The following is a 111,699-nucleotide window of genomic DNA, read 5'->3' on the forward strand; positions in this document are numbered from 1 at the left end:
TCGTCGAGCTTTCGCGCCGGCTATTCCTACAGCAATTTCGGACTGACCGAGGGTGCCGTCGCGGCCGCGAAGCCGACGGGCAAGCCTTGGGAGGAGATCGCCGAGGAGAAGCTCTACCGTCCGCTTGGAATGGCGTCGACCAGCTCCCGTTATGCGGATTTCCTCAAGCACGCCAATGGCGCCGCGCTCCACGTCAAGGTCGATGGCGTCTGGGCGGCGAAGATAAAGCGCGATCCGGATGCGCAGGCGCCCGCGGGCGGAGTCAGTTCCACGGCACGCGATCTCTCGCAATGGGTGCGCCTCGTACTCGGAAATGGGGTCTATGCGGGCGAGACACTCATTAAAGCCGACGCGCTGGACCAGACGCATGTTCCGCTGATGGCGCGCGGCAAGAACCCCGTCTCAGGCGGCGAGTCCTTCTACGGCCTCGGCTGGAATGTCGAATTCGGCCGGCATGGTCTGAGCTGGGGTCATGCCGGCGCCTTCAGCGTCGGCGCACGCACCCTGGTGACGCTCTTCCCGGAGGAGAAGCTTGGCATCGTGATCGTCGCCAACGCCTTTTCGACGGGGGTGCCGGAAGGGCTGTCCGACAGCTTCGCCGATATGGCCTTCGACGGAAAAGTCGACAAGGACTGGGTCAAGGCATGGGACGACACCTATGAGGGCCTATTCGGCCCGGCTGTCGCCGCCGCCAAGGCCACCTATGCCAGGCCGCCGTCTCCGGCAAGTCCGGCCGGACCAGCCGGCGTCTATAAGGGCCGTTATTTCAATGACTTCATCGGCGATGCGGTTGTGTCGAGTGAGGGAGACGGCCTTGTGCTCAAGGTCGGGCCGGGCGGCGCCCGGTCGTATTCGCTGGAGCATTTCGACCGCGACATGTTCCTGACGTATCCGGACGCCGAGACGCCGGACGCGCCGTCCGCCGTCAGCTTTGTCCTCGGCCCCGACGGCAAGGCGTCGGCCGTGACGATAGAGTTTCTCGACGGCAATCATCTCGGCACGCTGGCGCGCGTGGGTGACTAGGGTCGTGAGACGGTTGTCGGCTTCGCCGAGACGGAGCGGGGGCAGCGCCGGCGTCCGCAATGCGGCACTCAAACGGCATGGCAAAACCTTGACGGTTCCAGCCGCCGCAGTCTGTAATCGCCACTGACCCAGGCCGCACAGAAAGGCGCTATCCATGGAAAAGATCATCCTGGACTGCGATCCGGGGCACGACGATGCCATCGCCATCCTGCTTGCGGCCGGCAACCCGAACATCGACCTTCTCGGCCTCACCACGGTTTCGGGCAACCACAATGTCGAGAACACCACGCGCAATGCGCTGGCCGTATGCACGGCCTATGGCATCAAGGTGCCGGTCGCGAAGGGCTCTCCCGGCCCGCTCATCATCGATCAGGTGCTGGCCGTCGAGATCCATGGCGAAACCGGGCTCGACGGCCCGGTGCTGCCGCCGGCCTCGTTCGACCTCGACAAGCGGCATGCCGTCGACTTCATCATCGACACGGTCATGGCGCACGAGCCGAAAACCGTCACGCTGGTACCCGTCGGTCCCTACACCAACATCGCGCTTGCCGCGCGCAAGGAACCGCGCATCATCGAGCGGGTGAAGCGGGTCGTCGCGATGGGCGGAGCCTACACGCGCGGCAACATCACGCCAGCGGCGGAGTTCAACGTCTATGCCGACCCGGAGGCCGCCGACGTCGTGTTCCGTGCCGATTGGGACGTCACCATGGTGGGACTAGACCTCACGCACCAGGCGCAGGCCACCCCGGAACTGCAGAACAGGGTGCGCACCGTGGGCGGCCCGATAGCCAGGTTCGTCCTCGATATCTGGGAGTTCATCGCGACCACGCATGGCGGCCTGCTGCAGATCGCGTATCCCGCCGTCCACGACGCATGCTGCGTAGCGGCCATGATCGACCCGACCGTCTTCACCACCGAGAAGGCCGATATCCGCGTCGAAATTACCGGCCGCTGGACCAAGGGGATGACGGTCTGCAATTTCGAGAAGATGGGTGGCATGCACCATTTCGGCGGCACGGCGAGCGAGCAGACCGACTTCCGCCACACCGTGGCGATGAAACTTGACCATCCGAAATTCTGTGACCTGATCGTCGATGCGCTTGAGCGCCTCGCCAGCCAAAAGATTTGAGCCGCCTCGCAATTCCAGGAAAAGTGTGAAACGGTTTTCCGTCCGGAATTGCGTTAGATCAAAGCGAGCCGGGCGCTGCATCATCGAAGGGGAGCATCGAGGTGAACGAGAAAGCTAGTCCAAAGCCGCTCGATCCAAGGCCGATCGCGGAGATCGCCAGCTATCACGCCCATATCTACTACGCGGGGCAGTCTGAGCGGCAGCATGCCGAATGGTTGCGCCAGCGCATCGGCGAACGTTTCCGCGTGCGTCTAGGCAACTGGCGCGACGAGCCGGTCGGTCCGCATCAGCAGGCCATGTACCAGGTCTCGTTCGCCAACGAGATTTTCGCTTCGCTGGTTCCATGGCTGATGCTGAACCATGGCGGCCTCATCTGGTCGACCCGATCTGGATAGGGCGGCCGCTGGGGGTGAACAGCGAGGTGCTTGGCGACGAGGATGACGCGGAAGAGGCGCTGGAGGTGAATACGGAGCCGACGTTGGGGGCTAGCGCGAGGCCGCGTTCGGCAATGTGAGGCTCGGCCTCTTGAATCGCCTTCGCCTGCGGTTGGTCAAACGGGAATGGCCGGCTGCTTTGCGCCTAAAAGTCGGTCGTCAAGATTAGCTTCGTGGTTTCCTAAAAGCTGACATAACCTGCTCGCTCTCGGCTGCCGCCAAGTCCCGCACAGAAATCGGGTACGCGCGATCCATTGCTAACCTGCGCTCCTCGCGCCAATTCATCTGTAGCGGCGAGGCCGCCATAATGATCTTGGTCATGGGGAAATAGCTCTTCAGGACGTAAGCCGTCGAGATGGCCACGGCTTGCGCGTAGTCTCGTAAGGATGATTTCGCATGAGATGGGATGACGATTATAGAAACGGACGGTCTGCGAGTTGCATCGCTGATGAAACTTGCTCCATGGCTCGGGACCACGCCAATCTTCGCAATCAGATTAGGCCATCAAAACAGCAAATGGCGACGAGCAAATAGGGGGCGGCGCTCAATTTCGCTGCCAAATTCTGAACGGCGCATGTCTCACATGGGTCATGAGCGAGCGAGACGGTCAAGGACCACGGTCCTAGCATGTCTGCTTCGCGGCGAACCAGCCATCCGCCATCTGGCAACCAAATGTCCGCTTCGGGTCATTCCAAGACCTTATATTAGCTCCACCAGACTGAATGTCCGCTAACCTCATGGCAACGACAGAAGCTGCCAGTATCGTTCTGGTAACATTTAGGTCCGACGTGCGCCCCGTTGCAGACACCAGCCAGTCGGGTCATGAAGGGCTCGGATGAGCTCGGACGCCGCCTATTGCGCAATCGGGAGGGAAATCCTGCGCATGGGCGCGATCACGCCCGGTCTATGTAACTGCGACCCACCCGTGCGCGCCTATACCACGAAGAAGTCGTCCACTGTGAGGAATGTGCCCGGGTCCACGGCGGCAAACTTGACAGCCGCGGCTCCTCCTGCCCCGTCCACATCGAACAGCAGATCGCCGCTCTCCCTGTCGTAAATGATGTGGTCGCTGTCATCGATGGCGTGCTTGCCGACGACGAAAACCGCAGCGAAAAGCGAGCCGGCCGACAGCCCGGCGAATGCGGAGCTGTCCAGCCAGAACACATCGTCGAGCGCATTGAAGTCTTCTATCCTGTCGTAGTTCGCCGGCCCAAGCGCGTCGAACAAGAAGACATCCCTGCCCGCGTCGCCGGCCAGCCGATCGCTGCCGGCCCCGCCATTGAGAATGTCGTCGCCAGCACCACCCCGCATGTCGTCGGAGCCTGCGCCGCCGTCGAGGACGTCGTCACCAGTGTCACCGCGGATGCCGTCTGTGCCCTGACCACCGCTGATCTCGTCATCGCCAGCTCCGCCCTTCAGCCAATCGCTGCCCGCGCCTCCAATGATGTCGTCGGCGCCCGCGCCGCCGAACAGCTGGTCGTGGCCGGCACCGCCGTCGAGCGTATCGTTGAACGGGGTGCCGCTGATGCGGTCGCCGCCGCCCAGCGCGGCGACGAGCACGGCATGATCATAGCTTGCGTAGCTCATGATGTTTTTGGCGTCGGTCAAGGTGATGGATTCGGCCGGCGGAGTGACTGTGATCGTAATCGTCGCCACATTGCTGTTGCCCTGGCCGTCCGTCGCGTAAACCGTAAAACTGTCGGTGCCGATGAAGCCGGCCTCTGGCGTGTAGTCGAACAGATTTCCGCCCAGAAAATCCGCATGATAGTTCAGGGTAGTGCCATAGTGACCCTGGTGAAACGGGTAGTAGTTATCGTCGAAACTCGTCTCCTGCTCTAGCGTGCCGCTGTCCGGCCCGTCCACGACGATGAAGTTCAAGAGGTCGTAGTCGGCATCTGCCGCGCTGAAACTGACGTCGTCGAGAAATTGTTCCTGCGAAACCGACAAGTCCAGGTCGGCAACGGTCGGCGCGTGATTGACGAAGGTGTCGGGTTGAAGCACGCCTCCTTCCAAGATGATCTGATGCTGACCGTATTGGGTGTTTTCGCCGCCGAAATATTCGTTCGCCCCGATCCATGTCACCGTGATGTCGTCGGGGCCGTCGGCGCTGATCGAGACGATCTGGGCCGACAGGAAGGCCGCCTGGTCGGACACGGTGCGGAGAAAATTGCCTTCGTTGTCGAAGACCTGCGTTTCCAACGTCGTCCAGGTCTCGGTCCTGCCCTCGTGGGTGAGGCTGGTGATGGTGAAGAAGCCGTCGAAGACATCGACCGAAGCTAGTTCGATCCCACCGAAAGGGAAATCCGGCTTTGCCCCTTTCGGTCCGATTACGTCGCCGTCGGTTTCCGTAATGCTGAAAAGGACCGCGTCAGGGCTTGGATTGGGATTCTCGGGTTCGTTCCATACGATGAGTTCACTGCCATTGCTTAAGGTGGGCATCCTGTCTCTTCCTTGCCTTTGCGCCTGGACGTGCTGTGGATGCCCCCAATTTCCAAAGATAACATGTTACGCGAGACGGATCGGTGACAAACCCAACCGCCCTTCGCCTTCTTCGAATGTGGTTAATTCTGTCTCTCGGTAGTCCGATGGAGCTCCATGTCCGCCGCGGGGCAAGTTTGCCTGGTCGGCTGTGCGCCGCATGTCGGCCGTTCAGGCCAGCTTTGCCGCTTCCCGTAGGCAGACGTTGCCGATAGCGGAGCTGTAGGTCGAGGTTGCGCCGATATCGTTGAAAAAGTTGGCGTTGCTGCGGGTGTGAAGTCCTTTTTCGGTCCTCTTGAGCAGAAGAGGATTCGGCGATGATGTCCGCGGCGGCGAAAGGATTCGCTGGGGTGACTTCCTTCAACTCGGGCAAGCACTGGGACGGCTGCCTCATCCGGACATTGCGCATCAGGGCTACTATGTAACTGGGCAAGGCAGTCAGAGCGCTCGGTGCATTATCAGTGCGTCCACGAACCCCAGAATGGGGTGCTCGAAACCTTCCGGAATCGTTCCAATGATTTCGAACCCAAGATGACGCCAGAGCTTGACGGCGCGTTCGTTGGAACTGACCACGCAGTTGAACTGCATGGCCCGGAAGCCTCGTTCTGTCGCGTACCTCAGAGAGTGCTGACACATCGCCGTTGCAACGCCTCGACCGATCGAGTTCTGCGCGGTGACATAGCCACAGTTGGCGACATGAGCACCGCCGCCTAGTTGATTGGCTTTTAGAAAATAAGTTCCCGTCACCAGTTCGTTCATCTCTGCGACGAACACCTCGAGATTCGGAGAAAACCAGTAGGACAGCGCCTTCGATCGGCTCCAGTCAGGCGGTAGTGCGTAGGGTTCGCCTGCCCGCAAGACGGGCTCGAGTATGCTCCAAATGGCGTCTGCGTCGGCAGGTGCGGCACCGCGAATGGTCAGCAAAGTCTTGTACCCAAAGTTTGCGCGAACGGGTTGCGGCCCAGGTTCAGTCCTACCGTGGTAAGCCGGCCGCCTCGTACCCGTCGATGAAGTGCTGTCGATCCGCCTCGTACCGGAACGGTTGCGTGCTTGCCCAATGCTGGATCGAGAAATCCGGTTCAAGGCGAGGAATTCCCTTGCTTCCTCCTTGGCCTCTTCCATTTGCCCCAGCCGCGCCAGACCTGCAGCCAAGATGCGTTGCGACCCGAGCCGATGCGTCGCCTCATGCCGGAGTGTTTCGACGGCATTGGCGTAGTGGCCCGCCGCGTATTGGGCGAGCCCCGAGAAGCCAGTAGTACCACCCTGGCGGATGTGGATTGAGGCGAGTGGCGTGGCGCAGATGTTCGATACCCTCGATAGCCTATCCCTCGAATGCCCTTCAGTTGCCCCAGGAACGCCCAGGCATCGGCATGATTGGGGTCGATCCGAAGGGCCGTGGTCAGTTCCGCCGCGCCTTCATCTGGCTTGCCGTCATAAATCAGCACGTCGCCGAGAATTGCATGGGCTATGGCATTTTCAGGGTCAAGCGATACAGCGTGTTGCGCTGCCGCCAGAGCCAGCGAACGATGGCGCCCCGGCGCGCCCAGCCAATACGCCCACCCGAAATGGTGGCTCATCGCGAGCCAAGCGTGAGCATCGGCGAAGTGAGGGTCAAGTTCGATGGCTCTTTCCAAAAGCGCGGGAGCGGCCCTGTTGCTTTCGGGTGATTGGTTCACCAGCACGCGGCCGCGGACGAACAGATCATACGCTTCGAGACTTGCAGCCCTACGTGTGCTTGAGGTCGCAGCAGCCGGCAACACACCGGACAGGGCGTTTACAATCGTGCCGACAACCTCGTCCTGCAACGGAACACGTCCGCCAAATCGCGGTCGAAGCGGTCGGCCCAAAGGTGACTGGCGTCCGTGGCATCAATGAGCTGGGCGTTGATCCGGACCCTGTCCTTCTCTCTGCGCACACTTCCTTCAAGCACATAACGCACCCTCAGGTCCTTGGCGACTGAGCGAACATCGACTGACCTCCCCTTGTAAGCGAATGTGGAATTGCGTGCGACCACCAACAGGCCAGGCACTTTCAACAAGTCAGTGATCAGGTCTTCTGCCAGACCGTCAGCGAAGTACTCCTGCTGAGGATCGCTGCTCATGTTCATGAATGGCAGAACGGCAATGGAAGGTTTGTTGGTTATAACCTCGGCATTGGAAGTCACTACAGGCGTGCCCGAAACGCGGTAGATGCGAACTGGCAGGGCAATGTTCTTCACGGCCTGCGCTCCGAGATCTTCGAAACTCACGTTTATCTTATTTCGTACGTGGTCGTAGATCGTTCCGGAGATGAGGATGCCGCCTGCCTCGGCGGTGGTTTCCAGGCGCGCAGCGATGTTGACGCCATCGCCATAAAGATCACTCCCCTCGACCATCACATCACCTAGATTGACCCCAATGCGCAGCACAATATGGAGCTTCTCAGGCAGCGCGGCATTGGCGGAAGCCATCGCATGCTGCACGTCTATCGCGCATTGCAAAGCGTTGACGGCGCTAGCGAACTCCACCATCACGCCATCGCCAGTCACCTTGAAAACCCGGCCATGGTGCCTAGCGACCAACGGCTGCAGCACTTGCTTGCGTCGGACTTGAGTGTGGCCAGCGTCCCGGCCTCATCCGTTTCCATGAGGCGGCTGTAGCCAACGACATCTGCCGCGATTACGGCGGCGAGTCGACGCTGGATGCGTTCCTCGGTCATGTGCGCGATTGCTCTCGTCTGAAAGCAGTCCGGCAGTGTACCGACGCTTCGTGAACGAGTCTGTCAGGCCGGCCCCGCCTACCTCGGGGAAAGTCAGGAAGAGTGAAGAGCACTGGTCGTGGCTAATATCCGGTTTCTGGCAAAAGACCCCGGCTCACGAGGTCAGCAAGGGGTCAATTGGCGACCTCGGTCCCACTTGAATGTCTGGTATCGCTGTTCGAGCACCTAAAGCCGCCTGTCCGCCACCGGCCCCATCCACGACGTTCCAGACGTTATTGCTAGACGATGGCGATGCGGCCCCCACTCACCCCCCAGCCAATCGCGGCAGCAAAAAAATCTCCGACCCCGGCGGCAATTCCTTCGACCACGTATCCCGATAGATAACCCCGTCGATGGCGACCGCAATGCCCCGGTCGATATAGGGCTCCAGGCCGGGATACTGTTCAGCCAGCTTCCTGAACAGCTCCCTTATGTCCTTGGCCTCGATCTCGACCTTGCTCTGGCCGCCGGCGAGCTGGCCGAGCGATCCCCAGAGGGTGACTTCGACCATGGGCGCCGGATCCCCCTCTAGCCTTCCCGTTCCGCCTCGATCGCCGCGAGAATCCGCGGCGGCGACATCGGGATGTGCGTCATGCGCACGCCGGCGGCGTTCGACACCGCATTGGCGATCGCCGCCAGCGGCGGCACGATCGAGGTCTCGCCGACGCCGCGCACCCCGTAAGGATGGTTGGGGTTGGGGATCTCGAGGATCTGCGTGTCGATCATCGGCAGGTCCGAGCAGACCGGGATCCGGTAGTCGAGGAAGCCGGGGTTCTGCAGCCGCCCGTCCTTGCCGTAGATGTACTCCTCGTTGAGCGCCCAGCCGATGCCTTGCGCGGCACCGCCCTGGTACTGGCCCTCGACATAGGTCGGGTGCACCGCCTTGCCGGCATCTTGCACGACTGTATAGCGCAGGACCCTCGTGGCGCCGGTCTCCGGATCGACCTCGATATCGCAGATATGGGTGGCGAAGGAGACGCCGGCGCCGTCGGCGACGAGCTCGCTGTGGCCGGCGATCGGCCCGCCCGTTTTTCCTGACGCGGCCGCGATCTCCTTGAGGGACAGCGCAGCAAGGTTGCCGTACTTCTCGCCTTTGGCGATGGCGTGGCCCTTTTCCCAGACCACGTCGTCGACGGGAATGTCCCACATCTGCGCGGCGCGTTCGCGCAGGATCTTGATGGTGTTGCGGGCGGCCGAGATCGTCGCCATCGAGGAGGAGAAGGTGCCGCGGCTGCCGTCCGTCATGTCGTTGTAGCCGAGGCTGGACGTGTCGGCGACCACCGCCTTGACCTGCTCATAGGCGATGCCGAGCTCCTCCGCCGCCACCAGAGACAGCGACGCGCGGGAACCACCCACATCGACCGTGCCGACGGCAAGCGAGACCGAGCCGTCCATGCCGATGTTGAGGTCGGTGCAGGTCTGGCCGCCGAAGTTGAACCAGAAGCCGCAAGCCATGCCACGGCCCTGGTGCTTCGCTAACGGAGCCTTCATGTGCGGATGGTTCTTCGCCGCCTCAAGCGTTGGGCCGATGCCGATCGGGCCGTAGACCGGGCCGTAGGAGGATCTGGTGCCTTCCTGTGCGGCGTTCCTGATCCGGAACTCGACCGGATCCATGCCGATCTCCTTGGCCAGCTCGTCGATCGCACTTTCCACCGCAAACGCCGCCATCGGCGCCGACGGCGCCCGATAGGCGGCGGTCTTCGGCCGGTTGACCAGCACTTCGTAGCCGACCGTCCTGACGTTCTCGAGATTGTAGCAGGCGAACGCCGTCATGGCGCCGATCTCGGCCCACATGCCGGCATAGGGGCCGCAGGAATAGCGCAGCGTCGCCTCGGCCGCGGTGATCGTGCCGTCCTTGCGGGCGCCGATCCTGACGTCGATCGAGGTGGCGCTGGTCGGCCCCGAGGCGCGGAACACCTCGTCACGCGTCATCACCAGCTTGACCGGCCGGCCGGCCTTGCGCGACAGCGCCAGCGCCACCGGCTCGGCCCAGACATGGGTCTTGCCGCCGAAACCGCCGCCGATCTCCGACGAGGTGACGCGCAGCTTGGAGGCTTCCATGCCAAGCAGTTGGGCGCAGTGCTGGCGGTAGACGAAATGGCCTTGCGTGCAGACCCAGAGGTCGGCGGTGCCGTCGGAGCTGACGCTCGCCACGCAGGCATGCGGCTCGATATAGCCCTGGTGCGTCTGTTCGGTCTTGAAGGAGCGCTCGACGACGAAATCGGCCTGCCCAAAACCTTCATGGATGTCGCCATGGCCAAACTGCGTGCGCTTGGTGACGTTGGAAGGCTTGACGGGCTTTTCCTCGAGGCCCTCGGTGAAGATGGCGTCGTTAAGCAGGGGTGCCGTGTGCTTCATCGCCTCGTCGACATCGGTCACATGCGGCAGCACTTCATAGTCGATCTCGATCAGCTTCAGCGCCTGCCTGGCGGTGCGGGCGTCGACCGCGGCGACCGCGGCCACCGCATGGCCGTCATAGAGTGCCTTCTTGCGCGCCATGCAGTTGTCGAGGATGTCGTACATGGCGGCATCGCCGTCGGTGAGGTCGGGCAGGTCGGCCGCGGTGATCACCGCCTTCACGCCGGCGAGCTTCTCCGCTTTCGAGGTGTCGATCTTCCTGATCGTGGCGTGGGGGTGAGGGCTTCTCAGAACACGCCCGACCAATTGGCCTGCCATGTTGAAGTCCGCGCCGTAGCGGGCGCGGCCCGTCACCTTGTCGACGCCGTCGGGACGAATGGGACGCGTGCCGACGGAGGTGAAACTGCGATTGGAGTAACGCGGATCGAAATTCATCGTCACGCTCCCTTCATCACGCTGGCGGCGTCCTGGACGGCGCGCACGATCTTGTCATAGCCGGTACAACGGCAGAGGTTCCCGGCGAGGCCGAAGCGGATTTCCTCCTCGGTCGGGTCGGGATTCTTGGCCAAAAGGTCCTTCGCCGCGATCAGGAAGCCCGGCGTGCAGATGCCGCATTGCAGCGCTGCGTGCTCGAGGAACTTCTGCTGCAGCGGATGCAGCCTGTCGCCATGCGCCATGCCCTCGATGGTCTCGACGCGCCGGCCCTCGGCTTCCGCGCCGAGCACCAGGCACGAGCACACCAGCCGGTCGTCGAGGATGATGCTGCAGGCGCCGCAGTCGCCGGTGCCGCAGCCTTCCTTGGCGCCTGTCAGCCCGAGGCGGTCGCGCAGCACGTCGAGCAGCGTCTCGTCAGGTTGGCAAAGGTACTCGACATTGTCGCCGTTGATTGTGGTTGAGACTGCTACACCAGCCATCATTTGCCTCCTGCACGTGTATAGGCGGTCATGGCGGCCCGCCTGGCCAGCACGCCCGCAACTTTTCTTCTGAACTCGACGGTGCCCCGCTTGTCGTCGATGGGGCGACAGGCCCCGGAGCAGACCTTGGCAAGCCGCTCGAGTGCTGCTTCGTCCAGCTTCCTGCCGATGAGGGCCTCGGCGGCCTCTTCCACCAGCAGCACCGTCGGCGCTACGGCGCCCAGTGCCACGCGGGCCGATTTAACGACACCTTGTTCATCCAGCGTCAGGTTCACCCCGGCGCTGACCACGGCGATGTCCATCTCCGTGCGTGGAATGAAACGCAGATAGGCATCGCCGGAGCGCGGCGCGCGCCTGTCGAGCAGGATCGCCTCGATGATCTCGCCCTTGGCGAGCGACGTCTTGCCCGGCCCGGTCGGCACTGCCTCTACCGCGACGGTGCGCCTGCCTGCTGGCCCGGCTATCAATGCCATGGCGCCGGCGGCCACCAGCGCCGGCACGCTGTCGGCTGCCGGCGAGGCGTTGCAAAGATTGCCCGTTATGGTGCAGCGACCCTGCACCTGTTTCGAGCCGATCAGCTTGGCCGCTTCGACGACGCCCGGCCATTCCCTCTTCAAGGCCGCGCTCTCCCCCATCAGTGCGCAGGAGACCGCCGCACCGATGCTGAAGCCCTCCGACGTTTCCCTGATTTCGCTGAGCCCATCGATCGCCTTGATGTCGACGATAAGGTCGGGCTCGATAAAGCCGCCTTTCATCCTCACCAGGAGGTCGCTGCCTCCGGCGAGAATGGCGGCCGTGCCAGACGAGCCGGCCAACTGGCCAACGGCATCTTCCATTGAAAGCGGACGTATGTAGCGCATCGTCTCCCCTTGATCATCGCAATTCTATCGGCCTGTTATAGAGCCTTGGATCGGAATGGTCATCCAGTTCTGCATCAGCAGCGATTAGGCCAGGCGCCGCAAAACCCGAGTCCCAAATCTACCCGAACTGGCGTGCGCCCGTGTCGGGACACTCTTGCAGTTCCGTCGGATCAACCACCTTCTGGTTCCCGATCGACGAGACGAATGGCAACATTGCACCCATATCGACCATCGGCGGTAGCCAGCTGATGGAGTCTGAGTCCTAGAGCCGCAGGGCGGCGGGCCTTTGCCGGCGCGTTCTCGACTCAGGGCGCCGGGCTGAACTGGAGCAATTTGAAACAATCGCCGCTTCCAGACTTCAACTGCGTCAGGAAGCGTTTCGACCGATCGATCCATTCCTGGTGCGACCTGGCATCGGCCTCGATCTCGTTGACCGGTCCAAGGTTAACGAAGCTGCGCCCCTTGCTGAAAAGCCAGCACGCACGGCCGAGAAGTCTCCTGCTGCGCTGGCGCAAGAGGTCGGCATCATAAAAGATGTCGAGCACCTCCTGCTTGATCTTTGCCTCCTTTTCAGGATTTGCGATCGCAACCGCGATCGAGTCTCCGCCGATCGCATCCTGCAGGTCCTTGTAGTCGAGGACGAGCTGAGTGGTGGCATAATTGATCTCGCTCTCATCCCGGACGATGTTGAACCACAGCGCGGGATCGAGTTCGTTGACGACGAACGATGCTTCGAAATCGCGCGATAGGTTCAGGATCTCGAACGCTTGAACCTCAACGTCGCGCTCTACCAAAAGGATCTCGGCGACCTGCTTGCCGAGTTCCGCCCCGTGGGCGCTGATCGCGGCATTCGTTCCACCGAGTTCGGGGCTGATATAAGGCCCGCCATCATCCAGCAGCGCATCGAATTCGCCAAGGTATTCGACGACGGCGGCGCCGCGAGCAATGCGCGCGGCCAGTTTGGCGAGAACCAGCTGGAGCTCCGTTTCGCGTTTGCGCTGGTCCTGATAATTCTGCTGGAAAAAGAAGATGAACAGAGAAACGCCAATACCGATCAGGATCACGCCGAGCTGGGAAAAGATGTTGCGATAATATTCCAGCAGCTTTTCACGATGGCGTATGTCGTGGCGGACATTGTGTGCCACACGAGCATTGACGATCAGCGAAAGGATCAGAAGCCCGGCACCGACCAGGATGAGGCCGCCGATGAGGAAATAGCCTCGCCCTGAGAAGGTGCTGAAATCCATTCGTTTGCCAGCTCGTTGAAGCCCGAGACCGCGCAGATTAATACCATTCGGCTTCAACACCTACATGTTCGTTGCGGGCGTCAACATCCGGAAATGACCCTTTGGGCCGTTTCGGAAACCGGGCCTTCATTGGTCGCGGTGATTTCTGGCAACCTTACCACCTCCCGTAAGCCATCTTGGATTAAACCAGCGGTCTGCCGGCCCGTCATACGGCAGCCGGGTGACATCCCAATGGCTGACGAAGCGCGCGTAGGCGTCCCACACCGGTGGACCGCCGCCGATGAAGACGACACGGCCGGCAAAGCGCCGGAGCGTGTCCTCCGGATCCATGCTGGAGCGAACGACGACAAGTTCCCGATCCGGGCGAGCAAAATCCGGAATGCTTGCGATCGTCTTGGGACCGGCGAGCAAGACGTGCCCTCTGGTGAGGTCGAAAAATCGTGCAACGTCAGCGACAAACTCCGGCGACCGGTTGCCTTCCCACGGAAGGCCACCATTGAGGCCGAGCTGCCCCGCTTGGCCGATGGCACAGACAACCCTAACGACAGTCTTCTTCACGAGTACTCCACCGATAGCCGGTCTGACCCCATTAGCGACGTTTGCACGTCATACGGCGCAACGTGTTTCAGTAAGGGGGTTGCGTCCGGCAACCGCCTCAACGCTAATATTTGCCTTCATCTCTCAATCGATCGCGCTGCCGTTCGCTATCACCCGCGCATCTTCATGTGATTTGATGGGGCCAAGGGCGCGCCTATCGCGACCCTCGACGTTCACTTTAATATAACAGCGACCGTCCATTTCCTCGACATCGATCGTTGTCTGCGCACGCTTCGGCAATGAGATGGCACCATTTCCGTCTGCCCGACGTGAGAAAAGCATTTCGCGGCACTTCGGGCAAATGCGGCATAGCAAGGTTGCAGCGGTGTTCGGGCGCCGAACGACCTCCGAAGCGCTCGCCTAATACTTTAGTTGTAATCTCTCCCGTGTTTGATATCGTGCCGGCGGGAGGAATTCAGATGGCGGTGGAGTGCACATTCGCGCCCCATATGGGCGTCTTTTCAACCATTGAACTGGATCTCTTGAGGGGTGTGGTTCGGGAAATTTTGCGGTCCGGCGAAGCGGAGCTTGACAACGAGGACGCCCAAATGATCGCGCGCGCGGTCATCGCAACCTACAAGGACGGCGCCTCGTGTCGCGAGGAATTGCTTGAAGCCGCCCGGATTGCCGCCAGGCGCTGCGCTCTCGACCATTTTTACGATCGAGCAGTCGGCTTATTCGCATAGAGCAATTCCAGGAAAAGTGTGAACGGTTTTCCGTCCGGAATTGCGCAAAAACAAAGAGATAGAGCGGTTCGGCGTTTCTGTGAAACGATGAACCGCTCTAGGATTTCGCATCTGACGCAATTCAGGGCGGAGTTACTCGTTCTTGCTCCGCTGGCATTCCGCGCACCGGTGCGGAGTCAGGTGCCAGACTTCTGATCAGAGGGCCCGAAGCTCATCGGCCGATCGATCGTCATTGTCTGCTTTCCGGCGCGTAGTGGAGAATGACAACACCTGACTTGAGCGTCCTCGTCTCCAGATGCTTCAGGGGTATCCGGTTCGGGCCGCCCTTGAAGAGCGGCGTGCCTCTCCCGAGAATGACGGGGTTGATCCCGAGGTGATACTCGTCGATCAGGCCGTGCTCCATCAGGGTTGCCGTGAGGTCGGCGCTGCCGAACACGAAGATGTCTCCGCCGTCCCTGGTCTTCAGCTTGGAGACTTCTTCCGCGACATTGCCGTTGAAGAGCTTCGTGTTGTTCCAGTCGGCGCTTTTCAGCGTGCGCGAGAAGACCACCTTCTCGATCTTGTTCATGAAGTCCGCGATCCAGCCTTGCTCGGACGGCCAATAGGCTGCCATGAACTCGTAGGTCACGCGGCCGAAGATCAGCGTGTCGGCCTTTTCCTGGGTCTCACGAATGTAGTTCTCGAGTTCTTCGTCGAAGACGAACCAGCTGATGTCCCTGTCCGGACCTTCGAAGAAGCCGTCGACGGTCACCATGTCCCATATGATCAGTTTTCTCATAGAACCCGCCTCTTCGTGTATCCCGTTTGTGAATTCTGGGCCCTATCCCGTGAAGCGGAAGCACATGTTGGTGATCCGCCCCGGTTCCGGGACCTCGGTTCTTCAGCCTGGCCGGCTCCATGCCGTTCTGACTGAAGAGGCGGATGCTGTCGCCGATGAGAACGGGCGCGACATGGATGAGGACCTCGTCCACAACCCCTAATTCGAGCCGACGGGAAGTCGCAGCATTTCAGTGGGATGCGACGAAGCGTTCCAGTTTGCCCAGAGTTTGCAATCCCAGTTCCACGGCACCGAAGCCCTTCGCCTCCTGGAACTCGGCAGCCGTGCTGAATACCATGCCCAGCGTTACCTTCGTTGCCCCGTCCTTATCCTCGAACGAGACCCAGGCGTCGGCATGTTTCGGCCCGTTCTCGCCCCAATGCAGCGTATAGCCGATCCTCTCCTCGGGCCGGGCCTCGTTATAGAGATGGTGGTTCGGGAAGACCGTGCCGTCAGGCGCGATCATGTCGAAAACCCATTCGCCGCCCGTGCGCAGATCGATCCTTTTCGTGCGACAGGAGAAGCCTTCCGGCCCCCACCATTGCGGCAGCGTTTCAGGGTTCATCCAGGCGCCCCACACGATGGATCGCGGCGCCTGGATTACCCGCTGCAGCACCATGGTTCGTTCGGCCGCGCCCGCGAGGTTGTCCAGGCCGGCACCAAAGCCTGCCCGGTAGCCTGCTTCCATGTCCTGCGCCAGCGATGAAAGTTGCACCGTCACGACCAGCCGGCTGCGCTCGTGCGTGCCTGAAAGATTTGCCGTCACCAGCGCTGCTGATTGCGTCACGCCTTCGCACGAGATTACCTCATAGTTCACACTGCACACCGCTGGTTGCAACACCAGCCAGCCATTCTCGCAGCGGATGTCCGGCTGGCCCTCTGCCTTGCAGAGCGAGATCTCGCGTCCACCCACCCTGGTGTCGGCCTCCAAGAACTGCACGGTGACCGAGGGTGATGGCGCAGCCCAGATCGCCCGCGCGGCCGGGGCCGTCCATGCCTCCCACAACGCGGCCAATGGCGCGGCCACGTCCCGTTCGAAGGTGAGTGTCGCAAAGCGGCCCTTCCTATCATCAGGCACCGCACGGGTCGCACTGTTTGTAGCGACGTTCTGCGTCATTCTTCGCTTTCCTTCATCACATTCATCACAAATGCGTCCAACCGGTCGAGCCGAGCCTCCCAGATGGCGCGCTGTTCATCGAGCCATGTCCGCACCGGGTCCAGAGCCTCGGGCACGATGGCGCAGGTGCGTATCCGCCCGTCCTTGGAGGTGGAGATCAACCCTGCCTCCTCCAGCACGGAAAGGTGCCGCATCACCGTGGGCAGACGCAGTCCCGTGGGACCAGCCAGATCCGTCACCTGCGCAGGTGTTTCGGCAAGCCGGGTCAGGATCGACCGGCGGGTCGGATCAGCGAGCGCGTGGAAGAGCAGCGATAGATCAGGATCATGCTTAGCCATGATGCTAACTATCGCGCGATCTATCGGCGGCGCAAGAGAAAACTTCGTCAAGTCGCTAAGTTTTTTCCGCCCAACGCGCCGAGTTCTTGGAGCAGGCGGCTTCGGTTGCCGAATCCGCTGAGAAGTTGCTCGCAACGATGCGAGCGCACCCCAATGCCTGCAATCGAAGACAAATTCCCGAAGCCGCCGTTCCGGTCGCCAATCCAAATCGTTGATCGAGATCCGGCGGAACCAGGATCGCTTTCGCATCCTCTACGCCAGTTGAGAGAGCATGGAGGTTCGACTGCAGCCCAGCCTTCACCCGCCACCCTTCGCGGACTTCGTCGCCCCAAACCGCAACCCGTCCATCAGCAGCGATACCAGCCGGCGCGAGCGGTCGCGCCAGTCCTTGGTGTCGGGCGCCGAATAGATGCCGCCCAGCGCGTGCAGAACGTCCGATGCGTCGACGTCGCTGCGGATCGAGCCGTCGGCCACCGCCGCCTCGATCAGCCGTCGCAAGGCAAGTGTCACCCTGCCCGAAACGTCGGAGAACAAGGTGGAATTGGTGTTGAGCAGGATACGCAGGCTTGTCGCCAGCCCGCGCTTGGTGGCGATGTAGTCGACGAAGCGCTGCATCCATTGTTCGAGCGCGACGTCGGGCGGATGGTGACGGGCGAGCTCGTCGGCGGCCGCGCACAGGCTTTCCACTTCGCGCCGGTAGACCACCTCGACCAGATGCTCGCGCGTCGGAAAATGCCGGTAGAGCGTGCCGATGCCGACGCCGGCCTGGCGCGCGATCTCCTCCAGCGAGGCGTCGACGCCATGCGCGGCAAAGGCCACTGCTGCGGCCTCGACCAGCGCGTCGCGGTTGCGCTGCGCATCGGCGCGCAGCGGTTTTGCCGCTGTCGCGTCGGCCTTGTCTCCAAGCGTGGCGGGCGGCTGGGAGGCCAATTTCTTCTCCAATGTCGATCGGGGCTTGAACCGGGTAGGGCAAGGTCCGGCGAGCCTGTTAATATAGTCACGGGATCGAGTATGTCATGTCCTTCGAGCCCGCAAGTCTGCCCTCGGCTGCGGCCGACTCCCATGCAGGTTGGCAAAGTCCCGTGGCATATGGTCGGGCACCGGCTAGAGCGGGATGCGTTCAAATGGACCTGGGCGTCCCGCGCCATCTATTTGTGTTAACCGCATTTCTGCAACGCCAAGTGAGGCCACTTGGGTGCAAAATGCTCCCATTGCAACTGTAGTACTAGGCAGAAAGGCCCAGCCTGAACTTGTCCGTATCTTTCATCCTGCCTTGCCTTGCGGCCAGGTGGTCTGTCAGCAGATTTTCTTCGATGGGCTGAGACATGAAAAACCCTTGAGCGCTATGACAACGCTCGGCGATCAGGAAATCAAGCTGCGCTTCGTTTTCCACGCCCTCTGCCAGAACGGTCAAACCGAGCGAATTGGCCAGGGCTATAATGCCTCGAACAATGTTCTGTTTTTTCTTCGACGCTTCCAGACCGCTCAAGAACGATCGGTCGATCTTCAACCGATCCAGGTTGAAATCGGCAAGGTAGCCGAAACTTGAATAGCCGGATCCAAAATCGTCGAGTGCCAGACCGACGCCGATATTTCGAATTTCCGTCAGCATGTTCAAGGCGTTTCGGCTGTTCTGGATAAATACCCCTTCCGTTATTTCCAGTTGCAGGCGCGAGGGCGGCAGGCCCGTTTGTCGCAGCACCAGAAGAAGGTGGGCGAAGTACGCATCGTTCTGAAGGCTTTTGCCCGAAAGATTGACCGAGCAAACGAAATCATCGGCAGAAACAGGCATCCATCGAGCTGCCTGCAGGCAAGCCTTGCTGAGCACAACCTTGTCGACTTCCAGTATCAGGTCGCCTCGTTCGGCAATTGGAATGAATGACATCGGCAGACGAATCGCGCCCGAAGCGGGGTCGCGCCAACGCACAAGCGCCTCGGCGCCAATCATGCGGCCGGTTGCCAGCTCGAATTGCGGTTGCCAAACCAGGAAAAACTCGTCGCAGTTAAGCGCCCGCTTGATACCAGCTTCTTCGCCGAGCTGCTTGTCGAACTGATTGAGGATTGCAGGCGAAAACGTCACGAAGCCGGAGCGCCCCTCCGCTTTGGCCACATAAAGAGCGCTGTCTGCGTTGCGCAACAGGGTGGAAATATCCGAGCCATGCTCAGGAAAACACGCCATGCCGATACTGGCTCCCATGCGCACGTGGTGGCCTTCGAGTTCGGCAAACCGGTTCAATTGCTCCCGAAGCCGATCTCCGAGAGCATCCGCTGCCGCGTGCCGGTCCCCAATCGCCATGATGGCAAACTCGTCGCCGCCCAAACGGATGGCGACCACTTCGTCGGGCCGTTCGACCGATTGCAGGATTTCTGCGACGGCTTTCAGCAGCAGATCACCGATGTGATGACCGAACGTATCGTTCACGCTCTTGAATTGATCCAGGTCTATCAGGAAAAGGCGGAGTTGTTTGCCGCCCAGCCTTGCCCGGTCCAGCATCATGTCCCTGTTGGCTGACATCCAGGCACGGTTCTTCAATCCCGTCGTCGCGTCGCGCCAGGCCAGGAATTCCAGTTTCTTTATTGTTTCCCAACGGCCGATTAGCAATACGGCAGTTCCGATCGCCAGCAGCGACAACACCGCCAGGGCGAACGCAATCTGGTAGTTGAATCTCTTCAGACTTTTTTCTGTCGAATAGAGATCTACGTTGATCTCATCTCCATATTTGTAATATTCGTCATTCATCCTCTCTACGAGCTGCTCGAGTTCCAGCCCCATTTCCTTCAGGCTGTTTTCGTCGAGAGGCAGCCCGGCCGCAATCATGGCATCAAGCCGTGTCACCGCGTCAACGACACGGGGCACGATACTTGCGTAGGCGGGAATTTCGCTCGCTGTCCCAGTGCCGTCGATCCGCTTGAAACGAATGTAGACCAGGTCGTTCGCCGCCGATAAGTGCTCAAGGCTGTCTGCCGACCCAGGGGCGGCCTGGGCGAGCGAAGTCATGTCCCTGAGGTGGGTTACATCGCGTATTGCAATGTGGAACTCGCGGATGGCGAAAAAGCCGAACCGAGGCAGCGAATATTCGATCTTGCTGAGGCTGAGAAACAGTATGGTGATCAAGACGGCTGAGCTGGCCGCTGCAGCCGCAATGGCGGTGCCGTAGGTGAGGGGAACGCGCCAGCCTCTCGATCCAAACCGTACCATTCGAGCCACGCCGGAGCTCGACTAGCCGCCGGACTCGAGCGTCTTGATCAGCCAGACCCATCGTGGCTTGCGGATTGGCGTATCAAAGGCAGGATAGTCCTTGAGCGGGTAGATCAGCCGGGTCGGACCCTGCGTGCGTCGGGTCAGCAACTTTCCATCCTGGCGGGTGGCAAGCAGGAGAGGACCTTCCGTCCAATCTTCGCGCGGAACTATCTGCACGTATTCGTCCACCGCCCGCAGAGCAACGGAATCCTCGCCTTCCAATCCAACGAGCTTGAGCACATCGCGGAACAGGACGCCTTCAAACGTAAGCTGCCCCTTTTCATATGGACTTGGGGTGGTGACCCTGTAGAGACCGAGCTTTTCCAGCTGTCGCAGCGTAACTGGAACTGACTTGCCGTTCTTCTGAACATTGAAGGCCACTGTGTCTGGCGGTTCCGGGAAATCAACAGGCTCCAGCGCCGGCGCCGGCAGAATGCCAATCGCCAAAACTGCCAGCATGACCAGACCGCGCTTAAACGGTAGAAGTGCTGTGTTGAGCAAGGATGACATGCAGCAATCCTTTTCTTCTCGATAGGCAAGCACCAGCCACTGCCTGACCTTCATTCGGCAGACTGGCACTGTGCCCACGAATGTTTAATTTTTCCGTTAGCTTTTGTTCAGGCCGCGGGAACAGCGGTGGGATAGTACTCCGACGCTGGTCCTTGAGGCCGCGATGGTCCGACCGTTTCAAACCGGCAGCGGACGAGCCAGCGCAGTGGAGCAGCGGTCTTATCGCCGCGGCTTCGGTCTTGTCTTCAAGCGCCGGCGGCGGCCACGAGGCCAATTCTCTGCAATGTCGATGGGTTTTGACCCTAAGGGCTTGAACCGTGCCGGCTCAGCCCCCACGTAATAAACGGAGGCGCCTCCGTTTTAGTGGGGCACCTTTATCATATAGTCAGGGGAGCCGGGATGTCACGTACTCAGAGCTTGCAAGCCGATGGCAGCGCAATCCCCCTCGAGGGGGAGATGTCGCCGAAGGCGAGGGGGGTCGGTTCGACTGGGCGCGGCCTCCTCCCTTGCGACAGTGCAGGTTGGCGCTTTACGCGAGGCGACCCCCTCTGGCCTGCCGGTCATCTCCCCCTCAAGGGGGAGATTAGCCCCCTCACCATCGCTTCGCCATCCCTTGGTGCTCTTGCCGCACCGCGTCAGCAACTGGAGCCAGACGCCCCATGACAAGCAAAACCCGAATTCCCATCCACCTTCAAATCAACGGACATCGCCATGAACTGGAGGTCGAGCCGCGCGTCACGCTGCTCGACGCCTTGCGCGATCGTCTCGGCCTGACCGGCACCAAGAAAGGCTGCGACCAGGGCCAATGCGGCGCCTGCACCGTGCATGTCGACGGCCAGCGCGTGCTCGCCTGCCTGACGCTCGCTGCCCAGGCCGAGGGCAGGGCGGTCAGCACCATCGAAGGGCTTGCCGAGGGCGACGGCACGCTGCACGCGGTGCAGGCCGCCTTTCTCGAACAGGACGCCTTCCAGTGCGGTTACTGCACGCCGGGCCAGATCATGTCGGCGGTTGCCTGCATCAGCGAAGGCCATGCCGGTTCGGATGACGAGATCCGCGAATATATGGCCGGCAATCTCTGCCGCTGCGGCGCCTATCCGCACATCGTCGCCGCCGTGCGCCAGGCGGCACTGGAGCTTGCGTCATCCATGGAGACCGCGTCATGAGGGATTTTTCGTATCTGCGCGCCAATTCCGTCGATGCGGCACGCCAGGCGGCGGCGCTGCCCGGCGCCATGCTGCTGGCCGGCGGCACCACGCTCGTCGATCTCGCCAAATGCGGCGTCGCCGAACCCGACACCGTGGTCGACATCACTCATCTCAAGGGACTGGATAGGATCACGGTCGACGACCGGGGCGCCATGATCGGCGCGCTGGCAAAGATGAGCAGCGTCGCCGACCATGCCGCCATCAAGAGCCGGTTCCCCGCCGTCTCGGAAGCGCTGTGGCAGGCGGCCTCGGCGCAGCTCCGCAACATGGCGACCATCGGCGGCAATCTGATGCAGCGCACGCGCTGTCCGTATTTCCGCGATCCGGCGAATTTTCCCGCCTGTAACAAGCGCACGCCCGGCAGCGGCTGCTCGGCGATCGGCGGCGTCACCCGTGGCCATGCCGTGCTCGGCACCAGCGAGGCCTGCATCGCCACCTATCCGGGCGATCTGGTGACGGCGCTGGTCGCCTTCGACGCAACAGTCCACCTCGGCGACCGCCAGGTCGCGGTCGACGACTTTTTTCTGCTGCCGGGCGCCACGCCCGACAGGGAGCATGCGATCGCGCCAGGTGAGGTGATCACCGCGATCAGCATTCCTGCTTCCGCGGCCGCCCAGCGCTCGACCTATCTGAAAGTCCGCGACCGGCAATCCTACGAATTCGCTGCCGCAAGCGCCGCTGTCGGCATCGAGTTCGAGGCCGACGGAAGGAGGATCAAGGATTTGCGCGTGGCGCTCGGCGGCGTTGCCACCAAGCCATGGCGCGCACGCGCCGTCGAAGAGGCGCTGAAAGGCAAGGTTCTGGAGTCTGATACGGTCCGGCGCGCCAGCCTGCTCGCCATCGAAGGCGCCGTCGACCATGGCGCCAACCATTACAAGATCGAACTGGCGCCGCGCGTCGTCGCCCGCGCCATCCTCAAGATGGGAGAAACGGCATGACCGTTCACGAGATCAGAACCAGACACGGCGATTCGAAGAGGGGCGATTCGAAGAGGGGCGACTCTTTCGACGGCGCCATCTTCGCGGAGGCAGTGGGCGGGCGGCTGTCGCGCGTCGATGGATCGGCCAAGATCACCGGCGCCGCAAAATACGCGGTCGAGCAGCAGCTCGAAGGGCTGAGCCATGCCGTTCTCGTCGAGAGCACGATTGCTGCCGGCAAGGTGCGTTCGATCGACACGGCAGCGGCTGAAAGCGCGCCGGGCGTGCTTTTGGTGCTTACGCCGGACAATGCGTTGCGCCTCAACACCGCAACCGACTGGCTGGGCACGCCGCCGCCGGATATTCCGTATTGCCCGCTGGCGCGCGACATCACTTTCAGCGGTCAGCATGTCGCGGCGGTGGTGGCAGAGAGTTTCGAGCAGGCCGTCGCGGCCGCGGCACTGGTCAGGGTCGCCTATGACGAGACGCCGGCGATCGTCGACCTTAGCGATGCGAAGGCCGGCGACGGCATTCCGATCGACGCGATGACGAAGGAGTGGGGCGATGCGCAGGTGGTTTTCGCCGCCGCCCCGGTGCGGATCTGCGCCGCCTACAACACGCCACGCGAATACCAGGCGCCGATGGAGCCGCATGGGCTGATCGCGCACTGGCAGGACGACCGGCTGACGGTGTGGGAGCCCAGCCAATGGCTCGACGGCATGGCGCGGACCTATGCCGAATGGTTCGGCGTGCCGTTCGAGAATGTGCGCCTGGTCTCGCCCTATATCGGCGGCGGCTTCGGCTCCAAGGCGTTCGCTTACGGCTATGGCGCGGTGGCGGCGATGGCCGCGAAAATGCTGGGACGGCCGGTGAAGCTGGCGGTCACCAGGCCGCAGACCTTCACCGCCTATGGCGGACGGGCGGCGACTCGCCAGACGGTGGCTCTCGGCGCCGACGCCGAGGGAAAGATCCAGTCGATCGTCCATCGCGGCGTCAACGAAACCTCGGTCGACGGTATGTGGGTCGAGCCGCTCGGTTCGGTGACCTCGATCATGTATGCGACGCCGAATTTCTCGTCGCGGCAGAATGTCGTGCGGGTAAACACGGTGGTGCCGGGGGCTTTGCGCGCGCCGGGCGAGAACCCGAGCGCCTTCGGCATCGAAAGCGCGATCGACGAACTGGCTTACGAGGTCGGCATCGATCCGCTGGAAATCCGGCTCAGGAACTACGCCGAGCAGGATCAAGAGGCGAAAAAGCAATGGTCGACACGACAACTGCGCGAGGCTTTTGCCGCGGGAGCTGAGGCCTTCGGCTGGTCGAAGCGCAGCCCAGAGCCGCGCTCGATGCGCGACGGCAACCAGCTGATCGGCTGGGGCGTTGCCGCCGGCACCTATCCGGTGCGGCGCGCCTATGGCGAGGCGATGGTGCGCATCCTCGCCGACGGCTCCGTCGAGGTCGAAAGCTCGAGCATCGACATGGGGCAGGGCACTTATACGATCCTGGCGCAGACCGCCGCCGAAGTGGTGGGCGTGCCGGCTGAGAACGTCGTGGTGAAGCTGGGCGACTCCCGCTATGCCCGCACCGGCGTCACCGGCGGTTCGCGGCTGGCCGGCGTGATGACCGGCGCCGTGCACAAGGCGGCGGCTGCCGCGCTCGATGAGCTGGTCGGGCTGGCGATCAGCGATCCAAATTCGCCGTTCCATGCGCTGCAGGCCAACACGCTGGTTGTGGCGAACGGCCGCATAAAGTCGCCGCGTGGCGACGGCCCTGAGGTCTTTATTGCCGAGCTGCTCGGCAGCGTCGGACGCAGCCAGATCGAGGCGATGGGCGACACCACGCCCGCCAATTGGACGGCGGAGGATCGCTATAAGAACAATACAACCATCGCGATGGCGCTGTCGCACACCGAGGGCGACTATTCCCGCCACAGCTGGTGTGCGCATTTCATCGAGGTGCGCGTCGACGAGGACTTTGGCACGGTTCGCGTGTCGCGCGTGGTGTCGGCGCTCGATTCGGGCCGGCTCTACAATCCCAAGCTCGCCGAAAGCCAGTGGAAGGGCGGCATCATCATGGGTATAGGCCAGGCGCTGCTCGAGGAAGGCATCGTCGACCGCCGCCACGGCCGCATCGTCAACAACAACCTGGCCGACTATCTCATAGCGACCAATGCCGACATTCCCGACATCGAGGTGATCTCGGTCGGCATCCCCGACCCGCATTCTTCGGTGCTCGGCGGCAAGGGCGTTGGCGAGCTGGGCATCGTCGGCGTGGCGCCGGCGATCGCCAATGCGGTGTTCCACGCCACCGGCAAAAGAGTGCGGGATTTGCCGATCACGCTGGAGAAGCTGATTTAGGGGTGAGACGGCGAAACTGCGGATCTCTCCCTTGTGGGACTCTTGCGGGGAATGTCTGGCGGGAGGCCTGTCCCTCTCAAGACCTGGGTTCCTCGCCCCACGAAAGTGGGAGAGGTGGCCGAGAAGCGGCCGGAGAGGGGGCTTTCGGCATGCGGGTCAGCGAAATTGCCATGACAAGCGGATTCAGCGACGTATCGTACTTCAATCGCTGCTTTCGTCGTCGCTTCGGCTATACACCAAAGAGCGCCAGATAGAAGCTGGACACCGATCCGTCGGCGAACTCACTTCTCCCCGCCCTGCTTGATGAAATGGCCGAGCAGATCCATCGGCACCGGAAACACCACCGTCGACGAGCGCTCACCGGCGATGTCATGAAGAGCCTCGAAATAGCGCAGCTGCATGGCTTGCGGTGTCTCGGACAGCATCTTGCCGGCCTCGACGAGTTTTGCCGCCGCCTGCTGTTCGCCGTCGGCATTGATCACTTTGGCGCGCCGCAGCCGTTCGGCCTCGGCCTGCTTGGCGATGGCACGGACCATGTTCTCGTTGAGGTCGACATGCTTGATCTCGACATCGGAGACCTTGATGCCCCAGGCATCGGTCCGCTGGTCGAGAATCTCCTGGATATCGCTGTTGAGCTTGTCACGTTCGGCCAGCATTTCATCGAGCTCATGCTTGCCGAGCACCGAGCGCAACGTGGTCTGTGCCAGCTGGTTGGTGGCGGTCATGAAGTCCTCGACCTGGATCACCGCCCGCTCGGCGTCGACGATACGAAAATACAGCACCGCGTTGACCTTCACCGAAACGTTGTCGCGCGAGATCACGTCCTGCGGCGGCACGTCCTGGACCACCACTCGCAGATCGACCTTCACCATCTGCTGAACGAACGGGATGAGGATGATCAGGCCGGGCCCCTTGACCCCGGTGAAGCGGCCGAGCGTGAAGACCACGCCGCGCTGATATTCCCTCAGGATGCGAATCGCCGCGGACAGGAACATGAGCACGACGAGCGCTGCTACCAGATAGGCCACGTAGCCGATGATCATTGCTTTGCTCCATCGCTTCTCAGATTGCGGCGCCGTATCGTCAGCACGAGACCCCTGACATCAGCCACCTCGACGCTGTCGCCCACTGCGAAGGGTTCGTCGGCCGTCGCCCGCCAGCGCTCGCCCCGGGCAAGCACGTGGCCCTCGCCGCCCTCCCAGTCGAGGACCTTGGCCGGCAGCCCTTGCATGGCCTGTGCGCCAACACGCGAAACTTTCTTGCGGGTCGCCCACAGATAGCTGCCGGTCAGCAGCGCCAGGCCGAGCGTCAGGACGGCGGCGGTGCCGATAACGGCCCAGGACATCTCGAAGCCGGGTCCCTCGATCCTGAGCAGCATGGCAGCGCCCAGCAGAAACGCAGCCACGCCTCCCAGCCCAAGGACCACTGTGGGATTAAAGACTTCGACGACGAGGAAGATGATGCCGAGCAGCATCAAGGCAAGGCCGGCATAGCTGATCGGCAGGAGGTTGAGCGCATAGAGCCCAAGCAGCAGGCAGATCGTGCCGACCACGCCGGGCGCAACCGCACCTGGGCTGGTGAACTCGAAGACGAGACCATAAACGCCGATCAGCATCAGGATCACGGCGATGTTCGGGTCGGTGATGACGGCGAGAAGCCGGATGAGCCAGCCGGGCTCCAGCGTTTCAACCGGCAACCCTTTGGTCGCCAACACCTCTTTCCTGCCGGCTATTTCCACCGTCCGGCCGTCAGCCAGCTGAAGCAGTTCGGTCGTGTCGCGGGCGACGAAGTCGACGACACGCTCCTGCAGCGCCGCGTTGGCCGACAGGCTGGCCGCCTCGCGCACCGCCTTTTCACCCCAATCGGCATTGCGCCCACGCAGTTCAGCCAGGCTGCGGATCAGGGCAACCGCGTCGTTCGTCGCCTTGGCGATCATCGCATCGCCCGCCGGTGGGCTCTTCGGGTCCTTGCCGGCTTCTGGGGCATTGTTCTTGTCGTCGCCGCCGGGAAAGGATGGCAGCGGCCCGCCCATCTCGATTGGCGTTGCCGCGCCCAGATTGGTGCCGGGCGCCATCGCCGCCACATGGGTTGCGTAGAGGATGTAGGTTCCGGCGCTCGCCGCATGCCCGCCGGCGGGCGCGACATAGCCGATGACGGGAACCGGCGAGGCGAGGATGTCGGCGATGATCTCACGCATGCTGGTGACCAACCCGCCGGGCGTGTCCATCTGCAGGATAAAAACCTCGGCGTTCCGCTCTGCGGCCACCGCCAGCGCTTCCTCGAACTGCATGGCGCTCGCCGGACCGATGGCGCCGTCTATCTCGATGCGCAGCGCAGTCCTCTCCCGGCCGTTCGCCTCTCCGGTTGCGGAAGAGGAACAAACAGCCACAACGGCTACAAAAGCCGCGGCAATCAGGGCTACACGCGCGAGTTTCACGCTCAAAGCTCCCTATCAGGGATATGGGCCCGATTTTGCCGAAATCCATGACATGGCGGCGGGTGAAAGCAGCTGTGCGTAACCCGTTGGCAGGAAACGGGTGGTTTGCACGCGCTGTTTCACCCATCTCTGATGGCAGAAGAGCCCAAAGGAGGAAAAGCCATGACCCTTCATTCGATAGGTTCGAAGGCAGCGGTCCCATCGGCGGAAGCGCGGGTCGCCGGATATGATTGGCAGGCATTGGCCGAGGAAATGAGCGGCTATGGCTGCGCGGTGATGGAAAAGCTCCTGACGCCGCAGGAGTGCCGAGAGATCGCCGGGCTCTATCCCGACGAAAGCCATTTCCGCAGCCATGTCCACATGGCGCGGCACGGCTTCGGCAAGGGCGAGTATCGCTATTTCCGCTATCCCTTGCCCGACCTGATCGGCGGCTTGCGCACCGCACTCTACCCGCACCTGGCCGCGGTCGCCAACGACTGGAACGCGCGCATGGGCATCGCCCAGCGCTACCCGGGCGAACACGCCGCGTTCCTCAAGCAATGCCACGAGCAGGGCCAGACGCGGCCGACGCCCCTCCTGCTGCAATATGGTCCTGGCGACTTCAATTGCCTGCATCAGGATCTCTACGGCGATCTTGCCTTCCCGCTGCAGGTGGCGATCCTGCTGTCCGAGCCGGATAAGGATTTCACCGGTGGCGAGTTCGTGCTGACCGAACAGCGTCCGCGCATGCAGAGCCGCGCCGAGGTGGTGCCGCTGCGCCAGGGCGATGCAGTCGCTTTTGCGGTCCACAATCGCCCGGTCCAGGGCAGCAAAGGCAGCTACCGCGTCAATCTCAGGCACGGGGTCAGCCGGATTCGCTCCGGCATACGCCACACCGTGGGCATCATCTTCCACGACGCGAAGTAAGGGTTGTAGACTTCCTTCTCCCTTCTCCCCTTGTGGGAGAAGGTGGATTGGCGCGCAGCGCCAAGACGGTTGAGGGGTGTTGGACGGAGCGCCGTCGTTGCCAAGCTGGAACACCCCTCATCCGTCGCCTTCGGCGACACCTTCTCCCACAAGGGGAGAAGGGTGAGCCGCGCGAGGCGCAACGTTGGAAATCAGTGCATCGGACCTCCAATTTTTCGAGTCCTAAGGACAGGCGGACAAGGCGATCGCGGAAATTCGAAATAAAAAATTTCGCCCACAAAGATCTTTGTCATCCAATCGTTAACCAAGGTTCATACGATGAGCTATGTTGTTTCTCGGCCGGCGTTCGCTCGCCGGGCGGATGACTGTTGATATCTGCCAAAAACTGAAAACTAGCTATTTTTTTGCGCAGTATAGTCGGGGGATCGCGATTATGTTTCCAGCAAGCTTTGCGCTGCTACGGCGCAAATGGGCGAAAATAGCGGAATCAAGTGGCGCCCTCACGCTCGCTGTTGCCTTGATGATCGGGGCCGCTGCACAAGCCGAGCCTATTCGCGGCGCCGGATCGACGCTAGCCGCCCCGATCATCGGCAAATGGGCGACGGCCTACGAGAGCGCCCGCGCCGATGGCGGCGACTATATCTCGCCCGATTGGAAGGTTGATTATGAAATCGTCGGCTCGCTCGCCGGCGTCCTGCGTCTCGACCAGCCGGACATGGACTTTGCCGCGACGGATGCGCCGATCAATGCCGCCGACCTCAGGAAAGCCGGCCGCCAGCAGTTTCCGATCGTGATGGGCGCCATCGCCGTCGTCGTCAATCTCGACGGCATCGGCCCGGGAAGCCTTCGCCTGACGGGGCCGCTTCTGGCCGACATCTATCTGGGCAAGATCCAGTCGTGGTCCGATCCTGCGATCAAGGCGGCGAATCCGGATCTGACGCTCCCCGATCTCAGGATCAGCGTCCTACACCGCAAGGATGGCTCCGGCTCGACCTTTGTCTTCACGGAGTATCTGTCGGCGGTCAGCGACGAGTGGAAGGCCAAATACGGCGCCGATACGCTGATCTCGTGGCCGCTCGGCGCCGATGCGGAAGGCACACAGAACCTCATTCGAGCCGTGCACGACACAAAAGGCGCGATCGCCTATGCCGAATCCGGCCAGGCCCACCGTGCAAGCCTTTCCTACGCGCTAATCGAGAACAGATCCGGCAAGTTCGTCAAGCCGGAGCCGGAGGGCGTGCAGGCCGCCGCGACATCCATCGACTGGGCGCAAACGACCGATTTCTTCGCTTCGCTGACCGATCGAGACGGCGACGCCGCCTATCCGATCAGCACGGCAGTGTTCGCGATCGTTCAGGTCTCGGGCCGTTCGGAACATCGCTATCGCCGCGTGCACGACCTTTTCCGGCTCGCCTTCGCACAAGGTGCGGGCGATGCCGCCGCACTCGGCTATGTGCCGCTGCCGAAGACGCTCGTCGATCAGGTCGAACAATACTGGGCAAGGCAAGAGCCCGTCGGAAACTGAGCGGAAGAGCCAGGCTGCTGCTTCGCGCAGCACCTGAACTGAACGTCATATCGCGCCGTGGTGACGGCTTGTTGGGGACTGCGTGACATGGACATAGATATCTTCAAGGACATCCTCGTGCCGGTGATCGGCGGGTTGGGCATTTTCATGCTCGGCCTCGACTTCATGGCAAACGGCATCCAGGCGCTGTCGGTCAACCGGATGCGCGCCTTTCTCGCCAAGGCTGCCGGAACGCCGATCAAGGGCGTGCTGGCAGGAACATTGATCACCGGCGTCATCCAGTCGTCGACGGCGATGAGCGTCATGGTCGTCGGCCTGGTCAATGCCGGCGTCATCGCGCTTCGACCGGCGATCAGCGTGATCATGGGCGCCAATATCGGCACCACGCTCGGCAACGGGCTCATCGCCCTGCCGCTCGGTCCGCTCGGATTGATCCTGGCCGGCGTGTTCTCGCTGGTCTACTGCTTCGCCAAAAGCGAAAAGGTCAAGAACATAGCGCTCGCCTGCATCGGCTTCGCGCTGATTTTCTATGGCCTCAACCTGATGACCGGCGGCCTGCGTCCGCTTCGCAACCTGCCCGAAATCATGGCCCTGCTGCAAACCCTCACGGCCGACTCCTATCTCAACCTTCTCAAATGCGTGTTCATCGCCGCCGGCGTGACCGCCATGATCCATTCGTCCTCGGCGACGATCGGCATTGTGATGGGCCTTGGCGCCGCCGGCATTCTCGACTGGACCACCGCCGTCGCCTTCTCGCTCGGCGCCGATCTCGGCACCACGTTCACCTCGTGGATGGCTTCGCTCAATCTTTCGAAGAACGCCAAGCGCACAGCTTACGCGCACATCTCGTTCAACATCATCGGCGTGTCCATCACCATCCCGCTGTTCTTCGTCTCCATCGAGATCCTGGGATGGGTCATGCAGTTCTTCGGCGGCGATCCCGCCGTTCCGGTGATCGTCGACGGCAAGGAGACCTTCCCCCTGGTGCCGGTCGCGGTCGGCATCTACTCGACCTTCTTCAACGTCTTCAACACATTGTTGCTGTTCCCGTTCATCGGCATGTTCGAGCGGGTTCTGTCGCGTGTCGGCCACACGGATGCCGAGGACGCCGAGGATTTCTCGACGCCGAAATTCCTCGACCGCAAGCTGGCCGGCGATTTTGCCAAGGCCGTTCCCGCCGTTCAGCAGGAGACGGCTCGTCACCTGCAAGCCGGCGCCATGTTCCTCGACATCGCACGCTCGTCCAAGAGGGCGCCGTCGGATCCGGGCGAGCACTATCTCGCAACCGACATCCTCAGCCGCGATATCCGTGCCTACACCGCCGAACTGATGAAGGAGGATCTGCCTTACGACCAGCTCGACCTGATCGCCAGCCTGATCGAGGAAGCCGACTTCACCGCTGCCCTGACGGAATCGATGCATCAAGTGGCGCGCCGCGTGCGGCGCGAGAAGTTCAGCAGCCCGGCGCAGGCCATCGTCAACGTCGCGTTGAGCAAGCTCGATGCTTCGCTGCGGGAGATCTTGCCGACTTACGGCATCTCCGACCCGAATCTGCCGGCCGGGCATGTCAATCTTCCGGAGGTCGAGGAACTGCGCGCCCGCACGCTGGCGCTCGGACCGAATGCGGGCGCCGCCGAACGCGGCACGATCCTGGCCCTGCTCGGTTCAATCGAGCGAGCCGAAATCCTGATCCAGCGCATCGATGCCGAGCGCAAATCGGTCAACCGGCAGAGCGTGCTCGCCCGTGCCTCGGCACGCAAGGAAACCAGGCCGCACTCGATGGGCGACCCCGGCCTTAGCCCGGTTCCGGCCGAGTAATGGTCAAGGCCGGGCAGCAGGGCCGCCCCTTTCCCTTCTCCCCTTGTGGGAGAAGGTGGATTGGCGCGTAGCGCCAAGACGGTTGAGGGGTGTTGGACGGAGCGCTGTTGGCGCCAAGCTGGAACACCCCTCATCCGACCGAGCTTCGCCCGGCCACCTTCTCCCACAAGGGGAGAAGGGAGAGCGATGGGTTTTCGCTCACGCCTGAAACAGCGCCAGCTCTTCGGCGGTGAGGTGGCGTGCCTTGCCCTTGGCGAGCTTGCCGAGCTGCAACGGACCGATCGCCACCCGCACCAGGCGAAGCACCTCGACATCCTGCGCACCGAGCAGCCGGCGAATGTGGCGGTTGCGGCCCGCGCCGAGGGTGATTTCGAGCCAGGCGGTGCTGGTGCCGCTGCGCAGGATTTCGATCGACCGCGCCCTCAAATCCTCGCCGTCGACCGTCGCGCCGGCGCGCAACCGCGCCAGCATGGCCTCGTCGGGCAGGGCGCCGATCTGCACGTGATAGATCTTGGCGACGTGAAAGGCGGGGTCGAGCAGACGCTGGGCGAAGCGCGTATCGTTGGTCATCAGGAGCAGGCCTTCGCTGGCCTTGTCGAGGCGGCCGACCGGCGACACGAAGGGCAGGGCGACCCCGGCCAGGCAGTCATAGACGGTGCCGCGGTCCTGCGGATCGTCGCGGGTGGTGACCAGGCCGCGCGGCTTGTTGATCATCAGATAGACCTTGCGCTCGGCGACGACCCGGCTGCCGTCGACCTCTATGCGGTCGCGGCCGGGATCGACGCGCATCGAGCCGTTGCGCACGACTTTGCCGGCGACCCGAACGCGCCCTTCGGCGACCAGAACCTCCGCCTGCTTGCGCGAGCACAGGCCGAGTTTCGACAGCGCCCGGCAAAGGCTGACTCCTGGCGGATTGGCTCCGGCGCTAGGCGGGAGGCGTGGCCGGCCGGTGTTCGGCCGTGGCGTCATTTGCTTGCGTGAGCGTTCCGGCAAGGTCAGGACTTTCCCGCCAGCCCATCTCCAGCCTGGGCGAGCGTTTCGATGCCGTCGCCGAGGTGTTTTTTCAAGACGCGAACGGCGGCCTCGGCGTCGCGATGGCGGCAGGTCGTCAACAGGTCGCGGTGCTCCGACTGCGAGCGGCTGCGATAGTTGAGGTTGGACAGGAGAACGCGAACGTAGCGGTCGGCCGCATTGTGGTGGGCTTCGATGAGGCCGAGCAGCCGGGCGTTGCCGCAGGCGCTGTAAAGCGCCAGGTGAAAGGCGCGGTTCAGCGTCCCCCAGCGGCCGACATTCGGCTCGGCATCGATCTGGTTGAGCACATAGCCGGCCTCGTCGAGCTTCTCGTTGCCGAGCTTCGGCACCGAGAGCCGCAGCGCTTCGCCTTCGAGCAGGGCGCGGACCGCAAAAATCTCCCTGATCTCGGCAGCCTCCATCCTGGCGACATGAGCGCCCTTGGTCGGATGGATCGAAACGATGCCTTCGGCTTCGAGCTGGCGAAGCGCATCGCGGACCGGCATGCGGCTGAAGCCGAAGCGCTCGGCCAGGTCGTCCTGGCGCAGTGGCGTGCCCGCCGCCAGGCTGCCTTCGGCAATCGATTCGCGCAGCACATTGGCCACCTGCTCCGCCACCGTCAGCGGTTTCTGCATCAAGCCGTCGACAAGTCCGCGCAAACCATTCTCCCCGTCATCCTGCGGACCTTGCCTAACAGAAAGCAGCTAGGGTGGATATGTGGATTCTCGTATACGAGTATCCCAGCGTGGCCGGTGATGCCGCGTCACGCCGCTGATGACGCGGATCATGGGCCGGCCCGCGAGCCCTGCTGCGCGGCTTCGGTTCCGCTATCATCGCGTGTTTGAAAATTTCCTGACGCTCTACCGGACGGACACCGTCTCGGTGGCAAAGCGCCAGGAGATTTGCGGTCAGGAAAGCGGTCGCCAGCCTCGGACGCGCCGCTTGCCTGGCTCCAACGTGGTGCCTGGCTGATCGTCGAGGCACCACGATCGTCAATTCGACCTGGGGTCGTCCAGCGTCTCGATGACGAAAGACGCGGCAATCAGGTCGTCGGCATCGAGCCGCAGGGAGCCTTCACCTCCTCCCATGACGGCGGCGACCTTCTGAAAGGTTTTCATCTCATGCTCGGTAATCCGGGCGCTTTGCATCCTGGCTTTGAGATCACCGACACGCAGCCCCAATGTGTGGGACGTTCCAATTTCACGGTTCGACATGACAATATGCTCCTCCCAACCATGCTTTTGCCTCCCCACCGGTATTCGCCGTCGCCTTGCTTAAATATAAGGCATCGCGAATACAGCGCCCCGAACGCGTGGTGCGAGGGAAGGTTCCAGCGCAACACGGTCACGAAATAATACGGGCGGCCGGCGGACTACCTGCAAGAAGGTGGCAAGTCGCTGGGCACGCTGACGGTTTTTCTTCAACCGATAGGATACACAGTGGAAAGGTGGGCTCAGAACGATTGACTCTATCCTCCCGGGGAGGATACGAAAGCAGGCATGTCCGAAGGCGTCCACCGTTCGCATCCCGCTATCGTGAAGCGTCTGAAGCGTGCGCAAGGCCACCTTGCGGCGGTGCTTTCCATGTTCGAGGCGCATCGTCCTTGCGTTGACCTGGCGCAGCAGCTCCATGCCGTGGAAAGCGCCATCAGCGGCGCAAAGCGCGAACTGATCCACGATCATATCGAGCACTGCCTGACCGACACCGCCGAAGCGGGCGGCAACTCGCTGGTGGAACTCAAGCAACTGGCGAAATACCTGTGAACAGTCAAATACCTGTGAGCAGTCTCGGCGCACGCATTCTCGACTGGCTCGGTTTCGGCTCACACGATCACGGGGCGCATGGTCAGGAGCACGGCTCGCATAGGCATAGCCACGGGGTCATCGATGCGACCATAGCGACGACCGACCGGGGCATTTGGGCGATAAAATGGTCGTTCGTCATCCTGGCAATCACCGCGGCGACGCAGATGGTCGTGGTGGTCCTGTCGGGCAGCGTGGCGCTGCTGGCCGACACGATCCACAACATCGGTGACGCCACCACCGCCATTCCGCTGTGGATCGCCTTCATGCTAGCCCGGCGTAAGCCGTCGCCGACCTTCACCTACGGCCTGGGCCGGGTTGAGGACCTGGCCGGGATCATCATCGTCGGGATCATCCTGTTCAGCGCTATCGTCGCCGGCTATCAGGCCATAGACCGTTTGATAAATCCACGAATGGTGACGCACCTTGGTTGGCTGATGGCGGCAGGCGTTGTCGGCTTTCTCGGCAACGAGGCCGTCGCGGTGTTCCGCATCCGCGTCGGCCGAGAAATCAACAGCGCCGCACTCATTGCCGACGGCTACCATGCCCGCACCGACGGCCTGACCAGCCTTGCCGTAATCATCGGGGCGCTCGGGGTCTGGCTCGGTTTTCCGCTGGCCGACCCGATTGTCGGCCTGCTCATCACGCTTGCCATTTTCGGCATCGTCTGGCAGTCGGCCCGCTCGGTTCTGACCCGCATGCTCGACGGTATAGAGCCTGACGTCATCGGCGAAATCCACCATGCCGCCGCGCATGTGCCTGGAGCCTGCATTGTTGAGGCCAAGGCGCGGTGGATCGGTCACAAGCTGCACGCCGACATTGCCATCGCCGTCGAAGAAAACCTGCCGGTCTCCGAAGCGAAAAAGCTCATGGCAGCTCTGGAAGACGAGCTGTTCCAGCACATGCCGGCGCTTGCGGCTGCCAATATCAGATTGGCGAGTGCGGATGCGGATCATGCTCACGGCGAACACGACAGGCACTAACGATCACTTCGACCGGCTCGTTTCCGTTAGCGTCAGCATCATCCACTTCCTCAAGGAGCACTGACCGCAGGCTGCAGACGAACGCCGCCCTCGGCGATGGATGCGCCGGGCGCGCTCAGCGCTGTTGCAGCGGCAGCGATGCTATGCCGCAACCAGACGTGCCGAGGTTCGTCCTGGTGGCGCGCGTGCCAGAGAAGGCTCATGGTGAAGCTGCCGAGATCAAGCGGCGGGGGCAGCGAGACAAAACGTCCGCCCACCATCTGCGCCAGGCTCGACGGCAGCGTCATGATCAGGTCGGAGCGGGCAGCGATTTCCACTGCTGCAAGGAAGCTCGGTACGCGCACGCTCACCCGTCGTCGGCGGCCCACACCAGCGAGCGCCACGTCGACGAACGCTGGTCCAACGCCGGTGACGCTCACCACGATATGACCCAATTCAAGAAATCGGTCGAGCGTAAGCTCATGGTTCGCTGCGGGATGCCCGGCGCGCATCAGCGTGACAAAGCGGTCTTGATAGAGGCCGCGCCGGCGGATGCCCGCGGGCGCATCGTCGATCACGCCGACGAGTGCGTCCACGGCGTCCTCCTCCAGTGCTTCGATCGCCGTTGCGCTGGGCGGCAGAATGTCCAGGTCGAGCGCCGGCGCCTCGACGGTGAGACGAGCAAGCAGATGAGGCGCCAACGCGGCAGTCTCAAGATCCATCATCAGCAGCCGCACATGACCGGTTGCCGTTGCCGGGTCGAACGGATTCGCCCCCAGCATCGTAGCGATGTCCGCCAGGGTCCTGCGCAGCGCCGGCCGAATCTCTTCGGCGCGGGCAGTGAGCATGTAACCTGTCCGCCCTTCCACCAGAACGGCGTCCGCGAACAGCTTTCTTAGCCGCGACAGCGCACGGCTCACCGCCGGCTGGCTCATACCGAGACGGAGGGCGGCCCGCGTGACGCTTCTTTCGTCAAGCAGCGCCTCTAGCACCACCAGCAGGTTCAGGTCGACGCGACGCAAATTCACTTCGTGCATGCTGAGTATATAATACATGCATTTGTCGCATGCATAGCCATTCCGTAACCTTGGGGTCTCATCAATCGCGAACACCCGAGGAGAACAGATCATGCATGTGGTTTTTGGAGCAAATGGACGGGCCGGCGGGGAAACGGCGCGTGCGCTGATGGCGGACGGTGAGCCCGTGCGCGTGGTCGTGCGCCGTCCGGAACAGGGCAAAGCGTGGGCGGCGCTCGGTGCTGAAGTCGCCGTCGCCAGCCTTGATAACGCAGAGCAGGTTTCCGCCGCTTTGAAGGGCGCAACGGCGGCGTTTCTCCTCAACCCCCCGCCGGTCGCCGGCGATCCGTTTGGACAGACAGCGGACATCGGCGCAGCACTTGCCCAGGCGGTCCGCCGCGCCGATCTGGCCAGGAGCGTTATCCTATCGTCGATTGGCGCGCAGCATGAGACTGGCACCGGGGTCATTGCCACCTTGCATCAGGTCGAGGCGATGCTAGCCGGCACCGCGCCCGCCACGGCCTTTCTGCGCTCGGGCTATTTTGTCGAAACCTGGTCGGAAGTCGCTGAGGCTTGCGTTTCGGACGGCGTGCTCCCGTCGTTTCTGGAACCCGACCGGAAAATTCCCATGGTCAGCACGACCGATGTCGGGCGCGCCGCCGCCCGGCTGATGTCCCAGAACTGGGCTGGAACGCGCATCGTGGAACTGGCCGGGCCCGAAGACTGGAGCGCCAACGATGTGGCGGCTGCCTTTGCGAAGGTTCTCGGCCGTCCGGTCGAGCCGGTGCTCGTGCCGCCGGAGCAGCGCGAAGCGGTCCTGGCCGAGGCCGGGCTCTCCGCGGAGGTTACCGCCGCCCTGCTCGGCATGTACGAAGGCATTGCAAACGGCCGCTTCACGCGCCAGGCCGGAACCGAAGATTGGCGTGGCACGACATCGCTGACAGCCGCGGTCGAGCGTATCGTGACGAAGCTGCGCCCTGCCGCTTAACCATTCATGCGAACCTTGGTGATGGCAGGAGGACTTCCGGCCCCGGCCGACTCACACTGTCACAGCTGCAGGAAACCCGACCGTCGCATCGTGATCGGCACCCGCGGTGAGGGCGAGGCAGTCGGCGTGATGGCAGGTCTGATCCCGTGCCCGCTGGCGCTGTTCGTGACGACCTTCGCGATGTCCAGAGGCGTTCCCGGCGCCGGCGTGCTCTTCGCTGTCACCATGATGGCCGGCGTGGCGCTGACGCTGTCCCGCGGCGCGGTGTTGTCGATCCTGTTTCGGCAACGTCTGGTGGGTTTCATCGCCGGCAAGCCACTCAAAACCATTTCCCGAACTATCGAAGGCGCTGCCGGGCTGGCGCTTGCGGGCGTTGCCGTCTGGCAGATCATGGTCGGCGTGCTCGGTGGCAATGTCAACGGGGCAAATCTTAACGGCAATGACCTGTTCAAATTGTTTGAGCCGCAGACCATCTGGAGCGCGCTCGGGCTTACGTCGGGTAAATTGGCGGCTTTCTTCGCGATCATGGTTGTCGTCGGGCGACGTGTCATTCCGCCGATACTTCACTACGTTGCTCACAGCGGTTCGCGAGAGCTTTTCCGTTTGGCCGTGCTGGCGATTGCCCTTGGTGTCGCTTTCGGGGCAGCCGAGCTCTTCGGCGTCTCGTTCGCTCTTGGCGCGTTTTTCGAAGCTGCGCGCCCGCGCGTTGATGTCATTGCGGGAAATGACGCCCAGCCGGGCCTGCTTGAGGCGGCCAACGTTGCCTCAGCCCGGTGGTTGATCAGCGCCATTCCCAATCCGTTCGAGAGCGGCAATCTCATCGAGCAAGCCCATGCCATCAATCCAAAGCTCGAGATCATCGCCCGTGCGCATTCCGATGCCGAAGTGGATTACCTGAAAAAGTTCGGCGCCGACCTGATCATCATGGGCGAGCGGGAGATCGCGCGCGGCATCTCGGATCACATCCTGAGCCGGATCGATGCCCCAGCCGCCCCGGTCGCCGACCAGATCCAAAACGCGCGCCAGGTCGACTCAAAACCGATGGCCGGGTGATGGCGGCAGGTGCGCGAACGGCATCTCCAGCTTCTTCCGCTGATAGCGTGAGGTCTGGCAGGCGTCGGTCTTTGAAGCAACGCCGGGTTCCGGCACCTGCAATCACGGCCGGCCGACCTATATCCAACTGAAGCTTGCCGATATCGAGCGGCGGTGTCGACGGGCGGTAGCGCCGAAACGTCGTTTGCAACGGCAATAGTTTGTTCGCATCACTTTCAGGGAGATAAGGAGCCATGATTTCCGGCGCACACGTGATCATCTACAGCACGGATGCCGAGGCAGACCGCGCATTTTTTCGCAATGTCCTACGTTTTCCAGCAGTCGATGCTGGCGAAGGCTGGTTGATCTTCGCATTGCCGCCGGCCGAGATTGCCGTTCACCCGGCCGCCGAAGTCGACAGCCACGAAGTCTATCTCATGTGCGAAGACATCAATGCCACAATCCAAGAGCTGAAATCGCACGATGTTGAATGCACTTCTGTCACCGATGAAGGCTGGGGCCTGCTCACGCATGTCTCGCTTCCCAGTGGCGGCTCGCTTGGCCTCTACCAGCCGAGGCACGCTTTGGCGCACGAGCCCGGGGCTGCTTAAGTGCCCGTTTTCCGCCCGGACGCGCGACCAAGTAAAGACTTTGGAGCGGGATGGAGATTCGAAGGCAAAATCATCCTGCTCTGCCTGACCTTTTTCAACACTGTCCGCCTTCTCCAGCCGTTCATGGGCTGGTCAAAATTCAGATGCCCGCTCTCCGGCTGCACCGGCTCATTGGCTGCCGATCACCATGCGGTTGCCCTCGCTATCGCGAAATTCCGCCACCGTGCGGCCTGGCTGCCAGGGCGCCTCCTGCGGTTCGGTGATGATCTCGACGCCACCCGCCTTCAACGCCGCGATCGTGGCCTCGACATCGTCGTCGACCAGCACCAGCGCCGGCTCCGCGCCTGGCGTGTCGTCGGCGCGCCTCACGAAATGCAGGTTCGTCACGGCGCCGGGAAATTTCAGCTCGATCCAGCGCCAGCCGCTATCGCCCATCTTCTCGTCGGCCGCGACCTTGCAGGCGAAATGCCTGGTGTAGAACGCCTTGGCGCGGTCCTGGTCGAATACCGGCAGTTCGGCAAACTGGATGTGCATGGTCGTCTCTCCTGCTCCTCGATGGCTGCTGCGTAGCCGTCCACAGGTGAAAGACGATCCGGGCGGCCGAAGAAATTTATAGCGTGCGAGAATCCTTTCGGGAACGCGAAACGTCTTCTGCTCAGACCAACCATTCAGGAGACGAACCATGGGCTACAAACTCATTCGCTACAGCGTGAAAGATACCGGGCTGGAAGAGAACCGCGCACTGGTGGCCAAAGTGTTCGAGGCGCTGGACGAGACGGCGCCAAAGAGCGTGCGCTATCTCGTGCTCGAACTCGACGACGGCGAGTTCGTCCACGTCGTCGGCGAAGGAAATGACACATCCGCGCTGACCGGGCTTGCGGCCTTCGAGGCGTTCACGCAAAACCATGCGGAGCGACGTTCGACCCCGGTCAAGCGATCGCCTGCCAAAATCATCGGCAACTACCATGTCCTTGAGGACGGCAAAGCCGGATAGAGCGACCGCGCCAGGGGCCGAAAGAACGCCATGATCTCACGGAAATTCGATCGGCCGGCGCTGGAGGCGATGCTCGCCGAGCTACACCCCAAACTGCACCGCTACAGCGCCCGAATGGCCGGCTCGGTGATCGACGGCGAGGACATCGTGCAGGAGACGCTGCTGAAGGCGCTGCAGGCGGTCGACGGCAGCATGGCGGTCGAGCGGCCCGAGCAATGGCTGTTTCGCATCGCCCATAATGCCGCGCAGGACCATCTGCGCCGGCGCCATCGGGAAAGGTCGCGCATGACCGAGACCGACATGACCACCATCGAGGATCCTTCCGGCAGCGCCGACAGCAGGATCGCCGCGGCGACCGGCCTGCGCAGCTTCATGCAGCTTTCGGTGGCGCAGCGCAGCGCCGTGATCCTGGTCGACGTGCTCGGACTTTCCCTGCACGAGACCTGCGAGGTGACCGGCGCCACGCTCGCCGCCACCAAGGCGGCGCTGCATCGCGGGCGGGCACAGCTGCGCGTGCTGGCAGCCGAGCCCGAACACGTCGCCGCGCCTAAGCTCGGCGCCGATGACGAGCGGCGGCTGCGCCGCTATGTCGATCTGTTCAACGCGCGCGACTTCGACGCGGTCAGGGCGCTGATCGCCGAGGATATCCAGCTCGAACTCGTCAGCCGCCTCCGCCTGCGCGGCAAGGCCGAAGTGTCGACCTATTTCGGCAATTACGACCGCATCAGCGACTGGACGCTGTCGCTGGGCTTCGTCGACGGCCGGCCGGCGATCCTCATCCGCAACCCGCAGGAGCCGGATGGCGCCGTGCGCGGCTTCATGCTGGTCGAATGGCGGGACGAGCGGGTCGTCCAGATCCGCGACTTCCGCTACGCGCCCTGGTGCCTGGTCGATGCGGAGATCAGCATCGTGGACGGGTGAGGGATCTACGACCCACACCTGTCTGCTCGATATGAAGTTGGTGCCAGCTTTCGGATCAAGCAGCCCTCACTCCCGGGTGACCCGAACGTAATTGCCACATGGCTGCAAGTGTCTTGGAGCGGTTTCGGTTCTCTTGGAACCGGTAACTCGCTCTAACTATGTGTTTTGCCGCATTTATGCCGACGCCAAATGATCCCATTTGGCTGCAAAATGCTCTAGTCGACACGCACGCGGCGCGTCACCTGGCCATTGCTTTCCCAGTACGTGTGTTTCTTGGCAATCAAGGGATCGTCCATTGCCGGTTGAACTTGTCCCGCGGTGCTGACCGCGCGCGAGGTCACCGCGTGTTCTCCAGGGGCGGGATTTGCCCAATCCAGGGACCAGATCTTCCAGGCGTGTTCGGCCTCCTCACTGCGGTCGATGATCGCTGGTGCCCAAGGCCCTTGATCGATTTGTACCTCGACCCGGTCGATCGGCGCTCCCCAGGCTGCTCCAATGATGGAATAATCTGAGTCTTTCCGGGTAACCTTCGCAGGCGCGGACTTTATCCGTGCCCGGCCGACTGAGTTCTCGGTCCACACGGTCTCGCCGTTGTGCTCTTCCTCCCGGATGGTGACATAGTCGCGGGCCATCAGAAGGCTCATGAAGCGGGTGTCGCGAACTTCGATGCGCTCCAGCCACTTGACGTTGGCAATACCGTACCAGCCTGGAGCAATCAGCCGCAGCGGAAAACCATTGGCCGCCGGCAAGGCGGCTCCGTTCATTTCATAGCAGAGCAGATTGTCGCGGTTCATCGCGTCGGCGAGCGACATGCTGCGAGCGAAGTTCTGCTGCATCTTGACGTCGCGTATCGGGACCTCGCCCTTGTCGGTGCCGAAAAATACAACCTCGATGCCATTTTCCAGAACGCCGGCCTCCTCGAGGATCGGGGCGAGCGGCGTCCCAGCCCAGCGCGCATTGCCGATGCCGCCAGTGAAAAAGGGAAACCCGTGGTTGCCCGAGCATTCCACTGTGAAAACGACCTCCTGCCGCGGTCGCGCCCTGATGTCGGCGAGCGTTAATTTTAAAGGCTTCTTCACCAGGCCTCCGATTTCCATCGACCATGTCTTCTCGTCGATCGTTGGTCGATTGAAATGCGAAATGCTGAAGAACTTGTCGTTTGGAGTTATCCAGCTATCCAAATCCTCCCAGACAAGCTGCTTCTGGATACCGACCGGATCGGGATTTTCGGTCGGCTGATCCAGCCACGCAATAACTTCCTCGCTCGGCCGTGTTGGAAAAGCGTAAGCCCGACGCGAGGTATAAAGAGCAGCAATTGCGGCAAGAGCCGCGCTTCCTTGGACAAGAAGTTCTCTGCGCTGAAAATCAGGCATGTTGATTACCTCCCAATTGATCCGGAACGGGCTGCGACGTGCCTTAGGCCGTAGCCTGATCACGGATAGGCGACACAATGTGAGGTCTGCCCAGCCGGAAGTATCCGGACAGGTCAGACAATCACCGACGCAAGTCAAGCATGTGAAGCATTGGACGAAACACTAGCTCGCGTTTCGCACGCTAAGAGTGCGCCTTTGAGAAGGAAGTGTCCACAACCTGGACGGGACATGATGATGATTGCAGCATTCGAGACCGATTTTTCCAGTCCTGCCAAAATCGTTTGCTGCTCGGATTGCTATCGGAAACGGCCGCTTTCGGGGTCGTTTCCAGGCCTTCGCGGGTGCGGTCGGAAAGGGCCGGTCCGACCGCATTTCTGCCGTTCCGATGTCGGCCTCACGATCTCCAAGGCGCACGTTCACCCATTATTCAGCGAGAAGGCGCGATGGGCTGCCGTCTTCCATGGCGCGACAGGATGGCGGTGCGGCCGGCGCAGGTGTATGTTGATGGTCTAATATTTCGATATCAGGGAGGACAGCATGACGTCTTGGGAAATCAAGGGACGCGAACTCGTCAATTGCACCTGCGAATATGGCTGCAACTGTCAATTCAATGCGCTGCCCGACAAAGGCCATTGCCATGCGGTGGCGGGCATCCAGATCGACGAAGGTCATCATGGCGAGACCGCTCTCGATGGCCTTCGGATCGCCGCGATCTTCAAATGGCCTGGCGCGATCCACGAAGGCAATGGCGAAGCCATCGCCTTCGTCGACGAGAATGCAACCGAGCGGCAGCGTAACGCGCTGCTGCGCATCATGACCGGCCAGGACACCGACCCGTTCGCGACGATGTTCGCCGTCTACGCCTCAACCGTGACAAAAATGAATGAGCCGGTTTTCACCAAGATCGATCTCGACCTCGATATCGACGGCCGCAGGGGCCGCATCTTCGTCAAGGACTACATCGAAACCGTCGGCGAACCGATCCGCAACAAGGTGACGGGCGCGGACTCGCGCGCTCAGATCGTGTTGCCGAACGGCTTCGAATATGCGGTCGCCGAGATCGGCAGCGCTTCGAGTACAACCAGCGGGCCGGTTCAGGTGAACATGAAGGACAGTTACGGCCAGTTCGCCCGGCTGCATCTCAACAATCACGGGGTGGTGCGGGCCTGACGCGCCACATGGACGGCGGGTCGCCACTGGAACGGCTGCTCAGACGCGACCGCGTCATCACGATTGCGGGCGTGGTGGCGTTGTGCCTGCTGGCCTGGCTTTATATCGTCGCCGGTGCAGGGCTCGGCATGAATGCGTGGGAGATGACGAGGCTCGCGCTGTTCCCCCACCAGCAAACCGCTGACATGACCTCCGATATGTCTGGCATGGATATGTCTGGCATGGACATGCCCGGCATGGACATGAGCGCGATGGCCATGGCGGCGGAACCGCGGGCCTGGGGGGCGGCGATCTGGGCGCTGATGATTGCCATGTGGTGGGTCATGATGATCGCCATGATGGCTCCAAGCGCGGCGCCGACTGTCCTGCTCTATGCGCGCGTGCATCGCCATGCGCTCGCACAGGGTCAGCTCCAGGACAAGCTCGCGCCCACCGGCGTATTTATGGCAGGCTACCTCCTGGTTTGGCTGGGGTTTGCCGTCGCGGCCACCGCGTTGCATTGGCTGCTCGAACGCGAGGCCTTCGTTTCCGCGACGATGATGAGTTCGCAGAGCCGCTGGCTTTCCGGCATCGTCCTGATCGCCGCGGGCCTGTATCAGCTCTCGCCGCTCAAGAACGCCTGCCTGTCGCATTGCCGGGCACCGACGGCGTTCCTTGCCCGCCACTGGCGTCCCCACGCAGTTGGCGCGCTGCGTTTGGGCGCATTGCACGGGGCGTTTTGTGTCGGATGCTGCTGGATGCTGATGGCGTTGTTGTTCGTGGGCGGCATCATGAATCTGGTGTGGGTTGCCGGGCTCGCTATTCTGGTGCTGGCTGAAAAGCTGTTTCCTGCCGGCCAGTGGGTTGGCCGGGCAGCCGGCATCGCCCTGATCGCCTGGGGCAGCGCAACGCTTTTGGTCTGACGACCAGGGCCGCCTATGTCGGCATTCAAAGGCGTGAGGAACTTTGAATCCTCGCATTCGTTTACCCGAATGTTGGGGATGGGAGGTTCCGCCAATGAATGTCAGCGACGAAAGGACTGTATCTCTCTGGGCGGCGACCGAAGTAGCGCCCGACGCGGTGCCGCTCGGGCGGAGCGAACAGGTCGATGTCGTCGTCGTCGGCTCTGGAATTGCCGGACTGTCGGTCGCCTACGAACTGGCCGTCGCCGGGCAAAAGGTGGCCGTCGTCGATCGCGGCCGGATTGGAAGCGGCATGACGGCTCGCACCACTGCGCACCTGTCATCCGTCTGCGATGACTATTTTTCGGAACTGATCAAATTGCGCGGTGAGGACCTGGCGCGGATTTTTTATCAAAGCCAATCGGCTGCTATCGACCATATCCAATCAATCCAGGAGACGGAGAGTATCGCGTGCGATTTCCGACGCCTCTACGGGTTTCTGTTTCCGGCTTCCGGCATGCAGGAATCCGACATCAGGCGCGAGCTGGACGCCGCTCTGAAAATCGGGGTCGACGTCGAGAAGATCAGGGGTGTGCCGTTTGCAGGCTTTTCGGATGCGCAGGCCCTTCGATACGCCAATCAGGCGACCTTCCACCCGCTCAAATATCTCCGCGGGCTGGTCGCAGGCATCCGCGCGCGCGGCGGCGCGCTTTATGCCAACACCATCGTCGAAAAGGTCGAGGAGATTGACGGCGGCGTGCGCGTAACCACGGTTTCGGGCTTAACCGTGTCTGCCAAATCGGCCGTTGTCGCCACCAATTCGCCGATCAACGACCGGGTCGCGCTCCATACCAAGCAAGCGCCCTATCGGACCTACGCGATGTCGTTCGAGATCGCCCGCGATATCATACCGGATGCGCTGTATTGGGATACTGAGGACCCTTATCACTACGTTCGGCTTCAGCCTGGCGAAGATCGGACCGACTTCCTGATCGTCGGAGGTGAAGACCACAAAACAGGGCAGGCCGATGATGCCGGTGATCGCTTCGCGGCCCTGGCGGCCTGGACCAAAAGGCTGGTGCCTTCCGTCGGCGTGGAAACCAACCGATGGTCCGGGCAGGTGATGGAGACTGTCGATTATGCTGGGTTCATCGGCCGCAATCCTGGCAACCAGCGTGTCTTTGTGGCGACCGGGGATTCCGGCCAGGGCATTACCCATGGCGTCGTGGCCGGCCTGTTGATTTCCGACCTGATCCTAAAGGGGGAAAGCCCCTGGCGCGAACTCTATGAGCCGTCTCGCAAGACGGCAGGCGCGATCGGCGATTACCTGGCGGAGAATGCGACGGCGATCAAGAGTTTTGCCGAGTATATCGCGCCTGGCGAAATCGATTCCACCGACAAGCTGCGCCCGGGTGAAGGTGCCATCGTCCGCGAAGGACTCGCCAAAATCGCCGCATTTCGCGATGAGGACGGCACGCTCTACAAGCGCTCGGCCGCATGCACGCATATTGGCTGCCATGTCCACTGGAACTCCCTCGAGCGCTGCTGGGACTGCCCCTGCCACGGCTCGCATTTTGCTATCGACGGCACGGCTTTGAACGGACCGGCCGTGTCGCCCCTGGCTTCGGAGTAAGGGAGTTGGGCAGTAGGGCAGTAGGGGAATAGGGAGCCGGCTCACAATTCCTTTTCGGCCAGCTCGCGAAAGGCATCGGGAACCGATCGCGACAGTCCGAGCGTGACCGAGGCATAGCCGACCGCCTGCCAGCCGAAACGGTCGCGGATCGTGTCGATGGCGCGGTCGGCGGTCCAGCGCGCCGCGCCCTTTCTTGTGCCGGGGCGGCACCTGTCGTCGTCGAGGCCGAGCGGCAGTTCCAGCTGCAGGGTCGGTTGCTTCTCCAGATGCGAAACGGCGATCGCCAGCAGCGAAATGGTCTTTTCGTGCGGATGATCGACAAGCACCTTGCGCACCAGCGCCTCGGCGATCTCGGCCAGCATCGCGGTTGCCGAAATCGGCTGGTCGAGCGTGATCGAGCGCGTCACCGAGCGCAGGTCGGCGAAGCGGACACGGACCGTCACCGTGCGGCCGGGCCGGGATTTCGCCCGCAGCCTGGTGGCGACCCTGTCGGCCAGATGCAGCAGGGTCGGCACGAAGACTTCCTCCTCGGCCGGTTTCCTGCCGAGCGCCGACTGCGCGCCGGCCGATCGCGCCCGGCGCTGCGTCTCGAGTTTGCGCGGATCGCGGTTCCAGGCCAGCGCGTTGAGCTTTTCGCCCGCCGCCGGGCCGAGCAGGCGCTCCAGCGACCAGCCCGGCGTCTTCGCCAGCTCGCCGATGGTGTTGACGCCGATGCCGGCCAGCCGCTGCCTGGTCACCGGGCCGACGCCCCACATCAGCTCGACCGGAAGATCGTGCAGGAACTCCAGTTCGTGACGCGGATCGACCACCACCAGCCCGTCGGGCTTGGCCACTTGCGAGGCGATCTTGGCCAGATGCTTGGTGCGCGCCACGCCGACCGAGATCGGCAGGCCAAGTTCGGCGCGCACGCGGCGGCGGATCGTGCCGGCGATCTCGGCTGGTGAGCCGAACAGATGGGTGCAGCCGGCGACGTCGGCAAAGGCCTCGTCGATGGAAATTCGCTCGACCACCGGCGTAAAATCGCCGAGCACTTTGATGGCCGCATCGCCCAGCCGCTGGTAGTCCTTGAAATGGCCGCCGACGAAGATCAGCCCGGGGCAAAGTTCCCGCGCGCGCCGCCCCGGCATGCCGCCACGCACGCCCAAAGCCTTGGCCTCGTAGGACGCGGCCAACACAACGCCGCCGCCGACGGCGATCGGCTTGCCGCGCAGGGCGGGGTCGAGCAACTGTTCGACCGAGGCATAGAAGGCGTCGAGATCCGCGTGGAGGATGTTGGCTTCCATCCGGCCCGTTCGCCCGCGGCGGTTCGAACGCCGCATTGTCTTGAGGTGTTTCGTATGGAACATAAAGAGAACATCGTGAGTGGATTGTCAAGGAGCGCTGATTGTCAAGGAGCGCTAATGACAGGTGCCGCGACCTACAATCCCATCTTGTAGCCGAGATGGCTGGCGGTGAAGCCGAGGCGGTCGTAGAATGCGTGCGCCTCCCGTCGGCTCTTGTCGGTGGTGAGCTGAACGAAGCTGCAGTTGCGCGAGCGGCACTCTTCAACCGCCCATTCGATCATGCGCTTGCCGACGCCGCCGGACCGCCGGTGCCGGGCGACGCGAACGCCTTCGATCTGGCCGCGCCAGACGCCTTTCCTGGAAATGCCTGGAATGAAGCTGAGCTGCAGGGTTCCAACCACTTGCCCGGCTTCGACGGCCACCGCCAGCAACTGGTTAGGATCGGCATCGATTGCCCTGAAGGCATCGAGATAGGAGGGGGCGAGCGGCGTCGACGCGTCTTCCCGACCAGCGCCAAGCGCATCGTCGGCTAGCAACGCGACAATCGCCGGCAGATCGGGCGCTTGCGCGCGACGGAAATCAATTTCGCTCATCGAGGGATGACATACGGCGCGGGCTTGGCGACGGCAAGTGCGGTCCAGCCATTCGCGGCCGATGGCGTCGACGACCTCCGGCTTACGCGGCCTGCTGCGCCCAGAGGCGGTGGCCGTAGCGGCGGAAGAAGCGCGCCAGGAGCCGCTGCTGCCTGGCGCGGGCGAGGTCGGCGCCGCGCCTTTCCTGGCGCCAGCGCGGCATGTTGCGGAACAGCGCAATGAAGCGGGCGGCGTCCTCGAGCGCCTCCTCGGCCGACTGCGCCGGGCGGATCGCCGCCAGGAACAAGGCCTCGCCGTGCTTCAGCCCGTCGACCACCGCCTTGCGCTGCTCATGGCCCAGGCGGGCCTTGCCTATGCCGTCGAGGCGGATGGCGGCGAAGGCTGCCAGCATAGCCGGGCTGTCGCCGGTATAGCCGCAATCACGGGCGAATTGAGCGGAGAGGGCGTCCATCCTGGTTTCCTTGGCTGAGCGGCCGCGACGGATGCCCGGTCTTGCCGCCCATGCGTACGTCTGCGGTGCTAACTATCGGTAATATCGTATACAAGCATAACTCAAAAATATGCGCAAGTTAGACTTTACACGGGCTTGGGCAGATCCGACTCGACTCTTCGGAAAAAACCCATAATGTGCGAACAAAAGAGGAACATGAGGCATCAGGAACAATGGCATTGCCGGGCAAGGAAGCGACGATCGCCGAGGTTGTCTCGATCGCGGTCGAGTGTATCGATTGCGGCCGCAACAGATGGTGGAAGCCGGCTGAGCTCAGGCGCTTCGGGGTAACTGCGCAGACGCCGCTGGCGTCCCTTTCGGGGCGCCTCATTTGCTCGGCCTGCCGCGCCGATGGCCTGCCGGGCGCAGCGGTCGTGATCCAGGCGGCATTCGTCGACGAGCAGCAGCGGCGCCGCGCCGAGGCGCGGATGCTCAGCGAGCGCGAGGTTCCGCTGGAGAGATCCAGGCGGGCTTGAGTGGTGTGGCGTTCCCTTCTCACTTTGTGGGAGAAGGTGGCCTCGCGAAGCGAGGTCGGATGAGGGGTGTTGGACGGATCGCCAACGCCTGCTTTTGCTCCGGGGAAGTGATGAGGGCGGGCGGATTGCCAATGCCTCATTTCGTCCAGCACCCCTCATCCGGCTCGGCGCTGCACGCCAATCCACCTTCTCCCACAAGGGGAGAAGGGAAGGGGCGCTTCAGTAGCCCAGCAGTTCCTTGAGCGGGATGACGCGGAAGACGGCCTTGATCGCGTAGCGGTTGAAGGTCAGCGTCTTCGGCGGATTGTACTGCTCGACGACCAGCTCGGCAGCGGTGCGCTTGACAAGCTTCTTGATGAAGGCCTTGCCGTTGCGTTCGTTTTCTTCGGGGAACATCTCGATCACCACATGGTCGCCTGGCACGGCGTCGCGGCCGCCGCAATAAAGCATCTCGCCGGGCTCGTAGCGCGGCACCATCGAGTCGGAGAGCACATGCAGCGCAAACACCTTGCGCAGATGGGCGATGCCGGGCGGGCGCTGGACGTAGCCGGCGACCTCGCCGTTGAAGGTGAAGTCGCCGTCGTCGCCGCCAACCGCAGCACCCAGAAGCTCGATGTCCATCGGGCCGGCGGGCAGAGGGGCAGCGTCGGTGACGATCTCTGCGTCGGCGACATTGTCGGCGTCGTCGAGGAAGACGACCTCGCCCTTGCCGAGCGCCACCGGGTCGACGCGCAGGAAGGCGGCGGTCTTCAAAAGGTTCTCGGTTTTTGGCAGGTTGCGGCCGGTTTCCCAATTGCCGACGGCGGCGACATCGGTGTCGTTGTGCTCGGCAATGTGGCGCATCACCAGGCCACGCTGCTTCCGCGCCTTGCGGATCGCCGCCCCGACCTTGATCGACAATGAGGTTTTCGCCATGGCGCCATCTGAAACATAAGAATCGGTTTCGTCCATGAAAGAATGGCTTGCATAGTTTTTTGAGTTATGCTTATATTCAGCCATGCACAAGCCCCGTTGCCCCATCTCGTTTTCCCATCCGTCCCGGCTGTCCTCCTCCCCGGCCTGGACGACGCCCGAGGCTAACGCCTCGGCTCCGGTCGCCCTGCCGTCATCGCAGGCGACCGGAACGGCCGGAGCCGTTCCCGTCACGGCTCCGGCCACGAATTTCGGCGCGTGCAATGCGGGCCTTTCGTGCATCCGCACCGAGGATGGCACGGTCATCATCATCGACCGGCGCACGGGCAGGGCGGTTTCCGGCGCCACCCGCGAGGCGGCCGAGGCGAAGCTTGGCCGCCGGTGGTGATCTCCCCTCTCCCTCGTTCACGGGAGAGGGGCAGCTTCGACACCTACGCAACCCTTTTAAGTTCGATGGAAGAACACCATGCCCGACCACACCGATTCGGAATTGCAAAGCATCGCCCGCACTCCGGCCAGGCTGGCGCCGCCGGTCTGGCTGCCGCAGCGCCAGTTCGTGCGCGAGATCCACGGGCCCGACGGCGAGGCCTTCAAGCTGCCGGCGCCGCGCCCCGTTGCCGCCGGGCGCCCGCCGCACGTCGCGGCCATGCGCTTCATCGACTGCCTGTTCAACCGCTGCCGCGCACCGCTCGATCTGACGCTGGAGGAAGATCCCGAGAACGACGCGCCCGGCAGCCGGCCGGCACTGGACATGCTGTGCTGCGGCCTGCGGACACGGCCGCTGAAAAGCTACTGCGCCTATCACGCGGCGCGCTTCTGCGATCATCGCCCTACGGCTGTGGCGGATGCGGCGTGAACTGGGTCTTGCGTTCCTCGCCCCGCTACGTGGGGCGAGGAACCCAGGTTCTGCGAAGGCAGCCATTTAAACGAGGAGACTGTCCATGAGCAAGAAGACCGCCAAGGTCAAGGCGCCGAAGGCGCCCAAACTGGCAAAGGGCGAGGCCGAGCAGGTGCGCATCCGCAAGGAGGTCGGTCATGATTTCGCGCTTAAGGACGACGCCTTCGGCCGCAAACGGCTGGCGACCGGCACGCTGGAGGCGAGGCGCATCTATGAGGTTTCCAATGACGGCCACACCTCGACCGGCGGCATCGTGCGGGTGCGCAACGTCGACCCGCTGACCGGCATCACCTCGCTGTCGCGCCAGCAGCGCGATGCGGGTATGCGCTACCGCGAGGATTTTCGCGTCTCGGCACAGGACGGCGTCAAGCCGATGGCGCTGACCGAGCGCGTCGACGGCGGCCGCATCGGCGGCGGCGTTGCCGACCGCATCCTGTCGGCCGGCCGCGCCTATGCCGATGCCACCAGGGCGCTTTCGCATTGGGAGGTGTCGGGCGTGGTGCAAAAAGTCTGCTGCCATGGCGAAACGGTGAAGAGCCTGGCCGAACAGACGGGCGAGCCGCGGGACGTTATGTCCAAACTGCTCAAGGTCGGGCTGGATTTGTTGGCGGTGCATTACGGGATGATGCTGATGCGGCGGCCGCGGGGGTAGGGCGCGAACGGATGGCGGGACGCCGAACCGATGGGTGATCAGGCTAGAGGCGAACCTCGATCCGCCAGCGTCCTCCAATTGAAGGGCGCGGGCTTCTCGACGGCCTGTTAGGGTGCGCCATTGCTGGTAGATCGCAATGCCAAAGCCACCGCTAGACCCTCATTTCGCAGACGTGGCGCCGACGTCTTCGGTGCTGACCGCCTATGACGAGCACTGCATGCTGACTTACATCCGGCTGCTCGATGCTTCGGCGGACGGGGCCGATTGGCGTGAGGTCGCCCACACCGTTCTGCACATTGACCCGGAGCAGGAGCCGGAACGGGCATTCCGGGCTTGGGCGACGCATCTGGCGCGTGCCCGGTGGATGACCGGAAATGAGGGTTGGTGTCGATCGGCGCGATGAGCGGCATGGAATGACGCCGGAGATTTTTCGTGGAACTGCCATCCCGGTCTGCCCGTTTAGATAGGAAACCAACTCGGAAGCGCCCGATGAACTCTTGGCAAATCAACACTTTGGAGGCGTGCTGCCTTCTTGCCGTTCCGCTGTCGATGATCCTTACGGTTCTGGTAGCGGGTCTCATCCTTGGCTGAATCCCCGCTGCATTGTCCAGTGAAGAAGGTTCGTCCCGGCCCGCATACCTTGATTTTGCGCCGACGAGGCGCCGTAGCGAGTAGATGGTCTCGCTCATCGTACTTATGGGGACTGTAAAGAGAGAGAATTTAGAGGTATTAGCGAGTAGGGTTAACAAAGGGTTTTTCCGGTGACGCTGCTTCAAATCTCCTCGATCGTGGCCGAACTCGCCGTCTCCTACGTCACGATTGCACTCACATATCTGGCAGCTGTGTACGCGATTTGCTCCCGCTACTAGAGCGGTTCATCGTTTCACGGAAACGCCGAACCGCTCTATCTCTTTGTTTTTGCGCAATTCCGGACGGAAAACCGTTCACACTTTTCCTGGAATTGCTCTAGTCGCCGCGCGCCCAGTCGGCTTCCAGCACGCGACGCCTGTCGCCCGCCTGGCGCCAAATTGCATCACGGGCGCCTATCGCGACAGCGTCATCTTGGACGAGCATTGCCCAACCTCTCAATCCTTCGCGCGTTCCACATACGCGCCGTCCGCCGTCATCACCACCACGCGGGTGCCGGCGCTGATGTGCGGCGGTACCAGCGTGCGCACGCCGTTGGACAGCGTCGCCGGCTTGTAGGACGAGGATGCCGTCTGGCCCTTGGTCACCGGCTCGGTCTCGACCACCTCGAAGGTGGCGCGCTGCGGCAACACCAGCGAGATGGCGATGCCATTGTGCTGCGAGATCTGCACCGGCATGCCTTCCGTGAGATAGGGCGCCATTTCGCCGACCACGCTTTCCGACACCGCAACCTGGTCGTAGCTTTCCGGGTTCATGAAATGGAAGCCCTCGCCATCGCGATAGAGGAAAGTGTGCTCGCGCTCCTCGACATAGGCACGCTCGACCTGCTCGGTGGTGCGGTAGCGCTCCGAAACCTTCACCCCATCGGAGATGCGGCGCATGTCGAGCTGGGTCACCGGCGTGCCCTTGCCCGGATGGATGTTTTCGGCAAAGAGGATCACATAGAGCTTGCCGTCCTTTTCGACGACATTGCCTTTGCGTAGGGAACTGGCGATGACCTTCACGGGCTTTATTCCTAAGAGCGTTGACTGGCCTGGGAGCGCCGACTGGCGCAAATCGGCTGCGGGAGCCGTCCGGTGCGGCCTAGCGCATCTTGGCGGCAATCGCCAGTCCTCCATGCAAATCCGTCTGTCATGACCGCCGCCTCGCCCTGGTGGACGCCTGATGTTCACGCCGACCGGCGGCCGCGGCTGATCCTGCGCAATGCCATTACTGCGGCGCTGCGCGACTGGTTTGCCCGCCGCGACTTCGTCGAGGTGGAGACGGCGGCGCTGCAAATCTCGCCCGGCAACGAGGCGCATCTGTCGGCCTTCGCCACCGAGGCGATCGGGCCGGACGGGCAGCACTTGCCGCTCTATTTGCACACCTCGCCGGAATTCGCCTGCAAGAAGCTGCTCGCCGCCGGAGAGAAGCGCATCTTCAGCCTGAATGCCGTCTATCGCAACCGCGAGCGCGGCCCGTTGCACCATCCATCCTTCACCATGCTCGAATGGTACCGGGCTGATGAGACCTATGAGAGCCTGATGGAGGATTGCGCCGGGCTTGTCGCGCTGGCCGCCGAGCGCGCCGGCACAAAACGTTTCGTCTTTCGCGGCCGCGCGGCCGATCCGTTCGCCGAGCCCGAACGGTTGAGCGTCGCCGAGGCCTTCACGCGCCACGCCGGCATCGACCTGCTGGTCACGGTTTCCGCCGACGGCAGCACCGATCGCGAAGCGCTCCACGCGGCTCTGGTGCGGGCCGGCTTACGCACCGCGCCCGACGACAATTGGGCCGATCTGTTCAGCCGGGTGATGGTGGAAAAGATCGACCCGGCGCTGGGGCAGGGGCGCGCCACCATTCTTTACGGCTATCCGATTTCGGAGGCAGCGCTCGCCCGGCCGAGCGCGGATGACCCGCGGGTCGCCGAACGCTTCGAGCTCTATTGCTGCGGCGTCGAGCTGGCCAACGCCTTCGGCGAGCTGACCGACACCGTCGAGCAGCGCCGGCGCTTCATCCTCGAGATGGACGAGAAGGAGCGCATCTATGGCGAACGCTATCCGATCGACGAGGATTTCCTCGCCGCACTCGCCATCATGCCGCAGGCAAGCGGCGCCGCACTCGGCTTCGACCGGCTGGTGATGCTGGCGACGGGGGCAATGCGGGTCGAGGATGTGATGTGGACGCCGATGGCGGAGTTGTGAGACGAGCCGAATTGGCTGAGGGGGGACTCTGCCGCTACGCCAAAGGCAAAGATTAGCGCCCGTCCAGCCCGGCCTCAATGACGATATGCTGGCAGACATTGTCGAGGTCACGAATGACCTCGTCGTTCCAGAAACGCAGGAGCGGCGGCGGGGCAGGGCTGCGTGAGGAACGACAGCCGTCCGAGCGCCGAGACGATCGTGCAAATCCCTGATGAAGTTGAACTCTTTGCGCCAAGGCCGTTCGGACTGGTTCTGCGCATGTGGCAAGAACTATTACGGATATGTTACCGGTTTAGTTGCGGAGGGCAGCGCGGCGATGATTGCCGCAGCGCTCATCAGGAAGCGATGGGGGATGTCTTAGGGGCAGGCCGCACTCGTCCTTACCTTTTTATCTGCTTAGGGCCAGCAGAGGAAAAATCGTGAAGCGCGGATTTCTAATATTATTTCAAATAATTTTGGCCATATTTGGAATATTTTTGTTCAGCTTTTTTGATATGCTATTCGGAATTTGGTTAGGTATACTGTTTGCCGGTGTCTACCTATTGTTGGTTGTCGCTGTCTACTTCCGCGTACGATAAGAAGGGCGCTGTCCCGCCAACCTTGTCATGATGTCCGGCTCCACCTTCACTGCTTCACCTGTCTGGTGGAACCACACATCCCCTACCGCCCCATCAGCAAAGCGACGATGAGCTGCTGTAGATTGCCGCGCGGGGCGAATTCTACCCGGTCGAAATCGCGGCTTGCCTGCCGCTGCGCCTGGGAGAGTTCGGCAAGCCGCCTGGTCATTTCGGTCCTGATCTTGCTGCAGCCGGGATCGTCGGGGACGGACAGGCCGATGATCGCCGTCTCGATCTTGCGGACCATGTCGACGATGAGGTCGCCATGCACCTTTTCGTGGGCGGCGAGGCCAGCGGCGAAAACGTCCCAACTCTTCTGCACGGCGGCAGGCACCGGCCCGGACGTTTTGGGCAAGGTGTAGGTTATGATGAGCTTGGGCCGCGCCGACGCCAGCACGCAGGCATTGCCTTGTCGCTGATAGTCCCTGACCCAGGTCAGCTTGAAATCGGTGTAGGCCATGGCGCGAACTTTGCCTTTGCCGATCATCGGCCCGCGCTCGCCCATCGAGGCATGAAGCTGGGGACCGGTCTGCCCTGAAACGGCGTAGGTCTCGACCTTCTCGATGGGCTTCCATCCCGCCTGCGCCGGCGATGCCAGCAAACAGGCGAGGAGCAGATACGTCAGAGCGGCTGTTTTCATGCGAATCCCCGGGCCGATGCTTTGGTGCGCTGAGATCATCAACGCATGGCCGAAATGCGGTCAAGGCGCCCAGCCAAACTCGCCGTTCGCATTTCGCGTCGAAAGAACCAATCGACGGCGATGTGCCGCAAACTTAATCCGCTTGGCGGGCTCGTTTTGAAAACTTCTTTCTCACTAATCTCTATAAACTTACTAGAGTTAATCCACACAGGCGCTTTGCGAGGAGCCCAGAATGTCGAAAAAGCTGGTGGTGGGGCTGTCAGGCAACCTGACCCGTCCGTCGAAGACCAAGGCGTTCATCAGCCACATCGTCGCGGAGGTGGCGAGCAGCACCGGTGCAGCCTCGACCGTTTTCGACCTAGAGGATCTCGGTCAGTCGTTCCCGCTGGCAAGGCGCGTTGGCGATCTGGATCCGTTGGCCAGAAACATCGTCGAGCGATTGCTGGGCGCCGATGTCCTGGTGGTTGGCTCGCCGACTTTCAAAGGCAGCTACACCGGGCTTTTCAAGCATTTCTTCGACCTGCTCGACCCGTCATCCCTGAAGGGAAAGCCGGTCATCCTCGCTGCGACCGGCGGCGGCGATCGTCATTCTCTGGTGGTCGAACATCAGCTGCGGCCGCTGTTCGGCTTCTTCGAGGCGCTGACCCTGCCGACCGCGATTTACGCCTCCGACAAGGACTTCGCCAACGGCGTGCTGGTGTCCGAAGCCATCCATGCTCGCGCCAGGCAAGCGGTCGCCGAAGCGTGCCGGGCGATGCCACGCAGCGTCGGTCTTGCCGCCTGAACGCCCATCAATGACCCTCAATCCCTTTCCGCACAGTCAAAAGGAACCCGCAATGACCAGACCCAACAAGTCCAGGCAGATCAAGCTTGGTGCTTTCCTGCCCGGTGGCGGACAGCATATCGCAGCCTGGCGCCACCCTGACGCGCCGGCGGACGGCGCAACGAATTTCGAGTTCCACAGGCAGCTCGCGCTGACCGCCGAGCGCGGCCTGTTCGATGCCTATTTCCTCGCCGACAATCTGACCGTCGGCCTCGGCGCCCGCGAAGGCGGCAATGCCAAGATCGCCGGGTTCGAGCCGGTGACGCTGTTTGCCGCATTGGCGCCGCTCACCACGCATCTGGGCTTCATCGCCACCGCCTCCACCACCTATGAGGAGCCGTATACGCTCGCCCGCAAGTTCGCCTCGCTCGATCTTCTGTCGAATGGCCGGGCCGGCTGGAATGTCGTGACCTCGGCGGGCGACGAGACCGCACGCAATTTCAATCGCGAGACGCAGCCTGCCCACGCCGAGCGCTATGCCCGGGCGCACGAGCATGTCGAGACAGTCAGGGCGTTGTGGGATAGCTGGGAAGACGATGCCTTCATCCGCGACAAGAAGTCGGGCCGCTTCTACGATAAGGACAAGCTTCACGACATCGACCACAAGGGCCGGCATTTCAGCGTCAAGGGTCCGCTCAATGTGCCGCGTCCGGTGCAAGGGCACCCGGTGGTGGTGCAGGCCGGGCAGTCGGAGGACGGACGCAAGCTCGCCGCCCAATCGGCTGAGGTCATCTTCACCGCCCATCAGAATCTGGCCTCGGCGCAAGAATTCTATCGCGACATCAAGGCGCGCGTGAAGGCTGCCGGCCGCGATCCCGGACAGGTGCTGATCATGCCGGGCGTGGCACCCTTCGTCGGCCGCACCGAAGAGGAAGCCCGCGCCAAGTACCAGCAGCTGAACGATCTGATCCTGCCCGAGGATGGCGTGGCCCTGCTCAACGGGCTGGCGGGGCAGACGCTCGACATCAGGGGTTACCCGCTCGACGGACCGCTGCCGCCGAGCAAGGAAACCGAAGGCATGAAGAGCCGCCAGGCGCTGATCCGCCAGATCGCCGACGAGCACAACTTCACCATCCGCCAGCTCTACCAGTGGGTGGCGACGGCCCGCGGCCATTACACCGTCATCGGCAGCGCCACCCAGGTCGCCGATCAGCTGGAGGAATGGTTCGGCAACGAGGCCGCTGACGGCTTCAACATCCTGCCGCCCTGGTTGCCCGGCGCGCTCGACGACTTCGTCGACCTAGTAATCCCCGAGCTGCAGCGCCGCGGCGTGTTCCGCACCGCCTACGAAGGCACGACGCTGCGCGAGAATCTTGGCCTCAGGCGGCCGGAAAACCCTTGGACCGCCGCCCGCTCGAAGGTGCTGGCCGCCGAATAGATTCTCTTGAAGCAAGGGGCAAGACGATGAGTTTGCAACACATCGAGCGGCCGGTCACGATCGCCGCACATGACGGCAGAACCAGCCTTGGCGCCGATTTCCCGCGCCTGGCCAACCGGACTGTCGTCCGCTTCCTGTCCCGTTACGGCATCCTGATCGCCTTCCTCGCGATCTGGCAGCTGTCGAGCAGCGCGGGATGGGTCAACGCCGCGGTGCTGCCGCCGATCGACACGATCGTCTCCGCATTGTGGAATGGTCTGGCCGGCGGCACCTTGCTTGGCGACATCGCCATCAGCCTGCAGCGCGCCGGCCTCGCCTTCGCAGCGGCGGTGGCGGTTGCCATCCCGCTTGGTCTGTTCATGGGCCAGGTGCGCGCCGTCGAAACCGCGCTTGATCCGATCCTGCAGGTTTTTCGACAGACTTCTGCGCTGGCCCTCTACCCGGTGTTCATCCTGCTGCTCGGGCTAGGGGAGGCATCAAAGGTATTCGTCATCTTCTGGGCGACGCTGTTTCCGCTGCTGCTCAACACCATCAGCGGCGTCAAGCAAGTCGATCCGAAACTGCTCGAAATGGCCCGGGTCTATGGCGCCACGCGGCTCACCGCGTTTCGCCGGGTCGTGCTCCCGGGGGCCGTCCCGTCGATCTTCGTGGGCTTAAGGCTGAGTGCGACCACGGCGCTCTTGCTGCTGATCGCCTCCGAAATGATCGGCGCCAACAAGGGCATCGGCTTCCAGGTGATGAACGCGCAGTACAACTTCCAGATCCCGCTGATGTTTGCGGCGATCGTCATCCTCGCTGGCCTCGGCCTGATCGCCAACCAGGCGCTGGTCAGCCTGCAGCGGCGGCTCTGCCGCTGGAGCAATCCCATCGACTGACCAGCTTTTCACCATCCTCTCCAACAGGCACCATCCTCCAACAGGAAAGACCGGACCATGCCAATTACTCGCCGTTCCCTGCTTGCGGGCGCTCCCTTTGCCGCCGGCGTCATCGCCACCGGCCTGCCTCGCTTTGCCGCTGCGCAAGCCGCGCCGGTCACGTTGCGCTACCTCGCCAGCCGCGGCAGCATCTCGCCGCATGAGCTGGCGGACGAGCTCGGCTATTTCAACGACCTCGGCATCAAGCTGGAGAATGTCGGCTACTCGGGCGGCGGCCCGGAATCGCTGTTCGCGCTCGCCTCCGGCAGCGTCGACCTCGGCTCGGCCGCAACCGCTGCGGTGATCAATTCGATCTCCGGAGGCAACGACTTCGTCGCCGTCTATCCAAGCAACGGCATCAACAGGCAAGTGAACAGCGTCTTTTACGTGCTGGAAGACAGTCCGATCAAATCGATTGCCGACCTAGCCGGCAAGACCATTGCGGTCAACACGCTCGGCGCCCATCTCGACTACACCGTGCGCGAGGCGCTGCACGGCGTCGGCCTGCCGCCGGATGCGGCCAAGCTCGTCGTGGTGCCCGGGCCGCAGCTCGAACAGACCTTGCGGTCGCGCCAGGTCGACATCGCGGCACTGGGCTATTGGCAGGCGACGTTTGCCGGCGCGCTGGTGGACAAGGGCGGCGTGCGGGGTGTGTTCAACGACACCGACGTGCTGGGCGAACTGGCCGGCGGCTTCATTGTGCTGCGGCGCGACTTCATCACGGCGCATCCGGAGGGCGCCCGCAATTTCGTCGAACAGTCGGCCCGCGCCGCCGACTGGTCGCGCCAGAACCCGGACGAGGCGCGCAAGGTGCTCGCGGAGATCCTCGACAAGCGCGGCGAAAATGGCGAGCTGGCGCGCTACTGGACCGGCTTCGGCCTGCGCGAAGGGGCCAAGGCTGACGACCGCGACATCGACTTCTGGGTCAGCGTTCTCGAGCGCGACGGCCGCCTGCCCAAGGGCAGGCTGAAAGCCGCTGATATCCTTTACCGGCGCGGCGAAACGAAAATCAACTGACCGGGAGACGGGAGCCATGGCCACCACAAGCGGCGGCGAGGTCACGATACGCGACCTGTCCAAATCCTTCAGCCTCGGCGGGCGTCCGCTTCCGGTGCTGAGGGCTCTCAACCTCGATATCCGCTCCGGCGAATGTCTCGTCATTGTCGGCGCCAGCGGATCGGGCAAGACCACGCTGCTGCGCATTCTTGCCGGGCTGGAGACCGCCGACAGCGGCGGTGTCGCGATCGACGGCAAGCCGGTCCATGGCGTCGGCGCTGAACGCGCGGTGATTTTCCAGGAACCGCGCCTGCTGCCCTGGCTGACGGTACTCGGCAACGTCGCCTTTGGCCTCGAAGTGCGGGGCGTGCCCAAGGCGGAGGCCGAGGACAAGGCCCGCTTCTATACCGCGCTCGTTGGTCTGACCGAATTCAGCGATGCCTTTCCCAGGCAGCTTTCGGGCGGCATGGCGCAGCGCGTCGGCATCGCCCGGGCGCTGACCGTGCAGCCTGAAATCCTGCTGCTCGATGAGCCGCTGGGCGCGCTCGACGCTATGACCAAGATCGGTATGCAGGAGGAACTGGCGCGCATCTGGAACGAAGAAAACGTCACCATGGTCATGGTCACCCATGATCTGGAAGAAGCGATCTATCTCGCGGACAGGGTGCTGATCCTGCCCAGGGAGAAGGGCGGCACAGCGCGGCTGGTCGAGGTTGGACTGCCGCGCCCCCGCGATCGTAGCGAAGGCCGGTTCGTGCGCTATCGCGAAGAACTGCTGCGTGAGTTTGGCTTGCACTGAGACGCGGTGACAGGCGCGTCTTGCGTCGCCTTATTTCGCCGCCCCCGTCGAAAACAGTGCGCGCTCGACGGGCGGCTCCAGCGTTTGCGCAAAGGGCGTCGCCAAATGGTGGCGATCACGGTAGGCCAGCTTGCCGCCGATGAAGACATGGCAGGTCTTGGCGTTGCAGAACCGGTCGGTCATGTCGATATAGGTCGCGTTGGGGACGGTGCGCACGATGTCGCGCTCCACCGCGGCCATGGCGTCGTTGGCGGCGTCGGTTCGCGGCGCGTCACATACCGACGGCGCCTGTTCCCGCCACAGCGCGCGGGCAACGCAGGTGTCGGCAAACGTGCCGTTGAACGGCACATCGCGAATGAAGGCGACTTCCAGCCCGGCCTGGGTGAACGCCTCCAGCGTTGCGCGCAGGCCGGCCTGCCAGTCCTGAACCTGGCTGTCGGGCACCTTCACATCGGGGGACAGTTTGTGCGAACTCGTCAGCGAGATCTCCGAGATCACCACCAGGCTCGGGCGCAGGGCGATGATCTCCTTGATCGATTGCTCGCGCCATTGATCGCACTCGGTGTAGTCGCGCTTCAGCTTCGAGCTCCAGAACGTCAGCCGCGAGGCCCGGCAGGCGGATTTGAGCCAAGTGACGACCTTGTAATCGTTCTTCTTCGCCGCCTCGATCAGCGGGGTCGACCAGTGGTCGGCATGCGAATCGCCAAACAGTGCGATCGAGTGCTCGGCATTCTGGGCGCCGAACACGCAGGGCTTCGGCGTGATGGTCTCGTAGTCGAGAACACAGCCCTTGGCGCGCGCGGTGGAGGGCTGTGCGGCAGTTTCGGCAATGATGCGTTGTGTGGGATCGAGTTCGTGCACGGCAAGGCGCGCATTGGCGTAGGTAGCCACCACGCTGGCGCCGGTCAGCATTGCGGCGGGGACAAGCGCGCGCGCCGCATTCGCCATCAGCCAGCCGTTGCGGCGGATCGGGTTCTCGATGAAATTATAGGTGAAGATCGACAGCGCCAGCGTCAATGCCGCGCAGGCAAGCCGCCCAGGCCAGGAGAGATCGGGAACCATCATCGTCGCATAGACGATGACCGGCCAGTGCCAGAGATAGAGCGAGTAGGAAAGTTTCCCCACCCATTGCAGGGGCGGCAGCGCCAGCATGGCGCTGGGCCCTCTTTGGACATTGCCGGAACCGCTGAGCAGCAGGAGCACGGCGCCGGCCACCGGCACCAGCGCCATCACGCCGGGGAAGGGATCCCGCTCGTTGAAGGTCAGATAGGCGCCGGCGATCAGCGCTAGGCCGAGCCACGCCAGTGCCGCGCCCAGTTGCGGGCGCTCGCGCCAGAATTTAGCCGGCGCCATCGTCGCCAGGCCGCCGGCGGCGAATTCCCAGGCCCTAAGCGGTGAGAAATAGAAGGCCCAGGGCTGCGCCACGGTGGTGAGCCAGGCGCAGACGACGAACGACACCGCGCCGGCGAGGCCGATCACCAGGATCGCCGTGCGCTTGCCCGGTCGCAGCCATGCCGCCAGCAGAAGCAGCGTCGGCCATACGAGGTAGAACTGCTCCTCAACGGAGAGCGACCAGAAGTGGATGAAGGGGTTGTTCGCCGCATCGGGAGCGAAATAGTCGAACGACCAGCGGATCAGCCAGAAATTGATCGCATAGGCCGAGGCGAACATGGCGCCTTTCGAATAGAGCGCCTGTTCGTCCGGCGACAGGATGAAATAACCCGCGACAAGCGTGGCGAAGATGACGAACAGCGAGGCCGGCAGCAGGCGCCGGGCGCGCCTTGCGTAGAACCGCCACAGGTTCAGCCTGCCGTCGTCGGCGATTTCCCGCAGCAGCTGGCCGGTGATCAGATAGCCGGAGATGACGAAGAAGATGTCGACGCCGGTGAAGCCGCCCGGCAGGTCCGACAGACCGAAATGGAACGCGACGACGCCCGACACCGCCAGTGCACGCAGCCCTTCGATATCAGGCCGAAACGATGCTGACACGGCAAAACCTCGTGTGGTCGTTAAAAAAGCCACCCGTTGCGAAGACTCGACGCGATGTGCCGATATTGCAATGCAACAAATCTAACGCAGGGCAACATAAGTGGAGTTCGCGGCGTGCAGCGGGGTGTGCTCGTCGGCGTCCAGACCCACGAAGCGCCGCGGCGACGCCGCCATATTCACCCGGCGCGGCGGGGTGTTTTTTGAGCACAAAGAACACAATCGGCCCGGCTAGCGGGCCTGCTTACCCATCTCAGGCTTAGAAGGAGCCCGCCGCTCGCGCGCCGGGCTCCTCCCCTTGGTGGTCACCAATCACGCATGCGCTGGCGGATGATGACGGGAGTCCCAGACCGCCCAGGCCGATGCCGCAACCACCAGCACGCCGAGGACAACATGGGTCGCCATCGCGTTGGCGTTCGCCATGAAGCCGAGCAGCCAGGGCGAGGCGATCAGCCAGAGCCCAACGACAAGGTTCACCCACTCTTCCCATTCGGCGAATACCGAAAGCGCCGCGAGAGCCAGGGCGCCGAGCACGACTGCGGCAATCCAGGCGTTCCACGCAGGAGCGGTTTCAGCAGCGAAGCCGATGACCCAGGGTGAGATGAACAGGCATGCCGCAAGGATCAGATTGATCCAATCCTGGGCCTTCTTTCCTTCCATCACATTGTTTGCCATGACAACCTCCACAGATGAAGCTTGACCAAAGCACCACGTCGCGTGCAACGCACGCTTAGTCATTGATATATCGTACTTTCGACGGCTTTCAAGGAGTGGCCCCGGAGGGCCGGCCCTAGCGTCGGTTCCGTACCGCGGCGATGCCTGCCATCCGCCTGCGCAATTCAGAAGCGCGGGTTCCCGGAGGCTTCGGCTGCAAGCTCGGTAGGATGAGGGCAACGTCAAGCGTAGCGGCACGTGGCAAACCGTGCCATTGCTTGCTGATATTGCGGGCAGGCCCGCGTTGCTCATGTCAGGTGCTTCGGCTATTGACCGGCAGCCAATGCCGGCACAGTTCCGAAACGGAGCCCGACCATGACAGACAAGACCATCCTCAAATTCGGCGCGGTCGAAAACGCCGAGGCGGGCGATCTCGCGGGCTGGGTCTTGGTCGACGGCAACCCAACCATGAAGACCGCCGTCCAGCACACCACAGAGGACGGCAAGGTCCTGTCGGGAACATGGCAGGCTACTCCCGGCACCTATCACGCGACCTACAGCGACTATGAATTCGTGCACATGATATCAGGCCGCATCGTCATCACGCCGATGGCGGCGCCGGTCGAAGTCGGTCCCGGCGATGCCTTCGTGGTCGAGGCCGATTTCAAGGGAACGTGGAAGATCATCGAGCCGGTGACGAAGCATTTCGTCGTCAGGGTCGGCTGAGGCCGGAGGCGAACGGAACACGGCCTGGCGCGCCGCCGCCAAGCTTGTTGATCGCGGGACCTGTCGATCCCAGAGCCTATGAATCCAGGGCACCGCAAGCGTCGAGCGGTCGAATAAAAGGTAGAGCCCCATCCATTAGGGGATGGATGAAACTCTAGAAATCGAAATAGATCGCCGGCGGATACGGACTGGACGCATTTTTGTTGGCCGGCGCCGCCATCGCACCGGACGGGGCGTTGATCCCGCCGGTGGACTTATTGTCAAGCGGCGGCCGGGTTTTCTCGGCTGTGGCCGCTTTCGCGTCTGTCGCAACGACTTTCGTTTTAGCCTCCACGGTTTGCGAAAGTGCGAGCACGGCGAGAAGTGCAGACAGGGCAAGTTTCATGACGGCGTCCCTCAATGGTTAACGTAAGGTTAACCCCAGCCGCCGGCCCGAACACCGCCGCTGTGTGGAACGGCGTGGAATTCTCCGGAATTCCTGGAATATGGCTTGTGGAAAAGTGCGGCTGCGGGCAACGGAGCAGTTGCCGGCGCGTGTAGGCTTGCAGCCGCATCAGGTGCCCGAAGCCTGGACCGGCCGCGACCGAACCCAGACGTCCCGTCGCGCTTGGCCGCTCAATGTCGCGGCCAGCGCTGGTGTGAAGATCAATCCCTGAAGCCGGTCGAGTCCAGCAGGGCGACCTGCTTGCCGTCGATGAAAAAGCGTATCACGTGCGCGCCGCCGTCGACTTCAATGCGCGTCGGTTCGATGGCCGGCGACGCAGGAGCCGCCTTGCCATATGTCGCTGCCGCGCGCGAGCCGGCAGCAGCACGCGGCGGTCCGTCCGGCCCGAAGGTCAGCAGCAGCAGTGCGGCGGATCCAGCCGCGACTGCGGTGAAGGGGATCTTGGGAGAAGCAGTCCGGGACATCGAATTATTCCTTCCTTGTTGAGGCGGCATCTACGCTGGTTTGTGCTGGTTGCGAGAGCTCGGCTTCGCTGTCGTTCAAATGACTGAGGAAGGGTGTTGGTATTCAAGCCTAGATAGCGTGAGTTTCATAACTTGCCCTTGCCCTGAGCGACCTTAGTGCCGCCCGGCAGGGTGAAAAGGGTAGGCGAGTGGAGCGGCGTGGAATTCTGCGGATTTCCTGGAATATGGGACTTTAGGAGAAGTCCGGCCCGCAATGAATGCGGTGGGAGCAAGTGCTGGCACATGTTATGCCTCGCGGTGGCATAAAGGGGCGGGTGGATGGCACAGCATATCGCGCAGAAATTACGGTTGACTGCGGCCCTGCTGGGAACTGTCGCTCGCAAGGATTTGGCAGCGGCGTTCCGAGGCGTCAACCCGAAGACGGCGTTCGATCTCGGCCGTGCCGACAAATGGCTGCAGGGCCGCGCCCAGCCGCGCGAGCTCAGCGTCTACGACGACTGGTCGAAGCTTCTCAAGCTGGAGCAGCCCGGCGCCTGGATCGCAGAGAGCGACCTGCCAGGCTTCACGGCGGCGATCTGCGCCCGCCACGGCATCGAGAGGGCCGAACTGGAACGCCGCGTCGGCGCGCAGTTCGAGACGGCGTCCGGGCATGAAGAGCGAAGCCTTGGATTGGCCCTTGCCGGAACCTATGCATGTTATTCGCGCGCCTTGTCGCCCTATTATCGCGGCCTGTTGATCAGGGGCAGTCTTTCGATAGAGACCGGGCCGGGCGCGCACGGCCTGACTGCCGCCTATCGCGAGGCATTGCCGACCGGGCAGCTGCTGCTCGGTGGGCTGATGACGTCGGCAAAACGCGGCCTTTATGCGCATCTGAAGGAAACCAGCGGCGAAGCCCAATTCTTCCTCTGCCTGTTTCCGCATTCGCGGCCCGGAAGCGTGCTTGGCGGCTATCTGTGCGGCACCACCATCATCGGCCCGGAGCCGCAGCCGTCCCTGACCAGGATCCTGATGATCCGCTTGCGCAATCCGGCACCCGAGAGATGGGGTGGATATCTGCCGCCCGACGGGTCGATCGTCGATGATCTGGCTTCGCTCGGCGTGGCAATTGAGCAGCCGGAAATGATCGACCGGCAGCTGGCGCAATTCCTCGCCGGAGACAGCAAGGACGGCGGTGCCAGCCAGATCCCGCCGGCCGAGTTCCGAGGCATCCTCGACGTGTTCGACCGTCATTGGCTGCGTCATTCGGATTAAGCCTGACCTCGTCTTCTGCCTGTGCGGAACCGATCACCACGTCAGTTGTTTTGTCCGGCGACAAAAGCGCCCGTCCGGCTGTCCAGTTGGGCCGCAAAGCGCCGCCCTTGTCGATCGCGTCTTCGAACTCGCCGGCGCGAAGAAGCGAAAGTTGCACGCCGGCTCAATATGCCTGATCATGGCTACGGCAGGGCGGAGGTATCAAGTGGCGGCCAATCGTCGAAACGGCATGCACCCCGCCGAGGCCGGGGTGATGGGCGTTGTTTCCTCTGCCAGAACCCTCCCGCGCATGTCACTGCCCACCGTCGCGACTGTCGTGGCGGCGATTGCGGCCCTGTATTTCGGGCGCGAGGTTTTCCTGCCGATCGCAATCGCTCTGCTGCTTACCTTCGCGCTCGCGCCTATGGTTTCCGGACTCAAGCGAGTCGGCCTTCCCCGCCTCCCGGCCGTCATCGCCAGCGTGCTGAGTGCATTCACGGTCCTCGCGCTGTTCTCCTTCATTGTCGCCACGCAGGTGAGCGAACTGGCGCAGAACATCCCGCTTTACCAGTCGAATATCCTGACCAAGGTCCGATCCCTGAAGGAGACCGGCGTCGGCGGAGGCATCATCGCCAGGCTGAGTGGGGTGATCGAACGCATCGGTCAGGAACTCGACCGGCAGGAAACCTCACCGCCTACCGCAGGTGAGCCAGAGCGCGAGCCAGTACCTGTCGAGATCATCGCGCGCGAAAGGCCGCTCCAGGTTCTCCAGAACCTGATCGGCCCGCTGATCAGCCCGCTGGCATCGGCCGGCCTGATCATCGTCGTCGTCATCTTCATGTTGCTCGAGCGCGAGGACCTGCGCGACCGTTTCATACGCCTCGTCGGGTACGGCGATCTTCATCGGACCACCGAGGCGCTCCAGGAAGCGGGCAAGCGGGTCGGCCGATATCTGCTCATGCAATTGGTGGTGAACATCGTCTATGCCGTGCCGATTGCATTCGGGCTTTGGGTTCTCGGCATACCCAATGCACTGCTGTGGGGTTTGCTGGCGTTGGCGCTGCGCTTTGTTCCCTATATCGGCCCGATCATTGGTGCGTTGCTGCCTTTGTTCCTGGCGCTTGCCGTGGCTCCCGGCTGGTCGCTCGTGCTGTGGACAGCCGGGCTGTTCGTGGCCATGGAAATGATAACCGGCAACGTCGTCGAACCGTGGCTCTACGGTTCACGTACGGGGCTTTCACCATTGGCCATCATCGTTGCGGCTATATTCTGGACCTGGCTCTGGGGGCCACTGGGTCTGGTTCTGTCGACGCCGCTCACTGTCTGTCTCGTCGTGCTCGGCAGGCACGTGCCGCAGTTCGAATTCCTCGACGTTCTGTTCGGCAACGAACCGGTGCTCGAACCGCATGCGCGGCTCTACCAACGGCTGTTGGCCGGCGATCCAGAGGAAGCCACTGATCACGCCGAGGAGATCCTGGAGGAAAAATATCTGTTCGAATTCTATGACAAAGTCGCCATTTCCGCACTACTGCTCGGCGAACAGGATCGCGTGCGGGGCGTCATGGGCGATGAGCAAAGACGGCAGGTGGCGGCCAGTGCGCAGACGCTGGTGGCGAACCTCGACGACAGCGCACGGGAGGAAGCAGAGGAGGACGATGATCCGGCCGCGGCGGAGCCTGCCACAGCAGATGAGAACAAGCAGCCTCAAGGGGTGAGCGAAGACGACATCGAACTCCCGGATGGTACGGACATCTCAGTGCTTTGTGCCGGCGGCCGCGGGGAACTTGATGATGCCGCCGCCGCCATGCTGGCGCAGGTGCTCGAAGTCCAGGGTGCGACGGTCTCGAAGGCGAGCTTTACCGACATGGAACCGGCGAGCATTCGCCGCCTCGAGCTCGACGCTGTCGATACTGTGGTGGCCGGATTCCTGAACAGAGACTCCGTGAAACACGCCCGCTTCCTGGTTCGTCGGCTGAAGCGTGCCAAGTCGGCGCTGCGGGTGGGGATCGTGTTCTGGTCGGAGGACGGCGACGACAAAAAGACAGCCGTCGAATTGGCCAATGACATCAACGCCGATTTTGTGGCGTATGGCATGGTCGAAGCCGTTCTGGGCGCGTTGTCGAGCGATCCGCCGGTTGCGCTGAAGATCGCTGCCAAGCGCCGCATGCGCCGCCGGCTGCGTCCTGCCAAGAAGGCGCCGCTTGCCGCTGCAAAATGAGCGCGGGACAGGGCGGCGAGGGCGTGGGCCGATAATCATGTCTGGCGCATTCCTGACGTCTACCGCCGACCTGGCGCGCGCGATCACACCAATCAAAATCAGTCAGTAAGCGTAGGCGAAGGCTGAAGTCGGGTGGGGCGTCAAAGGTACGGAGCAGAAATGCCAAGTTGGCGGGTCGCCCGCCCAACCAGAAATATTTCAACCGAAGGGAACCTCACGGTCGCAGGCAAGTTCGGTACGCAATGTGGGGGAGATTGCGCCATCTCATCGGCTTTATCATTGTCGTGCTTGCGATCTTCTCCTTCCTCGGATTCCCTTAGGAGGGACAATGCAGCGCGACGACGATCAACGAGGCTCGGCTTGAGAGCGACAGTCCGTCATCCTGAGGTCGACCTCTGCTCACCGACAACACCTGGACTCGGCTCCGCTCGAACTCGCTTGGTCAACATTCGACGCTTGCACCCGTACCACTCAGAGGCGAGGTGATGGCGGCCCGAAAGAAATTGTGGTGGGGGTCGAAACTGGCAATGGTCGATCGCCTAGCGGGAGCGCTGGCGCGAGCCTTGGCCGACGGGTCGCACGTATGAGCAACGAGCCGGCGCGTCCGCCGGGCGAATATCCGTCCAAGTTTGCCAGCTTCTTCATGGCTGGCTTCGAATGTTCCTCGCATCGGCGCGGCGACGGAGTGCGCCTCGATTTGATTCGCGCAACCGCACACGACAAACACGCTCTCGGCGACTATCGCAGCTGTGCTGCCCTTGGGCTTCGCACGATCCGCGACGGCTTGCGCTGGCACCTGATTGAAACAGCGCCAGGGGTCTTCGACTGGTCGGGTTGGATATCAATGATCGAAGCAGCCCACGCGGCGGGGGTGCAGGTCGTCTGGGATATTTTCCACTATGGCTCACCAGATCACGTAGACCAAGGCGCCCCAGACTTTATAGAAGCCTATGTCCGCTTCGCCGCTGAAGCTGTCCGAGTCCACCGCTCCGTCACAGGAGTAGCTCCCTTGGTGTGCCCGATCAATGAGATCTCATTTTTCGCATGGGCGATAGAGGTCGGCTATTTCCCACGCGTGGGGCCGAAGAAGCGGGGATGGTTCAAGCGACAGCTTGTGAGGGCAGCGGTTGCGGGCGTCAAGGCGATGCGCGACGCCGAACCCGATTGCCGGTTCATCTGGGCTGAACCGCTAATCCATGTTGCTCCCCGTGACCATAGTCGTGCCGAGCAGCGGCGCGCGGAAAATGTTCGTCAGGGCCAGTTTGAAGCCTATGACATGCTGACGGGCCGTGCCGAGCCCGAATTGGGCGGCAGCGAGGACTGTGTCGACGTCATCGGACTCAACTTTTATCCGCACAACCAATGGTACTTTCGGGGGCCAACGATACCGATGGGCCACCACGAATATCGGGCGCTTTCCGACATGTTGGTCGAAGTCGCAGAGCGCTACAGAAAGCCCATGTTCATCGCCGAGACAGGCGCTGAAGGATCAGGCCGGCCGGCATGGCTCCATTACGTTTGCGATGAGGTCCGTGACGCAATGAGCCGTGGTGCCCCGGTTCAGGGTATATGTCTGTACCCGGTGACTGCGTATCCCGGCTGGGACAATTCGCGCCACGCGGAAGTCGGCTTGTTCTCCACGATTCATGCCGACGGTTCGCGCAGTCTTCGCCAGCCGGTTGCATATGAATTGGAGCGCCAGCGCACATTGTTCGCGGCAGGTGTTTCGTAGCGGTCGAAGAAGGGGCGGGCCACGTCAGTTGGTGGGGAACTGCTCCGAATGTTGGCCGAGCATCGTCCGCTGCGTAAGCATCTGCATGGTGCCGTCCGCCGGCAGGCTCTGTTGAATGCGCCCGAACGTCGCCAGAGCCTGACCGACAACCTGATCCATATTGTAGTAGCGGTACGTGGCCAGGCGCCCGACGAACCATACGTCGGGGCACGCCGCTGCCAGTGCTTCATAGCGTTTGTACAGCGCCTCGTTTTCCGCCCGCGGCACCGGGTAATAGGGATCGCCGATATCGGTTGGATATTCGTAAGTCAGGCTGGTCTTCGGGCTCTGCTGACCGGTCAGATGCTTGTACTCGGTAATGCGGGTATAGTTTTCCGTCTGCGGATAGTTGACAACGGCGACCGGCTGAAACTGCTCGCAATCAAGCGTCACGTGCTCGAACCGCAGTGACCGATAAGGCAGACGACCAAGGCTCCAGTCGAAATATTCATCAATCGGCCCGGTGTAGATCATCCGCTGAAAGGGGATCTTGTCGCTGATTTCGCGATAATCGGTCTGCAGCATGATCTTGATCCTGGGGTTGTCCAGCATGCGCTGGAACATGCGTGTATACCCGCCAGCCGGCATATTCTGGAAAGTGTCGCCAAAGTAGCGATCATCACGGTTGATCCGCGTAGGGACCCGCGCAGTCACGGACTTGCTTAGTTGGGCCGGATCGACACCCCACTGCTTCCTTGTATAACCGCGAAAGAATTTTTCGTAGAGCTCCCTTCCAACGGTGCTCACAACCACATCTTCGGCGGTCCGGACTTCCTCGACCGTTTCTCGCCGGGATGCGAAGAACTCCTCCAACTGCTCGGGCGTCAATTCAAGATCGTACAGGCGATTGATCGTGTCGAGGTTGATCGGTATCGGCAGCAGTTTTCCGTCGACCGACGACAGTACGCGATGTTCGTAAGGCCTCCATTCGGTGAATTGCGAGAGATAGTCGATGATCGATCGGGCGTTGGTATGGAATATGTGCGGCCCATAGCGGTGGACCAGGATCCCCGCTTCGTCATAGCAGTCATAAGCGTTGCCGCCGACGTGGTTTCGCCGGTCGATGAGCAGGACGCTTTCCTGCCGTTGCGATGCGATGCGTTCGGCGAGCACGCTGCCAGCGAAGCCGGCGCCGACAATCAGCCAATCGAACATGGTCAGGCTCCCCGGCGCAAAGGGACAATGCTTTTCATTGCATAGGCGCGCTGAATATGGGCAGCCATTGCGTCCCATGTTCGTTCCCAGGACATGTTAGCGAGGTAGGCATCGACTTCCTTAAACAGGAAATTCCGGGGACGTGACAGAAGGGACCGAAGCTTGGTTTCGATGTCTTCGGCGTCAACAATGTCGACCAGGCCTTCGGCACCATAGGTGCGCACGACGTCCACAATCGCCGTAGAGACCACCGGCAGTCCGGCGGCCAGGAACTCAGGAGTTTTGGTCGGGCTGATATAGCGTGTCGCCTCGTTGAGCGCGAAGGGCATCCAGCCGGCGCTCCAGTGCCTGAGATAGCGAGGCAGGTCGGCGTAGGGCTTGGCACCCAGCCAATGTAAGTTACTTGCGCGCGGCAAGCTTAGCGGGTCGATCTTGACCACCGGGCCGAGCATGACGAAATGCACGTCGGGCATTGACGCAGCCGCCTGCGCGATCATTTCAACGTCGAGCCTTTCGTCTATCACGCCGAAGAAGCCCACTCTCGGGTGAGGTATGTCTGCCTGGTCTACAGGGTCATCGCCGGGCTCTCTTGCCTTGTGGAAATGCGCAACGTCGATGCTGCTTGGGAAGGGAAAGATCGACTTATGGAGGCTTCGCTTGGCCTCGTACAGACTCTGCCCGCCCGTGAACACGACATCAGCGCGCTGGAACAGCGCTTTTTCCATCTGCGTCAACTCTGCCGGTGCGTTCTTGAAGGCGGAGAGTTCATCCATGCAGTCGTAGACGCATACATCGCAGGCTATATGGTCACTGAAACGCAGCGCCATGGGCGTGTAGTACCATATAGTCAGCCGGTCATGCGGCGTTGAGTTGACGATCTGGTCGACGAATCTGCGCTGGATAGCGTCCGCCTTTGTTGCGGAAATGCCGGCCGGAAGAACCGGGGTTACGATTGTGATCATTGCAGATCGATCGTTCACCCGGATCGAAGGATAGCGTACTTCCTCGTAGACCGGCTCCTCAAAGTAAATTAGCTGGTGCTGTTTTGAGGCGTGCGTCAGAATATGCTGCGGGCGTTGGTGTACGAAATCCCACCTGAGGTGAGAAAAGCAAAGTAGAACAGACGACTTTATGGGGATATTTGATTTATTTTTTTTGACACCCGCTATTTTCATGTAAGATTCCTCTGAATGATAGTTTGTAATTCTTCAATTAACATATGTTAATCGAAGCAGGCCCCTGATGAATCCTTTATCCGCACATCTAACTTTCATTTGAGTAAGTTGTTCCACGGATTTTAATTGGCCGTAGCCGCCGAGCCGGCCACTTGCGCAATTGTTCGAAGAGAAGCGGCGCTGCCATCAACACCCGACGGACATGCCGCCTCGGCCAAGGCGGAGGCGCTTGCAGCTTCGTATCTCGCCAAATGTGGCCCATTGCCACAGAACGGCTAAAATCCGCTCAATCGTTCAACAACCATTCATGAGCGCAGGTATAAGAGTTAATGACCCGCGCATGATTCGTTTTGGTCGCCACAGATGGCCGAAGAGGGCAGCCACCGTGAGAGAGCCGCAAGGAATGAAGTTCAACTTTGAAACCAACGTCTTTCCGTTGTTTCACCCGCAGTCCGTGGATGATCTGAAGGATCCTTGTCCGGTGTTCGACGGCGCGCTTTGGCACGTCTTCGGTTCCAGCGGCACTGTCACGACCGAGAGCTGGAAAATACTACATGCCACGGCTCCGGACCTTTACGGGCCGTGGACCGAGCATGAGGCGCTCGACTTGGCGGTAACCGGATCGGGCATAGCTGCGCCCGGCGTCATACATGAATGCGGCGTCTTCCATATGTTTATCCAGACCGAATTCATGAAGTCGGGCGGACGTTGCGAGCATGCTGTGTCCAACGATGGCTTTCATTGGGTGGTGCTGAAACCGGCGATATTGTCCCTGCCGGACACCGATGAGGACGGGATCTATGATCCCCATCCGGCGATCATCGGCGGCAAGCGCTACATCGTCTATTCAGGCATGCCTAAATTCACCAGGGTGCCGCAGCCTGACGTCTATCTGGCGCGCAGCCAATCCGATTCCTGGTTCGGGCCGTGGAAACGCCTCGGCAAGATATTGGACCATCTCGACGTTCCCCATCACAATGCGCGCGAGCATCCGGACTACGAATGGGGGATCGAGGGCGCCCAACTTGTCGAATTGCCCGACGGTCGCGTGCTTCTCAACGCCACCTGCTTCCTTCCCGACGGTCCGCGCGGAAGTCGTCAGCGCGTATTCTTCGCCATCGCCGACGACGTCCAGGGTTCCTACGTGTCGGTCGGCCCCGTGCTTGATCCTGGTGAGCCTGGGGAGAACGGCCATTCGACGGTAATGATCGAGGGCGGGAAACTGACCTTGTTTTACCAGAGCAGACGTGAGGCAACGAACCATCGCTGGCGTTTCGGACTGGCTAGGTGCGACCTGGATCAGCAAGTCCTTTCACGAGTCGCCTAAGAGGGACGACCGGGGCCGAGGCGTCGTGGCTGCGCCACAACTATTTCATTCGCGTTCCTGCGATCGTCCATAGCGATAGTCCATAACGTAAATGATCCAAGGCCGGCTCTGCCGCAAGGGCGCAGCAAACTACAGACCATGATCGCGTCCTGGCTCGTTCTTCGTCAGGATCGACCGAGACCTGGATTACCTGGGGATCCACCACGTCGAGGGAGCCTTAGCAACTCATGACTGCCCAAGAAGGGGCTGAGTGGAAGAAAGCGATCCAGTTCCTGCATAGATGGGTTTGGGACGGGGTAACCCCACCGGAGGTGCGTCAGGCCTTCGAGGCCGTCGCTTAGGAGAAGGAGATGTTCCTTCGCTCCGACTAGGGCAGGGGATCCTTGCACCGCAATAGTTGAGAGTCCATTGGCCTGCCAGCCCGGCGAAACATTTTGCCACCGCGGCAGTTATACCGCTCCGGGACGAAATTCGGGGCCTGCCTTTGAACGATACTAGATTGGCGATACCGCTGGTCGGGGAAGTGGAGGACTCTGCGCCGAGATCGGCTGCCGGCCTGCCTTGGATCAAGTTAGCCGGTTCCTATTTCGCAACCGAGGACGGCGAGGCATGGACGCCGATCGGGCAGAATGATGCGGTAAGCTGGCCCGAACTCAATGGCCTGTTCCGGCGCGCCGATATGGCCGGTGTGGAAAATCATCTCCGTTGGCTGAAGGGAAGCGGCGTCACCTGCCTCAGGCTGATGCTGGAATATGCCCAGGTTCGCCACCGCTACTTCGAGAAGCCGCAGGGCTGCTTCGTGCCGGCGATGGTGCAATTGTGGGACGACCTCTTTCGTCTTTGCGAAAAACAGGGCTTAAGAATCCTGCTCACCCCCTTTGATACGTTCTGGCAGTGGCTGCACTGGCGCCACCACCCCTACAACCGCAATCACGGAGGCGTGCTAGACCACCCGTCGCGATTCCTGATCTGCGCCGAGACGCGCCGCGCGATCAAGGCAAGGCTGGAATTCGTGGTTCGCAGATGGAGCGGCAGCGGAGCCTTCTTCGCATGGGATCTCTGGAACGAGATCCATCCCGAGCAGGCTCAGGGCAGCGCGGATGGCTTCGGCGCCTTCATCAATGATCTCAGCGATTTTGTGCGCCGGCTGGAAACGTCACTTTACGGCCGCTCTCACCCGCAGACCGTCTCGCTGTTCGGACCTGAGCTTCGCTGGCGGCCCCACATGCCGCTGCCCGGGCCGATCTTCCGCCACCCAGACCTCGACTTCGCCTCTCTCCATCTCTACCAGGAGGGCACGATCGACGACCCCAGTGACACGGTGGCGCCGGCGCTCGGCATGGCGCGGCTCGTCGGAGAGGCGCTCGGCGAAATCCGTGACGGCCGCCCTTTTCTCGATTCCGAGCACGGCCCGATCCACTCGTTCAAGGACAAGAAGATCACGCTTCCGGAACCTTTCGATGATGAATATTTCCGCCATTTGCAATGGGCTCACCTGGCGGCGGGGGGCGCCGGTGGCGGCATGCGGTGGCCAAACCGCACCCCGCATGTGCTCACCCCCGGCATGCGGCGGGCGCAGCGTTCGCTGGCCGATTTCCTCCCTCTGCTCGACTGGGTTTCGTTCCGGCGTGCCCATCTCGGCAACAAGATGCGGGTTTCCGGTTCCGACGCCGCGGCCGTTGCCTGCGGTGACGATTCCCAGGCAGTGGTCTGGCTGGTTCGCCGCGACACGATCGGGGGGAACGGTATGCTTCGCGCCGGTGCTGCGCCGGTCCCGGCCGCCTTGGAGCTGCCCGGGTTGGCTCGCGGCACCTATCGCGTCATCGCCTGGGATACTACTGCCGGCAGGCAAACGGCGGAATGGCAAGCGAATTCGGACGGCTGGCTGAAGCTTGATGTGCCGCCGTTCTCCGCCGATGTCGCCCTTGCCATCCGCCGAGGCGTTCTGGCTGCGCCATAGCTATTTCATCCGCGGTCCCGTTGGTCCAAGCAGAGCCACGGGAAACATCTCTCACGACCTGCGGCAAGACTCGAAGGGGTAGCGTGGTCGAGCGATCCGCAGGTTGCGCTCAAGGTCGCTGGCAGGCGCCGAATTCGCCGCCGGCTGTCAAGAAAACGCCGCTTGCGGCTGCAAAATAAGGCTGTAGTTCGCTGTCACGTCCAGAAATAGCGCACGGTGTGGAAGAAAACCGGGGCGGCGAAGACCAGGCTGTCGGCGCGGTCCATCATGCCGCCATGGCCCTCGATCAGATGGCCCCAGTCCTTCACCCCCTGATCGCGCTTGATGGCGGAGGCGACCAGTCCGCCGAGGAATCCCATCAAGCAGGCGATGAAGGCGACGCCCGCCGCCTGGAGCGGCGAAAACGGCGTCAGGAACGACAGCAGCGCGCCAAGCAGGCTCGACGTCGCCAGCCCCCCGACCAGCCCTTCCCAGGTCTTCGACGGCGAAACCTTCGGCGACATCAGGTGCCTGCCGAACAGCTTGCCGAAGATGTATTGCAGCACGTCGCTGCCTTGCACGGTGATGATCAGGAATGCGATCAGCAACAAATTGCGGCCCTCGAAGCCGGGTACCTCGAGCGTCAGCAGCGCCGGCACGTGGCTGACGCAGTAGACCGAGATCATGACGGCCCATTGCTGCGCCGAGACACGCTCGAGAAAGCGCTCGGTATCGCCATGAAGCGCGGTGATCGCCGGCATCAGCAGGAAACAGTAGACCGGGATGAAGATGGTGAAGAGGCCGTACCACGCGGTCCACACCAGCCAGTACTGGAACGGGATGATGATGCCAAACATACCGAGCAGCACCCAATGGTCGCTGCGGCGGTTGTGCGTCAGCGTCACGAATTCACGCAAGGCCGCAAACGAGATCAGCGCGAACAGGATGGTCATGCCGGAGCGGCCGAAGAAGAAGGCGACGGTGATCGCCACCACCATGACCCACCAGGCGTTGATGCGCTGGTTGAGGTTGACCAGCGTCGAGGACAGCGGCTTCGGCGCGCGCCACGACAGGATGCCGGCAACCAGGCTTGCTGAGGTCAGCACCGCAGTGAGGCCGACAACCAGAATGAGGGTCTCGTGCATTGGCATGTTGTTCTAGTCGTCTCTTAGCGGGCGGGGATTGAGCGCAAGCAGCGCCTTGCGGGCGCGGTCGAGAAAGGCGCGGCGTTCCTCGCCGGGCGCAATGGCGATCGGCGCGCCGAAGACCACGCGGCAGAGCAGCGGCACCGGCACGAATTGGCCCTTGGGCAGCACCCGCGACATGTTCTCGATCCAGCACGGGATGAGTTCAACGTCGGGCCGCGCCATCGAGAGATTATAGAGGCCGGAGCGGAACGGCAGCAGTGGCTCGTCTGTCATGTTGCGCGTGCCTTCGGGGAAGATGATCAGCGAATGGCCCTCGTCGAGCACCGACAGCATGATCGAGATCGGATTCTCAGCCTCATCGATCCACTGTCGGTGGATGAGCACCGAGGACAGCATGTCCTGCGCGATGAACCGGCGCAGCCGCGATTTTCCCCAATAGTCGGCGGCAGCGACGGCATGGGTGCGGGCGCGCTCCTTCTCGCTGAGGCAGGCAGACAGCAGGATGAAATCGCCGTGGCTGGCATGGTTGGCGAAGTAGATGCGCTGCCGGTCCGACGGCTGGCTGCCGTTCCAGATCGGCCGCACCCCGGTCACCGCCCAGGCCAGCGCCGACAGGCCGACCGAGGTCACGGTCTGCAGCAGGGTGAAGGTCCTTGTGCCGAGCTTGCTCATCGTCCGGCTCAGAAAGACAAGGCGACAGCGGATGCCGCCACGAACAGGCCGAGCGCGATGCGCTGCTTCATCAGCAGGCGCTGCGTGCCCGCGATGCGCCGGTCGAGCGAGCGGATGCCGGCAGTGGCCGGTTTGACGCGCATGCGCGCCAGCACGTCGTCGACCGAGGCACCGCCGGCGGCTTCGCTGATGTGGCTCGCCATCAGCCAGAACAGCAGCGCGTCGAAGACAAGCAGGGCCGAGACGGCGAGGGTGACCATGCCGCTCGCTGCCGCGACCAGCCAGGCCGCCGACGCCAGCGTCGTCGACTGCGGCTGCGCTGCCACGGCAATGAACGGCGCGGCCACCAACGCGGCCAGCACCAGCAGCAGCGGCCACACCGCCTGCGTCATCAGGCTGGCGGCTAAGGCCTCGGCTTTGTCTCGATGGGCACTCATGCCGGCTCGTCCGCCGCGATCCGAAGATGCACCGGACGGCCCGATGCCGCTAGCCGCTGATGCGCCTGCGCCGGCGTTGGCGAGCGACCGCTGGTAACCAGCCAGTTGGCGACGATGGCGGCGCTGCGCTGGAAGCCGAGCGCGCAGCAGACCAGCACGGTGCCGTGGCCGCGGGCCGCCTCGATCGCCGCCACCGCTTGCGTTTGCGCCGCTTGCGAGGGCGGCAAAAGATCGACCATGGCGACAGCCGTCCAGCGGCAGGTGACGCCGCGCGGCCGCTCCAGCTCGCCCGCAAGGTCGATCACCGTGCCGAAAGCATCGGCCTCGGCGGCGGTGGGAAAGCGGCCGAGGAAGACGCCATCGGCGATCGCGACATGCGGCGGCAGCTTGCGCGTCCACGCCCACACATTGATCCTGGCGCCAAGCCGGTAAGGCAGCAGCAAAACACGGCTGGCCAGCGAGATGCTGCCATCGGCCGCTTTCTGGAACACTTTGGCGCCGGCTCCGGCATAGGCGAAGGCGACGATGGCCAGCGCCAGCGCCGGCCACAGCAGGATGAGCAACAGCGCCGAGACGAAGGCGCCGGCAACGGCGCCGGCCAGTGCCAGCGCTGCGACGAGGGCGTAGAACAGCGCCAGTCGCCGTGCCTTGGGATCGGCGGTCAGCCGGAAGCCGGCGAACGGCAATTCGCCATCGCGCGGGAACAGCCACAGGGCGAAGAAGCCGAGCAAAGCGCCGGTCGGGATATCGATGACATGGTGCTGCCATGTCGTCAGCACCGAGGTGCCGATCAGGAAACACCAGACGTGCCAGACGATGGCGGCCATGCCTTTGAGCCGACAGCGCCAATGATCCCAGATGATGACAAGCAGCGCGATGTGCAGCGACGGCGCCTGGTTGAACGGCTTGTCGAAGCCGCCGAGCACCGCGAACATGAACCCCGGCAGCCCTGATGTCTGCGGCCGCATGAAGGTCGCCGTCAGCGGGAACAGGATGAAGCAGGCGACGGCGACGATCTGCGCCGTGAGGTAACGGCCGGCGAGCCGGTCGACGCCGCGCTTGGTATCGTTCAACAGCAGCGACAGGCCGTAGAACAGGTTGATCGACCAATAGGGCACGATCGTCCAGGCGATGAACGGGATGCCGCGCTCCCAGGCAAAGACGATGCTGCCGACATCGTCGCGCTGCGACGCCAGCCAGTTGGCGAAGCCGTAGGTCACGTAGAAGAACGGCGCCAGAAACGCCAGCCACAACGCAGCGCGCAGCACGATTCCGGCGTACGGCTCGCGCGCGGAGGCAGGAAGGGCAGGGGCAGCGGCAACGGCGGGACCAAGCACCGGCAAGACCATGCTCAGACGCGCCGCGCGACCGAGACGGTGAAGATGCCCCACTGGTCGATGCGCTGGTCGAGCTTCTCGAAACCGGCCGCCGCCACCAGCTGGTCCATCTCGCCTTGCGTGCGCCGGCGCATCACCCAGGCCTGGCCCCCGCGATGCGAAGTGAGGCTGCGCGCGATCATCTCAAGCTGCGGATGCCAGGGCTGGTTGGTGTAGAGAAGCAGCCCGCCCGGCTGCATCGCCTTGGCCAGCCCGCCCAGCGAGCGGGCGATCATGGCGTTGTCGGCAAACAATTCGTAAAGCCCGGAAACGATGGCGAGGTCCGGCGCCGGCTCCAGCCCGGCAAGCATCTCGGCGTCGAAGGCGTCGGCCTGCTGGAATGAGACACTGGTCGGCAGGTGCCGCTCGGCGATCAGCTTACGGCCGAGCGAGACATTGAGCTCGGAGAAATCCTGCAGCCGCACGCTGGCCGGCGGCACAATGCATTTGGCGACGGCGTCGAGCACGTAGCGGCCGTGGCCGGCGGCGATATCGACGACACGGACCGGCCGCCCGGCGGCCTTCAGCGTCTCAGCGGCGCTGCCGATCAGCTCTTCCAGATGCAGCTTGCGCTGGCGAATGCCGCGCCAGCCGATGGCGTCGAGAAAGGTGCGGTCGATCATGCAGCCGAGCGGACCGGTGCCTCGCGCCTGGTTCTCATAGACATAGTCGAGCGTCGAGCCGGAATCGAAGCCGGTGGCAATCCCCGTCTTCATGCCTGACGACAGCCAGGCGCCCATCCGGATCGAGGCGCGGCTCATTGCCCAGTAGAGGCCTTTCGGTGACAGCGGGGCGAGTGGCGAGGCCAGCCGGTCGGCCTCGTCGCGTGTATAGCCGGCGCGGTCGGCCGTGGTCAGGTCGACCGGCTTCTCCGGCGTCGCGAACTGTCTTTCGAGAAACGGCTTGATCAGATCGAGTGCCTTGCGGCGATCGCGTTCGCCGAGCGTGTCGTGGAAGAAGCCGGGCAGCACATGCCGCTCCTTGGCCGGGCTGGCGAGATTGACGAAGAACTCGTGCTGCGGTCCATGCCGCACCACCCAGTCGCTGCCGGAGATCAGCAATTGCGTCGGCACGGTGATGGCGCGGGCGTCGGCGACGATACGCGCGGCGTGGTCGTAGAGCTCGACCAGGATGTTGGAGGCGATCGGCCGCGTGATCAGCGGATCGGCCTCGAAGGAAGCGATGCGCTCGGGGTCATGCGTCAGGAACTTGGCCTTGACGTAGGAATTGACGAAGAAGCGGCCCTTGATCTTCTGCCACAGCGCAATGCCTTGCTTGGCGAAGGGCACGTAGAGCTTGACCGAGAAGGCCGGCGAGGCCAGCACCAAAGCGCGAATCTGCGGTGCATAATCATGCACCCAGGCGGCGGCGAGCACGGCGCCGAAGGATTGCGCGATCAGCGCGATGTCGCGTTGGCCGAACCCGTCTCTGCCGATCTCGCGCACGAAACAATCGATGTCGCGCACAAGTGCGGCAAAGGACGGCGCATAGCCGCGTTCGCCGGCCGAGCGGCCATTGCCGCGCGCGTCCCAGGCGTAGAAGGCATGGCCGGGCATGTCGAGTTCATCGACCAGATGCGCCATACGGCCGCCATGTTCGTGGCCACGGTGGAACAGCAGGACCGCGCTTTTGCCGTGTTCGGTTAGTGCCGGCCAATAGCGATAGAAGATCTCGGTGCCGTCATGCGTGCGGAAGGTGCGCTCCTGCGCCACCCGCTGCTCACTTGCGGAAGGGGCAATCGTTGGTTCATGAAGCATGTTGTTCCCCTGGCGACCGGAATTTCAGTCGCCGCTCCCGTTAAGCCCGCTGCGTATCCGGTTGATGGCGGTCACCAGCGAGAGTGTAGCCATTGCCGGAAACACAAACGGCGTGATCGCTCCCACCCACAGGCCGCAGGCGATGAGGAAAGCGACGATGCCGAGCGCCAGCGCCCGATCGCTCTTGCCGAACGGCCCGGCATAATTGCGCCCCGTGCCCGCCGCGATGCCGAGCACGCCGGCGAATTCCACAAGCACTGCCGTGACGGCAAAGGCGACGACGCCCCAGGCAGGGAAGAGAGCGGCAAAGGCCAGGATCAGCGCCAGGTCGGAAACGACGTCGCAGAGTTCGTTGAGATACATGCCAAGCTTGGAGGCCTGGCCATGTTCGCGCGCAAGCATCCCGTCGATGGCGTTCAGCGCCATGCGCGCAAACAGCACCACCGGCATCAGCAGGAAGACCGCGCGATGGCCGGCAAGGGCCGCGACCACAACGCCGGTGGCAACCGACAGGGCGGCAGCCAGCAGCGTGATCTGGTTGGCGGTGACGCCGGCCCCAGCCAGCCGGTCGGCAAGCGGCCGCAGCTTCGCCTGGAAGGCCGGTTTCAGCGCATAAAGCGTCGGCATGTGCGAACCCCCCGGCCGCGGTGCAACTAACGTCTGCAAGGATGGTCAATTGGCGCGCAAGACGCAAGGGCGGCGAGCGTGACCAAGCTGCTGACGGCGGGCTCGACATTCTAGTGGGAGTAACGGAGCCGGCAGCATAGATTAATTTCGGCGCCCACTTGGTCTCCGTTCGATGTTGGCTGCTCTTACGGCTCTCGTCTTCCTTTCAATCGACGGCACTATCTCAAGCCCGGTTGGAGCCGGGTGTAATGATGATTCACAGTAGTGGAGAGCTACGGCGTACTCTGGCGTGCAAATCGGCTGGTTTGGCCGGCGCCAAGGCAGCTTGGCGCGTCTGCTTGAGGTCTCGACGTGACCCAAACGAGCCATTCCGGCCTGCAAGCTCTAATGTCTCGAATGTGGTAGAATACGACATTGGTCAACCGTCGCCGCATCAGCCATCAATGAACGCGCGGAAGGTAGGGATTTGCTGAGTACTGGTGAGGCCAGTTTCTTATCGGAACAACCAATACTATGATCCGCCGGGGCTAGGCCACCAATGGACCGCAAGCTTGCCGCGATTCTAGCCGCAGATGTAGTGGGCTATTCGACTCTGATGGAGCGCGACGAGGCCGGTACGTTTGAGCGACTACGTGCCGGACGCAAGGAACTGTTCGAGCCCGAAATTGTCCGCCACCACGGCCATATCTTCAAGCTGATGGGAGATGGGATGCTGGCCGAATTCGGCAGTGTCGTCGATGCCGTCGAATGTTCAGTGTCGTTGCAGCGGGGCCTGTCCGAGCGCAACGCCTCGCTTCCCGCAGTGGAACAGATCCTGGTGCGGATCGGCATCAACCTCGGCGAGGTGATCGTCGACGGCGACGACCGGTATGGCGATGGGGTCAACATCGCGGCCAGACTTCAGCAGTTGGCGGAACCGGGCGGCATCTGCATCTCGGGAAAAGTGGCCAAGGAGGTCGATAGGAAGCTGGCGTTCGCCTTTGAGCCAATGGGCGAACAGAGGGTCAAAAACATCGCCGAACCAGTTCAGGCGTATCGCGTGTTGCTTGATTCCGCGGCAGCGGGCAAGACCCTCCATGCTCGCCGCCAGCCACGCGCCTGGCGTTTTCCGGTCGCGGCGGGTGTTCTCTTCCTGGCTCTCGGCCTTGCTGCAGCATGGTGGCAGCTGTGGGAGAGGCCTGCACAGCCTGCTGTTCCGGCAGGCAGCGAGGCTGCCGACACCCGGTCCTCGCTAGTCGTCCTGCCCTTCGACAATCTCAGCGATGACAAGGAACAAGAATATCTCGCCAACGGCTTCACAGAGGACCTGACGACCGAACTGGCGCGCGTGCCGGGTCTTTTCGTCGTCTCCCACAGCGCGGCCTTCGCCTACAAGGACAAGGACCCGAAGCCGGAGGAGATTGCGGCGGCATTGGGCGTCCGGTACCTGCTGAAAGGCTCGATTCGCCGCGTCGGCGACGACATGCGCATCAATGCGCATCTGATCGACAGCTCGACGTCCGGACATCTTTGGGCGGAGCGCTTCGACGGCCGGTGGGCGGACGTGTTCGCGCTGCAGGACAAGGTCGTCGGCAGCATCGCAGGCGCGCTCCAACTCCGCCTGGTGAGCGTCGCGCCGGCCGCCCGCTCGGGAGGCACAAACAGTCCCGAGGCCTATGATGTCTATCTCAAAGGGATGGACATCTATAACCGTATCAACACCCCCGAGGAGTTTGCGCAGGCTGTGAAGCATTTCCAGCACGCGGTGCAACTCGACCCCGATTTCGGCGCGGCTCATGCCCAACTCGCCTGGGCTTATTGGGACGCGGACATCGCCCGGGCCGTGGTGATGGGGCTTACGCGAGCCGAGGCCTATGACAAAGTCCACGAAACCCTGAAGCTCGCCGCCCGACATCCTTCGCCCGGCTACTATCAGCTAGTCGCCGAGTTGATGGTCCGCGAACACAACTCGGACGAAGCAGTCACCGTTCTGCTGAAGTCGGTGGCGCTCGATCCTAGCGATACCTGGAATTATCTCTCGCTGGCCAATGCCCTGAATTTCAACGGCAGGCCGAAGGAAGCGCTGAGCTATCTCGAGGCGGCCGCGCGCGTCGACCCGATCTCGTGGATGGACTACCGGCACTACCAGGCCGGACTAGCCGAGTTCGGCCAAGGGAAATTCGAGGACGCGGTTCACTCCATCGAGAAGATGGATCTTGAATCGCCGACCCACGGGCGAAATTCTATGCCCTGCAAGTTCTTGTTTCTGCCTATGGGCATCTTGGGCGCACCGACCAGACCGCGGCTGCCTTGGAAAGGTTTAGGAAGGTTGTTACGCAAAGGCTACTATGGGAACCAAACCAACTGATCACCCAGGACTTCATGGTTTTCAAGAATACGGCCGATATCGAACGCCTTTTGGCCGGCCTGACCAAGGCAGGCGTGCCCGATCTGCCGGCATTGGCAAGGGCAGGCATGAATCCGAAGGACCGGCTCACAGGCGCGGAAATAAGGTCTCTCATGTTCGGCCACGAAACGCGCGGAAAATTGGCATTTGACAAGTTCCTGCCGATACAGCGCACGACCTCCGTCGACGGCGCCATCAGCGAAACCATTGGCCTGAGGACCCGAACAGGAACCTCCTGGGTGCAAGGCAATTTCTTGTGCGATGCCTTTCCCGGAGAGCTGACAAGCTGTGGAGCAATTTATCGCAATGTGTTCAGGACGCCGGGGCGCGACGACGAATACAAGGCCGTTTACCGCTGGGAACAGTTCGAGTTTTCAGTCGTCAATTGAGCTCCCAAAATGCCGCAAGGCCGAAATCCTGCTTGCGGGATATAGATGCGACCTTGTTCGCCATAACTGCAAACGACCGCTCCTGGCGCTAACTGCACGTTCCGGGAACGAGAAATTCGGAGGCCGTCCACTGACCCGGCTCGTAGCCAAATCGCATAAGATTGCTATCTCTAGCTGGCGCGTAGTCAATAGCAATGCAGCCATTTGAGGGGCGAGCCCTAACTTGCAACCAGCGTGACGACTGATATCTTATCCTCGGATAACCCGCCTGGTGTCCGAGGTTAGTAACAATTCGCCCGCATCGAAATGCGCCGCCAATAGCAGACATGACGGCCTGGTCCGATTGAGAAGCCTTGGCGCGAAATGTCCGCTATCGTCAGCTATGATGTCGTCGCTTTGCGCACGAAGTCGGCGAGTTCGCGGTTGAAACGAGAGGAGTCCTCGATGAAGGGTGCGTGTCCGGTTTCGCGGTACCAGGAAGCGGCGCTCGTCGGACATGTCTTGAGGATGTGATCGCCCATTGCCGGGAGGACCACCGTGTCGCTGCGGCCCTGAGTCATAAGCACAGGTCTCTTTAACATGGTCAGAACGTCGTCGGAGTTGATCGCGCGCGTGACAAGCGCAGACCGGACTCTTGGGGCCACAACGATGTTCCAGCACAGGGCCACTTCGTATTCGTCTCTCGGTAGCGGTCGCGCGGTGCAGCCCTGCACGAAGTCGCGAATGGCCTGGACGTTGGAGGGGAAGTCGTCGCCTGCGGTCGCGCCCGGCACGTGATCGAGAAAGCCGGGGCCGATCAAAACGCCGAACGCGGCCCTGTCAAGCGTTACAGCCGCACCGACGAAGTTGATCCCGGCAATTGCATCCTGGCCGTAAGCGCGAACATAGTCACAGATGATGAAGCCCGCATAAGACCACCCCACGAGAACGGGCCGGTTCAGGCCGAGCTGGCCGACGATGGCCGCAATATCGTCCGCCCATGGCTTGGGCTCCGTGTACTGCTGCTGTGCCTCGGGCGCTTCCGACATGCCATGGCCGCGAAGATCGAAGGCGACGAGGCGAAACGCGTCCGCAAGCTCACTCTCGTACTGTTTGCGCCAGCAAAGGTGGTTCTGCGACCACCCGTGAATGAAGAGGATGGCTGGTGCATCAGCTTTGCCCCATTCGCACACATGCAGCTTCACGCCGCCGCCGCCGATCACAGAATGAATCTTCATCTCGATCCTCCATTTGCTGACCACGGCGCCGATGATCACCGGTCCGCGTTGGAAGGAGTGTTGTTGCGGGCGTTAGAAAAGAGCGGCCGAAGCGTTGAAATTTGCCGGCTGGAGATAAGAACCCGCCGAGCCGATCCGTCACTCGGGTCCGGCCATGAAGGATCTGACTTCACGCAGGAAATCGGCGAAGGCAGGCTCGTCGCCGAGGAGGATATGATTTGCGCTGTTGAGGTCGACGAAGCGCGCCCCCGGTATGCCGGCCGCGAGCACCTTGCCTTCGTCAAATGGAACCACGGCATCGTTCCTGGCATGCAGCACCAGCGTCGGAACGCTCACCTCTCCCAGCATCGCCGAAACGTCTATGTCGCCGAAAGTGGAGTGAAGCAGGCTGGCGTTGAGCGGCGATGTGGTCTGCCTCTGGAGATCGTTGAACCAAGCCATCTGCTCGCGGCTGGCACCCGGAATGAATGCCTCGGTGAACAGCTGGCGGAACGCGGCATTGTCCTTGCCCCATCCTTCACGGATCAGGGTGGTCATGGCTTCATGGGTATCGAGCTGGTGGGTGTCGCCGCGCTTTCGCCGGCCCCTTGCATAGCCGCCGTAGAGAATGAGGCGCGACACGCGCTCGCGGTGCCGGAGGACATAGGCGATCGATACCGCACAACTTTGCGAGACACCGAGCAGCGGGAAACGGTCCAGGCCGCTTGCGTCGGCAACGCTTTCCAGATCAGTGACCATGGCGTTGAAGGAGAAGTCGCCGACGTTCCAGTCGGAGAGGCCGTTGCCGCGCTCATCGTAGCGGATCAGCGTATTCCTGCTCGAAAGCTGATCGATCCAGTGTCGCCACACCGGGCTTTCCCATTCGTATTGCAGATGCGACATCCAGTGCGCCGCGCGAAGCAGCGGCGGGCCGTCGCCCGAAACCGCGTAGGCGATACGGACGCCATCGGGGCTGCTGCAATAATGTATCTCCTGGGAACGCCGGTGCTCATTTTGGCCGCCACCCGGAGCGGAACGGACGGCTTCACCTGATGCTTGTTGCCCGGCTTGCTCGCTGACCGGTCGCAGTTGCGTTGCGCGCTCTCGAGCCGAAGCCTCGAGTGATCGTATCTCCAGCGAAACCTGCTTGTTGGCCCGGTCCAGAGACTGTAGCGTTTCGGCATAGGAAAGGCCCGCTCAGGTTCGCAGCGCAGCCGCTCGACAAGCGCCTGCAGGATCATCGATCTGGTGCGATCCAGTGCGTCGCCGTGGAATGTGCGCCAAGCCTCGAACACCGGGCAGCGCGGCAGTTCCAGATTTTCGAGGAACTGCCCCCGGAACATGGCAGCCAGGTTTTCCAGGCGTGAGGTGTCGAGAAAGCGTACCTCGTTCGCCGTCATGTGGGCGACTTGCAGCAAATCGACATCAAGCTTGGCGGTGTCGAAAAGCACGCTCTCTCGATCGGCCTTCAGGCAGCCCTCGTCACCGTTCTGGTTGATGATGTGCCTTAGCTTCGAGAGACTCCATCTCAGCGAAGCTCTTGGATCGTCAGGCACCTCCCAGAACATTCGGCACAAATGATCGCGCCGCTGACGCCGGTTCGCCACCACTAGGTAGGCGAGCAGAGCGCGCGTTTTCTTCGACGGTGGCAGCGCGATCTCCCGGGCGCCCCGCAGGACCACCAATTCGCCGAGCACCTTGATCTTCAGTGGGCCCTTCATTTGGGACGCCGATCGCTTGCAAGCAATTTACCCGCGATACTGCTCTGTGTAAATTTACTTGATGGTCGGCGCCTACTGCCCGGAACCTTACTATTCGCGAGGCCCTATCGTTTCGGCGCGGCCGCCGCGTTCTTCAAGGTCAAATTCCGAAGGGTCTCTTTCCAGTTTTCGGATAGCGCGGGCCAGCGTCGGCAGGACGGTTTCGCGCGCGCCGTCGTCAACCTGGGATAGACTCTTGCGTATGGCATCCTTCCAGGCCGGGCCGCGGTCGTAAGCCTCCATGAAAGCATCGGCCAGATCTTCCGACTGCCGTTGTTCAATCATGGCTTCCATGATGGTTGCAGCCTGCATCCTGTCCTTGCGGCTCTTGGCGGTGCCGTCGCTGTCCGTCCGACGGCGACTGGCGACGATGAGTTTGTGGATGGCGTACCGTTCGGGCGACGGCACGTTCACCGGCACGCCGGCACCGTGAAGGAGAACGGCCCGGATCGGCTCATATATCAGGAAATCGAGAAACCGCAGGGGCTGCGCCGACGCGCCACCAAGCGCGGGCATGGTTGTTGGACGACCCTCGTAGTCGGCCGAACCGGTGTTCGGAGTCAGGAATTCGACCTTGTATCCGGAGCGGGAAGAATATTGCGTGGTGAAGCGGCCGTCAGCCTGGTGCGGAATCTCCCGGAAAGTCGGGTCGACTTTCCTCATCGTATCGAGCACGGGTGGCATCTTGTCATCGACGGCCGTCGAGATCGAATGAAACTGTGCAAAATCGGCATCTCCCGTGACCATCGACGTACTGGGCAGGCGAACGCCAAGGATGGCTGGATAGCATTGATAGGCGACGGTACCGACCAGGACGCCACGAAGCCTGAAGAAACCGGCTTCGGCGAGCGCCTGGACAATGTCGCCGGTCTTCCTTTCCGGCCGTGGCAGGTAGGCCTCGCGAATGAGGGTCGAAACCAGCTTTCGCCGCTCTTTGATGTCGGCTTTCAGGTCCTTGAAGTTTTCGACCCTCCTGGTGATTTCGGGATCGTCGACGGGGCCGACATATGTGCGTGTTTTGCCGCCGTCAGGGTTCGGCAGGTCGAGATACCAGTAACGGCGGCCTTTCACCTCGGCTGTGACAAAGCGGCCGCCGACGTTGAATTCCGTCGAAAACGAGGCATCCAGCGACCGCTGCGCCAGCTCGGAATAGAGCGTCTGGTATGTGTGGGGAATCTGCTGCATATGAGTTGTTACCGTTTTCGCGAAAAGGGTAATAACACAACTTCATCGCCACCGTCATCATAAATTGTTACCGCTTTCGCGAAAGCGGTAACAACTGCGCTCAAGGCATCGTGGATGCGGGTCAAATCGCGCGCCAGCAGTTCGTCTCTTCCCAGGCCCCCGGCTCCCACGATTGAATCAAACAGTGCTCTCTACTTTACAAGTAAATTAAAATATGTGAAGTTATGTCTACCAAAAGGGTCATCCATGACAGCCAATCGTTTCGCCACACGCCTCAATTCCTTTGCCTCGCGGCCACAGGCCGAATGGCCGGATCTTGCCGGCAAGCCGTCCATGCTGCAGATGGCGGCGCGTGCGGCGAAGGTTGCGGGGCTGACCGACCTCGATCTCAACTTTCCCGATCATGTCGATGAAAAACCTGCGGAAATGGCGCGAAAACTCGGCGATATCGGCCTTTCCGTCAATGGTTTTGCCATGCGCTACTACTCCAATCCGGCCTTCAAGCTCGGCGCCTTCACCAATCCTGATACCGCGGTTCGCCGCGAAGCCATCGACCTAACCAAGGCTGGCATTGATGCCGCGCGTGAGGCCGGCTCCAATCTGATGACCCTGTGGCTCGGGCAGGACGGCTTCGATTATGCCTTCCAGGCCGATTATGCGGCGCTCTGGCAACACGAGATCGATGGGATTCGTGAAGTTGCAGCGCACGACCCCGATTGCCAGATCAGCCTGGAATACAAGCCCAACGAGCCGCGCTCCTACAGCCTGATGCCCGACGCGGCGACGACATTGCTGGCCATCCGCGAGATCGGCCTGCCCAATCTCGGCGTGACGCTTGATTTCGCCCATGTGCTCTATGCCGACGAGCAGCCGGCCTTTGCCGCAGCACTCGTCGCGCGCCACAGCAAGCTCTTGGGCGTCCATCTCAACGACGGCTACGCCAAGCGCGACGACGGCCTGATGGTCGGCGCGGTACACACGCTGCAGACGATCGAGCTGCTCAGGCAGATCCGCCGCGACGGCTACGCCGGCGCCATCTACTTCGACACGTTTCCCGACATGACCGGGCTCGATCCGGTCCACGAATGCGAAGTCAACATCGCCACAGTCAAACGCATGCTGCGCGTCGTCGATCGGCTGGAAAAGGACAACCGCCTGTCCACCGCCGTCGATCGTCAGGACGCGGTCGCCTCGCAAGCCATCATTCAGGAAGCCATGCTCGGGCCGGACAGTTAGGCTCGGCCTCAACATCGTTCAACAAGGGAGGAAAGACCATGAAATTTCTACTTGCCACCGCTGCCGCTGGCCTGATGGCGCTGTCCATCGGCTCGGCCTTTTCCGCGGACCTCGCGCCGCTCAACTCCGACACCGAGAAGGATCGCATCGACTGGTCGCAGCTCGAGGCCAAGTTCGGTGCTTTCCCCAAGCTGCCCGAGGGCACCAAAGCGGGCGCCGTCTCCAAGACGCTGACCAACGAATACTGGCGCTCGCTGGGCGAGGGCTACAAGTTGTTCGGCGACCGCGTCGCCGTTCCGGTCGTCTACCAGGCGGCGCAGAGCGAGGGCGACCAGCTCGGCCAGCTCACCATCGCCGAAGGCCTGGTCACGCAAGGCTATAACGTGCTGCTCGTCTCGCCGCAGACCGACTCCAACCTGCAGCCGATCATGGAACAGGCCAAGGCCGCCAACGTGCCGGTGGTCAACGTCAATGACGCGGTCATCCCGCAGGCGGAGCACTATGTCGGCAATGTCCAGCGCGACAATGGCGTGCGCGTCGCCAAATGGTTCATCAAGAACCGGCCGGATGGCGGCAAGGTCGCCATTGTCGAAGGCCAGGCCGGCGTCTATGCCGCCGTCCAGCGCACCGACGGCTTCAAGACCACGATCACCGAGGCCGGGAAGTTCGAGGTCGTCGCCAGCGTGCCGGGCAACTGGGATCGCCAGACCTCCTACGACGCGGCCACCAACATCCTGCAGCAGCACCCCGACCTGATCGGCTTCTATGCCAACAATGACGGCATGGCGCTGGGCATCGTCGAGGCGGTCAAGGCCGCCGGCTTGCAGGACAAGGTCGCCGTCTTCGGCACCGACGGCATCTCCGACGCCTATGCCTCGATCCGCGCCGGCGAGCTGACCGGCACCGTCGATAGTTTCCCGGTGCTGACCGGCGAGGTGGCGCTGGAATCGGCGCTGCGACTGGTGGCCGGGCAGAAGCTGCCGCGCGTCGTCGCCACGCCGCAGGCGCTGATCACCAAGGATAATGCCGACCGCTATTCCGGCGCCGGCGACGCCGTGCGCAAGGCGCTGCTCGAGGACGCGGCATCGGGCAATTAAGGGGCAGGACTGCGGGTGCCGGCCCTTCGGCTGGCGCCCTTTGCCTGGAGAATAGAACCAATGTCTGTCCCGCGGCTGCAATTCGAGGGCATTTCCAAGGTGTTTCCGGCCGTGCGGGCGCTGAGCGATGTGTCCTTTTCGGTCGGTGCCGGTGAAATCCATGGCCTGCTCGGTGAAAACGGCGCCGGCAAGTCGACGCTGCTGCGCATCCTGTCGGGGGTCTACAGGCCGACGGCCGGAAGCGTGCTGATCGACGGCAGTCCGGTGACGCTGAACAGCCCGGTCGCCGCCCGCGCCGCGGGCATCGCCATGATCCATCAGGAATTGCAGCAGGTGCCGCACCTCAGCGTCGCCCAGAACATGTTCCTCGGCCATCCGCTGACGCGCGGCGGCATCTTCGTCGCGCGGCGCGAGCAGGAACGCCGCGCTGCGGAAGCCCTCGCCGCCATCGACCCGACCATCGATCCGGCAGCGCCGCTCGGCAGCCTGAAAGTCGCGCAGCGGCAGATCGTCGAGATCGCCCGGGCGCTGCTTGATCGGGCGCGCATCGTGGCGATGGACGAGCCGACATCTAGCCTGACGCCGAGCGAGTTCGAGCGGCTGGCCGAAGTCATTGCCAGACTGGCGCGCGACCGTGTCGCGGTCGTCTATGTCTCGCACAAGCTGGACGAGGTGTTCGGCATCTGCCAGCGCGCCACAATCATGCGCGACGGCGTCGTGGTCGGATCCGTCGATCTCGCGCAAGTGTCGGAAAAAGCCGTCGTTTCGATGATGGTCGGCCGCGAGCTTGCCCAGGAACAGCACCGCTCGCATGCCTCCAGCGAGGTCAGGCTGAGCGTGCGTTGCCTCGCCTCGGCAACCAAGGTCCATGACGTCTCGTTCGACCTGCATCGCGGTGAGGTGCTAGGCATTGCCGGCCTGGTCGGCTCGGGCCGCACCGAACTGCTGCGGCTGCTGGCCGGCGCGGACCGCGCGTCATCAGGCACGGTCGAGATCGACGGCAAGGCGATCAAACTTTCCAGTCCGCGCGACGCCATCGCCGCCGGCATCGGCCTGGTGCCGGAGGAGCGCAAGCGCGAAGGCATCGTGCCGTTGCGGTCGATCTCCAGCAATATGGCGCTGGCTTCGATGGGCGTGTTCGCACCGCGCGGCGTTATCGATCACACCAGGCTGAAACGGGTCGCGGCTGAGAAGATGAAGCGGGTCAATCTCAGGCCATTCCTGCTCGACCGTCCGATCCGGCTGTTCAGCGGCGGCAACCAGCAGAAGGCGATCATCGGCCGCTGGCTGGCGGCGGGAACGCGCATCCTTTTGTTCGACGAGCCGACGCGCGGCATCGATGTCGGCGCCAAGGCGGAGGTCTATCATTTGATCGAGGAGCTCGCCGCCGAAGGCCATTCGGTTGTCGTCGTGTCGTCCGAGCTTCCCGAGGTGATCCGGCTCGCCGACCGCGTGCTGGTCATGCGCGACGGCACGGTCGCGGCCGAACTTGATCGGGCCGATCTCAACGAACAGGCGATCGCAGCGCACGCCATACCCCAATCGGAGACTCAGGCCGGCAAGGCGCAAGGCCATCGGGCCGGTGCATGATCGGACAGGACCAGCGGATGACTGATATAACCGAACACACAGCAGCGCGCCCAAGGGCTGAATTCCTGCACCGGTTTTCCGTGCGCGACGCCGGCACGCTGATCGGCCTGGTCGTGATCCTCGCCGTCTTCGGCGCGCTGGTCCCGGGCTTCTTTGCCGAGCGCAACCTGATCAACATCCTGCAGCAGTCGAGCATCAATGCCTGCCTGGCATTGGGCATGACGCTGGTGATCATCTCGGGCGGCGTCGATCTGTCGGTCGGGCCGACGGCGGCCCTTTCGGCCGTCATCTCGGCCTCGATGCTGGTTGCCGGCGTGCCGTTTCCGCTGGCCATCGCCGCCGGCTTCGCTATCGGCCTCGTCTGCGGGCTGCTCAACGGCGTGCTGGTCGCCTATGTCGGACTGCAGCCTTTCATCGTCACGCTGGGAACGCTCAGCACCTACCGGGCACTGGCGCTGATCTATACCGGCGGCAATCCGGTGCTCGGCCTGCCGGCCGGCTTCCGCGCCATCTTCAACGGATCTCTGTTCGGATTGCCGTTGGCGGTCATCATCGTGGCCGTGGTCGCGCTGATCGCCTGGATCATCCTCAAAAAGACGCCGTTCGGCGAATATCTGCTCGCCGTCGGCGGCAATGAGGAGGCCGCCTACATAGCAGGCGTGCCGATCGCGCGCACCAAGATCGCCGCCTACATGATCTCGGGCCTGCTGGCGGCCCTTGCCGCGCAGATCCTGATCGGCCGGCTGGGTGCCGCCGAGCCCATTCTCGGCAATCTCTGGGAACTCGATGCGATTGCCGCGGCGGCCATCGGCGGCGCCTCGCTGATGGGCGGCAAAGGCAGCGTCGTCGGCACCATCCTGGGCGCCGTCATCCTCGGCACCATGCGCAACGGCCTGACGCTGATGAATGTCCAGTCCTTCTATCAGCTCCTGGCAACTGGCCTTATAATCCTCGCCGCGATGCTTATCGATCGCGTGACGAGGGGACGTGGATGACCTTGACCAGCCTGGATCTGAAAGCAGTAGGACCGCGGATCCGCATGATGATGCCGCATTTGACGCCGCTCGAGGCGAAGGTGGTGGAAACCGTCTTCGGACGGCGCGGCTTCGACGAGACCATTCCGCTCAGGCAGATCGCCGAAGAGGCCGGCGTGTCGGAGGCGATGGTGGTCAAGATCGCCAAGAAACTGGGTTTTTCCGGCTATCGCGACTTCCGCACCGCGGTCTATGAATACAGCCGGCTACCGACCGCCGAAATGCACCAGGAACTGTCGGTCGACGACAGTTCGGCCGAGATCGTCCAAAAAGTGTTCCGCACCTCGATCCAGGCGCTGGAGGAAACGCTGGCGATCCTCGATATGGACGATTTCGACCGCGCCGCCGATCTTCTCTACCGCGCCAGGAACCGCGATTTCTATGGTGTCGGCGGTTCGGCGCAGATCGCGCGCGACGTCTCGCACAAATTCCTGCGCATCGGCATCCGCGCATCAGTCTACGACGATTCGCACATGATGCTGATGTCGGCCTCGCTGCTCGGCGCCGACGACATCGGCGTCGGCTTCTCGCATTCGGGCAACACCAGCGCCGTCATCGATGCCATCCAACTGGCCCGCAAGAGCGGGGCGCGGACGCTGGCGATCACCAACTACGACAACTCGCCGCTGGCCGCCGTTGCCGACATCGTGCTGTGCTCGACGGCGCAGGGCTCGCCGCTGATGGGCGAGAACGCTGCGGCGCGCATCGCCCAGCTCAACATTCTCGACGCGCTGTTCGTCGCGGTTGCGCAGCGCGACTATCAGGCGGCGGAACGCAATCTCGGCCGCACCATGTCGGCGGTGACGTCGAAACGCCGGGACAGGGGTACATGACGGCTCCGCTGGTCACCGTGTTCGGCAGCCTGCATTACGACATCATGGTCGAAGCGCCTGACCGCCCGCGCAAGGGCGAAACGGTGACCGGCCATGCCTGGCAGCCGAAATGCGGCGGCAAGGGCGGCAACCAGGCGGTGTCGGTGGCGCGGGCCGGCGTACGCTCGGCGATGATCGGCGCCGTCGGCGATGACGATTTCGGCCGCGCGCTTCTCGGTAATCTCGAACGCTGCGGCGTAGACAGCCGCTTCGTGCGGGTCGCGGCTGGCGCCGGCTCGGGCATGAGCGTGGCGATTTTCGACGACGGCGGCGATTATGGCGCGGTGATCGTCTCAGGCAGCAATCTCACCTTGGGCCAGAAAGACGTCGCGGAAGCTACTGATGTGATTGCACAAACGGCGGTTATGCTGTTGCAGAACGAGGTGCCGGAAGCCGCCAACATTGCCGCGGCGCGGGCGGTGAAGGCGCATGGCGGGCGCGTCGTGCTCAATGCCGCACCCGCGCGAAAACTGCCCGGCGAACTGATCGCACTTACCGATATCGTCATCGTCAACGCCATCGAGGCGGAATTTCTGGCCGGCATTCCGGTCGTCGACACGCTCGAGGGGGCTGCCGAGGCGGCACGCATGCTGATCAAATCCTACCCGGCCGCGATCGTCACGGCCGGCGGGGAGGGCGTTGCCTATTGCGACGGCGACGGCCAGGCATTTGCACTGGCGGCCATCCCGGTGAAGGTCGTCAGCACCCATGGCGCCGGCGACGAGTTCGTCGGCGCGTTCGCGGCAGGCCTTGCCCGCGGACATCAGATCGAGTCCGCTATTGCTGCCGCCAACGCCGCCGCGGCGTTGCTGGTCGCCACACCGGAACGGGAGCGCGAGGCGATCTGAGACGAGCGCGCTGAGAAGGGGGCGCATCGGACTGGCGAGCCACTTACGGCAACCAGGTTAGTTCGGTGCACCACCAGCGAGGTATCGAAAGCCGTTCGTGGTCATCCAGCGGCACGTGCCAGATGCGTTGCCCTCGCGCGAAATGACTCCCGGTTTGGGGGTCTGTCTATCTGCGGCTTTAGCATCGCGACTCGCCGGCAAAGGCGCCCGGGATAGGCGATAGAAAGGCCCGCGCCATTTAATTGGAGGACGCGGGGCAGGGTATTGCGGCCCAGGATTGTTCACGCCTGGTCACAAGACGACCGGGCCGGCCGCAACCGTCGGCACTTTAGTGGAACCTAATTTAAATGACGCTATTATCGTGCATGGGAAAACGCGAGGTCCAGACGGTTACTGAATACCGAATAGCTGGAGATCAGCTGACCGATGATCCAGTGATCGCTGTCGATATCGCGGAACGGATATTGCAGGCAGCCGAGCACGACCGGATTGTCTATGTCGTCGCGACAGCAGGGCCACCCCAAGCCGCCCTTATCGAGAAAACAGAGCCTCAACAGATCAGGGCTACCACAACCTCTTTCCGCGACTTTGAAGTTTTGCTGCTTGTTCTCTATGCGGCCTATGCACTCGTCGTGCTGGGTGTCACCGCTTTCGTGGTGATGGAGTTAGGCCCTGTTCTGTAGACGTGCTTCAGCAGTTCGACAATCGAAACGAAAGCCCGCCACCCTTTCGGATGACGGGCTCCGTTGCCTGGATGCCAGGAACGCCACGGTAGCGACTTCTGCTACTAATGCTCCCGTAGACATTCAATATGCGGCCTCCGCGCCGCCTGGCGCATCGGCTGAACAAATGAAGCCCGCGCCTCTGGCGGAGAGCGCGGGCCCGATCGGGTTGCAGCCCGATCCGCAGCAGGAACCCGGAGGTTTTGCCGCTCGGGAATAATTATTAGAACTTTCTAATATCCATGCATCGTCCGGATGAATGATGTAACCGCCCTCGTAAACGAACACCTTGTCAGGAGATTCTTTGCCTGAGTCATGTTTGCTCCCTCTCCGCCGGGCCTCAAGCAAACTTTTGAGACAAACGTTCGTAGGTGGATGGGTGCGCTTTCAGGGAGAAAGCCGTGGGCAGACAGCAACGCACCGTCTTTTTCGTCGCGGTCTTTGCGTGTGTCCTTGGCTTTGTGCTGTTGGTCCTAATCCTGCAAATAGTGAGTTTGCTTGACTAGATAAGACACCGAAACCGGCTGCCGGTGAATTTTTCGCCGGCGCGCGTAGGGGCTTCCTGGGTTTCGGTCGTTTCCGTGGCCGCTCGGCCCGCAGTTTCACCGGCCCGTACAGCAACACGGTTTTCGCCCGAGGTGAGGAAGGAGTTCCGCAGCATCCGCCGCGCAAATTGTCCGCGCACCTTGGCCGCACTGCGCGAGCTGCGCATTGCGCGGGCCACTCTGGCGGCGGCGCAGCAGGCTTCGCCCTTCGGCGAAGCGGCGGTGAAGGACGCGATGGCGGCGGTGCGCACCGCCACGACGAACGTTCAAGCGAAGGTGCAGGACTATCTCTTGACCGCGCTGAAGAGGCCAAGCCCGCTGCCGGAAGTTGATGCTGGCGGGGCTTGTCCTCCCAAGGTATCAGCCCATCGGCGGACGGCTGGATTGCAAACGCGGTAGTCGGTGGCGTATCCACCGACTGAGCGCAGCCGGGCGCGTGCGCGTCCGGCTGCCGATGTCGTCAGTGCTTGCTTCCGCCAGCACTGACTTTGCTGCCACTGATGGCGATGCGCTTGGCCTTCGTCTGAGCGCGCTGGGTCTTGGGCAGCGTCACGCTGAGCACGCCGTTGTGGAAGGCGGCGTTCACCTTGTCCTCTTCTACCTCGTAGCCGAGCGGGATGCGGCGCTCAAAGCGGCCGTAGAACCGCTCGGAGAAGTGCCTGTCCTTGTCCTCGGTCTCCGAGCGCTTCTCGCCGCGCAGCGTCAGCACGCCGTCCTCGAGCAGCACCTCGACGTCCTTCTCGTCCATGCCGGGGATTTCGGCGGTCACGCGGATCTCCTTCTCGCCGTCTGAGATTTCAACACTCGGCCAGCTGGCGCGTGCCGACGAAAATCCGCTGAGCGACGGCATGCGCGTTTCGAAACCGCGGAACGCGTCGTCGATCATGCGGTTCATCTCACGATGCAACGCCATGAACGGGTCCCGGTCATCGTCACGATAGAAGCTGGGAACCGGACTGTTCTCCCGGCCCCACGGAATGAGATCACGAATAGCCATTGACGTTCTCCTTTCTCGACTGGTTGTGCCAAAGGCGCCAGAGCTCGCCCTCGCTCAGGCGGCCTGCTTCGGCTTCTCGACCTGCCCGCCCTTCGGCGCGCCGTCTTGCTTGGGAATTGCAATGCGACGCGGCTTCATCTCCTCGGGCACTTCGCGCACAAGGTCGATCGTCAGCAGGCCGTTGTTGAGCGAGGCGCCGGTGACCGTCATGTGATCGGCAAGCTCAAAGCGCCGTGTGAACGGCCGCACCGGAAGGCCGCGATGCAGATATTCCACCGTGCCCTGTTCCTTGCGCTCGCCCGAGACGATCAGAAGGTTGGGCTCGTGGCTGATGTCGAGATCGTCTTCGGAAAAGCCGGCGACGGCGATCGTCACGCGATAGGTGTTCTCGTCGCTTCGCTCGATGTCGTAAGGCGGCCAGGTTTCCGCTGCCTGAGGCGCGTTTTCCAGCAGGTTGAAGATGCGGTCGAAACCGATGCTCGACCGATAGAGCGGGGAAAAATCGAATGCGGTTCTCATAGCTACATCCTCCACTGAGCAACATAGTACGAGGGACGCCAAAGAGCTTGGCGCTCCCTGGGTTCTGCCGGCCCCATTCGGCAACCGGCAATGTCGATTTGGTTATTGCCAGCCCGAAATCAAGACCCAGATTCTGTCCCGCTGCCAGATTTTTTGTTGCCAGATTGTAGCTGGAAATGCCGTTTCAACCGTCATTTGAGGGTCGCGCCGGCCCGCCGCATGGAGGATATCATGACCATGACACGCGACGAGATTATTTCGGTGCTGGGCCCGGTGGACGACGCCGTTATAGCCGACATTGCCTCGACCGGCGCGACGATCGAGGAGTTGCGGGAGGCCTTTGCATGGGTCGGCGCCGATGAGGCGCTGGTGAACGAGGGCCGCCCCCTGCCGTCGGCTAGGGTGGCGACGCTGATCGGGCTTCTCGAGCCGCCGGACGACGACATATAGCCGGCCGCTGCGTCTGGGCGGGAGACAGGGTTTGGGCAGGAGGTCTTGAAGCGCGCAGGCAGACGAACCATCTCGTTTGCCGGCGCCGATCAGGCCGCCCTCCTGCTTAATCGAGGGTGTTACTTGCTCTAAAAAACAGAAACAAGGAGGAAGTGATGAAGGACGTCCCATTTTCCGAGCCGATCACGCTCAAGCTCCAATCCGTCGGAGAGCGCAAGGTCGCCAGCAGCTGGGAAGCCATCGAATGCATGCAGCAGTGGCCGGACCGGGCGCGCGGCCGGAGCTGGCGCGCAGCCTATCGAGCCTGCCGCGACGCGCTCGACGGTTGGCGCACCGCCCGCGAGGCCCGCACGGCCTTCGTCAAGGCGGCTCGCACGGCCGGACTGCTTGTCACGGGACGTAAATCGACCTGAGCATCAATCCACCTGAACGCCAATCCACCTGAACGCCGGGGGCGGACGCTGTGCTGCTGAGGCGGCGCTTTCATGAAAGGCCGCCTCTTCCTGTGTCACTGGAGCGGAATGACGCCATCCACCGCCCGCCATTCGGAGGGCTGGATCAGACGGTGATGAGCAACGCGCACGGAATGCAGCGGGCCTTCGATCTCACGTTCCCAATATTCGAGGAAATGCTTCAGCGTCGGGAAATCCGGGGCGATGTCGTATTCCTGCCAGATGAAGAGCTGCAGCAGGTCCCGGTAGTCGGGAAGACGATAATGAATCTCCGCCGTTGTCAGGCCAAAGCCCTGCATCTGGAGCCGGAACGCGTTGCTGACCTGGAACTCATTGCTGACCATGCCGTCTCCTTTTCGAACGCCCAGGCGTCCATCCTCCGCATGGAAAAACGCCTCCGCTTCCTCATCGGTTCCGGCCGCCGGCAGGCGGTGCCGAGATCGACGGCGATGTCGGAAGGTTGCGCCGCGATTTCAAGCCGCATCCGACGTGTCAACTTCTGGAATAGCGCCATTATTACAGTGCGTTGGCACTCGACCACGGCGAGTGCTAAAATTTTTTCGACGGCCTCTTGAAAGCTTCGATCGGCAGACTAACTCGATATGCGCGCTGCCTGAACAGGCGTCGCGCACCATTGCATCGGCCGTTGTACGGTCGGCTGCGAAGGGAGGTCCAAGAAATCTGTTTGTCCTATGAGGAGAACGACATGGCGTTCCGTCCATTGCATGACCGTATCCTGGTCCGCCGCATCGAGGTCGACGAGAAGACCGCGGGCGGCATCATCATTCCCGACACTGCCAAGGAGAAGCCGCAGGAAGGCGAGGTCATCGCCGCCGGTCCCGGCGCGCGCGACGATAGCGGGCAGATGCAGCCGCTCGACGTCAAGGTCGGCGACCATATCCTGTTCGGCAAATGGTCGGGCACTGAGATCAAGCTCAATGGCGAGGACCTGCTCATCATGAAAGAAAGCGACGTGCTGGGCGTGATGGAATTGACAGACCAGATTCAGAAGGCCGCCTGAGCGGCCTGGACGAGCAATCAGTCACCGAAAAGCTGCCTGTTTGAAGGAGTTATCCAATGGCTGCCAAGGATGTGAAATTCCATACCGAAGCCCGCGAGAAGATGCTGCGCGGCGTCGATATCCTCGCCAATGCGGTGAAGGTGACGCTCGGTCCCAAGGGCCGAAACGTTATCCTCGACAAGTCATTCGGCTCCCCGCGCATCACCAAGGACGGCGTTACCGTCGCCAAGGAAATCGAGCTTGAGGACAAGTTCGAGAATATGGGCGCGCAGATGGTGCGCGAGGTCGCCTCGAAGACCAGCGACACCGCCGGCGATGGCACCACGACCGCGACGATTCTTGCTCAGGCCATCGTCAGGGAAGGGGCCAAGGCCGTCGCTGCCGGCATGAACCCGATGGACCTGAAGCGCGGCATCGACAAGGCGGTCGACGCCGTCGTCGCCGACCTGAAATCCAATGCCCGCAAGGTGACCAGGAACGACGAAATCGCCCAGGTCGGCGCCATCTCGGCCAATGGCGATGCCGAGATCGGCCGCTTCCTCGCCGAGGCGATGGAAAAGGTCGGCAATGAGGGTGTCATCACCGTCGAGGAGGCCAAGACCGCCGAGACCGAGTTGGAAGTGGTCGAAGGCATGCAGTTCGACCGTGGCTACCTCTCGCCTTATTTCATCACCAATCAGGACAAGATGCGCGTCGAGCTCGAAGAACCCTATGTGCTGATCCACGAGAAGAAGCTGTCCAATCTGCAGGCCATGCTTCCCGTACTCGAAGCCGCCGTGCAATCCGGCAAGCCGCTGCTGATCATCGCCGAGGACGTCGAAGGCGAGGCGCTGGCGACGCTCGTCGTCAACAAGCTGCGCGGCGGCCTGAAGGTTGCAGCCGTCAAGGCGCCGGGCTTTGGTGATCGCCGCAAGGCCATGCTGGAAGACATTGCCATCCTGAGCGGCGGCACGGCAATCTCGGAAGACCTCGGCATCAAGCTTGAGAACGTCACATTGGAGATGCTTGGCCGCGCCAAGAAGGTGCTGATCGAGAAGGAGAATACCACCATCGTCGACGGTGCCGGCCGCAAGGATGAAATCCAGGCGCGCATCAGCCAGATCAAGGCCCAGATCGAGGAAACCACCTCCGACTACGACCGCGAGAAGCTGCAGGAGCGGCTGGCCAAGCTCGCCGGCGGTGTCGCAGTCATCCGCGTCGGCGGCTCGACCGAGATCGAGGTCAAGGAGCGCAAGGATCGCGTCGACGACGCCATGCACGCCACACGCGCGGCGGTCGAGGAGGGTATCCTGCCCGGCGGCGGCGTGGCGCTGCTCAGGGCGGCGAAGGCGCTCGATAACGTCGCCGTTGACAATCCCGACCAGAAGACCGGCGTCGATATCGTGCGTCGCGCCATCGAAGCGCCGGTGCGCCAGATCGCCGAGAACTCCGGTGCGGAGGGTTCGATCATCCTCGGCAAGCTGCGCGAGACGACCGACTTCGGCTATGGCTGGAACGCACAGACCAACGAGTTCGGCGACCTCTACGGACAGGGCGTCATCGATCCGGCCAAGGTCGTGCGCACCGCGCTGCAGGGTGCCGCCTCTGTTGCCGGCCTGCTGGTGACCACCGAGGCGATGGTGGCCGAGAAGCCGAAGAAGGAAACGGCAGCCCCGGCGATGCCCGGCGGCGGCGGCATGGACTTCTGACGCCAGCTTCTGAGGACAAACGGCCGTGCCCGCCGACGCGAAGTCGGGCACGGCCTTGCCCGGATCATAAGCAGGTGTTGCCATGGACATGATGAACAGCTTCGGAAAGATCGCGGCGCCGACCCTTTCCAAGACCGATTTCAACTATGAAACGGAGTGCAAAACGGCGCTGGCGCCGCTTGTCGACGGATTGCTGGACGCAGTCGAGTCGGCCGGCTGGGATCGCCGCAAGGCGGCCTACACGCTGATGTTCCTATCGGCTCAGCGATTGGGAGCCGGCAAGGAGGAGCGCAAATGATTGCGGCGCGGATGCGTGAATGCTTGCGCCTGCTGAGGTGGTCGGAAACCGATTTCGCCGAAGAGGCGGGCTATCCGGTCGCAACGGCAAGGAACTGGCTCTGCGGGTGCGAGCATCCGCCTCTCGGCGTGGTGGCCTGGCTGGAGGCGCTCGCCAAGGCGCATCAGGCGCTGCCGCGGCCGAGCATTCTGGCCACTCCGACCTGCCGACGCGCCGACGCTGCGATGTCAGCTGCGCCCGAAATTCGCACGGTTCCGACAATTGAACCCGGCCCGATACTAGGAACCGGCCCGGTTGTTGAACCCGGCCCGGTTTTTGGACATGGAATGGAGACAGTTGAACCCAGAAAGGAGAGTGTCATGGATCGTTCTTCTTTTGAAAAGCCGGTCACCATCCTTACCGGCCTCGGCACACCGACGAAGATAGAAAGCGCGTCTGAAGCCTATGCGCTGCTGGCCGACTGGCCGCGGGCGAGCCGGACGGCAGCGCACGACATCGCGGCCAAGGCCTGCCGGGCCGCGATGGACGGAGAGATCGATGCCGAAACGGCGCGGGCGACCTTCGTTGCATTTGCCCGACGCAACGATCTTCTCGCGCCGCGGACAAGCTCTACAGTTGCGGGTGGGCGCGTCGCGGATTGGGCGACGCGTTCGCAGCCTGTGAACGCACCCGCCTGAGCGGGTGCCTTTCAGCCAACGTTGGAGACTGCGAGGTGAACATCCATCTCCCCCCTCGAGGGGGAGATGTCCGGCAGGACAGAGGGGGGCGCTGTCCCGCCGAGCCCTAGATAGGTACTATCTCTCAACCCTCACCGTCTCACCCGCGATTTCAGCCAGCGGTCGAAGGCCACGGCGAGGATCAGGATCAGGCCGATGACGATGCTTTGCGTGTAGGACGAGACGTTGTTGAACTGCAGTCCGTTCTGCAGCACGCCGATCAGTGCTGCACCCACCACCGTGCCGCCGACGCTGCCGACGCCGCCGAACAGCGAGGTGCCGCCGATTACAACGGCCGAGATCACCGTCAGTTCGTAGCCGATGCCGGCGACGGCTTCCGAGGAATTGAGCCTCGCCGACAGCACGAAGGCGGCGAGGCCGGCGAAGAAGCCGACGATGACATAGACCGAGATCAAAATGCGGTCGACGCGCAGGCCCGACAGCCGCGCCGCCTCGGCATTGCCGCCGACCGCGTAGACGGCGCGGCCGTAGCGCGTGTAGCGCAGGACGATGTGGCAAAGGATCGCCGCCGCCGCGAAGATGATCGCCGGCACCGGGACCGGGCCGATCAGGCCGGTGCCGAACCAGCGCATCGAGGCATCGAAGCCGGAGATCGGCCCGCCATTGGAGATCGTTAGCGTCAGGCCGCGAAAGACGGTGAGGCCGCCGAGCGTGACGACGAAAGGCGGCACTTTCAGCCTGGTGATGGCAAAGCCCTGGACACCGCCGGCAAGCGCGCCGACGACGACGGCGGCCAGAAGGGCTGCGAACCAGCCATAGCCTTGCGTGCCGGACGTCGACAGCGACAGCGTGTTGGCGGCGCCGCCCTTGGCCACAACCGCCGCGACCATGCCGCAGAAAGCCAGCAGCGAACCGACCGACAGGTCGATGCCGGCAGTGAGGATGACGAAGGTCATGCCGAGCGCGATCAGCCCGGTAATCGAGATCTGCCGCATGATGTTGAAGATATTGATGGGGTCGATGAAGCTCGGCTTCAGGACGGTGAAGACGACGATCAGCAGCGCCAGGAACATCAGCGGGCCGAAGCTCATCAGCAGCCGCGCGACATTGATGCCGCCGCGCTGGCTCTGTTCGGTCGTGCTGGTCATTGCGTCGCTTCCTGCATTTGGTCGAGCGCCATCAGTTCCATCAGTTTTTCCTCTGTCGCCTCGATGCCGGGCATCTCGCCGGTGATGCGGCCGCGCCGCATGGTGACGATCCTGTCCGACACCGCAAGCACTTCGGGTAATTCCGAAGAAATCATCATGATGGCGATGCCGCGCGCGGCGAGCTGCACCAGGATCTGGTGCACCTCGGCCTTGGCGCCGACATCGACACCGCGCGTTGGCTCGTCCACGATCAACACCTTGGGGTCGCGCGCCAGCCAGCGGGCGAGGATGACCTTCTGCTGGTTGCCGCCGGACAGTCCCTCTATGGGCTGCTCGGGTGAGGCCATGCGGATCGACAGCGCCTTTCTGTAGCTTGCCAGCGCCTCGCGTTCGCGCCTCTCGGTCATGAAGCCGGCGGCGTTGGAGTAGCGGCCGAGCGCGGCGATGGAAAAATTGGTCAGGATGCCGAGGGTGGCGAAGATCGCCTGATGCTTGCGGTCTTCCGGCACCAGGCCAATGCCGAGCGCGATGGCGTCGGCGGGTGTTTCAGGTGCGATCGGCTTGCCGTCGAGCGTGATGGTGCCGGCGGCAATGCGGTCGGCGCCGAAGATGGCACGGGCGAGCTCAGTGCGGCCGGAGCCGACGAGGCCGGCGACGCCGAGAATCTCGCCCGCCTTGAGATCGAGGTCGACGCCTTCGAGCACGATGGCGTGCGGCGCCTGCGGATCGCGCACCGTGCGCAGGCCGCGCACGGAAAGCCTGATGTCGCCGGCGATATCGCGCAGCGTCGGCCTGGCATAAAGCTCGGATGCAGCGCGGCCGACCATCTTCTCGATGATTTTCGGCAGCTTGATCGGCCCGCCGTCGCGGTCGAGATGGCCGGCCAGCCTGCCGTCGCGCAGCACTGTCATGCGGTCGCAGATGGCAGAGGCCTCTTCCAGCCGGTGGGTGACGAACATGATGGCGACGCCGTCTTTGCGCAGCCGGCCCATGATCGACATCAGCTTCTGCACTTCGGTTTCGGTCAGCGCCGAGGTTGGCTCGTCCATGATGATGAGGCGGCTCTTCAGCGACAGCGCACGGGCGATCTCGACCAGCTGCTGCTCGGCCACCGACAGTGCCGACACCGGTGTCGCCGGATCGATATTCAGGCCGACGCGGGCGATGATCGCGCGGGAGTCCTCCTCCATCTTCCGCCAGCTGACCAGGCCGAGCGGCCCGAGCGGCGCGCGGCCGATGAAGATGTTCTCCGCCACGGTGAGCGTCGGGATCAGGCTCAGTTCCTGGTAAATGGTGACGATGCCGAGGCGCTTGGCATCCTGCGGATTGTGCGGATTGAATTCGACGCCGTCGAAGACGATGCGGCCGCTGGAAGGCGGCATCACGCCGGACAGGATCTTGAGCAGCGTCGACTTGCCGGCGCCGTTCTCGCCGAGCAGGCCGAGAATTTCGCCGGGCCGAACCTCCAGCGAGACATCGCTGAGCGCAGTCACACCGGCAAAGCGCTTGGTCACGCCCTCGACGGCGAGGAGCGGGGGCGATGATGCGACTTCAGCTAGCGACAAGTGTTGCCCCCTACATACACATGGGACGTCTGCGCTGCCCCTCACCCTTACCCTCTCCCCGTGAAGAACGGGGGAGCGGGGGGCGCCGGCGCTGGAGCGCTTCCCTTCTCCCCGTTACTATACGGGGAGAAGGTGCCGGCAGGCGGATGAGGGGCGGCGCCAAGGTCGGCCATTGATCTTTGCCGTAGGGATACTGCCGCGCCGGCATAGCAATCACAACCTAACCGACTACTTTGTCTCGCCCAGCCTTTCCGCCTTGTCGAGATTGTCCTTGCCGATGACGATCGGCGTCAGCAGGACGAGCTTTTCCTTCGGCTCGGTCTTGTCCTTGGCATAGGCGACGGCGATCTGCACCGCGGTGCGCGACTGCTCGCCGGGGAACTGTTCGACGGTGCCGGCCAGCTTGCCGTCCCGCACGGCGACCAGCGCTTCGGGAAGCGCATCGAAGCCGTAGATCTTGACGTCGGTGAAGTTACGCGCCGCGCAGGCTTCGACCGCGCCGAGTGCCATGTCGTCATTGGCGCAGATGATCGCGTCGGGCTTGCCGTTGGCGGCAAGGCCGGCCTCGGTGACGGACAGCGCCTCGGCGCGGGCGAAGTTGGCGGTCTGCTCGAAGACGATCTGGTACTTGTCCTTCAGCGGATCGAGAACATTGTGCACGCCCTTGTTGCGGTCGATCGCGGGCCCAGCACCTGGCTGGCCCTGCAAATGGAAGATCTTGGCGCCGTTCGGGAACGCCGCCACCATGGCCTGCGCTTCGGCCTCGCCGCCCTTGACATTGTCGGCGCCGACATGGGCGAGGATGCCTTCGACGCCGTCGACGCGGCGGTCGATGGTGACGACGGGAATGCCGGCCTGGACCGCCTGCTCGATGGCCGGCGCCAGCGCGTTGACGTCGAGCGGCGAGATGACGATGGCGTCGACCTTCTGCACAAGCGCCGCTTCGATATCGGCGGTCTGCTTAGGCGCCGAGTTCTGGCCGTCGCTCTCGGTCAGGTTGACGCCTTGCGCCTGCGCCTCCGCCTTGATCTGGTTCAGCATGTGAACGAAGAACGGAAAGCCGAGGCTCGGCACCGAGCCCAGGATGGTCAGCTTGTCCTGGGCGAAAGCCAGTCGCGGTGCGGCCAGAGCCAATGTGCCCGTCGCCACAGACGACAGCAGGAATTCACGTCTGTTGATCAATTTAGTCTCCTCCATATGAGCGCATGGCTCCGAAAGCCGAAATGGGTCTCCGGCAGGTTCATGCGTCGGTCTAGAAATGGAGTGTCCTTTGAGCGCCCAAGGGGACGCAACGGCGCTCCAGCCGGTCCGCCGCGACGTTCTCCTCCGCTCGGCGCCGGCAGGCGGATGCTAGCCAAGGCCGGAGGTTTGCGCAAGAACGGTAGGGTCCGACTCATGGCCGCGTCATGCGCCCAACACTCCGATGCTGCTCATGGTGTTGTCGGCAATAGCGCGTCCGGCAATTGCGCTTCATCCCATCCGGCCAACTCGAGACCGGACCGTATCCGCTCCCGATCTTCCGAGCCCATCATGTGAAGGTCGGCCATGATTCCCTGCACGGTCAGGCCGGGGTTTAGGCGACGGCCCTCCCTGGTGCAGGCCCTTGCCTTGTCGATATTGCCGCCAAGCGCGTGACAAGCCGCCAGCCGCGACCATTGCCAGGCACTCTTTCGCGGGAGGCAGGAAAAAGACGCCACCGCTTCCGGATAGCGACCAAGGACAAGCAGGGCCTCACCCCGGTCGTAATAATACCAGGCGGGATGCATCGGATTGAGTTGGATTGCCTGGTCCAGCAGCACCAGGCCGGCCTCGCCATGGCCGCGTATCACCTCGAAAAAGCCCGTCTGCGCCAACGTGTCGGCATCATAGGGGTTCAGATCCAATGCGCGCGCGAAATGGCGTGCGGCGGCGTCGAATTCGGCCAGGTAGAGAAGGATCAACGCCAGGATGCGGTGGCAACGTGCCTCGTCCGGGCTGAGTGCAGTGGCGTGCAAGGCCCGGTCTCGCGCCTGATCGAGCAGGGCGCGGGGCGCGCCGCCATAGCCGCCTATGATCGTGTCCGCCAAGGCGAGATAAGCGTGAGCGAGCCCCGAATCCGGATCGAGTTCGAGCGCCTTCAGCAAATGTTCGCGGGCCTGCTGGTTGACGCCCTCGCCATAGCTGCGCAGAAGCGCGATGCCGCGCAGGATATGGACATAGGCCTCGATGTTGGCTGCGGGCGCGGGGGACGTGCGCCGTATCGCCGCGCTCTCGATGTTGGCGACCAGCGCGGTCGCGATCCGTTGCGCCACCATCCTTTGAAAGACGAAGATATCGCTGGTCCTGAACGAAAACGCCTGCGCCCAGATGCGCCGGCCGGACGCCGTCTCGGACAGCACGACGTGCGTGCTATAGCCGTCCTCAGCGCTCTCGACGCTGCCTTCCGCGACATAGTCGGCGCCGAGACGCTCGGCGGTCGCCCAGATGTCCTGGTCGGAATGTTCGGCAAGCGCGAAGGCCGAATGGCGCGCCAGCACCGCGATGGTCTTGAAGTAGGAAAGCGCGTTGATGATCTCCTCGACCACGCCGTCGAAGAGCTGCTTTGTCGCGGCGTCGTCAACGTTAACGCGAAACGGCAGGATGGCGACCATCGGCTCGGGCGCTCGTTCAATCTGAACCGCAGCGGTGGCCGGCGGCAGCGAAGCGGGCAGGCTGTCGTCGGCAGCCTGGAACATGTAGCCGCGCCGAGGCACGGTGCGAACCAGCGACTGCGTCTCGTCGCCAATGCATTTGCGCACATCGCGAATGCATTGCGTAAGCGAGTCCTCCGTCACGATTGTGCTGGGCCAGACAGCCTGTAACAGTTCGTCCTTGCTCAGCACACGGCCGGGATTGCGCACCAGGAAGGCCAGCAGGTCGAAGGTCTTTGGCCGCACCGGCACGATCTCGCCGTCACGCCGCAATGTGCCGCGGTCGAGATCGAGAACCGAGCTGCCGACCTGGTGTGCCAAGCTCCTGCACCACCGCTGCGCCTGATTGCGCAACGATCATCGGAGCCGCATAAGCCGGTAAAGGTCAAGCCCGAAAGATGCGGGAAAGGCGCTGCCACAGGCGCGGCCTCGTTTCTGCAGGAATCGTTTCGGCAGAAATCATGCCTTCCTCACTCGGCATCAGCCGGTCGAGATAGTGCAGCATCTGAGCCGTTTCGCCGCCACAGAATTCAACGTTGCCCGTCGACAGGATCCGGTGCACCGCCTCCCGTGCCAGGACCGACGGGAGGAATGGTCCTTCAACCTTCGCATGCATGATCGATCTCCAGGGTTGGTGCCGGCAAGGGCGTGCCGGATTGCAATGATCTGAGGTAGACGGCGACCTTGCCCTGCAGCCGCCATAGCGTCGCGTCGCGGATGTTGCGGGCTTCGAGCTGAACGACGGTGCGGCGCAGATAGTCGGCGCAGCTTCCGATGTGACCGGCGGCGAGCGACAGGATTTCCACCGTGGTCTGCTCGGGCAAATCTGCGGCATAGGCAGGGCCATTCCGGTCGGCGACGAAGGCGATGGCCCGCAAATTCCCAGCCGCGCCTCGAACCGAGACCCAGCGCGGAATGTTGGTCGGCGGATTGGCGCTCATCTCACGGCGCAACAGCCGGTCGATCGCCGCGTCGATATCGAGGTCGGGGAGGCGGTAGACGATACCGCGGCAGCTGCCGCCGCGGTCGAGCGCAAGCATCAGCCCGGGCCGCTCGCGCGTGCCGCGCCAGCGGGTCAGCCACAGCGAAAATCGCCGGTGCCAGCCATGGACGGTCGCCGGTCGCTCCTCGACGAATTCGAAGCATGGGTTCCACAGCAGGGAGCCATAGGCAAACACCCAGACGTTACGCGGGCGTCCCGCGAGCAGTTGCTTGCGAATCTCGGCGTAGTCGCGATCCTTCAGATTGCGCAGTCCGGGGCCCGGGCCGGCGTCTTCGATCTTGCGATCGATCCTGGCGAGGAGGTCTTCTGTCAGGGTGAGTGTCATGGCCGCTCATCGGGTTTGTCTCCCGAGAGCATCGCCGCGACATGGCCTCCGCGTCCTGAACGCATGCTGATATTGTGCTGAAATCTAATGGGAGCCGCGCCCGAAGGGCGACGGCACAATCGGTCAGATGCGGTGTTCAGGGTTCTCCATTTGCAGCATTCTGCGTCGGCAGCAGTTGAACCCGTCTCTTCATCCGGTGGGTCCGCGCGTCACTTCGCCGGCGCGGTTGATCACGCTGACGCGCATGGCGCAGAGGTTGCGCCCCGATAATCTCTCAGTCTGCCACCGCCGGCTTGCTGATTTTGTCGGTCGTCAGCGACAGCAAGGTGATCGATCCAAACACGACCGCAGCGCCGACTGCTCCGGTTGGCGACAGCCGCTCGCCCAGGAATATGGCGGCGCCAACCGCTCCGAACACGCTCTCTGCGCTGACGATCACTGCGGCATGGCTGGCGGACGTGAAGCGTTGAGCGAGCGTTTGGATGCCGAAGGCGGCCCCGGTGGAGAAGATGCCGAGCACGGCGAGTTCCGGGCCTGCATCGCTGATGGCGGCCAGCGATAGATTGCCCTGAAGGAAGCCGAGCGGCAGAGTGATCACGGCGGCACCAAGAAATTGAGCAGCAGCGGTCGCGACCGGCGCGCCGTGGGTCTGCATATGACGGCCAAGCTCCACCATCCAAAGCGCGCAGCACGCGGCCGACAGTATCGCGGCGAGATCGCCCTGGCTGAAGCTGGCGGTCAAGCCTCCGGACAACAGCAGGACACCGGCCAATGTCATGGCGGCAGCAAGTCCGCCGATAGCAGTCGGGCGCTCGCCAACCAGGAACCAGGCCGCGAGCGGTGTCATCACCGTTGCCGTGCTCACCAGGAAGCTCGCATTGGTGACCGAGGTATCGAGGTAGGAAACCTGCTGGATGATAATAGAAATCGAAAACAGAATGCTGACTTTGATGAGGCTCATCCAGTAGCCGGGCCCGAATTTCCCTCCCCATTCGAGCATCGTCAGCGGCACGGCCATGAGCCCCGCGATCAGGCAGCGCATCCCCACGGCGCTGAGCGGATCGAGATGATCCAGCACGGTTTTCTGCGCGACATTACCGAAGCCCCAAAAGGCAGCAGCAAGCAGGAGCAGACAGTTGGCCTGCAGCTTCGACATATCAATGTCTCGAAAAGCTTGCGCTGCAAAGGGCGGATCGCTGGTTTCTAGCGGAGGGCCAGCTTGTCCAACCGCTTGCAATAAAGGCGGGTGCCGACGGGCACGATCTCATAGCCGGCGTCGTTCAACTGGAGCTTCATCTCCTCGAAGTGCCGCTTTGAGCCGCTGACGATCGATTCAGGCGTGTAGTCCCAGCCGTGGCGGGCGGCATTGGCCAGGATGTCGGCATAAAGGCGCATGCTCGTGATTTTCACATCCGATTCCAGCACCTGCCTGCATCCTCTTGCGAACGACGGCGACTGGGCGGCGGAAAAACTCAGGATCGTGCATGCCAGCATGATCGATACAGGACGCATGGAAACCTCCCCTGATTGCAGCTTGTTGCTGCAAGCGATCTTGCAATTTGTGCGCCTGCGGCGGGATCGGGCAGATGCAGTATTTGACCTCCTGCATTTGTAGTATTCTGTCCTGGGACGGGTTCCACCATGATGCTCAACGACGCTTCGAAAGCGCAGACGCTCGATGCCTTGTCGGGTCGCGAGCGCGCGGTTGCGGAAAAATTCGCGGCCGGCATGACCTATCGCGAAATCGGCAATGCACTTTTCATTGCCCCGACCACTGTTCGCACCCACCTTGCGGCCATCTACGAAAAACTTGGCGTGCGCACCAAGATCGGGCTTGCGGCCCATTTTGCCGGCGCTTCCGGCGCTAGGCCGGGCGGGCTGTCACTCCATCAAAGCGGAAAACCGCGGCTGGCGGTGATGCCGGTTAAGGGTCAGTTCGGCAAAACAAAGACCGACGCGGATGCATTGACGCACGCGTTGACCGCAGAGCTCGGCCGCTTCTCCCAGATCGGAATCGTCGCAGCGGCCACAATGTTCGCGCTCGCGAAGCGGCATCTCACTGTCAAGGAAATCGGCAGGACCACGGGAGCCAACTATGTCCTGGAAGTCGCGGTCCATCGCAAGGACAAGGCCACGCACGCCTTCGCGCATCTCGTGGACGCCCAGGAGGAAGTCGAGGTCTGGAGCGCAAGATACGATCTCGCCCAGACGTCATCGCATGACGAATTGACAGGCGTGATCAGCGGAAACCTGTTCCAGGTGTTGATGAAGCATGCGGCAGGCCCGCCCGCCATCGAGGAAGCAGTTCAGCGCCACAAGCTCTATCTGAAGGCATTTTACCACGTCGAACGGCCGACGGCGAAAGGCATGGTTGTAGCGCGGCGTCTCTGTGAAAGGCTCCTCGCCGCCGAGCCAGACCATGTCTTGATAAGAGAGACCCTTGCCTGGGTCGATTTCCACTCCTGCTTCAACGGATGGTCCAGTGAACCCATCCAGGCCTTTCGCCGGGCTGGTGATGAGGCGCGGGCCGGACTTCGTTGCGATGACCGGGAAGCATGTCTGCACAGTGCTCTCGGATTG

111 protein-coding genes and 3 pseudogenes (2 of these 114 cut by a window edge) are annotated in these 111,699 nt (G+C 62.6%); 57 read left to right on the forward strand and 57 right to left on the reverse strand.

Annotated elements, in window-relative coordinates; translation table 11 throughout:
* The 3 genes and pseudogenes from EN807_RS14400 to EN807_RS14410 all read left to right on the forward strand — a co-directional run.
* On the forward strand, positions 1-1,023 hold the 3' portion of the coding sequence (locus tag EN807_RS14400; protein WP_135935387.1) for a serine hydrolase. The gene continues 534 nt to the left of window position 1, outside the view; 1,023 of the gene's 1,557 nt are visible here — the last part of the coding sequence; its start codon lies off the left edge, out of view; its stop codon occupies positions 1,021-1,023.
* Between the two features lie 154 nt (positions 1,024-1,177).
* Complete coding sequence (locus tag EN807_RS14405; protein WP_135935388.1) at positions 1,178-2,152, forward strand: nucleoside hydrolase; 975 nt, start codon at positions 1,178-1,180, stop codon at positions 2,150-2,152.
* 101 nt (positions 2,153-2,253) lie between these two features.
* A pseudogene (locus EN807_RS14410) lies at positions 2,254-2,666 on the forward strand (DOPA 4,5-dioxygenase family protein).
* A gap of 853 nt (positions 2,667-3,519) precedes the next feature.
* Here EN807_RS14410 and EN807_RS14415 read toward each other — a convergent pair.
* From EN807_RS14415 to EN807_RS14455, 10 genes are all read right to left on the reverse strand, one after another.
* Positions 3,520-4,785 carry an Ig-like domain-containing protein gene (locus EN807_RS14415; RefSeq protein WP_246684097.1) on the reverse strand — a complete coding sequence of 422 codons (1,266 nt, stop codon included), beginning with the start codon at positions 4,783-4,785 and terminating at the stop codon, positions 3,520-3,522.
* A gap of 717 nt (positions 4,786-5,502) precedes the next feature.
* Entirely contained in the window at positions 5,503-5,985 is a 483-nt protein-coding gene (locus EN807_RS14420) for an N-acetyltransferase (RefSeq protein ID WP_135935881.1), read from the reverse strand.
* A gap of 158 nt (positions 5,986-6,143) precedes the next feature.
* Complete coding sequence (locus tag EN807_RS36530) at positions 6,144-6,869, reverse strand: tetratricopeptide repeat protein (RefSeq protein WP_246684098.1); 726 nt, start codon at positions 6,867-6,869, stop codon at positions 6,144-6,146.
* Complete coding sequence (locus EN807_RS36535; protein ID WP_246684099.1) at positions 6,839-7,591, reverse strand: adenylate/guanylate cyclase domain-containing protein; 753 nt, start codon at positions 7,589-7,591, stop codon at positions 6,839-6,841. Before EN807_RS36535 ends, EN807_RS36530 begins: the two co-directional genes overlap by 31 nt.
* A 474-nt stretch (positions 7,592-8,065) precedes the next feature.
* On the reverse strand, positions 8,066-8,311 hold the full coding sequence (locus tag EN807_RS14430; protein WP_135935390.1) for a MoaD/ThiS family protein: 246 nt from the start codon (positions 8,309-8,311) through the stop codon (positions 8,066-8,068).
* Between the two features lie 17 nt (positions 8,312-8,328).
* On the reverse strand, positions 8,329-10,593 hold the full coding sequence (locus EN807_RS14435; protein WP_135935391.1) for a xanthine dehydrogenase family protein molybdopterin-binding subunit: 2,265 nt from the start codon (positions 10,591-10,593) through the stop codon (positions 8,329-8,331).
* Positions 10,594-10,595: 2 nt separating this feature from the next.
* Positions 10,596-11,072, reverse strand: coding sequence for a (2Fe-2S)-binding protein (locus EN807_RS14440; protein WP_095521021.1), 477 nt, complete (start codon positions 11,070-11,072; stop codon positions 10,596-10,598).
* The gene (locus EN807_RS14445; RefSeq protein WP_135935392.1) at positions 11,072-11,932 is read right to left on the reverse strand and encodes a xanthine dehydrogenase family protein subunit M; all 861 of its coding nucleotides are present in this window, start codon (positions 11,930-11,932) and stop codon (positions 11,072-11,074) included. The genes EN807_RS14440 and EN807_RS14445 overlap by 1 nt, the downstream gene beginning before the upstream one ends.
* A gap of 305 nt (positions 11,933-12,237) precedes the next feature.
* Positions 12,238-13,179: a hypothetical protein gene (locus EN807_RS14450; RefSeq protein ID WP_135935393.1), complete on the reverse strand. Its 942-nt coding sequence runs from the start codon at positions 13,177-13,179 to the stop codon at positions 12,238-12,240.
* Positions 13,180-13,305: 126 nt separating this feature from the next.
* The gene (locus tag EN807_RS14455) at positions 13,306-13,737 is read right to left on the reverse strand and encodes a dihydrofolate reductase (protein ID WP_135935394.1); all 432 of its coding nucleotides are present in this window, start codon (positions 13,735-13,737) and stop codon (positions 13,306-13,308) included.
* Positions 13,738-14,162: 425 nt separating this feature from the next.
* Between EN807_RS14455 and EN807_RS14460 the strand changes: the two genes are divergently transcribed.
* Entirely contained in the window at positions 14,163-14,462 is a 300-nt protein-coding gene (locus EN807_RS14460) for a hypothetical protein (protein WP_135935395.1), read from the forward strand.
* 229 nt (positions 14,463-14,691) lie between these two features.
* Here the strand turns inward: EN807_RS14460 and EN807_RS14465 are convergent, their stop codons facing one another.
* The 6 genes from EN807_RS14465 to EN807_RS14495 form a co-directional block, all read right to left on the reverse strand.
* Positions 14,692-15,240: a dihydrofolate reductase family protein gene (locus EN807_RS14465; RefSeq protein ID WP_135935396.1), complete on the reverse strand. Its 549-nt coding sequence runs from the start codon at positions 15,238-15,240 to the stop codon at positions 14,692-14,694.
* A 229-nt stretch (positions 15,241-15,469) separates the two neighbouring features.
* On the reverse strand, positions 15,470-16,396 hold the full coding sequence (locus EN807_RS14475; protein WP_135935397.1) for an SRPBCC family protein: 927 nt from the start codon (positions 16,394-16,396) through the stop codon (positions 15,470-15,472).
* Positions 16,393-16,734 (reverse strand): metalloregulator ArsR/SmtB family transcription factor, encoded by a 342-nt coding sequence (locus EN807_RS14480; protein WP_127314750.1) that lies wholly within the window; start codon positions 16,732-16,734, stop codon positions 16,393-16,395. The genes EN807_RS14475 and EN807_RS14480 overlap by 4 nt, the downstream gene beginning before the upstream one ends.
* A 297-nt stretch (positions 16,735-17,031) precedes the next feature.
* Positions 17,032-17,664, reverse strand: a complete 633-nt coding sequence (locus EN807_RS14485) for a TetR/AcrR family transcriptional regulator (protein WP_135935398.1) — start codon at positions 17,662-17,664, stop codon at positions 17,032-17,034.
* 295 nt (positions 17,665-17,959) lie between these two features.
* Positions 17,960-19,933 (reverse strand): bifunctional diguanylate cyclase/phosphodiesterase, encoded by a 1,974-nt coding sequence (locus EN807_RS14490; protein WP_135935399.1) that lies wholly within the window; start codon positions 19,931-19,933, stop codon positions 17,960-17,962.
* Between the two features lie 21 nt (positions 19,934-19,954).
* Positions 19,955-20,539, reverse strand: a complete 585-nt coding sequence (locus tag EN807_RS14495; protein ID WP_135935400.1) for a molybdopterin-dependent oxidoreductase — start codon at positions 20,537-20,539, stop codon at positions 19,955-19,957.
* Between the two features lie 605 nt (positions 20,540-21,144).
* On the opposite strand from EN807_RS14495, the gene EN807_RS14500 reads away from it, so the two are divergent.
* The 4 genes and pseudogenes from EN807_RS14500 to EN807_RS14515 all read left to right on the forward strand — a co-directional run.
* A complete protein-coding gene (locus EN807_RS14500; protein ID WP_135935401.1) occupies positions 21,145-21,648 on the forward strand; it encodes a (2Fe-2S)-binding protein in 504 nt (167 codons plus the stop codon).
* The gene (locus EN807_RS14505; protein ID WP_135935402.1) at positions 21,645-22,628 is read left to right on the forward strand and encodes a xanthine dehydrogenase family protein subunit M; all 984 of its coding nucleotides are present in this window, start codon (positions 21,645-21,647) and stop codon (positions 22,626-22,628) included. Before EN807_RS14500 ends, EN807_RS14505 begins: the two co-directional genes overlap by 4 nt.
* Positions 22,625-24,961: a xanthine dehydrogenase family protein molybdopterin-binding subunit gene (locus tag EN807_RS14510; RefSeq protein ID WP_135935403.1), complete on the forward strand. Its 2,337-nt coding sequence runs from the start codon at positions 22,625-22,627 to the stop codon at positions 24,959-24,961. The genes EN807_RS14505 and EN807_RS14510 overlap by 4 nt, the downstream gene beginning before the upstream one ends.
* A 152-nt stretch (positions 24,962-25,113) precedes the next feature.
* Positions 25,114-25,215 (forward strand): annotated as a pseudogene (locus EN807_RS14515) (AraC family transcriptional regulator); the annotation flags it as partial.
* Positions 25,216-25,242: 27 nt separating this feature from the next.
* On the opposite strand, the gene EN807_RS14520 reads toward EN807_RS14515, so the two are convergent.
* Entirely contained in the window at positions 25,243-26,004 is a 762-nt protein-coding gene (locus EN807_RS14520) for a slipin family protein (protein ID WP_127314743.1), read from the reverse strand.
* Complete coding sequence (locus EN807_RS14525) at positions 26,001-27,398, reverse strand: nodulation protein NfeD (RefSeq protein ID WP_135935404.1); 1,398 nt, start codon at positions 27,396-27,398, stop codon at positions 26,001-26,003. Before EN807_RS14525 ends, EN807_RS14520 begins: the two co-directional genes overlap by 4 nt.
* 162 nt (positions 27,399-27,560) lie before the next feature.
* Here EN807_RS14525 and EN807_RS14530 point away from each other — a divergent pair, with 162 nt between their 5' ends.
* From EN807_RS14530 to EN807_RS14540, 3 genes are all read left to right on the forward strand, one after another.
* Positions 27,561-28,304 carry a 2OG-Fe(II) oxygenase gene (locus tag EN807_RS14530; protein WP_135935405.1) on the forward strand — a complete coding sequence of 248 codons (744 nt, stop codon included), beginning with the start codon at positions 27,561-27,563 and terminating at the stop codon, positions 28,302-28,304.
* Positions 28,305-28,737: 433 nt separating this feature from the next.
* Complete coding sequence (gene pstS / locus EN807_RS14535) at positions 28,738-29,829, forward strand: phosphate ABC transporter substrate-binding protein PstS (protein WP_135935406.1); 1,092 nt, start codon at positions 28,738-28,740, stop codon at positions 29,827-29,829.
* 87 nt (positions 29,830-29,916) lie between these two features.
* Positions 29,917-31,647, forward strand: a complete 1,731-nt coding sequence (locus EN807_RS14540) for a Na/Pi symporter (protein ID WP_135935407.1) — start codon at positions 29,917-29,919, stop codon at positions 31,645-31,647.
* Between the two features lie 198 nt (positions 31,648-31,845).
* Here the strand turns inward: EN807_RS14540 and EN807_RS14545 are convergent, their stop codons facing one another.
* The 3 genes from EN807_RS14545 to EN807_RS14555 all read right to left on the reverse strand — a co-directional run bounded on the left by EN807_RS14545 (position 31,846) and on the right by EN807_RS14555 (position 33,872).
* Positions 31,846-32,616, reverse strand: a complete 771-nt coding sequence (locus EN807_RS14545) for a pseudouridine synthase (protein WP_135935882.1) — start codon at positions 32,614-32,616, stop codon at positions 31,846-31,848.
* 26 nt (positions 32,617-32,642) lie between these two features.
* On the reverse strand, positions 32,643-33,293 hold the full coding sequence (locus tag EN807_RS14550) for a GntR family transcriptional regulator (RefSeq protein WP_135935883.1): 651 nt from the start codon (positions 33,291-33,293) through the stop codon (positions 32,643-32,645).
* A 357-nt stretch (positions 33,294-33,650) separates the two neighbouring features.
* Positions 33,651-33,872, reverse strand: coding sequence for a hypothetical protein (locus tag EN807_RS14555; protein WP_135935408.1), 222 nt, complete (start codon positions 33,870-33,872; stop codon positions 33,651-33,653).
* Between the two features lie 285 nt (positions 33,873-34,157).
* Here EN807_RS14555 and EN807_RS14560 point away from each other — a divergent pair, with 285 nt between their 5' ends.
* Positions 34,158-34,421, forward strand: a complete 264-nt coding sequence (locus tag EN807_RS14560) for a metal-sensing transcriptional repressor (protein WP_135935409.1) — start codon at positions 34,158-34,160, stop codon at positions 34,419-34,421.
* An 8-nt stretch (positions 34,422-34,429) separates the two neighbouring features.
* Positions 34,430-35,407: pseudogene (locus EN807_RS14565) on the forward strand (cation diffusion facilitator family transporter); the annotation flags it as partial.
* Positions 35,408-35,493: 86 nt separating this feature from the next.
* Here EN807_RS14565 and EN807_RS14570 read toward each other — a convergent pair.
* Entirely contained in the window at positions 35,494-36,459 is a 966-nt protein-coding gene (locus EN807_RS14570; protein WP_135935885.1) for a LysR family transcriptional regulator, read from the reverse strand.
* A 91-nt stretch (positions 36,460-36,550) separates the two neighbouring features.
* Here EN807_RS14570 and EN807_RS14575 point away from each other — a divergent pair, with 91 nt between their 5' ends.
* The 3 genes from EN807_RS14575 to EN807_RS14585 all read left to right on the forward strand — a co-directional run bounded on the left by EN807_RS14575 (position 36,551) and on the right by EN807_RS14585 (position 39,069).
* Entirely contained in the window at positions 36,551-37,426 is an 876-nt protein-coding gene (locus EN807_RS14575; RefSeq protein ID WP_135935410.1) for an NmrA family NAD(P)-binding protein, read from the forward strand.
* A 129-nt stretch (positions 37,427-37,555) separates the two neighbouring features.
* On the forward strand, positions 37,556-38,479 hold the full coding sequence (locus EN807_RS14580) for an NAD(P)-binding protein (RefSeq protein WP_246684157.1): 924 nt from the start codon (positions 37,556-37,558) through the stop codon (positions 38,477-38,479).
* Between the two features lie 233 nt (positions 38,480-38,712).
* On the forward strand, positions 38,713-39,069 hold the full coding sequence (locus EN807_RS14585) for an extradiol dioxygenase (RefSeq protein WP_135935412.1): 357 nt from the start codon (positions 38,713-38,715) through the stop codon (positions 39,067-39,069).
* A 168-nt stretch (positions 39,070-39,237) separates the two neighbouring features.
* Here EN807_RS14585 and EN807_RS14590 read toward each other — a convergent pair whose 3' ends face one another.
* Positions 39,238-39,603, reverse strand: a complete 366-nt coding sequence (locus tag EN807_RS14590; protein WP_065008817.1) for a VOC family protein — start codon at positions 39,601-39,603, stop codon at positions 39,238-39,240.
* Between the two features lie 148 nt (positions 39,604-39,751).
* Here EN807_RS14590 and EN807_RS14595 point away from each other — a divergent pair, with 148 nt between their 5' ends.
* Positions 39,752-40,063: a hypothetical protein gene (locus EN807_RS14595; protein ID WP_245477433.1), complete on the forward strand. Its 312-nt coding sequence runs from the start codon at positions 39,752-39,754 to the stop codon at positions 40,061-40,063.
* Between the two features lie 30 nt (positions 40,064-40,093).
* Positions 40,094-40,984, forward strand: a complete 891-nt coding sequence (locus EN807_RS14600; protein ID WP_135935413.1) for a sigma-70 family RNA polymerase sigma factor — start codon at positions 40,094-40,096, stop codon at positions 40,982-40,984.
* A 215-nt stretch (positions 40,985-41,199) separates the two neighbouring features.
* Here EN807_RS14600 and EN807_RS14605 read toward each other — a convergent pair whose 3' ends face one another.
* The gene (locus tag EN807_RS14605; RefSeq protein ID WP_135935414.1) at positions 41,200-42,357 is read right to left on the reverse strand and encodes a sulfite oxidase; all 1,158 of its coding nucleotides are present in this window, start codon (positions 42,355-42,357) and stop codon (positions 41,200-41,202) included.
* Positions 42,358-42,894: 537 nt separating this feature from the next.
* Between EN807_RS14605 and EN807_RS14610 the strand changes: the two genes are divergently transcribed.
* From EN807_RS14610 to EN807_RS14620, 3 genes are all read left to right on the forward strand, one after another.
* A complete protein-coding gene (locus EN807_RS14610) occupies positions 42,895-43,527 on the forward strand; it encodes a DUF1326 domain-containing protein (protein WP_135935415.1) in 633 nt (210 codons plus the stop codon).
* Between the two features lie 8 nt (positions 43,528-43,535).
* On the forward strand, positions 43,536-44,429 hold the full coding sequence (locus tag EN807_RS14615; protein ID WP_135935416.1) for a DUF2182 domain-containing protein: 894 nt from the start codon (positions 43,536-43,538) through the stop codon (positions 44,427-44,429).
* 94 nt (positions 44,430-44,523) lie between these two features.
* On the forward strand, positions 44,524-46,041 hold the full coding sequence (locus EN807_RS14620) for an FAD-dependent oxidoreductase (RefSeq protein ID WP_135935417.1): 1,518 nt from the start codon (positions 44,524-44,526) through the stop codon (positions 46,039-46,041).
* A gap of 41 nt (positions 46,042-46,082) precedes the next feature.
* Here the strand turns inward: EN807_RS14620 and dinB are convergent, their stop codons facing one another.
* The 3 genes from dinB to EN807_RS14635 form a co-directional block, all read right to left on the reverse strand.
* A complete protein-coding gene (dinB, locus tag EN807_RS14625; RefSeq protein ID WP_135935418.1) occupies positions 46,083-47,324 on the reverse strand; it encodes a DNA polymerase IV in 1,242 nt (413 codons plus the stop codon).
* Between the two features lie 134 nt (positions 47,325-47,458).
* Entirely contained in the window at positions 47,459-47,917 is a 459-nt protein-coding gene (locus tag EN807_RS14630; protein ID WP_135935419.1) for a GNAT family N-acetyltransferase, read from the reverse strand.
* Between the two features lie 82 nt (positions 47,918-47,999).
* The gene (locus tag EN807_RS14635) at positions 48,000-48,368 is read right to left on the reverse strand and encodes a hypothetical protein (RefSeq protein ID WP_127314726.1); all 369 of its coding nucleotides are present in this window, start codon (positions 48,366-48,368) and stop codon (positions 48,000-48,002) included.
* A gap of 212 nt (positions 48,369-48,580) precedes the next feature.
* On the opposite strand from EN807_RS14635, the gene EN807_RS14640 reads away from it, so the two are divergent.
* Positions 48,581-48,883 carry a hypothetical protein gene (locus EN807_RS14640; RefSeq protein WP_029351182.1) on the forward strand — a complete coding sequence of 101 codons (303 nt, stop codon included), beginning with the start codon at positions 48,581-48,583 and terminating at the stop codon, positions 48,881-48,883.
* Between the two features lie 219 nt (positions 48,884-49,102).
* On the opposite strand, the gene EN807_RS14645 is transcribed toward EN807_RS14640, so the two are convergent.
* Positions 49,103-49,798 carry a helix-turn-helix transcriptional regulator gene (locus EN807_RS14645; RefSeq protein WP_029351184.1) on the reverse strand — a complete coding sequence of 232 codons (696 nt, stop codon included), beginning with the start codon at positions 49,796-49,798 and terminating at the stop codon, positions 49,103-49,105.
* An 82-nt stretch (positions 49,799-49,880) separates the two neighbouring features.
* Between EN807_RS14645 and EN807_RS14650 the strand changes: the two genes are divergently transcribed.
* The 4 genes from EN807_RS14650 to EN807_RS14665 all read left to right on the forward strand — a co-directional run bounded on the left by EN807_RS14650 (position 49,881) and on the right by EN807_RS14665 (position 51,748).
* Positions 49,881-50,183 (forward strand): hypothetical protein, encoded by a 303-nt coding sequence (locus tag EN807_RS14650; RefSeq protein ID WP_135935420.1) that lies wholly within the window; start codon positions 49,881-49,883, stop codon positions 50,181-50,183.
* Positions 50,184-50,261: 78 nt separating this feature from the next.
* Complete coding sequence (locus tag EN807_RS14655; protein ID WP_287158620.1) at positions 50,262-50,651, forward strand: hypothetical protein; 390 nt, start codon at positions 50,262-50,264, stop codon at positions 50,649-50,651.
* A gap of 85 nt (positions 50,652-50,736) precedes the next feature.
* Positions 50,737-51,345 (forward strand): DUF6456 domain-containing protein, encoded by a 609-nt coding sequence (locus EN807_RS14660; RefSeq protein ID WP_135935421.1) that lies wholly within the window; start codon positions 50,737-50,739, stop codon positions 51,343-51,345.
* A 136-nt stretch (positions 51,346-51,481) separates the two neighbouring features.
* Positions 51,482-51,748, forward strand: coding sequence for a hypothetical protein (locus tag EN807_RS14665; protein ID WP_127314721.1), 267 nt, complete (start codon positions 51,482-51,484; stop codon positions 51,746-51,748).
* A gap of 682 nt (positions 51,749-52,430) precedes the next feature.
* Here the strand turns inward: EN807_RS14665 and efp are convergent.
* On the reverse strand, positions 52,431-52,997 hold the full coding sequence (efp, locus tag EN807_RS14670) for an elongation factor P (protein WP_135935422.1): 567 nt from the start codon (positions 52,995-52,997) through the stop codon (positions 52,431-52,433).
* Between the two features lie 129 nt (positions 52,998-53,126).
* Between efp and epmA the strand changes: the two genes are divergently transcribed.
* Positions 53,127-54,173: an EF-P lysine aminoacylase EpmA gene (gene epmA, locus EN807_RS14675; protein ID WP_135935423.1), complete on the forward strand. Its 1,047-nt coding sequence runs from the start codon at positions 53,127-53,129 to the stop codon at positions 54,171-54,173.
* Between the two features lie 660 nt (positions 54,174-54,833).
* Here the strand turns inward: epmA and EN807_RS14685 are convergent.
* Entirely contained in the window at positions 54,834-55,430 is a 597-nt protein-coding gene (locus EN807_RS14685) for a DUF922 domain-containing protein (RefSeq protein ID WP_135935425.1), read from the reverse strand.
* Between the two features lie 232 nt (positions 55,431-55,662).
* Between EN807_RS14685 and msuE the strand changes: the two genes are divergently transcribed.
* From msuE to EN807_RS14710, 5 genes are read left to right on the forward strand one after another with little or no spacing between them, the layout of a single operon-like run.
* Positions 55,663-56,214, forward strand: coding sequence for an FMN reductase (gene msuE / locus EN807_RS14690; RefSeq protein WP_135935426.1), 552 nt, complete (start codon positions 55,663-55,665; stop codon positions 56,212-56,214).
* 52 nt (positions 56,215-56,266) lie between these two features.
* Positions 56,267-57,631: an LLM class flavin-dependent oxidoreductase gene (locus EN807_RS14695; RefSeq protein WP_135935427.1), complete on the forward strand. Its 1,365-nt coding sequence runs from the start codon at positions 56,267-56,269 to the stop codon at positions 57,629-57,631.
* Between the two features lie 26 nt (positions 57,632-57,657).
* Positions 57,658-58,506: an ABC transporter permease gene (locus tag EN807_RS14700; RefSeq protein WP_135935428.1), complete on the forward strand. Its 849-nt coding sequence runs from the start codon at positions 57,658-57,660 to the stop codon at positions 58,504-58,506.
* Positions 58,507-58,563: 57 nt separating this feature from the next.
* Positions 58,564-59,562 (forward strand): ABC transporter substrate-binding protein, encoded by a 999-nt coding sequence (locus tag EN807_RS14705; RefSeq protein ID WP_135935429.1) that lies wholly within the window; start codon positions 58,564-58,566, stop codon positions 59,560-59,562.
* 16 nt (positions 59,563-59,578) lie between these two features.
* Complete coding sequence (locus EN807_RS14710) at positions 59,579-60,340, forward strand: ABC transporter ATP-binding protein (protein ID WP_135935430.1); 762 nt, start codon at positions 59,579-59,581, stop codon at positions 60,338-60,340.
* A gap of 30 nt (positions 60,341-60,370) precedes the next feature.
* Here EN807_RS14710 and EN807_RS14715 read toward each other — a convergent pair whose 3' ends face one another.
* Both EN807_RS14715 and EN807_RS14720 read right to left on the reverse strand, forming a co-directional pair.
* Positions 60,371-62,329 (reverse strand): acyltransferase family protein, encoded by a 1,959-nt coding sequence (locus tag EN807_RS14715; protein WP_135935431.1) that lies wholly within the window; start codon positions 62,327-62,329, stop codon positions 60,371-60,373.
* Between the two features lie 309 nt (positions 62,330-62,638).
* Complete coding sequence (locus tag EN807_RS14720) at positions 62,639-63,001, reverse strand: SPW repeat protein (protein ID WP_127314713.1); 363 nt, start codon at positions 62,999-63,001, stop codon at positions 62,639-62,641.
* 354 nt (positions 63,002-63,355) lie between these two features.
* Between EN807_RS14720 and EN807_RS14725 the strand changes: the two genes are divergently transcribed.
* Positions 63,356-63,706, forward strand: a complete 351-nt coding sequence (locus EN807_RS14725; protein ID WP_135935432.1) for a cupin domain-containing protein — start codon at positions 63,356-63,358, stop codon at positions 63,704-63,706.
* A gap of 154 nt (positions 63,707-63,860) precedes the next feature.
* Here the strand turns inward: EN807_RS14725 and EN807_RS14730 are convergent, their stop codons facing one another.
* Together EN807_RS14730 and EN807_RS14735 are read right to left on the reverse strand one after the other, a co-directional pair.
* Positions 63,861-64,091, reverse strand: a complete 231-nt coding sequence (locus tag EN807_RS14730; protein WP_127314711.1) for a hypothetical protein — start codon at positions 64,089-64,091, stop codon at positions 63,861-63,863.
* Positions 64,092-64,351: 260 nt separating this feature from the next.
* Positions 64,352-64,615, reverse strand: a complete 264-nt coding sequence (locus EN807_RS14735) for a hypothetical protein (RefSeq protein WP_135935433.1) — start codon at positions 64,613-64,615, stop codon at positions 64,352-64,354.
* A gap of 318 nt (positions 64,616-64,933) precedes the next feature.
* Here EN807_RS14735 and EN807_RS14740 point away from each other — a divergent pair, with 318 nt between their 5' ends.
* From EN807_RS14740 to EN807_RS14750, 3 genes are all read left to right on the forward strand, one after another.
* Positions 64,934-65,866 carry a hypothetical protein gene (locus tag EN807_RS14740; protein ID WP_135935434.1) on the forward strand — a complete coding sequence of 311 codons (933 nt, stop codon included), beginning with the start codon at positions 64,934-64,936 and terminating at the stop codon, positions 65,864-65,866.
* A 205-nt stretch (positions 65,867-66,071) separates the two neighbouring features.
* The gene (locus EN807_RS14745) at positions 66,072-68,063 is read left to right on the forward strand and encodes an AI-2E family transporter (protein ID WP_189522416.1); all 1,992 of its coding nucleotides are present in this window, start codon (positions 66,072-66,074) and stop codon (positions 68,061-68,063) included.
* A 583-nt stretch (positions 68,064-68,646) separates the two neighbouring features.
* Positions 68,647-69,795 carry a beta-glucosidase gene (locus EN807_RS14750; protein WP_135935435.1) on the forward strand — a complete coding sequence of 383 codons (1,149 nt, stop codon included), beginning with the start codon at positions 68,647-68,649 and terminating at the stop codon, positions 69,793-69,795.
* 24 nt (positions 69,796-69,819) lie between these two features.
* Here the strand turns inward: EN807_RS14750 and glf are convergent, their stop codons facing one another.
* A complete protein-coding gene (gene glf, locus EN807_RS14755; RefSeq protein ID WP_135935436.1) occupies positions 69,820-70,989 on the reverse strand; it encodes a UDP-galactopyranose mutase in 1,170 nt (389 codons plus the stop codon).
* 2 nt (positions 70,990-70,991) lie between these two features.
* Positions 70,992-72,164: a glycosyltransferase gene (locus EN807_RS14760; RefSeq protein WP_135935437.1), complete on the reverse strand. Its 1,173-nt coding sequence runs from the start codon at positions 72,162-72,164 to the stop codon at positions 70,992-70,994.
* Positions 72,165-72,567: 403 nt separating this feature from the next.
* Between EN807_RS14760 and EN807_RS14765 the strand changes: the two genes are divergently transcribed.
* Positions 72,568-73,491: a hypothetical protein gene (locus tag EN807_RS14765; RefSeq protein WP_135935438.1), complete on the forward strand. Its 924-nt coding sequence runs from the start codon at positions 72,568-72,570 to the stop codon at positions 73,489-73,491.
* A gap of 499 nt (positions 73,492-73,990) precedes the next feature.
* Positions 73,991-75,451 (forward strand): hypothetical protein, encoded by a 1,461-nt coding sequence (locus tag EN807_RS14770; protein WP_210239980.1) that lies wholly within the window; start codon positions 73,991-73,993, stop codon positions 75,449-75,451.
* A 194-nt stretch (positions 75,452-75,645) separates the two neighbouring features.
* On the opposite strand, the gene EN807_RS14775 is transcribed toward EN807_RS14770, so the two are convergent.
* Genes EN807_RS14775 through EN807_RS14800 form a run of 6 tightly spaced genes read right to left on the reverse strand, consistent with a single transcriptional unit; the run spans position 75,646 to position 81,447 of the window.
* Entirely contained in the window at positions 75,646-76,575 is a 930-nt protein-coding gene (locus tag EN807_RS14775; RefSeq protein WP_135935439.1) for a phosphatidate cytidylyltransferase, read from the reverse strand.
* Positions 76,576-76,587: 12 nt separating this feature from the next.
* A complete protein-coding gene (locus EN807_RS14780; protein ID WP_127314703.1) occupies positions 76,588-77,250 on the reverse strand; it encodes a lysophospholipid acyltransferase family protein in 663 nt (220 codons plus the stop codon).
* Positions 77,251-77,258: 8 nt separating this feature from the next.
* Positions 77,259-77,687 (reverse strand): hypothetical protein, encoded by a 429-nt coding sequence (locus EN807_RS14785; RefSeq protein WP_135935440.1) that lies wholly within the window; start codon positions 77,685-77,687, stop codon positions 77,259-77,261.
* Positions 77,684-79,036, reverse strand: coding sequence for a phosphatase PAP2/dual specificity phosphatase family protein (locus EN807_RS14790; RefSeq protein ID WP_135935441.1), 1,353 nt, complete (start codon positions 79,034-79,036; stop codon positions 77,684-77,686). The genes EN807_RS14785 and EN807_RS14790 overlap by 4 nt, the downstream gene beginning before the upstream one ends.
* 2 nt (positions 79,037-79,038) lie before the next feature.
* Positions 79,039-80,820, reverse strand: a complete 1,782-nt coding sequence (locus EN807_RS14795) for a bifunctional alpha/beta hydrolase/class I SAM-dependent methyltransferase (protein WP_135935442.1) — start codon at positions 80,818-80,820, stop codon at positions 79,039-79,041.
* Between the two features lie 24 nt (positions 80,821-80,844).
* The gene (locus EN807_RS14800) at positions 80,845-81,447 is read right to left on the reverse strand and encodes a CDP-alcohol phosphatidyltransferase family protein (RefSeq protein WP_135935443.1); all 603 of its coding nucleotides are present in this window, start codon (positions 81,445-81,447) and stop codon (positions 80,845-80,847) included.
* Between the two features lie 538 nt (positions 81,448-81,985).
* Here EN807_RS14800 and EN807_RS14805 point away from each other — a divergent pair.
* Both EN807_RS14805 and EN807_RS14810 read left to right on the forward strand, forming a co-directional pair.
* Complete coding sequence (locus EN807_RS14805) at positions 81,986-83,794, forward strand: adenylate/guanylate cyclase domain-containing protein (protein ID WP_135935444.1); 1,809 nt, start codon at positions 81,986-81,988, stop codon at positions 83,792-83,794.
* A 50-nt stretch (positions 83,795-83,844) separates the two neighbouring features.
* The gene (locus tag EN807_RS14810) at positions 83,845-84,222 is read left to right on the forward strand and encodes a hypothetical protein (protein ID WP_135935445.1); all 378 of its coding nucleotides are present in this window, start codon (positions 83,845-83,847) and stop codon (positions 84,220-84,222) included.
* Between the two features lie 380 nt (positions 84,223-84,602).
* Here the strand turns inward: EN807_RS14810 and EN807_RS14815 are convergent, their stop codons facing one another.
* From EN807_RS14815 to EN807_RS14830, 4 genes are all read right to left on the reverse strand, one after another.
* Entirely contained in the window at positions 84,603-85,478 is an 876-nt protein-coding gene (locus tag EN807_RS14815; protein WP_246684101.1) for an alpha/beta hydrolase, read from the reverse strand.
* A 99-nt stretch (positions 85,479-85,577) separates the two neighbouring features.
* Complete coding sequence (locus EN807_RS14820; RefSeq protein ID WP_135935889.1) at positions 85,578-86,288, reverse strand: alpha/beta fold hydrolase; 711 nt, start codon at positions 86,286-86,288, stop codon at positions 85,578-85,580.
* On the reverse strand, positions 86,243-87,115 hold the full coding sequence (locus tag EN807_RS14825; protein ID WP_189522417.1) for a hypothetical protein: 873 nt from the start codon (positions 87,113-87,115) through the stop codon (positions 86,243-86,245). The genes EN807_RS14820 and EN807_RS14825 overlap by 46 nt, the downstream gene beginning before the upstream one ends.
* 114 nt (positions 87,116-87,229) lie before the next feature.
* Positions 87,230-88,363: a GSU2403 family nucleotidyltransferase fold protein gene (locus EN807_RS14830; protein ID WP_135935447.1), complete on the reverse strand. Its 1,134-nt coding sequence runs from the start codon at positions 88,361-88,363 to the stop codon at positions 87,230-87,232.
* Between the two features lie 246 nt (positions 88,364-88,609).
* Between EN807_RS14830 and EN807_RS14835 the strand changes: the two genes are divergently transcribed.
* The 8 genes from EN807_RS14835 (at position 88,610) to EN807_RS14870 (ending at position 96,706) form a co-directional block, all read left to right on the forward strand.
* The gene (locus EN807_RS14835) at positions 88,610-89,599 is read left to right on the forward strand and encodes a TIM barrel protein (protein ID WP_135935448.1); all 990 of its coding nucleotides are present in this window, start codon (positions 88,610-88,612) and stop codon (positions 89,597-89,599) included.
* Between the two features lie 38 nt (positions 89,600-89,637).
* On the forward strand, positions 89,638-90,696 hold the full coding sequence (locus tag EN807_RS14840; RefSeq protein ID WP_135935449.1) for a substrate-binding domain-containing protein: 1,059 nt from the start codon (positions 89,638-89,640) through the stop codon (positions 90,694-90,696).
* A 60-nt stretch (positions 90,697-90,756) separates the two neighbouring features.
* A complete protein-coding gene (locus tag EN807_RS14845; RefSeq protein ID WP_135935450.1) occupies positions 90,757-92,286 on the forward strand; it encodes a sugar ABC transporter ATP-binding protein in 1,530 nt (509 codons plus the stop codon).
* A gap of 17 nt (positions 92,287-92,303) precedes the next feature.
* Complete coding sequence (locus EN807_RS14850; protein ID WP_189522418.1) at positions 92,304-93,281, forward strand: ABC transporter permease; 978 nt, start codon at positions 92,304-92,306, stop codon at positions 93,279-93,281.
* Positions 93,278-94,153, forward strand: a complete 876-nt coding sequence (locus EN807_RS14855; RefSeq protein WP_135935451.1) for a MurR/RpiR family transcriptional regulator — start codon at positions 93,278-93,280, stop codon at positions 94,151-94,153. The genes EN807_RS14850 and EN807_RS14855 overlap by 4 nt, the downstream gene beginning before the upstream one ends.
* On the forward strand, positions 94,150-95,040 hold the full coding sequence (locus tag EN807_RS14860) for a ribokinase (protein ID WP_135935452.1): 891 nt from the start codon (positions 94,150-94,152) through the stop codon (positions 95,038-95,040). The genes EN807_RS14855 and EN807_RS14860 overlap by 4 nt, the downstream gene beginning before the upstream one ends.
* Positions 95,041-95,405: 365 nt before the next feature.
* Positions 95,406-95,723 carry a hypothetical protein gene (locus EN807_RS14865; RefSeq protein WP_135935453.1) on the forward strand — a complete coding sequence of 106 codons (318 nt, stop codon included), beginning with the start codon at positions 95,406-95,408 and terminating at the stop codon, positions 95,721-95,723.
* Between the two features lie 677 nt (positions 95,724-96,400).
* The gene (locus tag EN807_RS14870; RefSeq protein WP_246684102.1) at positions 96,401-96,706 is read left to right on the forward strand and encodes a periplasmic heavy metal sensor; all 306 of its coding nucleotides are present in this window, start codon (positions 96,401-96,403) and stop codon (positions 96,704-96,706) included.
* A gap of 61 nt (positions 96,707-96,767) precedes the next feature.
* Here the strand turns inward: EN807_RS14870 and EN807_RS14875 are convergent, their stop codons facing one another.
* Together EN807_RS14875 and EN807_RS14880 are read right to left on the reverse strand one after the other, a co-directional pair.
* Entirely contained in the window at positions 96,768-97,304 is a 537-nt protein-coding gene (locus EN807_RS14875) for an Hsp20/alpha crystallin family protein (RefSeq protein ID WP_135935454.1), read from the reverse strand.
* Between the two features lie 54 nt (positions 97,305-97,358).
* The gene (locus tag EN807_RS14880; RefSeq protein WP_135935455.1) at positions 97,359-97,823 is read right to left on the reverse strand and encodes an Hsp20 family protein; all 465 of its coding nucleotides are present in this window, start codon (positions 97,821-97,823) and stop codon (positions 97,359-97,361) included.
* Between the two features lie 237 nt (positions 97,824-98,060).
* On the opposite strand from EN807_RS14880, the gene EN807_RS14885 reads away from it, so the two are divergent.
* Together EN807_RS14885 and EN807_RS14890 are read left to right on the forward strand one after the other, a co-directional pair.
* On the forward strand, positions 98,061-98,273 hold the full coding sequence (locus tag EN807_RS14885) for a hypothetical protein (protein ID WP_065009118.1): 213 nt from the start codon (positions 98,061-98,063) through the stop codon (positions 98,271-98,273).
* A 155-nt stretch (positions 98,274-98,428) separates the two neighbouring features.
* Positions 98,429-98,686, forward strand: a complete 258-nt coding sequence (locus EN807_RS14890) for a DUF982 domain-containing protein (protein ID WP_095482768.1) — start codon at positions 98,429-98,431, stop codon at positions 98,684-98,686.
* Between the two features lie 95 nt (positions 98,687-98,781).
* Here the strand turns inward: EN807_RS14890 and EN807_RS14895 are convergent, their stop codons facing one another.
* Positions 98,782-99,069 (reverse strand): usg protein, encoded by a 288-nt coding sequence (locus tag EN807_RS14895; RefSeq protein WP_135935456.1) that lies wholly within the window; start codon positions 99,067-99,069, stop codon positions 98,782-98,784.
* Positions 99,070-99,108: 39 nt separating this feature from the next.
* Between EN807_RS14895 and EN807_RS14900 the strand changes: the two genes are divergently transcribed.
* From EN807_RS14900 to EN807_RS14920, 5 genes are all read left to right on the forward strand, one after another.
* Positions 99,109-99,300 (forward strand): hypothetical protein, encoded by a 192-nt coding sequence (locus EN807_RS14900; protein WP_135935457.1) that lies wholly within the window; start codon positions 99,109-99,111, stop codon positions 99,298-99,300.
* A gap of 131 nt (positions 99,301-99,431) precedes the next feature.
* Positions 99,432-99,746, forward strand: a complete 315-nt coding sequence (locus tag EN807_RS14905) for a co-chaperone GroES (RefSeq protein ID WP_135935458.1) — start codon at positions 99,432-99,434, stop codon at positions 99,744-99,746.
* Positions 99,747-99,802: 56 nt separating this feature from the next.
* Positions 99,803-101,434: a chaperonin GroEL gene (gene groL, locus EN807_RS14910; protein ID WP_135935459.1), complete on the forward strand. Its 1,632-nt coding sequence runs from the start codon at positions 99,803-99,805 to the stop codon at positions 101,432-101,434.
* Positions 101,435-101,516: 82 nt separating this feature from the next.
* Positions 101,517-101,732 carry a hypothetical protein gene (locus tag EN807_RS14915; protein ID WP_127314686.1) on the forward strand — a complete coding sequence of 72 codons (216 nt, stop codon included), beginning with the start codon at positions 101,517-101,519 and terminating at the stop codon, positions 101,730-101,732.
* Positions 101,733-102,091: 359 nt separating this feature from the next.
* Positions 102,092-102,409, forward strand: a complete 318-nt coding sequence (locus EN807_RS14920) for a DUF982 domain-containing protein (RefSeq protein WP_135935460.1) — start codon at positions 102,092-102,094, stop codon at positions 102,407-102,409.
* A gap of 131 nt (positions 102,410-102,540) precedes the next feature.
* Here the strand turns inward: EN807_RS14920 and EN807_RS14925 are convergent, their stop codons facing one another.
* The 8 genes from EN807_RS14925 to EN807_RS14960 form a co-directional block, all read right to left on the reverse strand.
* On the reverse strand, positions 102,541-103,557 hold the full coding sequence (locus EN807_RS14925; protein WP_135935461.1) for an ABC transporter permease: 1,017 nt from the start codon (positions 103,555-103,557) through the stop codon (positions 102,541-102,543).
* Positions 103,554-105,122, reverse strand: coding sequence for a sugar ABC transporter ATP-binding protein (locus EN807_RS14930; RefSeq protein ID WP_135935462.1), 1,569 nt, complete (start codon positions 105,120-105,122; stop codon positions 103,554-103,556). The genes EN807_RS14925 and EN807_RS14930 overlap by 4 nt, the downstream gene beginning before the upstream one ends.
* 228 nt (positions 105,123-105,350) lie before the next feature.
* Positions 105,351-106,301: a substrate-binding domain-containing protein gene (locus tag EN807_RS14935; RefSeq protein WP_127316150.1), complete on the reverse strand. Its 951-nt coding sequence runs from the start codon at positions 106,299-106,301 to the stop codon at positions 105,351-105,353.
* A gap of 251 nt (positions 106,302-106,552) precedes the next feature.
* Positions 106,553-108,112: a winged helix-turn-helix domain-containing protein gene (locus EN807_RS14940; RefSeq protein WP_189522419.1), complete on the reverse strand. Its 1,560-nt coding sequence runs from the start codon at positions 108,110-108,112 to the stop codon at positions 106,553-106,555.
* Between the two features lie 64 nt (positions 108,113-108,176).
* Positions 108,177-108,407, reverse strand: coding sequence for a hypothetical protein (locus tag EN807_RS14945; protein ID WP_135935464.1), 231 nt, complete (start codon positions 108,405-108,407; stop codon positions 108,177-108,179).
* On the reverse strand, positions 108,391-109,119 hold the full coding sequence (locus tag EN807_RS14950; RefSeq protein ID WP_135935465.1) for a gamma-glutamylcyclotransferase: 729 nt from the start codon (positions 109,117-109,119) through the stop codon (positions 108,391-108,393). Before EN807_RS14950 ends, EN807_RS14945 begins: the two co-directional genes overlap by 17 nt.
* A gap of 274 nt (positions 109,120-109,393) precedes the next feature.
* The gene (locus tag EN807_RS14955; protein WP_135935466.1) at positions 109,394-110,275 is read right to left on the reverse strand and encodes a DMT family transporter; all 882 of its coding nucleotides are present in this window, start codon (positions 110,273-110,275) and stop codon (positions 109,394-109,396) included.
* A gap of 47 nt (positions 110,276-110,322) precedes the next feature.
* Positions 110,323-110,529: a hypothetical protein gene (locus EN807_RS14960; RefSeq protein WP_128340647.1), complete on the reverse strand. Its 207-nt coding sequence runs from the start codon at positions 110,527-110,529 to the stop codon at positions 110,323-110,325.
* Here EN807_RS14960 and EN807_RS14965 point away from each other — a divergent pair.
* Both EN807_RS14965 and EN807_RS14970 read left to right on the forward strand, forming a co-directional pair.
* Positions 110,519-110,734: a hypothetical protein gene (locus EN807_RS14965; protein ID WP_135935467.1), complete on the forward strand. Its 216-nt coding sequence runs from the start codon at positions 110,519-110,521 to the stop codon at positions 110,732-110,734. The two genes, EN807_RS14960 and EN807_RS14965, sit on opposite strands and share 11 nt — an antisense overlap.
* 29 nt (positions 110,735-110,763) lie before the next feature.
* Positions 110,764-111,699, forward strand: partial view of a LuxR C-terminal-related transcriptional regulator gene (locus EN807_RS14970; RefSeq protein WP_281405206.1) — the 5' portion only. It continues 480 nt past the right edge of the window; 936 of the gene's 1,416 nt are visible here — the first part of the coding sequence; its start codon is at positions 110,764-110,766; the stop codon falls past the right edge of the window.

It is taken from the genome of Mesorhizobium sp. M5C.F.Ca.ET.164.01.1.1 (assembly GCF_004792125.1).
GTDB lineage: Bacteria > Pseudomonadota > Alphaproteobacteria > Rhizobiales > Rhizobiaceae > Mesorhizobium > Mesorhizobium wenxiniae.

What these genes read in the sequence shown, in the direction of transcription:
- EN807_RS14950 (WP_135935465.1), bottom strand. Translation starts at nt 109,119, where the DNA reads ATGACACTCACCCTGACAGAAGACCTCCTCGCCAGGATCGATCGCAAG.
- EN807_RS14550 (WP_135935883.1), bottom strand. Translation starts at nt 33,293, where the DNA reads ATGCAGAAACCGCTGACGGTGGCGGAGCAGGTGGCCAATGTGCTGCGC.
- EN807_RS14955 (WP_135935466.1), bottom strand. Translation starts at nt 110,275, where the DNA reads ATGTCGAAGCTGCAGGCCAACTGTCTGCTCCTGCTTGCTGCTGCCTTT.
- EN807_RS14830 (WP_135935447.1), bottom strand. Translation starts at nt 88,363, where the DNA reads ATGCAGCAGATTCCCCACACATACCAGACGCTCTATTCCGAGCTGGCG.
- EN807_RS14750 (WP_135935435.1), top strand. Translation starts at nt 68,647, where the DNA reads ATGAGCAACGAGCCGGCGCGTCCGCCGGGCGAATATCCGTCCAAGTTT.
- EN807_RS14835 (WP_135935448.1), top strand. Translation starts at nt 88,610, where the DNA reads ATGACAGCCAATCGTTTCGCCACACGCCTCAATTCCTTTGCCTCGCGG.
- EN807_RS14705 (WP_135935429.1), top strand. Translation starts at nt 58,564, where the DNA reads ATGCCAATTACTCGCCGTTCCCTGCTTGCGGGCGCTCCCTTTGCCGCC.
- EN807_RS14945 (WP_135935464.1), bottom strand. Translation starts at nt 108,407, where the DNA reads ATGCATGCGAAGGTTGAAGGACCATTCCTCCCGTCGGTCCTGGCACGG.
- EN807_RS14615 (WP_135935416.1), top strand. Translation starts at nt 43,536, where the DNA reads ATGGACGGCGGGTCGCCACTGGAACGGCTGCTCAGACGCGACCGCGTC.
- EN807_RS14895 (WP_135935456.1), bottom strand. Translation starts at nt 99,069, where the DNA reads ATGGTCAGCAATGAGTTCCAGGTCAGCAACGCGTTCCGGCTCCAGATG.
- EN807_RS14685 (WP_135935425.1), bottom strand. Translation starts at nt 55,430, where the DNA reads ATGAAAACAGCCGCTCTGACGTATCTGCTCCTCGCCTGTTTGCTGGCA.
- EN807_RS14585 (WP_135935412.1), top strand. Translation starts at nt 38,713, where the DNA reads ATGATTTCCGGCGCACACGTGATCATCTACAGCACGGATGCCGAGGCA.
- EN807_RS14530 (WP_135935405.1), top strand. Translation starts at nt 27,561, where the DNA reads ATGACCCTTCATTCGATAGGTTCGAAGGCAGCGGTCCCATCGGCGGAA.
- EN807_RS14805 (WP_135935444.1), top strand. Translation starts at nt 81,986, where the DNA reads ATGGACCGCAAGCTTGCCGCGATTCTAGCCGCAGATGTAGTGGGCTAT.
- EN807_RS14545 (WP_135935882.1), bottom strand. Translation starts at nt 32,616, where the DNA reads ATGACGCCACGGCCGAACACCGGCCGGCCACGCCTCCCGCCTAGCGCC.
- EN807_RS14480 (WP_127314750.1), bottom strand. Translation starts at nt 16,734, where the DNA reads ATGGCTAAGCATGATCCTGATCTATCGCTGCTCTTCCACGCGCTCGCT.
- EN807_RS14915 (WP_127314686.1), top strand. Translation starts at nt 101,517, where the DNA reads ATGGACATGATGAACAGCTTCGGAAAGATCGCGGCGCCGACCCTTTCC.
- EN807_RS14800 (WP_135935443.1), bottom strand. Translation starts at nt 81,447, where the DNA reads ATGCCGACGCTTTATGCGCTGAAACCGGCCTTCCAGGCGAAGCTGCGG.
- EN807_RS14925 (WP_135935461.1), bottom strand. Translation starts at nt 103,557, where the DNA reads ATGACCAGCACGACCGAACAGAGCCAGCGCGGCGGCATCAATGTCGCG.
- EN807_RS14780 (WP_127314703.1), bottom strand. Translation starts at nt 77,250, where the DNA reads ATGAGCAAGCTCGGCACAAGGACCTTCACCCTGCTGCAGACCGTGACC.
- EN807_RS14650 (WP_135935420.1), top strand. Translation starts at nt 49,881, where the DNA reads ATGCACAAGCCCCGTTGCCCCATCTCGTTTTCCCATCCGTCCCGGCTG.
- msuE (WP_135935426.1), top strand. Translation starts at nt 55,663, where the DNA reads ATGTCGAAAAAGCTGGTGGTGGGGCTGTCAGGCAACCTGACCCGTCCG.
- EN807_RS14710 (WP_135935430.1), top strand. Translation starts at nt 59,579, where the DNA reads ATGGCCACCACAAGCGGCGGCGAGGTCACGATACGCGACCTGTCCAAA.
- EN807_RS14605 (WP_135935414.1), bottom strand. Translation starts at nt 42,357, where the DNA reads ATGCCTGATTTTCAGCGCAGAGAACTTCTTGTCCAAGGAAGCGCGGCT.
- EN807_RS14760 (WP_135935437.1), bottom strand. Translation starts at nt 72,164, where the DNA reads ATGAAAATAGCGGGTGTCAAAAAAAATAAATCAAATATCCCCATAAAG.
- EN807_RS14730 (WP_127314711.1), bottom strand. Translation starts at nt 64,091, where the DNA reads ATGAAACTTGCCCTGTCTGCACTTCTCGCCGTGCTCGCACTTTCGCAA.
- EN807_RS14845 (WP_135935450.1), top strand. Translation starts at nt 90,757, where the DNA reads ATGTCTGTCCCGCGGCTGCAATTCGAGGGCATTTCCAAGGTGTTTCCG.
- EN807_RS14405 (WP_135935388.1), top strand. Translation starts at nt 1,178, where the DNA reads ATGGAAAAGATCATCCTGGACTGCGATCCGGGGCACGACGATGCCATC.
- EN807_RS14885 (WP_065009118.1), top strand. Translation starts at nt 98,061, where the DNA reads ATGACACGCGACGAGATTATTTCGGTGCTGGGCCCGGTGGACGACGCC.
- EN807_RS14665 (WP_127314721.1), top strand. Translation starts at nt 51,482, where the DNA reads ATGCCAAAGCCACCGCTAGACCCTCATTTCGCAGACGTGGCGCCGACG.
- pstS (WP_135935406.1), top strand. Translation starts at nt 28,738, where the DNA reads ATGTTTCCAGCAAGCTTTGCGCTGCTACGGCGCAAATGGGCGAAAATA.
- EN807_RS14790 (WP_135935441.1), bottom strand. Translation starts at nt 79,036, where the DNA reads ATGGTCTTGCCGGTGCTTGGTCCCGCCGTTGCCGCTGCCCCTGCCCTT.
- EN807_RS14775 (WP_135935439.1), bottom strand. Translation starts at nt 76,575, where the DNA reads ATGCACGAGACCCTCATTCTGGTTGTCGGCCTCACTGCGGTGCTGACC.
- EN807_RS14445 (WP_135935392.1), bottom strand. Translation starts at nt 11,932, where the DNA reads ATGCGCTACATACGTCCGCTTTCAATGGAAGATGCCGTTGGCCAGTTG.
- EN807_RS14600 (WP_135935413.1), top strand. Translation starts at nt 40,094, where the DNA reads ATGATCTCACGGAAATTCGATCGGCCGGCGCTGGAGGCGATGCTCGCC.
- EN807_RS14865 (WP_135935453.1), top strand. Translation starts at nt 95,406, where the DNA reads ATGGGAAAACGCGAGGTCCAGACGGTTACTGAATACCGAATAGCTGGA.
- EN807_RS14795 (WP_135935442.1), bottom strand. Translation starts at nt 80,820, where the DNA reads ATGCTTCATGAACCAACGATTGCCCCTTCCGCAAGTGAGCAGCGGGTG.
- dinB (WP_135935418.1), bottom strand. Translation starts at nt 47,324, where the DNA reads ATGGAAGCCAACATCCTCCACGCGGATCTCGACGCCTTCTATGCCTCG.
- EN807_RS14475 (WP_135935397.1), bottom strand. Translation starts at nt 16,396, where the DNA reads ATGACGCAGAACGTCGCTACAAACAGTGCGACCCGTGCGGTGCCTGAT.
- EN807_RS14875 (WP_135935454.1), bottom strand. Translation starts at nt 97,304, where the DNA reads ATGGCTATTCGTGATCTCATTCCGTGGGGCCGGGAGAACAGTCCGGTT.
- EN807_RS14850 (WP_189522418.1), top strand. Translation starts at nt 92,304, where the DNA reads ATGACTGATATAACCGAACACACAGCAGCGCGCCCAAGGGCTGAATTC.
- EN807_RS14860 (WP_135935452.1), top strand. Translation starts at nt 94,150, where the DNA reads ATGACGGCTCCGCTGGTCACCGTGTTCGGCAGCCTGCATTACGACATC.
- EN807_RS14490 (WP_135935399.1), bottom strand. Translation starts at nt 19,933, where the DNA reads ATGGTACGGTTTGGATCGAGAGGCTGGCGCGTTCCCCTCACCTACGGC.
- EN807_RS14620 (WP_135935417.1), top strand. Translation starts at nt 44,524, where the DNA reads ATGAATGTCAGCGACGAAAGGACTGTATCTCTCTGGGCGGCGACCGAA.
- EN807_RS14905 (WP_135935458.1), top strand. Translation starts at nt 99,432, where the DNA reads ATGGCGTTCCGTCCATTGCATGACCGTATCCTGGTCCGCCGCATCGAG.
- EN807_RS14465 (WP_135935396.1), bottom strand. Translation starts at nt 15,240, where the DNA reads ATGAGAAAACTGATCATATGGGACATGGTGACCGTCGACGGCTTCTTC.
- EN807_RS14560 (WP_135935409.1), top strand. Translation starts at nt 34,158, where the DNA reads ATGTCCGAAGGCGTCCACCGTTCGCATCCCGCTATCGTGAAGCGTCTG.
- EN807_RS14740 (WP_135935434.1), top strand. Translation starts at nt 64,934, where the DNA reads ATGGCACAGCATATCGCGCAGAAATTACGGTTGACTGCGGCCCTGCTG.
- EN807_RS14700 (WP_135935428.1), top strand. Translation starts at nt 57,658, where the DNA reads ATGAGTTTGCAACACATCGAGCGGCCGGTCACGATCGCCGCACATGAC.
- EN807_RS14720 (WP_127314713.1), bottom strand. Translation starts at nt 63,001, where the DNA reads ATGGCAAACAATGTGATGGAAGGAAAGAAGGCCCAGGATTGGATCAAT.
- EN807_RS14765 (WP_135935438.1), top strand. Translation starts at nt 72,568, where the DNA reads ATGAAGTTCAACTTTGAAACCAACGTCTTTCCGTTGTTTCACCCGCAG.
- EN807_RS14735 (WP_135935433.1), bottom strand. Translation starts at nt 64,615, where the DNA reads ATGTCCCGGACTGCTTCTCCCAAGATCCCCTTCACCGCAGTCGCGGCT.
- EN807_RS14840 (WP_135935449.1), top strand. Translation starts at nt 89,638, where the DNA reads ATGAAATTTCTACTTGCCACCGCTGCCGCTGGCCTGATGGCGCTGTCC.
- EN807_RS14495 (WP_135935400.1), bottom strand. Translation starts at nt 20,539, where the DNA reads ATGAAGGTCAGGCAGTGGCTGGTGCTTGCCTATCGAGAAGAAAAGGAT.
- EN807_RS14660 (WP_135935421.1), top strand. Translation starts at nt 50,737, where the DNA reads ATGAGCAAGAAGACCGCCAAGGTCAAGGCGCCGAAGGCGCCCAAACTG.
- EN807_RS14540 (WP_135935407.1), top strand. Translation starts at nt 29,917, where the DNA reads ATGGACATAGATATCTTCAAGGACATCCTCGTGCCGGTGATCGGCGGG.
- EN807_RS14575 (WP_135935410.1), top strand. Translation starts at nt 36,551, where the DNA reads ATGCATGTGGTTTTTGGAGCAAATGGACGGGCCGGCGGGGAAACGGCG.
- EN807_RS14580 (WP_246684157.1), top strand. Translation starts at nt 37,556, where the DNA reads ATGGCAGGTCTGATCCCGTGCCCGCTGGCGCTGTTCGTGACGACCTTC.
- EN807_RS14640 (WP_029351182.1), top strand. Translation starts at nt 48,581, where the DNA reads ATGGCATTGCCGGGCAAGGAAGCGACGATCGCCGAGGTTGTCTCGATC.
- EN807_RS14610 (WP_135935415.1), top strand. Translation starts at nt 42,895, where the DNA reads ATGACGTCTTGGGAAATCAAGGGACGCGAACTCGTCAATTGCACCTGC.
- EN807_RS14435 (WP_135935391.1), bottom strand. Translation starts at nt 10,593, where the DNA reads ATGAATTTCGATCCGCGTTACTCCAATCGCAGTTTCACCTCCGTCGGC.
- EN807_RS14890 (WP_095482768.1), top strand. Translation starts at nt 98,429, where the DNA reads ATGAAGGACGTCCCATTTTCCGAGCCGATCACGCTCAAGCTCCAATCC.
- EN807_RS14450 (WP_135935393.1), bottom strand. Translation starts at nt 13,179, where the DNA reads ATGGATTTCAGCACCTTCTCAGGGCGAGGCTATTTCCTCATCGGCGGC.
- EN807_RS14505 (WP_135935402.1), top strand. Translation starts at nt 21,645, where the DNA reads ATGAGGGATTTTTCGTATCTGCGCGCCAATTCCGTCGATGCGGCACGC.
- EN807_RS14855 (WP_135935451.1), top strand. Translation starts at nt 93,278, where the DNA reads ATGACCTTGACCAGCCTGGATCTGAAAGCAGTAGGACCGCGGATCCGC.
- EN807_RS14630 (WP_135935419.1), bottom strand. Translation starts at nt 47,917, where the DNA reads ATGAGCGAAATTGATTTCCGTCGCGCGCAAGCGCCCGATCTGCCGGCG.
- EN807_RS14645 (WP_029351184.1), bottom strand. Translation starts at nt 49,798, where the DNA reads ATGGCGAAAACCTCATTGTCGATCAAGGTCGGGGCGGCGATCCGCAAG.
- epmA (WP_135935423.1), top strand. Translation starts at nt 53,127, where the DNA reads ATGACCGCCGCCTCGCCCTGGTGGACGCCTGATGTTCACGCCGACCGG.
- EN807_RS14920 (WP_135935460.1), top strand. Translation starts at nt 102,092, where the DNA reads ATGGATCGTTCTTCTTTTGAAAAGCCGGTCACCATCCTTACCGGCCTC.
- EN807_RS14655 (WP_287158620.1), top strand. Translation starts at nt 50,262, where the DNA reads ATGCCCGACCACACCGATTCGGAATTGCAAAGCATCGCCCGCACTCCG.
- EN807_RS14440 (WP_095521021.1), bottom strand. Translation starts at nt 11,072, where the DNA reads ATGGCTGGTGTAGCAGTCTCAACCACAATCAACGGCGACAATGTCGAG.
- EN807_RS14500 (WP_135935401.1), top strand. Translation starts at nt 21,145, where the DNA reads ATGACAAGCAAAACCCGAATTCCCATCCACCTTCAAATCAACGGACAT.
- EN807_RS14510 (WP_135935403.1), top strand. Translation starts at nt 22,625, where the DNA reads ATGACCGTTCACGAGATCAGAACCAGACACGGCGATTCGAAGAGGGGC.
- EN807_RS14590 (WP_065008817.1), bottom strand. Translation starts at nt 39,603, where the DNA reads ATGCACATCCAGTTTGCCGAACTGCCGGTATTCGACCAGGACCGCGCC.
- EN807_RS14635 (WP_127314726.1), bottom strand. Translation starts at nt 48,368, where the DNA reads ATGGACGCCCTCTCCGCTCAATTCGCCCGTGATTGCGGCTATACCGGC.
- groL (WP_135935459.1), top strand. Translation starts at nt 99,803, where the DNA reads ATGGCTGCCAAGGATGTGAAATTCCATACCGAAGCCCGCGAGAAGATG.
- EN807_RS14900 (WP_135935457.1), top strand. Translation starts at nt 99,109, where the DNA reads ATGGAAAAACGCCTCCGCTTCCTCATCGGTTCCGGCCGCCGGCAGGCG.
- EN807_RS14695 (WP_135935427.1), top strand. Translation starts at nt 56,267, where the DNA reads ATGACCAGACCCAACAAGTCCAGGCAGATCAAGCTTGGTGCTTTCCTG.
- EN807_RS14570 (WP_135935885.1), bottom strand. Translation starts at nt 36,459, where the DNA reads ATGCACGAAGTGAATTTGCGTCGCGTCGACCTGAACCTGCTGGTGGTG.
- EN807_RS14880 (WP_135935455.1), bottom strand. Translation starts at nt 97,823, where the DNA reads ATGAGAACCGCATTCGATTTTTCCCCGCTCTATCGGTCGAGCATCGGT.
- EN807_RS14785 (WP_135935440.1), bottom strand. Translation starts at nt 77,687, where the DNA reads ATGAGTGCCCATCGAGACAAAGCCGAGGCCTTAGCCGCCAGCCTGATG.
- EN807_RS14595 (WP_245477433.1), top strand. Translation starts at nt 39,752, where the DNA reads ATGGGCTACAAACTCATTCGCTACAGCGTGAAAGATACCGGGCTGGAA.
- EN807_RS14520 (WP_127314743.1), bottom strand. Translation starts at nt 26,004, where the DNA reads ATGATCATCGGCTACGTGGCCTATCTGGTAGCAGCGCTCGTCGTGCTC.
- glf (WP_135935436.1), bottom strand. Translation starts at nt 70,989, where the DNA reads ATGTTCGATTGGCTGATTGTCGGCGCCGGCTTCGCTGGCAGCGTGCTC.
- EN807_RS14725 (WP_135935432.1), top strand. Translation starts at nt 63,356, where the DNA reads ATGACAGACAAGACCATCCTCAAATTCGGCGCGGTCGAAAACGCCGAG.
- EN807_RS14555 (WP_135935408.1), bottom strand. Translation starts at nt 33,872, where the DNA reads ATGTCGAACCGTGAAATTGGAACGTCCCACACATTGGGGCTGCGTGTC.
- EN807_RS14430 (WP_135935390.1), bottom strand. Translation starts at nt 8,311, where the DNA reads ATGGTCGAAGTCACCCTCTGGGGATCGCTCGGCCAGCTCGCCGGCGGC.